Here is a 114,403-nt window from a genome sequence, read left to right on the forward strand (position 1 = left end):
GGACACCCTGCTCACCCCGCTCCTCGAGCAGCGCGCGGCGGGGCGGCTCGGCGTGGGGGCGCGGGCGCCCACCCCCCCCCCCGGGGGGGGGGGCGGGGGGGGCTGGCCCGCGGGCGGCGCCACACCCGCTGGGGCTCACCCCGGGCCCGGGGGGCGCCCGGGGGGGCACCCCGGCGCCATCCGCCGTTTCGGGGGTCAGCGACCGCAGTGCCCAGATGGGAAGTCGTCGCGGTCGTGGTCGACGCGATCTTCGGAGAGCCGGGCACGATGGCGGCTCGTCGGACGGATGTCGCGGAGCGACGTCGCCCCGCGACAGGGAACGGCGACCAGGTCCCCGGGGTGCAGATCGATCGGCAGCTCCGCCGTGGGCATCTCGGCGTCGGTCGTGACTGACGGCCGGAGCTGCACGGGGAGTCGCAGCTCGACGCTCGGGCGCCCGATGATCCGTGCCTCAGAGAGCACGGGGGAGCAGCGGTCGAGATCGGCGTCGACCCAGGCGCCGATCGAACCGTCGGCGAGCGTCTCGACCGCGAGAACCCGCGTGATCACGACCGAGGCGAACTGCGTCGTCGACGGGACGCCCCAGGTGCCGGGCACGACGGCGGCGGCGATGCGCACGCACGGGGTGCCGTGGCTCGCGGCGACGTCGAGGAGCGAGACGGAGTTGACGCGCACGTCACCCGCCTCCATCACGGTTGACTCGGGCCACGCATCGCGTGACCAGGAGCCGGTGTGGCGGTGGCGCAGCCACGTCACGGTGTGCAGGATACTCATCGACGGAACCTCCTCGGGGTGTTCCGTCCGGTCTACGCCCGGCTCGTCAGGCGCAGCAGGGCCGCTCATGGGATCCGAACGGACCCGACCCGTTCACCGACGGGTTCCTCACGCGTGCGGTCGGGGTGCGCGCGGGGCGATACGTTTGTGCTCATGAACGCGGCGGACACCATCTCGGTCATCACCGAGGTGATCGGATGGTTCGCGCTCGCCGCGGGGCTCGGATGCCTGCTCCTCGCGCTCCTCATCCGCGTCGCCGACGGTCGTTGGCTGCGCACCGAGGCGGTGGTCGTCGATGACGGCGACGGCAGCATCGTGCGGTGGTTCACCGACGACGGCTTCCAGTCGCGCCCGCTGAGCGTGGACGAGCGCGCGCATGTCACCAACCCCGACGAGGAGCCCGCCTTCTACAAGGAGCGCGAGCCGTACCGACTGCGACTCCACGAGCCGCCGCCCGGCCGCCGGGTCATCCGCATCCTCGGCCTCGTGTTCATCGGCATCGCCGCGGCCTCCGCCGTCATCGGCGTCGTGCTGATGTTCGTGGGCTGAGCGCTACTCGAGCGCGCGGAGCGACCGGGTGTAGGCGCCGGGCGAGATCCCCGCGACATCCTGGAAGTCATGGTGCAGGTGCGCCTGGTCGACGTAGCCGAGCTCGGCGGCGAGCGCTGCGAGGTCGGGCGGATCCGCGGAGGCCAATGCGCGCGCGACCTCCTGCAGCCTGACGAGGCGGCTCGTGCGCTTCGGCCCGAGCCCGACGGTGCGCTGCAGGGCGCGCTGGATCGCTCGCTCCGAGGCGCCGAGCCGATCCGCGAGATCCTGCCCGGTTCGCGTCCGGAGTCGTGTCGTCAACTCGTCGACGACGGCATTCGCGAGACGGCCGTCCGCGTCGATCGGGTGCTGCCGGAGGTATCCGGTGATTGCGCGATCGGCGGCCTGCGCGCGAAGCTCGGCTCCTCGCTCGCGTTCGACCGCTCGCAGCAGCGAGTGCAGCCGGGCGTCGAGTTCCCTCGTGACCGGCACCGCGGCATCCACGATCCCCGCCGCCGGCACCGCGCCGAGCACGGCGAGACCGGCGGGTCGCAACCTGATCGCGAACACGTCGCCGCTCCCGATGATGCGTCGCGCCCAGACCGCGCTCTGCGCGCCCGTGATGACGAGCGGAGCGGGAACATCGCCCTCCTCGACCGTGAGCGTCACCGCCGGAATGGTCACGATGCGCTGGTCGATCGACTCGCCGGCGGACAGCGCCCAGCGCACGTGCCAGTACTGGTCGACGACGTCGCGGATCGCCGGGTCGGGATCGAGCCACCGTGCCGCGTACCGTGCGAGGTTCGAGGGGTGCAGCACTCCCGTGCGCTCGTCGGCTCCGATCGGCCGGCCGCGCGCGTCGCCGTCGTGATGCGGGCCCACTCGACCAGTCTGCCCCTCGGTCGGATTTCTACAAGAGCATGCGCGAGCGCACGAGCAGACTCGCCTGCATGCTGGATTCATTCCTCCTCGTGAACTGGGCGGCGGTCGCCGTCGCGACAGCGCTCTGCTACGTGCTCGGCGCGCTCTGGTTCACCCCGTTCTTCGGCCGGGCCTGGGACCGCGCGCTCGGCACGACCAGGGTGAGGGGTGAACGCTTCCCGCCCGTCTACTACCTCGTGCCGCTCGCGTCGTGCCTGCTCGGCGCGACCGCGATCGGAGCGCTCGTCGTCGCCGTGGAGGCCGACGGCTGGGTGGATGCCGTGGTGCTCGGCCTCCTCGTCGGGGTCGGACTCTCGGCCGCGGTCTCGTTCACCGACGCGCTTACTCCCGTGATGCCGCATCCGCTCCGCTACGGAGCCGTCACCGGTTCGTACCACGTGCTCTGCTCGGTCGTCGCCGCGCTCGTCGTCACTGCGATGCCGTGAGCCGGCCGCTGGCGCTATTCGAGCGCGGCGAACCGCTCGATGTCGCTCTCGGTGCCCGAGACGATGATGAGGTCGTGGTTGGAGACCACGGTCTGCTCGGTCGCGTAGGTGAACGGCTTGCCGGGGCTCTTCACGCCGACGACGGTGACCCGGTACTTCGACCGCACACCCGACTCGGTGAGGTTCTTGCCGCGGATCGGCTTCGGCGGGTACATCTTCACGAGGGCGAAGTCGTCGTCGAACTCGATGAAGTCGAGCATGCGACCGCTCACGAGGTGCGCGGCGCGTTCGCCCGCCTCGCGCTCGGGGTAGATGACGTGGTTGGCACCGATGCGCTGCAGGATCTTGCCGTGCGAGGCGGAGATCGCCTTCGCCCAGATCTGCGGGATCTTCAGGTCGACGAGGTTCGCCGTGATGAGCACGGATGCCTCGATCGACGACCCGACCGCGCACACCGCGATCGAGAAGTCCTGCGCACCGATCTGCTTCAGCGCGTCGATCGACTTGGCGTCGGCGACGACGGCGTGGGTGACCCGCTCCGACCACTTCTGCACGAGGCCCTCGTTCTCGTCGACGGCGAGCACCTCGCGGCCGAGCCGGTCGAGCTGACCCGCGGTGGCGGCTCCGAAGCGGCCGAGGCCGATCACGAGCACCGGGGCGTCGTGCCTGATTCGATCAACCAACGATGGGCCTCTCTTCCGGACGTTTGAACAACTGCCGGCGCTGGCTCGCCGCCAGGGCCGCGGCGAGTGTCACTGTACCAACCCGCCCCATGAACATCGTGGCCGCCATGACGTAGACGCCCTCGGGCGGCAGTTCGGCGGTGAGCCCGGTCGAGAGCCCGCACGTCGCGAATGCCGAGATCACGTCGAACAGCACGTTCTCGAACGGCGCCTTCGTGATCTGCAGGATGGCGATGGAGGCGCCGGCGACGATCGTCGCGCCCCAGAGCACGACGCTCACCGACAGGCGCAGCATGTCGCGGGGGATGCGCCGCCCGAACGCCTCCATCGAGGGATTGCCGCGCGCCTCGGCGAAGGCGGCGAGGAACAGCACGGCGAGCGTCGTCACCTTGATGCCGCCCGCGGTCGACGCGGAGCCGCCACCGATGAACATGAGCATGCTGCTGACGAGCTGGCTCGAGCCGTACAAGTCGTGCATGTCGATCGTCGCGAAGCCGCCGGAGCGGGTCATGGCCGACATGAAGAAGGACTGGAATATGGTCGGGCCGGCGTCGAGGTGGCCGTACGTCTTCGGGTTCGCGTGCTCGAGCAGCAGGAACATCGCCGCGCCCGCGACGAAGAGGATCACCGTCGTCGTGAGCGTCAGCTTCACGTGCACGCTCCACTTCCGCGGCTGCCGCCAGGCGCGCGAGAGCGCGAAGATCACCGGGAAGCCGAGGCTGCCGAGGAACACGCCGATCATGAGCAGCGACTGCATCCAGTAGTCGTGCTCGAAGGGGAGGAGCCCGCCTGGGTTCGGCGAGAAGCCGGTGTTCGTGAACGCCATCGCCGAGTAGTAGAGGCTGTACCAGATCGAGTGCCCGACGTCGTAGCCCGCCGCGAGCATGCTCGGCATCAGGCCGACCGCGATCGCGGCCTCGATGACCAATGCGCTGATCGCGACGGTGAACAGCAAGCCGCCGACCTCGCCGAGGCGAACCGCTTGCCGCTCGGCGACGGGGCCCACGTGGAGGCGCGAGGGGTTCGTATCGCTCGCCGCCATGAGCTTCGCGCGCAGCCCCAGCCGGCGCGAGATCACGAAGCCCAACGTCGTCGCGAGCGTGAGCACGCCGACACCGCCGATGTTGACGCCGAGGTACACGAGCCCATGGCCGAACGGCGACCAGTACGTCGCCATGTCGACCGTCGCGAGACCAGTGACGCAGATGACGGAGACCGCGGTGAACACCGCGTCGTGCAGCGGGGTGATGCTGCCGTCGGCCGTGGCGATCGGCAGCGAGAAGAGCAGCGTGAACAGCAGGATGAGCGCCGCGAAGACGAGGATCGCGAATCGCGACGGCGAGCTCTTGACGAGCGAGTCGACGGCGTCGCGAAGCCTGCCGAGCCACGACCGGCGGTCGACTCGGCCGAGTCGACCCATCGGCTGTGCGCGCATCGAGCCCCCTCCGCCGTCACCGAACGCGTGAGTCATGGTACTCCCCACGCGGAGTGACTAACCTTGGGGCATGGCGGACATCTTCGACGTGGTGGCGGACTCGACGCGGCGCGACATCCTCGCCGTGCTCCTCGAGCGCGAGGCGGAGGTGCCGTCCTCGGGTGGCGAGATCAGCGTCTCCGAGATCGTGAGCGCACTCGGCGCGAGTCAGCCGACGGTCTCGAAGCACCTGAAGGTGCTCCGCGAGTCGGGCCTCGTCGCCGTGCGCGAAGAGGGCCAGCACCGCTACTACAAGCTCGATCGCACGCCGCTCGAGACCCTCGAAGACTGGCTGATCCCGTTCATGTCGACGGATGCCGCCGCCGACGCCGCCACGCTCGCGAGCGCCGGCGCCCGCGAGGAGATCGCCCTCAACGAGGAGCAGTTCGCATTCGCCTCGGCGATCGGCAAGGCGTTCGCCGAGACCGCGCACCAGGTCACCGCGGTCGTCGCACCCAAGAAGCGCCGCTAGCCCGCCACGTCCGCGGCGGAGCGGACCTGCCGCCCCGCCGCTCCGATTCCTACCGGCCATCCGCCATGAGTGCGTCGACGAGGTCGGCGGCATCGGCGCGATCGCCCGTCGCCTCGCTCGCCGTTTCCTGCTCCTTCGCGCTCCGACGCGCCCGCCGGCGCTCGCCGCGGCGTTCCATCAGCGAGTACAGCACCGGGACGAGCAGCAGCGTGAGCAGGGTCGACGAGACGAGTCCGCCGATCACCACGATCGCAAGGGACTGCGAGATGAAGACGCCGCCTCCGGTGAGGCCGATCGACATCGGGAGCAGTGCGAACACGGTGGCGCACGCGGTCATGATGATCGGTCGCAGGCGGAGCCTCGATCCGTGCACGATGGCGTCGTGCACGCTGTCGCCGCGCGCGCGATACGAGTTGATGAGGTCGATGAGCACGATCGCATTCGTCACCACGATGCCGATGAGCATGAGCAGGCCGATCATCGCTGGGATGCCGAGCGGGGTGCCGGTGATGAGGAGCCCGGCGACCGCGCCGGTCGCTGCGAACGGCACCGAGACCAGCAGGATGAGCGGCTGCAACAGGCTGCGGAACGTCGCGACCATCACGATGTAGACGAGCACGATCGCCACGAGCATCGCGAACCCGAGCTGGGCGAACGACTCCTCCTGCGCCTGCGCGACGCCGCCGATCGTGGCGGTGACCCCGTTCGGCAGTTCGAGTCCGTCGAGCCCGTCGCGCACCGCGAGGGTGATCGCACTCAGGTCGTCGCCCTCCTGCACGGCCGAGACGGTCACGGTGCGAACGCCGTCGACTCGCGTGATCGTGGCAGGGGCGGCCTCGTTCGCCACGCTGGCGACGTCGGAGACCTTGATCGGTGCGGCGGTCGTGTTGGCGAGGTTCTCCTGCGCCAGCGTGAAGGCCTCAGCCTCGGCACGCTGCGCGGCGGCATCCGCGCGAGCCGTCGCCATCGCGTCGAGCTGTTCGTCGATCCCAGAGACGGCGGAACGGGCTCCGGCCATGGCGCCGTCGAGCGCGGCGAGCTGTTCGGCCCGCTCCTGGTACGCGCGAGCGATCGCCTCCTCCTCTGGCGTGGTCGGCACGACCGGCGGTACCTCGACCGGAGCGCTCGCGAGTGCCGCGAGCTGAGCGGTGAGCCCGCCGAGCTGATTCGTCGCGGCGGTGCGTGCGGCGCGGAGCTCCGACTCCTGCTTCGCGACCTCGGCGAGGGACGCGGCTTCGGCGCGCTCTGCCGAGGCCTTCTGGTCGGCCTCGAGTCGGTCGGCCGCCGCCTTCTGCGCCGCGGCCTGCTGCAGCCCGCTCACCGGGAGCTCGAGCGCGGCGATCTCCGCCGGGGTGGCACCAACGCGCTGCGCACGGACGATGACCTCCCGCGAGGATCCCTCGAGCACGATCGAACCGAGCGACGCACCGCGCACCGCATCCGAGATCGCCGAGCCCACCTGGGCCTGGGTGAATCCGTTCCGCGCGGCCGCCGCCCGGTCGACATCCACCTTGAGGATCGCCTGCTCGTCGGCGAGGTCGCTCGTGACCTCTCCGAGTCCGGGCACGCCGGCGAGCATCTCCTGCACCGCTCCCGCACCCGTGGCGATCGCCGCCGCATCCTCTCCGCGCACTGCCACCTGCACTCCGCCGGCCGAGAATCCGGCGTCCGTCGCACCGAGCGAGACGGTGCCGACGTCGCTCAGTCCGTCGACCTCCGCCATGACCGCCGCGCCGACCTCGTCGCTCGAAGCGCGCTCGTCGAGGGTGACGGTGATCGATGCCGTGCTCGTCGACGAACCGTCGCCGATCGTCGTGAGGTACGACTCGACCCCTTCGGTCTCCGCCAGCACCTTCTCGACCCGGGCGGCCGCCGAGCTCGTCACGTCGAGGCTGGTGCCGGTCGGCAGCTCCTGCGTGATGCTCAGGCTGTGCTCCTCGCCGAGACTGCCGAGGTAGTCCATCTTCAGGAACCCGCCGGCGACGATCGTGCCGGCGAAGATGCCGGTGGCCACGAGGAGCGAGACGACCGGATGCCGCAGGGCAGCGGTGAGGACCGGAACGTATCCGCGCTGCAGCCGGGTGTACGCCTCGGCCCGCGACGACTCGACCCCGTCAGCGGTTGCGGCCAGTCCGGCGGCGACGGGACCGGGTGCGGCCGGGCTGAGGTCCGCTTCATCCGCTGCCTCCGCCTCATCGGCGGCCTTCGCCGAACGCCCGCCCATGAACCAGTACGCGAGCACCGGCACGATCGTGAGGGAGACGAGCAGCGACGCGAGCAGTGCGAGCGTCACGGTCACGGCGAACGGCCGGAAGAGCTCGCCGATCGTTCCGCCCACGAAGGCGACGGGCAGGAACACCGCGACCGTCGTGATCGTCGATGCGGTCACGGCGCCGGCGACCTCGCGAACGGCGGCCAGGGCCGACGCGGTCGTCATCGGAACGCCCGTGTGCCGGCGCTTGAGGTTCTCGATCACGACGATCGAGTCGTCGACGACACGACCCACCGCGACCGTCAGCGCCGCGAGGGTGAAGATGTTGAGGGAGTAGTCGCCGATCCAGAGCCCGATCATCGCGATGAGCAGCGACAGCGGGATCGAGACCGCAGTGATGATGGTCGACCGGAGCGAGAGCAGGAAGACGAGGATCACGAGCACGGCGAAGAGCAGCCCGAGTCCGCCCTCGACCGACAGGTCGTGGATCGACTGCTCGACCATCGGCGACTGGTCGAAGACGACCGTGAACGCGGCGCCGTGGCCGAGCTCGCGCTCGAGACCGGGCAGCGCCGCCCTGATCGCGTGGGCGACCTCGACGGCGTTGGAGTCGGGGGTCTTCAGCACCGAGATGCTCAACGAGGGGAGGCCGTCGGCGCGGGCGATTGAGGTCATCGCGGCCGGGACGAGTTCGACGTCGGCGACCGACGACAGGGCGAACGGGCCGTCCTGATGCTGGATCGGCAGCGCCTTCAGGTCGTCGAGCGACGTGACCGCGCTGCCGACCTCGATCGCGAGTGCGACGCCGTCGCTCACGCTCGTGCCGGCGGCGACGACGACACCGCTCGCGGTGATCGCAGCGGTGACCTCTTCGCGGGAGACCTTCTTCGCCGCGAGGTCGGCGGGCCGCATCGTGATGACGAGCTGCGTCTCGTTCTGCCCGCTGAGCTGGACCTCGCGGACGCCGTCGATCTCGCGGAGCGCGGGGAGCACGGTGGATGAGACCTGCCCCGCGAAGTCCGAGGGGTCGCCCTCCGACGCGATCGCCAGCGCCATCACGGGGATGTCGTCGGTGCTGCCCGCGTAGACCTCGGTCGTGGCGTCTGCGGGAAGGGCGCTCCGCGTCCCCTCGATGGCCGAGCGGATGTCGGCGATGATCTTCTCCGAGTCCAGTCCGAACTCCCACTGCACCTGGATGCTCGCGTTGCCGTTCATCGTGCTCGACGTGACCTGATCGACGCCCTTCACGCTGCGCACGGCCCGCTCGACGGGTTCGGTGACCTCGCGCTCGACCGAGGTGGGGGAGGCTCCGGGGAACGTCGCCACGACGACCGCGCCGGGCTGCTGCACGGACGGCAGCAGCTCCTGTTTGAGCGACGTGGTCGCGAAGAGTCCGAAGCCGACGATCACGATCGTCACGAGCCCGACGATCGCTCGATTGGCGAGGCTCAGCTTGGTGAGGAAGGTCATGGCCGGGCAGCCTCTCATCGGGGCGGTCGTTGCGGGGAGCAGGGCGGAATCGCCCGTCATCCACGCTACGAACCGGAGGAGTCTCCCCGCATCGATCCGCCGGGGGAGCTTGCTCCGCACCGCCTCCACCCGGGGGAGGACGTCGAGTGGTACCGCGGTACCACGCCCGCGGCGCAGAGCGGTGCGGTGCCCGGTTCAGCCCCCGATGAGCGCCGCGAGCACGAACGCCAGGCACGCCGCGGTCGAGGCGATCGTGCGCACGTGGTTCCACGCGAGCCAGCCCGGGCGGAACGCCTGCCAGGCGGCAGCGAGCGCCGGGGCATCCGTCTCGGCCGGCGCAGCCAGCCGGTTGTTTCGCGGCACGTTCGCGCCGCCCGTCACGCCGACCACGCCGAGCAGGTAGAGCGCCGCCCCTCCGATCGACCACCACGTCGCTCCCGCGGGTTCGCCGAGGAATGCGAAGACGGCGAGCACCGCGACCACGAGCGCCGTGCCGAAGATGGCGAGCATGAGCGGCGCCCGCACCGCGGTGACGTTGATCTCGCGCATCGCGCGCGCTGCGTCGGTGCCCGGAAGGCGCGCGATGCCCTGCGTGACGAAGCCCGAGAAGGCGAAGAAGACCCCGGCGACGAGGCCGGTGCCGAGGATCGCGACGACGAGCAGCACTTGCACGAATGCGGTCATGCGCCCAGTCTGCCGCGACCCGCCGACTCAGTGCAGGGGTTTGATCATCTCGAGTTCGAGCCCGCCCGGCGCGAGCTCGTACTCGCGGCTGCGGCCGGTGAGCGTGAAGCCGAGCTTCTCGTAGAAGCGGATCGCCCGAGGGTTGTCCTCATGCACCTCGAGGCGCAAGGTGCCTCCGAACTCGCGCGCCCACTGCTCGACCGCTTCGAGCAGCCGCCGCGAGACGCCGGCCTCATCGCCGCGGTGATCGGGGGCGACGTAGACGCCGACGAGCATCGGGCCCGACGTGGCATCCGGAATATAGCCGCCCATGTGCCCGATCCAACGGTCGCCGTCGATCGCGACGATCGAGGTCTGCCGCGGCGTCGTGCCCCGGGCGGCGCGCGCCCGCCAGGTCGCCTCGTCGGCGTCGAGGGCCGTCGAAAGGGTCTCGGCGTAGGCCAGCGGGGTGTCGCGCAGCATCTCGAGGCGCAGTGCGCGCACGGCCTGCCAGTCGGCTTCCTCGGTGGTTCGGATCACGAGATCGGGGCGGGGCATCCCTCGACGCTAACCCATCGGGCGAAGGCTGCCGTTCGGATCCGGTAGACTACCCCGAGGCTTTCTGGCCTCCGGCCGCGGCACGCGCGTCCGACTCGATCTTTTCTGTGAGGTTCTGATGGGTTCCGTCATCAAGAAGCGCCGCAAGCGTATGGCGAAGAAGAAGCACCGCAAGCTGCTTCGCAAGACGCGCCACCAGCGTCGCAACAAGAAGTAGTCCTTCGAGACTCGGCTGAGCGTCAGGCCCTGGGGCCTGGCGCTTTTCGCTGTGCCCGGGCGACGTAGCATCGAAGCATGCCTCGCGACATCCGTCTCACCCTCATCGGCAAGCCCGGCTGCCACCTCTGCGACGACGCACGGGAGGTCGTCACGGCCGTCATGGCCGAGATCGAGGCGACGGATGCCCCGCCGCGCATCGAGCTCGTCGAACGCTCGATCCTCGACGACGACGAATTGCGCGCCCGCTACGCCGAAGAGATCCCGGTCGTGCTCATCGACGACGTCGTGCACAACTACTGGCGCATCGACCCCGTGCGCCTGAAGACGGCGCTGCTCGCCGGCTGAAGTCCCGATTCCCGGCCGTGTCACCGTTGTCACGGCGTCGGCGCTGTGCCACGGTGGAGAGGAAGCCGTCGGGGGTCGACGGCTTCTGAGCGGGAAGGGTGAGGGCAGGGGGCATCCGCCGCTCGCCGTCGTCGCCCTCCCAGACCGGGGAGACCGACTGTGAGCACCAAGCCCGACGTCCAGCGTTCGACACTGCCGATTCCGGACCTGGCCTATACGGGCACCGTCACGTACGACGCGACGGACCCCGACACGCAGTACCCGCCGATCAAGCGGCTGCTGCCCCCGGAGGGAGCGCCCAACGTGCTCGTCGTGCTCATCGACGACACCGGCTTCGGCGCCTCGAGCGCCTTCGGCGGCCCGGTGCATACCCCCAACTTCGAGCGGGTCGCAGCGGCCGGGCTCAAGTACACGCGCTTCCACACGACGGCGCTCTGCTCGCCGACGCGCGCCGCGCTGCTCTCGGGCCGCAACCACCACACCGTCGGCATGGGCGGCATCACCGAGATCGCGACGAGTGCGCCCGGCTACAGTTCGGTGCGGCCGAACAACTGCGCGCCCCTCGCCGAGACGCTAAAGCTCAACGGCTACAGCACGGCGCAGTTCGGCAAGTGCCACGAGGTGCCCGTGTGGGAGGCGAGCGCGGTCGGACCGTTCGACCACTGGCCACACCCCGGTGGCGGCTTCGAGTACTTCTACGGGTTCATCGGCGGCGAGACGAACCAGTGGTACCCCGCGATCTACGAGAACACCTCGCCGGTCGAGCCGTGGGGCACGCCCGAAGAGGGCTACCACTTCATGGGCGACATGACCGACAAGGCGATCGACTGGACTCGCCAGCAGAAGTCGCTCGCTCCCGACAAGCCGGCCTTCACCTACTTCGCGCCGGGGGCGACGCACGCTCCCCACCATGTGCCCACCGAATGGGCCGACAAGTACGCGGGCCGGTTCGACCAGGGCTGGGACGAGGTGCGCAAGGAGACGTTCGCCCGACAGCTCGAGCTCGGCGTCATCCCGGCCGACGCCGTGCTCACCGAACGCAGCGCCGGCATCCCGTCGTGGGACGAGATGAGCGAGGCGCTGAAGCCGGCCCTCGCCCGCCAGATGGAGGTCTACGCCGGCTTCCTCGAGTACGCCGACCATCACGTCGGTCGCCTCCTCGACGCGTACGAGGAGCTGGGCATCCTCGATGACACGCTCGTCTACGTGATCATCGGCGACAACGGGGCATCCGCCGAAGGCTCGATGCACGGCACGACCAACGAGGGCTTCACGATCAACCACATGAACGAGATCGAGACCGAGGAGTACGTCGCCGCGCACATCGACGACCTCGGCACCCCGAGCTCGTACAACCACTACGCCGTGGGCTGGGCCCACGCCATGGACACGCCGTACCAGTGGACGAAGCAGGTGGCGTCGCACTGGGGCGGCACCCGCAACGGCACGATCGTGAGCTGGCCGAACGGCGGTGTCGAGCAGGGCGGCATCCGGAACCAGTTCTCGCACGTCATCGACGTCGCGCCCACGGTGCTGGAAGCCGCGCGCATCCCCGAGCCGGCGACGGTGCACGGCGTGACGCAGCGGCCCTACGAAGGCACCCCGATGAACTACACCTTCGACGATGCGCACGCCGAGGAGCGCCACACCACCCAGTACTTCGAGATGGTGGGCAATCGCGCGATCTTCCACAAGGGCTGGACGGCGGTCGCAAAGCACAAGGACCCGTGGCTCGGCTCCGACCACGGCCTCGACGACGACGTCTGGGAGCTCTACAACGTGGAGGAGGACTGGACCCAGTCCGACGACCTCGCCGCACAGGAGCCCGAGAGGCTCGCCCACCTGCAACGGCTCTTCCTCATCCAGGCCGCCCGCTTCAACGTGCTGCCCCTCGACATCCGCACCGCCGAGCGCTTCAATCCCGATCTCGCGGGGCGCCCGGCGCTCATCACCGCGCAGAGCCAGAAGCTCTACCGCGGCATGCGCCGACTCAGCGAGAACTCGGCGATCAACGTCAAGAACAAGTCGTTCACCGTCACCGCGAAGGTTGACGTGCCCGACGGCGGTGCCGACGGCGTGCTCATCGCCCAGGGCGGTGCCTACGGCGGTTGGTCGTTCTACGGCACCGACGGCAAGCTCGCCTTCGCGTACAACCTCCTGGGCATCCACACCGACATCGTGCGATCGGATGCCCCGGTGCCCGGGGGATCCCAGCAACTCCGTGCGCACTTCGCCTACGACGGTGGGGGACTCGGCAAGGGCGGGACCGTGAGCCTGTTCGCCGGCGACGAGAAGATCGGCGAGGGTCGCGTCGATCGCACCATCCCGTTCCAGTTCACCTTCGACGAGACGGTGGACGTGGGCATGGACCTGGCGTCGCCGGTTTCGACCGACTACGGGGCGAAGGGCAACGAATTCACCGGAACGCTCGACTGGGTGCAGATCGACCTCGGCGACGACGACCACTCGCACCTCATCGACGACGAGCACAAGATGCGCGTCGCGATGCTGAAGCAGTGATGCCGCGCATGAGCAGCGAACTCCTCGAGTCGTGGTCCGACGGTCCGACTCGCGACGCGATCGTCGCGTTCGTCGAGTCGGTCGCGTCGGGCCCCGACGCACTGCCCGAGGCGGAGCGCGTCGCCGTCTTCGACAACGACGGCACGCTCTGGACCGAGAAGCCCATGCCGACGCAGCTGCACTACATCGTCGAGCAGTGGAAGGTGCAGGCCGAGGCCGATCCCTCGCTCGCCGAGCGCCAGCCCTACCGGGCGGCCGTCACCGGCGACTACGCGTGGCTCGGGGGCGCGATCGACAAGCACTACACCGGTGACGACAGCGACCTGAAGATCCTCATCGGCGCACTCGTCGGGATCACCGCGGGAATGAGCGTCGACGACTATGCGGCCTCGGTGTCGCAGTTCTACGAAACGGCGAAGCACCTCACGCTCGGTACCCCCTACGCCGACGCCGTCTACGCGCCGATGGTCGAACTGCTGCGCTACCTCGAGGCGCACGGGTTCACCGTGTACATCGTGTCGGGCGGTGAACGCGACTTCATGCGCCCGATGACCGAGCAGTACTACGGCATCCCGCCCGAACGCGTCGTGGGCTCGGCGCTCGGCCTCGAGTACGACGCGGACTCCGGCGATGTCCGCTACACCGCGGGGCTCGACTTCTTCGACGACGGGCCAGAGAAGCCCGTGCGAATCTGGAGTCGTATCGGTCGGCGCCCGCTCATCGCCGGCGGCAACTCGAACGGCGACCAGCCGATGCTCGACTTCGCGCGCGCCGGCGGCGGACTCGCGCTGCTCGTGCACCACGACGACGACGGTGGCAGCGACCCGCCCTACGACAAGGGCGCCGAGCGGGCGCTGGCCGAGGCATCCGATCGCGGGTACACGGTCGTGAGCGTGAAGCGCGACTGGTCGCGCATCCACCCCGAGGGCTGACCCGGTGGCCTCGACCGCGACACCGGCCGGTCGCCGGCTGCGGCTCTTCCCGACCCTTCGGGGGTACCAGCGCGAATGGCTCGGCGCCGATCTCCTCGCGGGGCTCTCGGCCGGAGCCGTCGTCATTCCGCAGGCGATGGCGTACGCGACGATCGCGAACCTCCCGGTGCAGGTCGGCCTCTACACGTGCATGGTGCCGATGCTCGTGTACGCCATGCTCGGCGGCTCGCGGGCGATGAGCGTGTCGACGACGTCGACGATCGCGACGCTGACCGCGACGACGCTCGTCTCGGTCGGCGTCGCGGCCGACTCCGACGACCCGATCCCCGACCTCATGGCGCTCACGCTCCTCGTCGGGCTCATCCTGCTCGTCGCCCGGTTGCTCAAGCTCGGCTCGCTCGTCGAGAACATCTCGAAGGCGACGATCACCGGCGTGCAGATCGGCGTCGGCGCCACTGTCGCGGCCGGGCAGCTCCCGAAGCTGCTCGGCGAGACCGAGAACTTCTCGGGCCACGGATTCATCAGGTCGATCGTCGCGGTCGTCGAGGCGCTGCCGGGTGCGAATCTCGCGACGGTCCTGCTCTCGGCGGCATCGATCGTCGTGCTCGTCGTCGTGAAGCGCTGGGCACCGCGCGTGCCCGGCCCGCTCATCGTGGTCGCCGCCGGCATCCTGCTCGTGGCCGTCTCGAGCATCGAAGGTGCGGGCGTGGAGCTCATCGCGCCCGTCCCGACGGGATTCCCTCCGCCCGAGCTGCCGTCGCCGGCCCACCTCGGCGGCATGCTGCCCGGCGCCCTCGCGATCGCGGTCATGGCGCTGCTCGAATCCGCGGCGGTGGCGCGCGGCATCCGCAGGCCCGGTGAGACGCAGATCGACAGCAACCAGGAACTCCTGGCGACCGGAGCGGCGAACGCGATCGGCTCCCTGTTCCAGACCCTGCCCTCGGCGGGCGGCTTCTCGCAGAGCGCGGTCAACCAGGGCGCCGGAGCGCGCACGCAGCTCGCCTCGATCGTCACGGCCGTGCTCGCCGTGCTCGTCGCTCTGCTGCTCGCACCCGTGCTGAGCCTGCTTCCGCAGGCGACGCTCGCCGCCCTGGTGCTCGTCGCCGTGATCGGGCTCATCGACATCGGTGCCCTCGTGCGGTTCTGGCGCATCAGTCGCAACGACTTCTGGATCGCGACCATCACCGCGGTCGTCGGTCTCACCGCCGGGCTGCTGCCCGCGGTGGCAGTGGGCGTCGTGGCCACGCTCGTCGTCGTGCTCCGCGAGCTCAACAGGCTGCGTGTCGTCACCGAGGCGGTTGTCGACGGCGTGCTGCCGATCCGCCTCGAAGGGCCGCTCTACACCGCCAACGTGCTCGCGAACGAGAACGCGGTGCTGAGCGCGGCGGCGGAGAACCCGGGCATCAAGGCCGTGGCGCTCGAGCTGTCACGACTCTCGGCGACCTCGGTCACGGTGCTCGACACCCTCGCCGACCTCGACCGCGAGCTCGCGTCGACGGGCGTCGAGCTCCGGCTCGCGGCCGTGCCCGCGGAGGGCGCCGGGATCGCTCGGCGCACGAGCTGGTTCACCGGCCTCGAGGCCCAGGCGCGGGTGTATCCGACGCTCGACGAGGCGGTTCGCGCGCCGGTCTCACCGCCGAGCAGTTGAGGACCGAGCCCGTTCAGGCGTCGCGGGCGCAGCGGAAGCCGATGTGCGTCGTCGCCGAGTCGTCCGCTTGCGGGGATCGGGCCGCCGGTCGGTAGCGCAGGCAGTAGTCGGGGGAGCAGAGGTGCGAGCCGCCCTTCAGCACGCGGCGGGGGATGCGCGAGCCGGGTTCGGCGGATGCCGCGGCGAGCAGGTTCGGGCGCCGCTCGGCGTCGACCGCCTCGATGCCCGGAGGGTTGTGGCGCGCGGTGTAGAAGTCGGTGGTCCATTCCCAGACGTTGCCGGTGACGTCGAACAGCCCGTAGCCGTTCTCGGGGAACGTCATGACGGGCGAGGTGCCCGCCCAGCCCTCCGCGCCGGTGTTGCGGTACGGGAACGAGCCCTGCCACCGGTTGACCATGAGCCGCCCGTCGGGGAACTCCTCGTCGCCCCACGCGAAGCGCGCGCCGTCGAGCCCGCCGCGGGCGGCGAACTCGAACTCGGCCTCGGTGGGCAGGCGCTTGCCGGCCCATGCGGCGTAGGCGGAGGCATCCTCGAAGCTCACCTGCACGACCGGATGCGTCGGGCGGTCGGCCAGCGCGTCGACGACGGCGCCATGAGCGTCGACGACGGCGCCATGAGAGGGAGACGGCTCGGGGCCGAACGGGTGCCGCCAGCTCGCGCGGGCCCCCCAGCGCCACCACTGCCGCCATTCGCGCAGGTCGACGGGACCAGCGGTCGGCGTGAAGACCAGCCCGCCGGGGACGAGGTCGGCGGGGTCGACACCGGGGAAGTCGGCGGGGTCGAGCGGACGCTCGGCGACGGTGACGTAGCCGGTCTCCTCGACGAATGCGGCGAACTGCGCGTTCGTGACGGGGTGCATGTCGAGCTCGAACGAGACCACAGTGCGCTCGTGCACGGGCGTCTCGTCGGCGTAGAACTCCTCGGAGCCCATGCGGAACGGGCCGCCCTCGATGCGGATCATGGGCGTGGGCTCGGTCATGCTCCGAGCCTACGACGGGTTCGGGCCGACGTGCCGCGCGCCGGAGCGCGGGGCGACGAGCGACGCTACGGCTGCAGGCGCGTCGGGCCGCGGAACAGGTACGTCGTCTCGCGGATCGAGTGCTCGTTCAGCATGAGCATCAGCACGCGGGCGAGGCCCATGCCGAAGCCGCCGTGCGGCGGCACGCCGTAGCGGAAGAAGTCGAGGTAGAACTCGAGCTCCTCCGGGTCCATGCCCTTGTCGCGGGCCTGCTCGACGAGCACGTCGATGCGGTGCTCGCGCTGCGCGCCGGTCGAGATCTCGACGCCGTTGTAGATGAGGTCGTAGGAGTTCGTGAGGCTCGGGTCGCCCTCGTGGCGCATGTGGTAGAACGGCCGGATGCTCGCCGCGTAGTCGGTGAGGAACACGAAGTCGTGGCCGAACGTCTCTTTCACGTACGCCGAGATCTGGCGCTCGCCCTCGGGGTCCATGTCGTCGTCGGCGCGGGGGATGACGTAGCCGCGATCGGCGACGATCTGCTTCGCCTCGGCGAGCGGGATGCGAGGGAACGGACGCGTCGGAACGGCGAGCTCGATGCCGAAGAGTTCGGCGATCTCTGCGCCGTGCTTGTCGACGACGGCCTGGAAGCCAGCGACGATCAGCTCTTCATGCAGGGCCATGACGTCTTCGTGCGAGTCGATCCAGCTGATCTCGGTGTCGACCGAGGTGAACTCGGTCGCGTGGCGCGAGGTGAACGAGGGGTCGGCGCGGAATGCGGGGCCTACCTCGAAGACGCCGCCGAAGCCGGCAGCCTGCGCCATCTGCTTGAAGAACTGGGGGCTCTGCGCGAGGTACGCCTTGCCTTCGAAGTACTCGACCTCGAAGAGCTCCGCGCGCGACTCCGACGCCGAGGCCATGAGCTTCGGGGTCTGGATCTCGATGAGGCCCTTCTCGACCCACACGCCGCGGAGCGCGTGGAGGAAGGTGGTCTGGATGCGGAAGATGAGGGCCTGCTTGGGGTGGCGCAGGTCGAGGAAGCGCCAGTCCATGCGCTTGTCGAGGCTCGAGTCGGCTGCGATCGGCGTCTCGGGGTTGGCGGCGGTGACGACCTCGAGCGAGGCGATCTTCACCTCGAGGCCGCCGAGCTTGACGCGCTCGTCGTGCTTCAGCTCACCGGTCACGGTGATGAACGAGCCGTGTGCGAGCGCCGAGATGGCCTCGGTCGTCGCGAGGCGAGCGGATGCCTCGGCATCGGCGCCTTCTTCGAGCTCGCGCGTCGCGGGATTCACGAGCTGCACGGCACCCGATTCGTCGCGAAGGATGACGAACTGCACCTTCTTCTGATCGCGCACGGTCTCGACCCATCCGGACACGGTGACGGGGCCGTCGGGGAGGGCGGCGAGGTTCTTGACGAGGGTGCGGGTACTCACGATCGACCATCCTACCCGTGGGGGTTCCGACGCTCGGCGGATTCAAAGGAAGCCGCTCTCTAGACTGGAAGCCGTGCCGGCCGATCAGATCCATCTCGTGCGCCATGGCGAGGTGTTCAACCCCCAGGGTGTGCTCTACGGACGACTCTCGGGATTCGGCCTCTCCGACCTCGGCCGCGCCATGGCGCAGGCCGCCGCCGACGACCTCGTCGCCCGTGATCGCCAGGTCGGCGCACTCGTCTCCTCGCCGCTGCAGCGCACGCAGCAGTCGGCCGAGCCGATCGCCGCGGCCTTCGGCCTCGAGCCGACGCTCGACGATCGCGTGATCGAGCCCGAGAACCGCTTCGAGGGCAAGCGCATGCGCGGCCCCGACGGCGCGCTCCGCGACCCCCGCAACTGGGCGTTGCTCGTGAACCCGTGGGAGCCGAGCTGGGGCGAGCCCTTCCGCTCGATCGCCGATCGCATGCTCGCCGCCATCGGCGACGCCTGGCAGTCGGTCGACGGCGGCGACGTCGTCATCGTCAGCCACCAGCTGCCGATCTGGATGGTGCACCGGCGTCTCGCCGGCGTCTCCCTCGCGCACGATCCCCGTCGCCGGCGCTGCGCCCTCTCGAGCATCACGACGCTCGAGCGACGCGGCGAGCGGTTCGTCGAGGTGGGCTACACCGATCCCGCGGCGGGCCTCGCCGCGCAGGCGACAGATGTAGGAGCAGTGTGATGCGCGGTCGTTGGTCGCTGACTGCGGTGGCGCTGGCCTCCGCCCTGGTGCTGACCGGGTGCACGAGCGATCCGCTCGCCGACCAGTTCCGCGAGGGCAGCGGCAAGAACTACATCGCGGGCGACGGCACGATCACGGTCTACGACTCCGCCGAGCGCGGCGACGCCATCGAGTTCTCGGGCGAGACCGTCGAGGGCGAGCAGTACGACTCGGCGGATGACGCGGGCAAGGTGCAGGTCGTCAACTTCTGGTACGCGGGTTGCGCGCCCTGCCGTGCCGAGGCGCCCATCCTGCAGGAGGTGCACGAGGCGGTCGACGCCGACGAGGTGAGCTTCGTCGGGGTGAACGTGCGCGACCAGGCCGGCACGGCCGCTCCGTTCGAGAAGGACTACGGCATCGGCTACCCCTCGGTGCTCGACGTCGAGACCGGTGAGGCGCAGCTCGCCTTCGCGGGCAAGGTGCCGCCCGCCGCGGTGCCGACGACGATCGTGCTCGACCAGGACGGCAAGGTGGCGGCCCGGGTGCTCGGCCAGCTGAAGGACGCCTCGATCCTGCAGACGATCATCGACGACCTCCTCGCCGAGCAGGCCTAGCGCATGGGCGAGATCGTGCTGAACGGGCAGCTGCTCGCGGCGATGCCGATCGCGATCGCCGCTGGGCTCGTCTCGTTCCTCTCACCGTGCGTGCTGCCGCTCGTGCCCGGCTATCTCGGCTACCTGGGCGGCTTCACGGATGCCTCGGCCGACGCCGCGACGGAGCGGAAGAACCGCAGGCGGCTGCTGCTCGGCGTGCTGCTGTTCGTCGTCGGGTTCACGGTCGTCTTCGTGAGCTTCAACCTCATCGCGGGCTTCGCCGGGTCGTGGCTCGTGCGCTACGCCGACACGATCGTGCGCATCGCCGGGGTGCTGCTCATCCTCATGGGGCTCGTCTTCATCGGCCAGTTCACGTTCATGCAGCGCACGATCAAGCCCTCGTGGCGGCCGGCGACGGGCCTCGCAGGCGCGCCGCTCCTCGGCATCGTGTTCGGCCTCGGCTGGACGCCCTGCATCGGCCCGACCCTCGCCGTCGTGCTCGCGCTCAGCGCCGACTCCGCCTCGGCCGGCCGCGGCGTGCTGCTCGGCCTCGCCTACTGCGTGGGCCTCGGCATCCCGTTCCTGCTCGTGGCCGCCGGCTTCAGCTGGGTCACGGGCTCACTCGCCTTCCTCCGTCGCCACATCCGCGCGATCAACATCGCGGGAGGTGCGCTGCTCATCGTGATCGGCGTGCTCATGGTGACGGGCATCTGGTCCATCTGGATGTACGAACTGCAGGCGGTGATCACGGGTTTTGTCCCCGCAATCTGATCCCGGCGCGCCGTCGCGGCCCGCCGACCACATCGACTCGATCGAGGCCGACCCCGGCGAGACGCCCATCAACCAGCCGAAGCTCGGCTTCGTCGGCTGGCTGCGCTTCGCCTGGCGACAGCTCACGAGCATGCGCACGGCGCTGCTCCTGCTGCTCCTCCTCGCGATCGCAGCAGTGCCCGGCTCGCTCGTGCCGCAGCGCTCGAGCGACCCCAACGGCGTCACGCAGTACTTCGACGACAACCCGAAGCTCGCACCGATCCTCGACGGCTTCCAGATGTTCGACGTGTACACGTCGGCGTGGTTCTCGGCGATCTACCTGCTGCTCTTCGTCTCGCTCATCGGCTGCATCATCCCGCGCACGAAGCACCACTTCGAGGCGCTCCGCGCGCGGCCGCCGCGCACCCCCGTGCGCCTGTCGCGCCTCGCGGGCTACACCGAGCGCGCCCTGCCCGAAGGGGAGACCGCGGCCGCCGCGATCGACTCCGCTGCGAAGCAGCTGCGGCAGGCGGGCTACCGCGTCGAGCAGTACGAACTGCGCGGCGAGCCATCCGTCTCGGCTGAGCGCGGCTACCTCCGCGAGACCGGCAACCTCGTCTTCCACACCGCGCTCGTCGGCGTGCTCGTGGCGGTCGGCTTCGGCGGCGGATTCGGCTTCTCGGGTCAGCGCGTCATCGTCGAGGGGCAGACCTTCGTCAACACGCTCGCCGCCTACGACTCCTTCAACCCCGGGCGCTTCTTCACCGACACCCGGCTCACGCCCTATCGGCTCTCGCTCGAGAACCTCGACGCGGTGTACGAGACGCGGAATCAAGACGCGATCGGCCAGCCCATCGACTTCACGGCGCACGTGACCGTGCAGGACCAGGACGGCGAGCCCGAGGACCGCACGGTGAAGGTCAACGAGCCGCTCTACACGCACGGCACCGACGTGTACCTGCTCGGCAACGGCTACGCGCCGACCATCACCGTGAAGAACGCCGACGGCGAGGTCGTCTTCACCGACGCCGTGCCGTTCCTGCCGCAGGACGCGAACCTCACCTCGATCGGCGTCGTGAAGGTGCCAGACGGCATGCCGGAGCAGCTCGGCATGGTCGGCTTCTTCTACCCGACGCAGACCGAGCTCACCTCGGGGGCCTACACCTCGAGCTACCCCGACCTGATCCTGCCGGTGCTGACGCTCAACGTCTACGAGGGCGACCTCGGCATCGACGACGGCATGCCCACCTCGGTGTACACGCTCGACACGTCGACGCTCACCCAGCTGAGCGGCGGCAAGACGGGCGTCGACTCGATCGAGCTGAAGCCCGGCGAAACGGCCGAGCTGCCGAACGGCCTCGGCACGGTGACCTTCGAGGACGTCACGCCGGGCGCCGCCCCGGCGGTCGACGTGGACGCCGACACGGATGCCACTGCCGCCGAGGGTCGCAACTATGCGCAGAGCGTGTCGCGCTTCGCGAGCTTCGACATCCACCACGACCCGACGCAGATGTGGGTGCTCGCCTTCGCGGCGCTCATCCTCGGCGGGCTCCTCGTCTCGCTCTTCGTACCGCGCCGCCGCATGTGGGTCAAGGCCGTCTCGAAGCCCGACGGCCGCGTCGTGCTCGAGTACGCGGCACTCGCCCGCGGCGAGGACCCGGGGCTCGAAGACGCCGTGACCGGGTTCGCCGACAAGCACGCCGGCCCCCCAGCATCCGCGGAAACCGCCGATGCCCCCGAGAAGTCTTCGACGTAAGGTAGAACAGTGCAGTTGACGCTCGACGAGATCTCCATCCTCTGCGTGTACTCGGCCATGGTCGTGTACGCGATCGCCTTCATCGCGTTCTCCATCGACCTCGCGAAGCGCTCGGCGGCGGCCACGGCGGCGGCGGATGCCAGGGCCCATGTCGAGGCGAAGGAGACGGTCGCGGTCGGTGCCGGGGCCGGTTCGCGCTCGGCGGTCGCGGCGAAGCCGGCGGCATCCGTCGCCTACGGCCGCTCGCCGGCACTGCGCGTCGGCGTCGCGATGACGGTGCTCGCGTGGATCCTGCACCTCTCGGCGACGGTGCTGCGCGGTCTCGCCGCAGGCCGGGTGCCGTGGGCGAACATGTACGAGTTCGCACTCACGGGCACGCTCATCATCACCACGGTCTTCCTCATCGTGATCGTGATCTCGAAGCACGACCTGCGGTTCCTCGGCACCTTCATCACGGGCCTCGTGCTCGTGCTGCTCGGCGTCGCGGCACTGAACTTCTACGTCAGCCCGATCCCGCTGCCGCCGGCCCTGCAGTCGGTGTGGCTCGTCATCCACGTGTTCGTGGCGAGCGCGTCGGTCGGCCTCTTCGCCCTGGGCTTCGCGCTCTCGGTCGTGCAGCTCATGCAGGCGCGCCGCGAGTCGATCGCGGCGACGGCGAAGGCGGCGAAGCTCACGTTCCTCGCGACGCTGCCCGATTCGGTCACGCTCGAGAACCTCGCGTACCGCATCAACATCATCGGCTTCATCATGTGGACCTTCACCCTCATGGCGGGCTCCGTCTGGGCCGAGAAGGCCTGGGGCCGCTACTGGGGCTGGGACACCAAGGAGGTGTGGACCTTCATCATCTGGGTGGTCTACGCCGGCTACATCCACGCTCGTGCCACGCGCGGCTGGCGGGGCTCGCGCTCGGCATGGCTCGCCATCATCGGCTTCTCGACGGTGCTCTTCAACTTCACCGTCGTGAACCTCTTCTTCAAGGGCCTGCACGCCTACTCGGGTCTCTGATCGGCGCCTGATCCCCGCGGTGCGTTGCGCTCGTCGATCCGAGCGAGCACCATCGCACTATGAGGCTCCTCGAACGCGAGGCTGAACTCGCCGAGCTCGGCGACGCCGCGCGGGCGGCCGCCGGAGGTCGTGGCGGGGTGGTGCTCGTGCACGGCGAGGCGGGCATCGGCAAGTCGAGCCTCGTGAACGCACTGCGCGAGCAGCCGCCGGGCGGCAGTCGGGTGCTCGTCGGCGCGTGCGACGCGCTCTCCACGCCCCGCACGCTCGGGCCGCTGCGCGACCTGATCCCGCAGGTGGGCCCGCGCCTCGGTGGAGCCCTCCGTGCGGGCGAGCGGGAAGAGGTGTTCGCGGCGCTGCACGAGGAGCTGTCGTCGGCACCCGCCACGGTGCTCGTCATCGAGGACGCGCACTGGTCGGACGAGGCCACGCTCGACGCGCTGCGCTTCATCGCGCGCCGCATCGAGCCGCTGCCCGCCGTGCTCGTGCTCACCTATCGCGACGACGAGCTCGACCGGGAGCACCCGCTCGGCAGGCTGCTCGGCGAACTCCCGAGCGGCGTGCGGCACCTCGCGCTCCAGCCGCTGTCGTCGGCCGCGGTGGGTGCGCTCGCGAGCGAACGCGGTGCCGATCCTGTTCGGGTGTACACGCTGAGCCGAGGGAACCCGTACTTCGTGAGCGAGCTCGTGACGTCGGCGGATGCCGCGCAGGTGCCTCGCACCGTCGTCGACGCCGTCACCGCACGCCTCCACCGCCTCGACGCCCTCACGCAGGGCCGGGTCGAGCAGCTCGCGGTCGTGCCGTCGGCCGTCGGCGCCGACGAACTCGCACGGCTCGTGCCCGAGGGGTCGAGCGCGCTCGCCGTCGCCGAAGAGGGCGGACTCCTCACCGTGCGGCCCGACGGCGTGCAGTTCCGGCACGAACTCACACGACGTGCGATCGTCGACGCCCTGCCGGCCTCCCGCCGCATCGAGTTGAACGCGCGCGTGCTCGAGATGCTCCTCGAGGTCGGTGCCGACCCCGGCCGCATCGTGTCGCATGCGATCGAGGCCGGCGACGTGGACGCGGTCGTGGAGTGGGCGCCGACGGCGGCCCGCGATGCCGCGGTGAGCAGTGCGCACCGGCAGGCGGCCGCTCACTTCCGCGCGGCCCTCGCGCACGGCGAGCGCTACGACACCGCCACGCGCGCCGACCTGATCGAGGAGTACGCGATCGAGGCCTACCTGCTCGGCGACGAGCCGCAGGCGGTCGCCGCGGAGCTCGAGGTCATCGCGCTCCGTCGGGAGATCGGCGTCGTCGACGCCCTCGGGGCGAGCCTGCGCTGGTTGTCGAGGTTCGAGTGGATCGCAGGCAACCGCCCGGGTGCCGAGCGGGCGGCGGCCGAGGCATCCGCCGTGCTCGCCGACTCGCGCGACCGCGGTCTGCTCGCCCTCGCCCTCAGCAACGAGGCCCAGCTCGCCATGCTCGCCCATGACCTGCCCCGCACGATCGAGCTGGCGACGCGTGCGGTCGCCCTGGCGCGGGAGTCGGGGGAGCAGCGGGCGCTCTCGCATGCGCTCAACAACCTCGGGACCGCCCACCTGTTCGAGGACGACGACGAGGGCATGCGGGAGCTGCTCGAGGCGGCCGACATCGCCGCAGCCGCGGGATTCATGGACGACGCAGCCCGGGCGCACGTCAACCTGGTCTGGAGCCTGCTCGACCAGTACCGCCTCGACCTCGCCGAACGCCATCTCGAACCGGCGATGGCGTTCTCCGAACGCACCGAGGTGCTCGGGCTCTGGACGTACCAGCAGGTCGAACGCGGCCGGCTGCACCTCGCGCGAGCGGAGTGGGAGGAGGCGCTCTCCGCGGTCGACGGGGTCTCGGAAGTGCTGCCGCAGGCGCAGTGCGTGGCCCTCATCGTGATCGGCACGGTGCAGTCGCGGCGTGGCGATCACGACTCGGGCGCAGCCGTGCTCGCGGAAGCGAGGGCCATCGCCGAACGGCTCGGCGAGCTGCAGCGCACCGGGCCGGTGGCGGCGGCGCGGGCCGAGGCGGCGTTGCTCCGCGGTGATCTCGACCAGGTGCGGGCGATCGCGCGCCCGGCCTTCGACGAGGCCGTGCGCTGGGCGGATCGGAACCTGCAGGCCGAACTCGCGTGGCTCCTCCGGCGTGCCGGCGAGGAGGTCGACGTGCCGGACTCCGAGCACCCGTTCGCGGCGCAGGCACGGGGCGACTGGCGGCGCGCTGCCGACCTCTGGCGGGAGCGCGGGTGCCCGTACCACGAGGCGGCCGCACTGGCGGAGAGCCCCGACATCGGCGACCTGCTCGCAGCGCTCGCGATCCTCGACGGCCTCGGCGCCGATCCGCTCGCCCGACGTGTGCGCGCGGCCCTGCGCGACCGGGGTGCGCGGTCGATTCCGCGCGGCCCGCGGCAGCCGACGCGGAACAACCCGGAGGGCCTCACCGAGCGGCAGCTCGACGTGCTGCGGCTCGTGGCCGACGGGCTCACGAACGCGCAGATCGCCGATCGACTGGTGCTGTCGGTGCGCACGGTCGACACCCACGTCGCGGCCGTGCTCGCCAAGCTCGGAGTGCCGACTCGGCAGGATGCGGCGCGGCTCGCGCCCGAGGTGCTCGACCGCCTCGCGTGACGACGCCGGCCGTCGTCCGCCGGCCGTCGGCGTCCGGCCGTCGGCACCTGGTCGTCGGTAGTCGTCGCGACCGATCTCGGTAGTGCCGCGCGGCGATCTCGGTAGTCGTCGCCGATGAACGCGATCGCGCTTCGCCGTAGAACGGAAGCAGGCCCGGAACAGGGCCCTCGAATACCACTCAGGAGTCATCATGAACAGCGCGGCCTTCACCCCGGCTTCCCCGCTCGTCCGCCCGGCCGGGCGCACGAGCCTCTTCGGCCGGCTCTCGCGCCGCGTCGGCCTCGCCCTCGTCGCGTGGAGCAGCGAGTCCGACCGGCGCCGCAGCCCCGAGTCCCTCGCCGAGCTCCACGAGCTGCGGCAGCAGGCGGAGCGACTCCGCAACGACCGCTTCCGCGAGGTGACCTTCTCCCGCCTGATGTGACAGCGTTTGCATCAAGCACGCGGCGACCGTGACGAGTCACCCGTCAATTCGGCATCGAGGGATTGCAAACGCTTGCATTAACTCCCGTTCCGCTGCTAGCGTCGCCGCCAGTGGTCGGAGGCACGTCGTCGTGCCGGGAGTTCGGGAGTCAAGGATGACGCAACGCGCACATGCTCGCAGCTGGTTCGCCCTCGTGGTCGCAGGAGGGCTCGCGGCATCCGCGCTCGTCGTGGCCCCCGGTCTCGCTGCCGCGGCCGAGGAGCCGCGCACCTTCGCCCTCGTCGGCTCGCTGCAGAGCGAGCTCGGGTGCGCGGCCGACTGGGCGCCCGAGTGCGCCGAGACCGAGTTGACCGCCACCGGCACCCCCGGTGTCTTCGCGGCGGACTTCACGATCCCCGCCGGCACGTGGGAGTACAAGGTCGCCGTGAACGACGGCTGGGACGAGGCCTACGGGTTGAACGGCGGCGGCGACAACATCCCGCTGACCGTCGCCGGCGACACCGCGGTGCGCGTCGTGTTCGACGACAACCTGAAGAAGGTCGGGCTCGAGGCGACCGGGGCGACGCTGCGCGGCGCCTACGACGAGGCATCCGATGCCGACCTCGTCGCCGCGCCCGTGCGGCAGCCCGGCAGCGACGAGGTGTTCTACTTCGTCATGACCGACCGCTTCGCCAACGGCGACCCGTCGAACGATGCGGGCGGCCTCGACGGCGACCGCCTCACGACGGGCTACGACCCGACCGACAAGGGCTTCTACAACGGCGGCGACCTCGAAGGCCTTCGCCAGCAGCTCGACTACATCGACGGGCTCGGCACGACCGCGATCTGGCTGACGCCGAGCTTCAAGAACCGACCCGTGCAGGGCGAGGGCGCGAACGCGAGCGCCGGCTACCACGGCTACTGGATCACCGACTTCACCCAGATCGATCCGCACCTCGGCACGAACGCCGAGCTCGAGGCGCTCATCGCCGAGGCCCACGACAAGGGCATCAAGGTCTACTTCGACATCATCACGAACCACACGGCCGACGTCATCGACTACGAGGAGGGGCAGTACTCGTACATCGACCAGGCCACGTCGCCGTACCTCGCCGCGGACGGCGCGGCCTTCGATCCGGCCGACTTCGCCGACGCCGACACGGGCGCCGACTTCCCGGCACTCGACGCCGCGACGAGCTTCCCGTACACGCCGAGCCTCACGGCCGACGATGCCGACCTCAAGGTCCCGGCGTGGCTCAACGACCCCACGCTGTACCACAACCGCGGCGACTCGACGTGGGAGGGGGAGTCGGTCACCTACGGCGACTTCTCGGGCCTCGACGACCTCATGACCGAGCACCCGACCGTCGTGAACGGCTTCGTCGACGTCTACGAGCAGTGGGTCGACCTCGGCATCGACGGCTTCCGCATCGACACCGCGAAGCACGTCAACTTCGAGTTCTGGGAGCAGTGGTCGACCGAGGTGCTCGACTACGCCCACGCCGCGGGCAAGCCCGACTTCTTCATGTTCGGCGAGGTCTACGACGCCGACCCGGTGAAGCTCAGCCCCTACGTGCGCAAGACCGACATGAACTCGGTGCTCGACTTCACGTTCCAGTCGCAGGCGACGAGCTTCGCGGCCGGCAACTCGGCGAAGAACCTGCAGTCGCTCTTCGCCGGCGACGACTACTACACGACGCCCGACTCGTCGGCGACGGCGCTGCCGACCTTCCTCGGCAACCACGACATGGGCCGCATCGGCTATTTCCTGCAGTCGACGGACGCCCCGCTCGCACGTGACGAGCTCGCGCACGAGCTGCTCTTCCTCACGCGCGGCCAGCCGGTCGTCTACTACGGCGACGAGCAGGGCTTCGCGGGCACGGGCGGCGACAAGGACGCCCGGCAGACGCTCTTCGCGAGCCAGGTGGCCGAGTACCAGAACCAGCCGCTCGTCACGGGCGAGACCGCCGGCAGCGTCGACCGCTTCGGCACGGATGCCCCGCTCTACGCGCACATCTCCGAGCTCGCCGCACTCCGCTCCGCCCACCCCGCGCTCGCGACGGGTGCGCAGATCGAGCGCTACGTCGACAACGGCGCGGGCGTCTACGCCTTCAGCCGCGTCGACCGCGCCGAGCAGGTCGAGTACCTCGTCGCCGCGAACAACGCGAACGAGGCGCGCACCGTCGGAGTGCCGACCCTCACGGAGGACGGCGTGTTCACGGTGCTCTCGGGCGACGGCTCGCCCGTCACCGCGAACGCCGACGGCGTCGCCTCGATCAGCGTGCCGCCGCTCGGCGCGGTCGTCTGGAAGGCCGACCGCACGGTGAGTGCTCCCGACGCGGCATCCGCCATCACCGTCGCGACGCCGGTCGCCGGCGCGGGCGTGACGGGCATCACCCCGGTCGTCGCCGACGTCGATGACGCCACCTGGCAGGAGACGAGCTTCGCGTGGCGGGTCGCCGGTGCCACGGGCGACGACGCCTGGCACGCGCTCGGCACCGCCGAGGACACGAGCCCCCGCGTCTTCCACGACACGGCGGGCCTCGAGAAGGGCACGCTCCTCGAGTACCGCGCGATCTCGACGGATGCCGCCGGCAACCGAGCGGCGGCGAGCACCTACGCGAGCGTCGGCAACGCCGTGAACCTCGTCGAAGAGGAGGAGCCCGAGCAGCCGATCGACCTCGTGACGGTGCCCGGCTCCCACAACTCCGAGATGGGCTGCGCGGGCGACTGGGCTCCCGGTTGCGAGGTCGCGAAGCTCACGAAGCGCGCCGACGGCATCTACTCGGGCACCTTCGACGTGGCCGCCGGCGACTACGAATACAAGGTCGCGATCAACGGCAGCTGGGACGTCAACTACGGTGCGAACGGCGAGCTGAACGGCGGCAACGTCACCTACTCGCACCCGGGCGGGCCGATCACCTTCTTCTGGAACCCGAACACCCACGTGTTCTCGTCGACCGCCGAGGGCCCCGTCGTGACGCTGCCCGGCAGCTTCCAGTCGAAGGTCGGATGCCCCGGCGACTGGCAGCCCGAGTGCCTCGCGACCCTCATGCAGGACGGCGACAAGGACGGCGTCTTCACCTGGTCGACCTCGTCGATCCCCGACGGCGCCTACGAGACGAAGGTCGCGCACGGCCAGGGCTGGGACGAGAACTACGGCGTCGGCGGCGCACCCGGCGGGGCGAACTATTCGTTCACCGCGACCGCCGGCAAGCTCGTCGAGTTCCGCTACACGCTCGCCACGCACGTGCTCGAGATCGTCGTCACCGACCCGCCGCTCGCCGGCACCGGTGAGGCGCGCGCGCACTGGGTGGACGCGGACACGCTCGCGTGGCCGGCCGCACTGCTCGGCGGCGCCGAGGCGACGGATGCCTCGTGGACCCTCGAGCACTCGGCCGACGCCGCGCTCGCGGTGACCGACGGCGCGGTCACGGGCGGCGGCGACCCGGTCGTGCTCGAGCTCGACCCGGACGGGCTCGACGACGACCAGCTCGCCGCGTTCCCGGCGCTCGAGGGCTTCCTCGCGCTGCGTCCGGTCGGACTCGACCGCGGCGAGGTTCAGGCGCTGCTCACCGAGCAGCTCGCGGTCGCCCAGTCGACCGATGGCGAGCTGTCGGCATTCACCGGCGTGCAGCTGCCCGGCGTGCTCGATGCGCTCTACGGCGACGCGGTGGCATCCGAAGCGCTCGGTGTGAGCTGGAAGCGCAACAGACCGACGCTCGCACTGTGGGCGCCGACCGCGCAGGGTGTCGCGCTCGAGGTCTTCCCGACCGGTGAGGCCGGCGAACCCGTCACGACGCCCGCCGTCTTCGACGCGGAGAGCGGCATCTGGTCGGTCACCGGCGCCGACGGTGCCGACGGCAAGCGGCTCGCGGCCGGCGCCGAGTACCGCTGGTCGGTCACGGTGTACGCGCCGTCGACCGGCGCGATCGAGACGAACTCGGTCACCGACCCGTACTCGGTCGCGCTCACCACGAACTCGGTGCGCTCGGTCGTCGTCGACCTCGACGACGAGAAGCTGCGTCCCAAGCAGTGGGAGAAGACCGAGGCCCCGGCCGTCGAGCGACCGGTCGACCGTGCGATCTACGAACTGCACGTGCGCGACTTCTCGATCGGCGACGAGACCGTTCCAGCGGAGGAGCGCGGCACCTACCGTGCCTTCACTCGCGACTCGGCGGGCACGCAGCAGCTGAAGCAACTCGCCGAGGCCGGCATCAACACCGTGCACCTGCTGCCGACGTTCGACATCGCCACGATCGAGGAGCAGCGGGACCAGCAGGCCGTGCCGGCGTGCGATCTCGCGTCGTTCGGTCCGGCGTCGCCCGAGCAGCAGGCGTGCATCGATGCGACCCGCGACCTCGACGGCTTCAACTGGGGCTACGACCCGTTCCACTTCCAGGCGCCCGAGGGCTCGTACGCCGTCGACCCCGACGGCGGGGCCCGCGTCGCCGAGTTCCGCGAGATGGTCGGCGCGCTGCACGCCACGGGCCTGCAGGTCGTGCTCGACGAGGTCTACAACCACACGGCGGAGGCCGGCCAGGGCGGCAAGTCGGTGCTCGACAGGATCGTGCCCGGCTACTACCAGCGCCTGAACGCCGCCGGAAACGTCGAGACCTCGACGTGCTGCCAGAACGTGGCGACCGAGCACGACGTGGCGCAGAAGCTGATGGTCGACTCCGTCGTGCTCTGGGCGAGGGAGTACAAGGTCGACGGCTTCCGCTTCGACCTCATGGGCCATCACTCGAAGGCGAACATGCTCGCGGTGCGCGCAGCACTCGACGAGCTCACCATCGAGGAGGACGGCGTCGACGGGGCATCCGTCTACCTCTACGGCGAGGGCTGGAACTTCGGCGAGGTCGCGAACAACACGCTCTTCGAGCAGGCGACGCAGGGCCAGCTCGGCGGCACCGGCATCGGCACGTTCAACGACCGGCTGCGCGACGCCGTGCACGGCGGCAGCCCGGTCGACGGCGCCTCGACGTTCCAGCAGGGCTTCGGCACCGGGCTCGGCACCGACCCCAACGGTCAGCCGGGCACGCCGTCGCAGGCCGACCAGCTCGCCGACCTCGGTCACCAGGCCGACCTGGTCAAGCTCGGCCTCGCGGGCAACCTCCGCGGCTACGAGCTGACGGATGCCTCGGGGCAGGTCGTGCGCGGCGACGCGCTCGACTACCGGGGTGCGCCCGCCGGCTACGCCGATCAGCCCGACGAGGTGATCAACTACGTCGACGCCCACGACAACGAGACGCTCTACGACCTCTCGGTGTTCAAGCTCCCGACCGACACGTCGATGGCCGACCGGGTGCGCATGAACACCCTCGAGCTCGCGACCGTGACGCTGTCGCAGTCGCCCTCGTTCTGGCACGCCGGCACCGAGCTGCTGCGCTCGAAGTCGCTCGATCGCAACAGCTACAACTCGGGCGACTGGTTCAACCGCATCGACTGGACCGGCCAGGAGTCGACCTTCGGCTCGGGCCTGCCGGGCGAGGCCGACAACGGCGGCAAGTGGGCGGCCATGGCACCGCTCCTCGCGGACCCGGCGCTCAAGCCGGCCGCTGCCGACATCGCCGCGGCCGAGGCATCCGCTCTCGACCTGCTGCGAGTACGTTCGACGGTCGACCTGCTGCAGCTCGGCTCCGCCGCGCTCATCGACGAGAAGGTGTCGTTCCCGAACAGCGGCACCGAGGCGACGCCGGGCGTGATCGCGATGCAGATCGACGACCTCGTGGGCGACGACGTCGACCCCGACCTCGACGGTGCGCTCGTCGTCTTCAACGCCTCGCCGGAGCCGGTGACCGAGACGGTCGCCGGCCTCGCCGGGCGGGACTTCGCGCTCGCCGAGGCGCAGGCGAACGGCTCCGACGCCGTCGTGAAGACGACCACGTGGGACGCCTCGACCGGTTCGGTCACCGTGCCGGCGCGCAGCGTCGCCGTACTCGTCGACGAGCAGGCGCCCCCGGCTGTCACGACGTTCACGGTCGCTGCGCCGAACAAGCTCCTCGCGAAGGCCGGCTCCGCGGTGAAGCTCGTGGGCAAGGTGTTCGCACTCGACGGCAGTGCGCCGGTCGGCGACGTGCGCGTCTACGACGGCGGCACCCTCATCGCCGAGGCCGAGCTCGAGGCCCGCGACACGGGGCGCATCGACGTGAAGCTGCCGAAGCTCTCGCGCGGGTTGCATCTCGTGCGCGCGGTGTTCGACGGCGGCGAGGGCTACGCCGACTCGCAGTCGTTCACGGTGCCGCTGATCCTCTGGTGAGTCGATGATCGGCTGACCGGATTGGTCGCGGAGGCGTATCGAGGCTGGTAGGGAGCCTCGGTACGCCTTCGCGTTCACCGGTGCCTCGGCTGCGACGCGGCGTCCGGAGAACGTGGCGCTCGGCGATACGGGGGTTCGCACGATAGCGGCCACCCGGTGCGGTCGGCAGGGTGAGCGCGTGACCACCACGACGCCGAAGCTCACCCGGGTTCGCACCGAGCTGCTCCTGTTCGCGCTCATCACGACGCTCATCAGCGGGTCGCTGTGGCTCCTGCTCTCCTGGCAGGGCGGGAACGTGCGCGAGGGCGCTGCGCTCTGGATCTTCGGCATCGCGACGTCGGGTCCGTCGCTCGCCGCGCTGATCCTCTTCCTGGCCCGCACGCGCGGCTCTCCGGAGCGAGCCGCACGCCCGCGGCTCGGATCGCCGTGGCTCTGGGCACCGGCGGCCCTGGTGCTCGGCGCCGCTCCGGTCGTGATCGCGAACCTGGTGCTCGTGCCGCAGGAATTCGGTGCACGCCTGCCGGGCACGGGGCAAGCCGCAATGGGCCTGTTCACGGCCGACGGCCTGCTGTTCTGCCTCTCGCTCATTCCGCTCTCGCTGGTCTATCACCTGCCTGCTGGCTGCCGCACTGTTCTTCAGCTGGCATCCCGAAGCCCGGCGCGCACGAGGCTGAGTCAGCGGCCCGATGCCCGCGTGCGTTCCCCGGCGGAGGTGGCGGCGGGGGCGAAGGCCGGGCGCACCGTCGCGGCGATGAAGGCTGCGACCGCGAGCAGGCCGAGCGCGAGCCACGGCAGCACGTCGACGCCCATCGTGTCGAGCGCGATGCCGCCGAAGAACGCGCCCGCCGCGATCGATCCGTTCCACGTCGCGACGACCATCGACTGCGCGACATCCGCTGCGTCGCCGGCGATGCGGGCCGGGGCGGCCTGCAGCAGGGTCGGGGCGCTGCCGTAGGCGATGCCCCAGACGGCGAGGGCGGCGTAGACCATGGCCGGCTGCGCGGCGAAGAGGCCGATGGCGATCATCGCGAGTCCGAGCAGTGCCGTCGCGACGAGCACCATCGAGCGCATGCGGCGATCGACGAGGGCGCCGGCGCCGATCACCCCGATGACGGCCGGCACGCCGAAGACGAGCAGTGCCAGGTCGAGGTGCCGGTCGATGCCCGAGGCGACCGTGATCGGAGCGATGTAGGTGTACGCGATGTTGTGGGCGAGCACGAACAGCGCGGTGGTGGCGAGCACGGCGACGAGTCCCGGCATCCGCAGCACCGACGACAGGCCGGGCCGCTGACCCGAGCGCTCGCCCGGGAACGAGGGGAGCGCTGCGGCGGCCCAGATCGCGAGCCCGACCCCGACGACGGCGATGACGCCGAACGCGGCGCGCCAGCCGATCGCCGCGCCGAGCGTCGTCGCGATCGGCAGTCCGAAGGCGAAGGCGAGCGGCGTGCCGACCATGGCGATCGACAGGGCGCGACCCGAGTGCTCGGGCTCGACGGTCCGCATCGCGTAGCCGGCGGCCATCGCCCAGAGCAAGCCGGCGAGCATGCCGCCAGCCATGCGTGCGATGAGGATCACCGTGTACGAGTCGGCGATCGCCGTGACTCCGTTGACGAGCGCGAAGCCGATGACGAGCGCGACGAGGAGGGGCTTCCGCGGCAGGCTGCGGGTGACGGCAGTGAGCGGGATCGCGGTGATCGCGGTCGTGACGGCGTAGATCGCGACGAGTTGGCCGATCTGCGATTCGGATGCCCCGAGGTCGGCGCTCATCTGCGGGAGCAGGCCGGCCGGGAGGATCTCGGTGACGACGCCCGTGAAGACGACGGCGGCGAGGGCGAGGAGGCCGTTGAGCGGCAGGCGGGTGCGGCCGCGTCGGCCCGTCGTCGCGGGTCTCGTCAGGGTGAGGGAGTCGGTGATCGGTGAAGCCATGTCGACAGTCTCGAACCTTGACACTAATGTGAAGGTCAAGTCGCCCTCTCGTGATCGGTCAGGAGCTCGTATGCGCATCGGTGAACTCTCCGCCCGAACGGGCGTGCCCACTCGCCTGCTGCGGTACTACGAGGAACAGGGACTCGTGAGTTCGACGCGCGAGCACAACGGCTACCGCGACTACGCGGAAGCGGCGGTCGAGCGGGTGAACCAGGTGCGCGGCCTCATCGAGGCCGGCATCCCGACCGCGGTGATCCGGGACATGCTGCCGTGCCTCGCGAGCACCTCGTTCGTCGAGGCGCCGATCATCCAGCGCCAGCTCGCCGAGACGCTCGCCGAGCGCCGCGCCCAACTCGATCAGCGCATCGGATGCCTCGCGAAGAACCGCGACGCCATCACGACGTACCTCGAGCGCGCCACCGTCACGGGCTGATCGAACGCTCAGCCTCATCGCTTATATTGGATTGAATCCAAGATAATCGGAGGTGCAGGGTGACCGAATTCCTGTTCACGCGCAGAAACATGCTCGCAGCTGCCGGATTCGGCCTGGTCGGCCTCGGCGCCGCGGGATGCGCTCCCGGCGGTGCGCCCGGCGGTGCGCCCGGCACTGATCGCTCGAACGGGTTCGATGACGAGGGGGAGGCGAGCATGATGCGACGGCTCGGAGCGGAGTGGGAGAGCCACGAGCTGACGGTGATGTCGTGGCCGACGGCGCTGATCTGGGGTGAGGACCTGCAGTACGTGCGCGACGACATCGCGAAGCTCGCCCGCACGATCGCCGAGTTCGAGCCGGTCGTGCTGCTGGCATCACCCGGTGACGAAGAGGATGCGGCGTACGAGAGCGGGTCGGGCGTGGAGGTCGTGACCGTGCCCGTCGATGACCTCTGGGCGCGCGATACCGTGCCGGTGTTCGTCGAAGGCGCCGGCGGCCTCGAGGGGATCGATTTCAACTTCAACGGCTGGGGCGGCAAGCAGGAGCATCCGAACGACGCCGGCGTCGCCGCGGCGGTGCTCCGCGAGTTCGAGATCCCGAGGGTGCAGGCGGATCTCGTCGCCGAGGGCGGATCGCTCGAGACCGACGGGCTCGGAACCCTGCTCCTCACCGAGAGCTCGATCGTCAACGACAACCGCAATCCGGGGCTCTCGCGCGACGAGATCGAGCAGCGCCTCATGAGGCTGCTCGGCATGAAGAAGGTCATCTGGTTCGACGGCGTCTACGACGAAGACATCACCGACGCCCACATCGATTCCCTCGTGCGCTTCGTCGCGCCGGGCGTCGTGCTGCTCGACGTTCCCGGGCCGGGGGCGCCCGACGATGTGTGGTCGCGTTCGAGCGACCAGGCGAGTTCGGTCCTCGGTCAGGCGACGGATGCCACTGGCCGAACGATCGAGGTCGTCGAGCTCCCGCAACCCGACTTCTCGAAGATCAGGGGGAGCGGCGACGAGTTCCTCGCGTCGTACGTCAACTTCTACATCGCCAACGGGGCCGTGTTCGTGCCCGAGTTCGGCGATCGGAAGGCCGACCGTCGCGCCCAGGACGTCCTGCAGGACCAGTTCCCCGACCGCGAGATCGTGCCGCTGCGGATCGACACGATCGCATCCGGCGGCGGCGGAATCCACTGCGCGACGCATGACCTTCCGGGGGATCCGGAGGACGGCTGACCCCGCGGACCGCAAGGCCGCCGTGTTGACAACCGGACGCATCGTGTTCATGATGTTTGGATATCATCCAATTTCGTTCCGGTGACGATGCGGTCATCGGAGACAGGAGTCATCATGGCCCCCTCCATGACGAAGGCGCCGTCGGCGACGAAGGCGTTGTCGGCGCTGACGGCCGCACTCATGGCCGCCGCACTGGCGGCGTGCAGCCCAGGAGGCGGACCGGCGGACCCGGTCGACGCCGACGGCACGCTCCACGTCGCCCGCTCGGAGTCGTTCGACGGCTGGGACCCCGATCAAGCCGCGGCCTACTCCACCTACCAGACCTTGCAGGGCGTGCTCGAGCCGTTGCTGCGCTCCAACGCCGACGGCAGTGCCGTCGAGGCAGGTCTTGCGAAGGAATGGACCTACGACCCTGCGGCGATGACCTGGACCTTCGTGCTGCAGGACGACACCCTGTTCAGCGACGGCACCCCGCTCACCTCTGCGGACGTGGCGTTCTCGGCCGGTGTCTGGGCGGAGGGGTCCAACTACGGCGGCCTCTACGCGAAGATCACGGGCGTCACGACGCCCGACGACCGCACCGTGGTCTTCGAGCTCTCGCAGCCCGACACGACGCTGCCGGTGCTGATGACGTGGTCGTCGTCGGCGATCTTCCCGACGGATTTCGGGGGGAAGGCGAAAGACGAGTACTTCGCGAATCCGGTGGCCGCCGGGGCGTTCGTCGTCGCCGACTGGTCGCCGGGCGGGCAGATCACGCTCGAGAAGAACCCGAACTACTACCAATCCGGTCGGCCGTACCTCGATCAGGTCGTCATCGACGTCGTCCCCGACGCCACCGAGCGGGGAGCGCAGTTCCAAGCCGGTCAGGTCGACATCTCGGAGTACGTCGGGCCGAGCGATGCCAAGCAGTACGGCGAGTCGCTCATCGCGCTTCCGGTCGGCCAGGTCGAGCACCTGAGCTTCAACACGACACGAGCGCCACTCGACGACCCCCGGTTGCGAAAGGCCATCGCCTCCGCGATCGACTACGACTCGATCACCGAAGGCGCCTTCAAGGGATACGGATCCGAGCCCCGCGGAATCATCCCGCCGAACCTCGCGAACTGGGCGCCGCCGAGCGAGCCTCCGTTCTCCTTCGACCTCGAGCGGGCGAAAGAGCTGCTCGAGGACTCCGAGAACCCCGGGGCCGACTCCCTCGAGTTGATCTTCGACGCCGCCAACACGACGGACCTCCTCGTCGGGCAGGTCATCAAGGCGAACCTGGCCGAACTCGGCATCGACGTCACCCTGTCGGGACTGGAGACGGGAGCGTTCCTGAGTCGTGCCTACGGCCTCGACGCCGACATGGTGCTGTGGTCGTACGGCGCGGTCTCGCCCGACGTCTCGGATCCGCTCGGCTGGATCACCGGCACCTCGTGGCTGTTCACCGGGTTCGAGACCGACACCGTCCAGCAGCAGTTCTTCGAGTACGCGGCGACCGAGTCGCCCGAAGAGAAGCAGCGGATCGTCGAGACCGTGCAGGACGAGGCGCTCGAGAACGCCCAGGCGATCAGCCTGTCCGAGTTCCAGGTGCTGCACGCCGTGAGCGATCGAGTCTCGGGGTTCGCCGCCGCACCTTGGGGCATGTACTACTGGGACACGATCAAGGTCGGCGAGTAGCGAGTGGGTCGCTATCTCTTCATCGCCAAGCGATTGGCGCTCGCGATCCCGCTCCTGCTCGGCATCGTGCTGCTGGTGTTCCTGATCCTCAAGATCACCCCGGGGGATCCGGCGCGCCTGATCGTCGGCCTGCGCGCCTCCGAGGCGGAACTGCAGCTCGTGCGGGATCGGCTCGGGCTCGACGATCCCGCGATCGTGCAGTACTTCCGATACGTCGGCGACGTGCTCACGGGCAACCTCGGATACTCCTTCAAGTCGAAGGAGCCCGTGACGAGCATCATCGCCGAACGCCTCCCCGTGACGATCTGGCTCCTCGGATTCGGTGCGCTGGCCTCCCTCGCGATCTCCGTTCCGCTCGCGATCGCCTCGGCACGTCGACCCGATCGGGCGTTCGATCACGCGACCCGCGGATTCGGACTGCTCGCACTCGCGATGCCGTCGTTCTGGGTCGGCATCATCCTCATCCTCACCGTCGCCCTGCCGACCGGCTGGTTCCCGGTGGGGGGCTTCGGCGAGACGCCGGCGGAGCATCTGCGATCGATCGTGCTGCCGGCGCTCACGCTCGCGCTCTCGATCGCGCCGCTGCAGGTGCGAAGCCTCCGGGCGAGCATCATCTCGGTGCTGGGCGCCGAGCACGTGACCACCGCCAAGTCGTTCGGCGTCGGCCGATCCCGCATCATGTCGAAGTTCGTCCTCCGGAATGCGGCGCCGCCCACCGTCTCGATCCTCGCGCTGAACATCGGCTACCTGCTGTTCGGCGCGGTCGTGATCGAGACGACGTTCGCGCTGCCGGGTATCGGCCAGGGCATCGTGCTGGCCGCCCGGCAGCGCGACGTTCCCACGATCCAGGGATACACCCTGCTGTTCGCCGTCGTCGTCGTGCTCGTCTTCCTGATCGCAGACATCGTGACGTCGATCGCCGACCCTCGCCTGGAGGTCGAATCATGAGCGTCGAATCCGCCACCGCCATCGCGGCCGCCGCGACGCCGAGCCACGCGATCGTCGGCGTCGAGCGCAGGCGGATGCCGCGACGCGTCTGGGTGGGAACCGCGATCGTGGCCGTCTACGTGCTCGCCGCCCTCTTCGCCCCCGTCATCGCTCCGTACGACCCGCTCGAGCAGGACATCGTCGACGCGCTCGCATCGCCGAGCTGGGCGCACGTGCTCGGAACGGACGAGCTCGGCCGCGATGTGCTCTCGCGGCTGATCTTCGCGTCGCGGGTCGATCTCCTCGTGGGCTTCCTCGGCGCAGCGCTCCCGGCGGTCCTCGGCACCGTCCTCGGAGCGATCGCGGGATTCCGCGGCGGTTGGATCGACGGAGTGATCATGCGCGTCTCTGACGTCGTGCAGGCGTTCCCCACCTACATCCTGATCATCGCGCTCGTCTTCGTGCTCGGCCCGGGGGTCACCTCGATCCTCGTCGCGTTCACCCTGATCGCGTGGGTGGCCTACGCGCGCCTCATCCGCACCGAGGTGCTCCGTGTGCGTGGTCTCGACTACGTCGCCGCCGCGCGCACATCGGGCCTGCCCGGACGGCGCATCCTCTGGCGCCACGTCTTCCCGAACTCGGTCGGGCAGACCCTCGTCTACCTCCCGTCCGACATCGTCGGCGCGACGCTCGGCCTCGCCGCCCTGTCGTTCCTCGGACTCGGGATCCAGGCGCCGACACCGGAGTGGGGTGCGATGATCGCGGCCGGCCAACCGTACATCCGCGAGCAGTGGTGGCTCTCGACGGTGCCCGGACTGGTGATCGTCGGCTTCGGACTGGGACTGAGTCTCATCGGAGAGGGAATCGAAGAATGGACGAGGAAATGAGCCGCGCCGTGCTGGGTGTCAGCGATCTCCATGTGCGGCTCACGGTCGGTGGCCGGACGCTCAGTCCGGTCGACGGGGTGTCGTTCCAGGTCGCGGCCGGCGAGTCCCTGGGCATCGTCGGCGAGTCGGGTTCGGGCAAGAGCCTCTCGCTCCGCGCGGTGCTCGGCCTCCTGCCGCAGGGCGGCGAGTCCGACGGCTCGATCCGGTTCGCGTTCGAGCGCGGCGAGATCAGCGGAGATGCCGAACGCGTGCGCGGCCACGGCGTCGCGATGGTCTTCCAGGAGCCGATGACGGCACTGAACCCGACCATGCGGGTCGGCGACCTCATCGCCGAGGCCGTTCGGGTGCGCAGCGGGCTGTCGCGTCGCGCCGCGAAGTCGCGGGTCGTCGAGCTCATGTCGAGCGTCGGCATCCCCGATCCCGCACGGCGGGCCCGGATGTGGCCGCACGAGCTCTCCGGGGGCCTGCGCCAGCGCGTCATGATCGCAGCGGCGCTGGCCACGGAGCCCGAGCTGCTGCTCTGCGACGAGCCGACCACCGCGCTCGACGTGACGATCCAGGACCAGATCCTCGGCCTGCTGCGGCGGATGCGCGAGGAACGCGGGATGGCGATGGTGTTCGTCTCGCACGATCTCGCCGTCGTCGCCGAGGTGTGCGACCGAGTCGCGGTGATGTACGCCGGGCGGATCGTGGAGACCGGGCCGGTCGACGAGGTGCTCCGCTCGCCGAGGCATCCGTACACCGCAGCGCTGCTCGCATCGGCGCCGTCGTTCCGAGGAGGCGGGGGTGAGCTCGCGACGATCCCGGGAACGCCCCCTGACCCCCGGCAATTCCCGAGCGGATGCCGGTTCGCTGCGCGTTGCGCGTTCGTGCGCGACGACTGTCTTCGCGCACCGTACGAGCTGGCGGGCGACGCGCACCGCTCGACCGCGTGCATCCATCCCGAGGTCCTGACGGAGGCCAGCGCATGAACTCATTGATCGACGCCCGCGGACTCACCGTGAGCTATCGCGTCGGCTCGGCACTGCTCGCGCGCCTGCGGCGTCGACCCGCACCCGTCGTGCACGCCATCGACGGGATCGACCTCGTCGTCGAACGCGGTGCGTCGGTCGGCATCGTCGGTGAATCCGGCTGCGGCAAGTCGACGCTCGCGAAGGCGCTCGTGGGGTTGGCGCCGTTGTCGGAGGGGGTGCTCGCGCTCGACGGCGAAGAGCTCGGCGGACGTCGAACGAGGTCGCAGACGCGCCGCATCCAGATGGTCTTCCAGGATCCGAGCGCATCGCTCAACCCCTCGATGACGATCGGCCAGACGCTTCGGGAACTGCTCAGCGTGCACAGGATGGTGCCGCCGGGCTCGGTGCAACGACGCGCGGAGGAGCTGCTCGAGCTGGTCGAGCTGCCGATCTCGTTCATGAACGCGTACCCGCGAAGGCTCTCGGGCGGACAGCGCCAACGCGTCGGCATCGCCCGTGCGCTCGCCCTCGAGCCGGAGATCCTGGTCGCGGACGAGTCCGTCGCCGCCCTCGACGTGTCGGTGCAGGCTGCGATCCTCAACCTGCTGCAGAAGCTCAGGAGCGAACTTGGGTTGACCCTGCTGTTCATCTCGCACGACCTCGCAGTGGTGCGTCATATCAGCGAGCGCGTCGTCGTCATGTACCTCGGGAAGATCGTCGAGGATCGCCCGACCGAGGACCTGTTCCGCGACCCCCGCCACCCCTATACGGCGGCGCTGCTCGCGGCGGCGCCGCGCATGGGCGTCGAGAAGCGGTCGGGCGGCTCGGCACTGCGCGGCGAACCGGGCAGCCTGCACAGCCTCCCGTCGGGATGCCGCTTCAATCCCAGGTGCCCGAGAGTGCAGGACATCTGTCGCGAGACCGAGCCGGCGCTGCTCGGCCCGGATGAGGCGCAGCATGCCGCGTGCCATTACGCCTGGGTCGGGCTGTCGGACGCGTTTCAGCAGAGAAGCGGGGGAGGGGGCGATCCGGGTCGTCTGGTTAGGATGGTGACGCGATGAGTGAGAGGGCGGCCGGGTGAGCGGGCGACGTGCGAAGGGCAAGGCACGCGAAGAGCTCGTCGTCGATGCGGCGGCCAAGGCGATCGCCGATCTGGGACTCGCGAACGTCCGGGTCTCCGACATCGCCGAGCGCGCCGGGATGACCCCGGGTCACGTCACCTACTACTTCCCGTCGAAGACCGAGCTCCTGATGCTGGCCATCCGCCAGAGCGAAGAGGCATTGGTCGAACAGGTCGAGGTCGAACTCGATGACATCGACGACCCGTGGGCGAGGCTGGAACGGCTGATCGCCCTCTCGGCCTCGAACGGGCGCGGCGACGTCGGCTGGATCCTCTGGTTCCAGGTCTGGTCGGATGCCGCGACCGACGACACCGTCGCCGAGGTGCACAACGAACTCGACGAGCGTTGGCGTGGGATCCTCACCGACGTCCTCGCCTACGGCCGCGAGCGCGGCGCATTCGCGTTCGACGACCTCGACACGGCCTCGCAACTCATCTCCGCCACGATCGACGGCCTGTCGATCCAGCTCACCGTGGGGGCGCCGAACCTCGACCGCGCTCGCATGCTGGAGTTGTGCGTTCGGGCGAGCGCCGCATTCCTCGGTGTCCCGGTGGCGCAGCCCACCGACGCCGCCTGATCCGAGCCGCAGCGGTCGCGACGTGGTCGCGCGTTCCGGCGCGCCCGGACGCCGACAGCGCGACCTCCTGAGCGCGCGATCCTGTGCTTGCAATTAAATTGGTTCCCATCCAAAATAGTCGGGAACACCACGTACCAATGGAGGTCCTCGTGACTGAGACGATGCCCACTCCGGCCGAAGCCGGGTTCTCGATGCCGGCCGAATGGTCGCCGCACGCCGCGTGCGTCATGGTCTGGCCGGCGCGACGTGAGCTCTGGAACGACCGATTCGACGAGGCCAAGCGCGACTACGCGGCGGTCGCCCGGGCGATCGCCGCCTTCGAGCCGGTCGTCATGCTGTGCAACCCCGGCCTCGCCGCCGAGGTCGTCGCCTTCTGCGGGACCGGCGTCGAACCCCTCGAGGTGCGGGTCGACGACTCCTGGGCGCGCGACAGCGGGCCGGCATTCGTCACGAATGCCAAGGGCGACGTCGCCGCGGTCAAGTTCGGCTTCAACGCCTGGGGCAACCGCTGGCATCCGCACGACCAGGACGCGCTCATCCCCGACCGGCTCGCAGCGCACTTCGGCGTCCCGCTCTTCCGGGCGCCGTTCGTGCTCGAGGGCGGCGCGTTCTTCGTCGACGGCGAAGGCTCACTCATCACGACCGAGCAGTGCCTGCTCGACCCGAACCGGAATCCGCATCTCACGAAGGGCGAGATCGAGCAGGGGCTGAAGGACTACCTCGGCGTCTCGACCGTCACCTGGCTGCCGTTCGGGCACAGTCTCGACGTCGGCCCTGCCGGCACCGACGGGCACATCGACGGCGTCGCGCAGTACGTCGCGCCGGGGCGCGTGCTGCTCGAGGTGCCGTCGGACCCCGCGTCATCCGAGTACGAGCGCGCCCGCGCGAATCTCGCGCGGTTGCAGGGCTCGCCCGACGCCGCGGGTCGCACGCTCGACATCAGCTTCCTCGACCCCCACCTCGACGCGGAGGTCTCCTACGCGAACCACTACCTGGCCAACGGCGCCGTCATCGTGCCGGTCGGCGGCGACGAGCGGGATGCGGACGTGCTCGACTTCCTCGGCGGGGTCTATCCCGACCGCACGATCGTGGGCGTCCCCGGGGCGACGATCGCCTACGGCGGCGGTGGCCCGCACTGCATCACCCAGCAGGTGCCCGCCGGAGTCGTCTCGGCCGCGTAGCGCCCTCACCCGATAGGAATCGCCATGCCCGCCTCACCGCCTCCCGAGTCGCTGATCTCACCCACCGCGGCCACCGCTCGCGTCACCGGAGGGCGCTTCAAGCGCGTGCTCGGCACGCCCTCGCTCGTGCTGTTCGGGCTCGTGTACATGGTGCCGCTCACCGTGTTCACGACCTACGGCATCGTCACCGAGCTCACGGGCGGCCGGGTGCCGATGGCGTACGCGATCACCCTGGTCGCGATGGTGTTCACGGCACGTTCGTATGCGCGGATGTCGGTGGCGTACCCCTTCGCCGGATCCGCGTACGTCTACACGCAGCGCAGCTTCGGTGGCGCGGTCGGATTCCTCGCGGGCTGGGCGCTACTGCTCGACTACCTCTTCCTGCCGATGATCAACTACCTGCTCATCGGCATCTACCTCGAAGCGGCGTTCCCGGCGGTGCCGGCGTGGGTGTTCATCCTCGTCTCGATCGTGGTCGTCACGGCACTGAACATCGTCGGCATCGTCTCGGTGACCCGGACGAACTTCGTGATCATCGCCCTGCAGGCCGTGTTCATCGCCCTGTTCCTCGTGCTCGGCCTCGCCTCGCTCTCGGGACGTGCCGTAGACCCCATGGCGCCGTTCACCGGGGACGGCAGCGCCCCGGGGTTCGGGGTGCTCTTCGCGGGTGCCGCGGTGCTCTGCCTGTCGTTCCTCGGCTTCGACTCGGTGTCGACGCTGGCGGAGGAGGCGAAGGAACCCGCCCGCACCGTGCCACGGGCGATCATGATCACCACCGTCGTGGCCGGACTCGCCTTCTTCGCCCTGTCGTACCTCTCCCAGCTGGTGTTCCCGTCGAACGAGTTCGCCTCGGTCGACGCTGCGGCGCTCGACGTGGTGCAGGCCGCGGGCGGCCAACTGCTCGCGGTGCTGTTCACCGCCGGGTACATCGCCGGCTCGCTCGGCTCGGCGCTCACCTCGCAGGCGTCGGTCTCACGCATCCTCTTCGCGATGGGCCGCGACGGGGTGCTCCCGAAGCGGGTGTTCGGCCGCCTCTCCGAACGGTTCGGCACGCCGGTGATCGCCATCTCGGTCGTGTCGGCGATCTCGCTGCTCGCGATCGTCTTCGACCTCGCGCTGCTCGCTGCGATGATCAGCTTCGGGGCGCTCATCGCGTTCTCGGCGGTCAACCTCTCGGTCGTCAAGCACTACTTCCTCGACCGCAGGGAGCGCGGAGGCATGGCCGTCGTGAACAACCTCGTGCTGCCGCTGATCGGCTTCGCGCTCACCGTATGGCTCTGGACCAGCCTGGCACCGAGCACCTTCATCGTCGGCCTGTCGTGGCTCGCCGTCGGCGTGGTGATCCTCGCGATCGTCACCCGCGGGTTCCGCCGGCCGACGCCGATGCTCGATCTGAAGGAGTGAGGCTGCGGATGCCGCGGCCGCACGCCGTGGCATCCGCCGCGGTCTTCGGGATCAGTCGGGGCGATTCGCTCGTCGCCCCGGGAAGCGCACTCGCACCTCGAGGCCGCCCTCGGCACGCGGGGTGAGCCGGAGCGCGGCGCCGTGGCGGTCGGCGATCGCCGCGACGATCGACAGCCCGAGGCCACGGCCCGTCGTCGATGCCCGACTCGTGCGACCGGCGCCGCGAACGAACGGATCGGCGAGCCGATCGACGAGGTCGGCGGGCACCGTGTCGCCGTCGTTGGCCACCTCGAGTGTCGTGGAGTCGTCTTCGTCGGAGCGGGTGCTCACGCGCACGTGTCCCCCCGGTGCGTTGTGACGGATCGCGTTCTGCAGGAGGTTCAGGGCGAGCTGGCGGAGGAGGGCGCGGTCGCCCTGGACGGTCGCGGCAACGAGCCGGGTCTCGATCGTGATGTTCGCCGACTCCGCCTCGGCGGTGACCTCGCTCACGGCCTCGGCGACGAGGAGCGAGAGGTCGACCGGGTCGCGCCGGGCGGTGACGGCTTCGATCTCGGACAGGTCGAGGAGCGCCTCGACGGTGTCGACGCTGCGCTCGTTCACGGCGCGCAGGCGAGTGAGCAGTGGCCGTTCCGCCTCGGTCGCCGAAGCGAGTGCGACGTCGAGCATGGCTCGCGTCGTGGCGAGCGGGGTGCGCAGTTCGTGCGAGGCGTTGGCCGCGAAACGCCGGTACGAGTCGAACGAGCGTTCCAGCTCGCCGAGCATCTCGTCGAAGGTGTCGGCGAGGTCGGTGATCTCATCGCGCGGGCCGGCGAGGGCGATGCGGTGGTCGAGCTGGCCGCGTGCGGCCAGGTGGGCCGCGGCGCCGACGTACTGCAGCGGGCGGAGCATCCGCCCGGCGACCAGCCATCCCGCCAGAATCCCGCCGAGGGCGAGGAGCACCAGCACGACGCCCGAGACGACGAGGAGGAGGGTCTGGACCTCGCTCTGGGAGCTCACGACCAGCGCCTCGGTGGTTTCGACGGGGATGCTGGGGTCCGGAACGAACTCGCCATCGCCGGCGGTCGGCATCGCGGTGTCGGGCGGGAGTGCCGGGGTGAGGGGTGCCGCGAACTGATAGGTCGGAAGGAGCCCGAGGAACACGAAGACGATCGTGAGCATGATCAGCCCGGCGACGGTGAGCAGCACCGCGTAGGTCAGTGCGAGGCGCGTCCGAACGGTGAGCCGGTACCGGTGCGGGGCCGGCACGTCGTCGCCGTCGCGCTCACTCGTCGATCGCATAACCGACCCCCGGGACGGTGCGGATCACCCACGGCTCGCCGAGCTTGCGGCGGAGCGTGGAGATGGTGACCTTCACGGTGTTCGTGAACGGGTTCGCATTCTCATCCCATGCCTTCTCGAGGAGGGTCTCGGCGCTCACGACGCCGCCGTCCGCGCGGAGCAGGACCTCGAGCACCGCGAATTCCTTGCGGGTGAGCGCGACGTGTCGTCCATCGCGGAAGACCTCCCGGCGGATCGGGTCGAGCGTGAGCCCTGCTCGCTCGAGTTGCGGAGGGAGCGCCGTGAATCGTCGCCGGCCCAGTGCGCGCAGTCGAGCGGTGAGCTCGGGGAACTCGAACGGCTTCGCGAGGTAGTCGTCGGCGCCGAGTTCGAAGCCGCCCACCTTGTCGTGCAGCCGCCTCGCGGCGGTCAGCATGAGGATCGCAGGTCGCGAGTCACGGCCTGCGAGGATGCGGCACACCTCGTCGCCATGCGTGCCGGGGATGTCCCGGTCGAGCACGATCGCGTCGTATTCGTTCACGTCGACGGCGATGAGTGCGCCGTCGCCGTCACCGACGACGTCGGCGGCGATCGCCTCGAGGGCGAGCCCGGCTCGGATGGCCTCGGCGAGATAGGTCTCGTCTTCGACGATGAGCACTCGCATGCATCCCTCCTCTCTCGGTGATGCGCACTCGGTGATGGCCACAGTCAAGCATCCGCCGGGTAAAGAAATCGTCAAGGCCGCGCTTTACGGCGTCGTAACCGCCGATCGCATGGACTGGTCATCGCCTCGAACCGGGGCGTACCGAAGGGACAGCTCATGACCACCATCCGTACCAAGCGTCGCGGCTTCGCGGCCGCCCTCCTCGCCGCCGTCGCCGTGACCGTGGCTCTCGCCGGTTGTTCGGCCGCGCCCGGTGCCGGCGGCGATGGTGCCGGCGCGGGCGGTGGCGAGCTCAAGAGCGGCGACGCCGAGGCCATCTACGCGGAGTGGAACGACAAGTTCCAGGACTGCATGAAGGACAAGGGGTTCGACCTGTCGGACATGAGCGAATCCATCTCGGCTGACGACGCGGAGGCGCTCAATGCGGCCGCGAACGCGTGCTACGAGAAGGTCGGCGAGCCACCTGCCGATCCCAACCTGCCGTCGAACGAAGAGCTCAACGAGCAGATGCTCGCGTTCGCCAAGTGCATGCGCGAGGCCGGGTACGACTACCCCGACCCGAAGATCGACCCGAATGGTGGCGTCGCGATGAGCCCGGCGATGCCGTCCGACTGGGACTCGGCCGACATCGACCGGTGCAGCAAGGAGGCCGGCATGAGCGGTGGCGGTGAGAACTCATGAAGACGACACGAGAGCGGCACCCCGATGCGCGCGAACCGGGGGCGACCGAGTCGCCCGCACCGGGCCGGTCGCGCCGCAAGCCCATCCTGATCGGCGCGGCGGCCGTCGCCGTGATCGGAGTGGCCGCGGGGATCGGATATCTCACCTGGCCGTCGACGGCCGCTGAGGACAAGCAGGACGTGAGGGTCGAGAGCGCCGAAGTCGTGCGCGGTGACCTCACCGAACTGGTGCGCGCGAGCGGGAAGCTGGGCTTCGGCGCCCTCCGCGACCTGGGCACCGGTCTGCCCGGCACGATCACGGGCCTGTCGGGGCTCGGCACCGTGGTGGGTATCGGCGGCGAGCTGTTCCGGATCGACGACCGGCCCGTCATGCTGTTCCGCGGTGAGCTGCCGATGTGGCGCTCGTTCGAGAGCGGCATGACGGACGGTGCCGATGTGCTCCAACTCGAGCGCAACCTCAAGGACCTGGGCTACTTCGACCGCGAACCCGACCAGGAGTTCGCGGGCAGCACGGCCACGGCGATCGAGAAGTGGCAGAAGGCCAGCCACCTCGACGAGACCGGTTCGATCGAGATGGGCCGCATCGTCTTCTCGCCGACGGACGTGCGTGTCGCCGAGCACAAGATCGGCGCGGGCTCGCCGGCCGGTCCGGGAGTGCTCGGCGTCTCGGGCACGACGAAGGAGATCAGCGTCTCCGTGGACCCGAACCTCAGCGCGATCGCGGCGCTCGGGTCCGAGGTGACCGTGGTGCTGCCCAACGGCACCGAGGCGAAGGGCAAGATCGCCGGCGTCGGATCTCCGGTCGAGCAGGACGACAAGAACAGCGGCGAGAAGAAGCTCAAGCTGCCGTTGACGATCACTCTCGACGACCCCGCGACCGCGGACGGCCTCGACGACGTCAGCGTCAGCGTCATCATCAATCGGGTGAAGGCCGAGGACGCGCTCCAGGTGCCCGTGCTCGCGCTCCTCGCCCGGCCCGGCGGCGGGTTCGCGGTCGAGGTCCTGCACGGCGAGAAGACCGAGATGGTCGACGTCGAGCTCGGCGTCTTCGCCGACGGCATGGTCGAGGTCACCGGAGGCGACCTCGAGGCGGGCGACAAGGTGGTGGTCGGCACATGACCGAGCCGATGATCGAACTGCGCGGGGTGACCCGCCGCTACGGCAGCCCGCCGACCGTCGCGCTCGCCGGAGTCGACCTCCGGGTCGAACGAGGCGAGATGCTCGCGATCGTCGGCCCCAGCGGCTCGGGCAAGTCCACGATGCTGAACCTCATGGGCACGCTCGACCGGGCGAGTTCCGGGCAGATCCGCATCGCCGGCGAGGACACGACGACGCTCACCGATGCCGAACTGTCCGCCCTGCGGGCGTACACGATCGGGTTCGTCTTCCAGCAGTTCCATCTCGCCGACGGCGTCAGCGCACTCGACAACGTCGCGACCGGCCTCCTCTACACCGGTGTGCCGCTTCCGGAACGCCGTCGCCGTGCGGTCGTCGCCCTCGAACGGGTGGGGCTCGGGCACCGACTCCGGCATCGGCCGCGGGAGTTGTCGGGCGGGGAGCGGCAGCGCGTCGCGATCGCCCGCGCGGTCGTGGGGGAGCCGCCGCTCCTCCTCGCCGACGAGCCGACCGGCAGCCTCGACACGCGATCCGGCGCGGCGGTGGTCGAGATCCTGCACGAGCTCAACCGCGCAGGGACGACGGTCGTCGTCATCACCCACGACGTCGAACTCGCCGAGCGGCTGCCGCGTCGCGTCGCGATCCGCGACGGACGCATCGAACACGACGCATCCGACCCGGCACTGGAGGTGGCATGATGGCGACGACCGAACGACGATCACGACTCCGATTCGGCGACCTGCTCGGTCTCGGCACCCACGGGCTGAGGGCCCACCCGATGCGGGCCGCCCTCTCCGCACTCGGCATCGCGATCGGCATCGCCGCGATGGTCGCAGTCATCGGCATCTCGACGTCGAGCGAAGCCCTCGTGCGAGAGAAGCTCGCCTCCCTCGGCACGAACATGCTGACCGCCGCCGCGGGCACCGACTTCCTCGGGGAGGACTCGAAGCTCCCGGCCGACGCGGTCGAACGAGTGCGTCGGATCGACGGTGTCGAGACCGCGAGCTGGATCGCGACCCTCGGGAAGGTCAACGTCTACCGCAACGCCGCCGTCGATCCCGGTGCGACCGGCGGACTCACGGTCGTCGTCGGTGAGAACTCGCTGCTCGACGCCACGAGTTCGGACCTCATCCGCGGATCCTGGCTGAACGCGGCCACCGAACGATACCCCGCCGTCGTCCTCGGCGAACGGGCAGCGCAGAAGCTCGGCATCCGCGAGGTCGGCACCAGCGTGTGGATCGGCGGCAACCAGTTCACCGTCGTGGGGATACTCGACCGGTCGCCGCTCGCTCCCGAACTCGACTCGGCCGCGATCATCGGGCCCGGCATCGCGAAGGACCTCTTCGGCTTCGACGGCTCGCCGACCACGATCTACGAGCGCTCCGACGATGCGCTCGTCGCCGACGTCCGCGACCTGCTTCCGGGCGCGATCAACCCGGAGTCGCCCAACGAGGTGAAGGTGAGTCGTCCGTCCGACGCGCTCGCGGCCAAGAACACCGTGGACCAGGCGTTCACCGGGCTGCTCGTCGGAGTCGGTTCGATCGCGCTGCTGGTCGGTGGGATCGGCGTGGCCAACACGATGGTCATCTCGGTGCTCGAGCGCCGGCGCGAGATCGGCATGCGCCGCTCGCTCGGAGCCACTCGCGGGCACATCCGATCGCAGTTCCTCGTCGAGGCGATGCTGCTCGCGGCCTACGGCGGACTCGTGGGAACGGTGCTCGGCTGGCTCATCACCGCCGTGGTCGCCCGCGGGAACGGCTGGATCGTGGCCATCCCGCCGCAGGTGCTCGTCGCCGGCGTGGTCGTCACGGTCGTCGTCGGAGCCGTGGCCGGAGTCCTCCCCGCCATTCGGGCGGCACGCACGTCACCGACGGCGGCACTGTCGGCATAGGAATCGCGAGCGACCGAGCGGACGCGACGGCGCTGTGCCGTCGCGTCCGCCCACCGCCGAGTCCCTCAGGTGACCTGGAAGGTCGCGCTGGTGGCGAGCAGGGTGAGCCCGTCGTCGGCGAAGAAGCGGAAGTTGTACGCCCCCCGCGTCGAGGGCGCCGTGAACGTGATCGTCGCAGAGGTGCGACCGGTGGCGGGCGGGCTGTCCTGGCCGTTGAGGTATTTCTCGTCGTAGCCGCCCGCACTGTCGGGGTCGCTCGCGCGGTACAGGCCGACCCAGTCGCGCCGGCCGCCGGGTCCGCCCGCCACGTTCGCGCGGATCGTGCCGCCTCTGCCGACCGAGCTCCGGTCGGCCGCGATGGTGGCTCCGGCCGGGGGAGTCGGCGTCGGCGTCGGTGTCGGGGTCGGTCCGCCGGAACCCAGCGGCTCCTCCATGGTGACGCAGTGCGCTCCGCCGCCGCCCTCGCCCATGAGGACATCGAGGTTCAGCTGGACGCACGGACGACCGAATGCCGCGGAGAGCGCGTCCCTGGCCGCGGTATCCGTGGTGGGATCGCCGAACTGGGCGGTGATGACGGACCCCGAGGTCACGATGCAGTTCAGGTAGCCGTCGAAGAACGTCGCCTGTGCGGAAGCCGGGATGCGCGGGAGCGAGGCCGGCCCGTAGATCGTGGTGACCTCCAGCCGCCGGCCCTTGGCATCAGTGGCGGATGCGAGCAGGTTCCTCGTCGCGATCGCCGATTGCGACCAGATGGTCGACGGGCGCGCCGGATTGCTGAGCTGGACCAGCACCCGGCCCGGACTCGTGTACAGGACCGTCGCATCGATGTGGTCGTCGGTGATGTCCTGCCCCGAGATGCCCTGGCACCAGATCATCTTGGAGGCACCGTACATGCGGAGGAGTTCGGCCTCGATCTGGGCCGCCGACTTGCCCGGGTTGCGAGCCGAGTCGACCCAGGAGCTGCGGTTGGCGATGAGCGTGCCGTCACCGTCGGAGATCACGCCGCCGCCCTCGCCGACGACGGTCGCCGCGCTGAACGCGACGCCGTTCTGGGCAGCCATCCGCTGCGCGACCAACGCGTCCTTGGCATGCGTCTGCTCGTTGCCCCAGCCGTTGAAGTTGAGGCCGATCGCGTCGATGCCGCCCGCCCCGTCCGTACGGAACACCGCACCGGAGTCGCGCATCCAGCAGTCGTTCACCGGGATGGAACTGATCACCGTCACGTTCGAGCCGACCCGGCTGCGAGCCGTGGCGGCGGCACTCGTTCCGTCGGCGCACATGATGACCGGCGTCGTCTTGACGATCTCGTTGGCGATCTTCGCGATATCGCCCTGGATGCCAGAGAGCAGGTTGCCCCAGATCGACGTGCTCGACGGCCACGCCATCCAGATCCGCTTGAGGGGGCCGCCCTCGCCGGGCACGACGAACGCGCCGGCGGCCTGTGCGCCATCGAGCGTCGTCATGGCCATCGCACTCGGGGCGGCCACCACCAGGCCGGCGGCCGCCACCCCGGCAAGGGTGAGGAACTGCCTCCGTGGATAGCCTTCGATCGTGCTGTTGCGGTCGCTGCTTCGCTGCTCACTCACGCGCGGTTCCTTCCCTCGTCCACGGAATGTGGAGGTCGACCTCTGTATCCGGACAACACTCTTTGGATGTCATCCAAATTTGTGAGGCCTAGTTTTCCCCGAGGCATCCTCGATGTCAAGGGCGTGGGTGAATCGGGGTCGACGACATCCCCGGAGCGAGGAACGCGCGCCGGGTCGTCAGGAGGCCGGGCTCAGGCGAGCGCCGCGTGGCAGCGCACGATGCGCTCGAACCACCACTCGGTGCGCTCGGGCGATGCGGCGTAGCGGTCGAGCAGCGCGGGGTCGGGCAGCACCCTGCCGACCGGGATCGACCCGTCCTCGGGGATGAGCGGCGCCCGCGTGACATCCGCTGCCAGGAGTGAGGCGGTGCCGAGGCCGCAGTCGAAGTCGAGCACGGGCACGGATGCCGCGAGCTGCGCGCCCATCGCGAGGCCGATGCTCGTGTCGAGGGCGCTCGAGACGACGACAGGCAGGCCCGTGCGGCCGATGAGCTCGAGCGCGCGATGGATGCCGCCGAGCGGCTGCGCCTTGATCACGAGCAGGTCGGCAGCGCCCGCCTCGGCCACTGCGAGCGGGTCGTCGGCGCGGCGCACGCTCTCGTCGGCTGCGATCGGCACGCCCATGTACTTCGTGCGGCGACGGATCTCGGCGAGCTCATCGATGGTCGGGCAGGGCTGCTCGACGTACTCGAGGTCGAACGTCGCGAACGCGTGGATCGCGTGCTCGGCCTCGTCGACGTTCCACCCGGCGTTGGCGTCGACGCGGATGCGACCCTCGGGACCGAGCGCCTCGCGCACGGCACGCACGCGGGCGACATCCTGCGCGAGCGTCTGGTCGGGGCTCGCGACCTTCACTTTCGCCGTACGGCATCCGGGGAATCGTGCGAGCACGGCGGCGACGCTGTCGGGATCGACGGCCGGCACGGTCGCGTTGACCGGGATGCGGTCGCGGAGCGCCGGCGGCGGGGTCGTCCAGCCGTAGTCGATCGCGGCGGCCAGCCAGGCGGATGCCTCGTCGTCGTCGTACTCGACGAAGGGCGAGAACTCGGTCCACCCCTCCGGCCCCTCGAAGAGCACGGCCTCTCGCACGTCGATGCCGCGGAACCGCGTCACGAGGGGGAGGGCCACGACTCTGGCGGTGGCGAGCAGTTCGTTCGGCTCGGGCAGCATGTGCCCAGTCTCGCACCCCGCGCCCCTGAGAGGGTGGACTGTCAGGGGAACGCCCGGAGGGGTAGGGTGAACGCCCACAGGGGGTGCACATGGACGGACTGCAGCAGCTCGGCATCGAGGGCGTCGAAGTCCCCGAGGAGCCGGTCGCGAAGAACGTGCTCATCGGCGTCGGAGGAGTGCTGCTCGTGATCGCTGCGCTGATTCCGATCACCGCGGCGGTCATCACGATCGTGGTCGTCGTCACGAGCTACGGCGGGGCGATGCTCGGCCTCTGACGCATCGGCGATGGGCCCGGCCGAGCAGGGGTCGCCCGATGACGCTAACGTCGGTCGGATGACGTCGCAGGCGAGTGGAATCTATGTCGGGCACCTGATCGGGGCATCCTTCGGTGCCGTCTTCGTGATCCGCAACAGCGGCTTGCTCGGCCAGCCCGGCCAGCTCATCGCGAGTGTGCTCGCGGTGCTCGCAGCGGTCGTCATCCTCGTCGGCTTCATCTCGACGATCCGGCGGGGTCAGCGCCCGCCCGCGCAGGACCTTCCGCGTTCCCGCGCAGCGTTCTGGGTGATCGTCGTGATCGAGGCGGTGCTGCTGTTCGGCGGGCTCGCGCTCCTCAATCGCGTCGAACCGGCGGCGAACGTCGGCTGGATCGCCCTCGTCGTTGGCGTGCACTTCCTCGCGTTCACCCTCTGGTGGATCCCCGGGCAGCGCGAGCTGCTCGTCATCGGCGCCGTGATGGTTCCGCTCGGCATCGTCGGACTCGTCATCGCCGTCACGACGCACGACGCGGTGCTCGTCGAGTTCGTCTCCGGCTTCGGGTCGGGGATCGTGCTGCTCGGCGCGAGCCTCGCGACCGCGGTTCGCGTGATCGTGACCGGTCGAGCTCCGATCCGCGCGGAATAGGCTTGGGGCATGAGCGCCGAGGTGTCTGAACTGTTCGATGTGAGCGAGTGGACCGACGCGGCGGCCGCGGTCGGGTTCACCGACATCACCTACCATCACTCGAATGACGGCCGCATCGCGCGCATCGCCTTCGACCGGCCCGAGGTGCGCAACGCCTTCCGGCCGCACTCGGTCGACGAGCTCTACCGCGCGCTCGAAGACGCGCGCACGAACCCCCGCATCGGCGTCGTGCTGCTCACCGGCAACGGCCCGAGCGCCAAGGACGGCGGCTGGGCGTTCTGCTCGGGCGGCGACCAGCGCATCCGCGGGCGCGACGGCTACAAGTACTCCGACGCCGAGACGGCGATCGTCGACGGCGCAGGTGGCACCGCCGACCCGCACGGGCACGCCGCGGTCGGGCGCCTCCACATCCTCGAGGTGCAGCGGCTCATCCGCTTCATGCCGAAGGTCGTCATCGCGGTCGTTCCCGGCTGGGCGGCCGGCGGCGGCCACTCGCTCCACGTCGTCTGCGACCTCACGATCGCGAGCCGCGAGCACGGCAGGTTCAAGCAGACGGATGCCGACGTCGGCAGCTTCGACGCCGGATACGGCTCGGCGTACTTCGCCAGGCAGATCGGCCAGAAGTTCGCACGCGAGGTGTTCTTCCTCGCCGAGGAGTACTCGGCCGAGCGCGCCTACGAGATGGGCGCCGTGAACCGGGTCGTGCCGCATGCCGAGCTCGAGCGCGAGGCGATCGCCATGGCCCGCACGATCCTCACGAAATCGCCCACCGCGGTGCGCATGCTGAAGTTCGCCTTCAACGCGGTCGACGACGGCATGGTCGGCCAGCAGGTCTTCGCGGGCGAGGCGACGCGTCTGGCCTACGGCACCGACGAGGCCGTCGAGGGGCGAGACGCCTTCCTCGAGAAGCGCGCCCCCGACTGGGGCCCGTACCCGTGGCACTACTGATGGCGGTTACGGCCGACCGGTCGAGCAGGTTGCGGATGCCGCGATGAAACCGCTCATCAGGGTTCCGGCCGGCGACGTGCCCGCGTTCACCGCGCAACTGCGCGACGCCCTGTTCTTCGATGGGGCGGCGCTCGCCGTGCTCCCCGTGGCGGGCACGGCCGAGCCGGCGCCCGAGGAGCACATCGCCGCGTTCGTACCCGACGACGTCGCCGTGGTCGTCGAGACGAGCGGATCGACGGATGCCCCGAAGCGCGTCATGCTCACGGGCTCGGCGCTGCGGGCCGGCGCCGGCGCGACCGAGCGCTGGTTCGGCGGCATGCACGGCCAGTGGCTGCTGGCCCTGCCCGCGACCTACATCGCGGGCATCCAGGTGCTCGTTCGCTCCCTCGTCGGCGGAACGACGCCCGCGGTCATGCCGGAGGGCGGGTTCACCCCCGGGGCGTTCGCCGAGACGGCCCGCACGCTCGACCCCGACCTGCCGTGGTTCACGTCGCTCGTGCCGGTGCAGCTCGCAAGGCTCGTGGAGGCCGCGGCCGACGACCGGAGCGTGCGCGCGGCCCTCGGCTCGTTCGAGCGCATCCTCCTCGGCGGGCAGGCGGCGCCCGCCGGACTCGTCGAGCGCGCCGCGGAGCTCGGTGCGCGGGTGCACCGCACCTACGGTTCGAGCGAGACCGCGGGCGGATGCGTCTACGACGGCAACCCGCTGACAGGCGTCGGCGTGCGCGTGGTCGACGGCGAGGTGCAGCTCAGCGGCCCGATGCTCGCGAGCGGATACCTCGACGACCCCGAGCGCACGGCCGCTGCGTTCACGATCGACGGCGACGGCACACGCTGGTACCGCACGGGAGACCTCGGCGACCTCGCACCCGACGGGCGACTCCGCATCTCGGGGCGCGCCGACGACGTCGTCATCTCGGGCGGCGTCAAGGTCGCACTCGGCGAGGTCGAGCGCGCGATCCGCGCCGTTCCGGGGTTCGCCGAGGCCGTCGTGGTCGCGGTCGACGACGCCGAGTGGGGTCAGCGGCCGGCCGTCGCAGTGACGGGAGCCGCGGCATCCGCGACCCTCGCAGAGCTTGCAGCGGTGACGGATGCCGCGGGGCTCACGCCGGCGGCGCGACCCGTGCGGCTCCTGCGAGTCGAGACGCTGCCGCTGCTCGGCTCGGGCAAGCCCGACCGTCGTCGCATCGCGCAGCTCCTCGCCGAGGCGCCGCAGTAGGGCCGAACCGAGCCGCCACCGAGCCGCCACCGAGGTGCGCGAACTAGCATGATCGTGTGGCCCGCCCGAAACCCCAACGCCTGAACCCCGCCTCCGATCTCGCGGCGAAGTCCCGCACGCCCGGGCGCAGCGGCAATCCCGCGAAGGCCGCCCGCAGCGTCGGCGATGCCGCGAATCCCGGTGCACGCGACCGCGCGACGGCCGCCGACTGGGTGTCGGGGGCGCGGCTGCGCACGCTGCCCCTCGCCATCGCGCCGGTCGCCCTCGGCACGGGCGCGGGCATCGTCGCGATCCCCGACGGACCGTGGCACCCCGCGCGGGCCCTGCTCGCCCTCGTCGTCGCGCTCGCATTGCAGATCGGCGTCAACTACGCCAACGACTACTCCGACGGGGTGCGCGGCACCGACGAGCACCGCGTCGGACCGGCGCGTCTGACCGGCTCCGGCATCGCGCGGCCGAAGCAGGTGCTGGCCGTCGCGCTCAGCTTCTTCGCACTCGCGGCGATCGCCGGTCTCGCGCTCACGATCGTGACCGGGCAGTGGTGGCTGCTCGCCGTCGGTGCGGTCGCGATCGTCGCCGCCTGGTTCTACACGGGCGGCAAGCACCCCTACGGCTACTACGGCCTCGGCGAGCTCTTCGTCTTCGTCTTCTTCGGGCTCATCGCGACGGCCGGTTCCGCGTTCGTGCAGGCGCTCACCGTCAACTTCGAGGCCTGGGTCGGCGGCGTCGGCGTGGGACTCATCGCCTGCGCGGTGCTCATGGCCAACAACCTGCGCGACGTCGCGCAAGACAAGGTGGCGGGCAAGCGCACGCTCGCCGTGCTCGTCGGCCCGCTCGCGGGACGCATCATCTTCGCGGTCTTCATGCTCGTGCCGTTCGCGCTCGTCGGGTTCTTCGCGCTGTTCTACCCGACGGCATGGCTCGTCATGTTCGGGCTGCTCGCGGCCCTGCCGGCCTGCCTGATCGTGCTCACGGCGAAGACTCCGCGCGAGCTGATCATCGCCCTGCAGCTCGCGAGCCTCACGGCCCTCGTCTACGGCATCGGGCTCGGGCTGGCGTTCGCGCTCTGATCGGATCGGGCGTCGCGCCCTGAAGCGAATGCGCCGCGGTCGGCGCAGGTCAGCTCGGTCAGCGCTCGTCGGCGCCGCGTTCGATCGCGGCGTCTTCGGCCTCGTCGTCCTCGTTCACGACCGGCGTCTCACGATGGCGGACCGCGTAGAGGTCGCTCGACATCGCGTCGCGCGCCCGGCGCAGGAAGATGAGCGATGCGCTGAGCCCGAACAACGCGGCGATCGCGGTGGAGACCCAGACGTTGACGCCCGCGATGAGGAGCACCGCGAGCGGAACGGCGAACAGCAGCACCCGCAGCGCGGTGTACCAGATCCAGACGGGCACGGATTTCACCCGATCAGTCTAGGTCGGCGCGGCTGAGCGCACTCACAGCCGGGAACCTCGTGCACACGCCTAGACTGGGGCCATGGTGCGGTTGTACGTGGTGCTGATCGTGGCCGCGGTGGTCTTCTCCATCTATGCCGTCGCCGACTGCGCCTTCTTCGACCGTTCACGGGTCAGAGGGCTGAGTCGCGGCTGGTGGATCGTCGTCATCCTCTTCGTGCCGATCATCGGCGGCCTGCTCTGGTTCATCATCGGACGAGGTCGTGCCGGGCGCTCGTCGAGCGGGCGCTCTCGTACGGTGGCTCCCGACGACGACGCCGACTTCCTGCGTCGACTCGGCACCGAGGCCGAGCAGGACGAGCGGATCCGGCGCATGGAGCAGGAGCTCGCCGAGCTCGACCGCGACGCCCCGACCGGCGACGGCGCGCAGCCCGACGGCACCGCCGGCACCGAGCGCAAACGACCCGACACCCCCGAGACACCGGGTGAGTCCGGCCCGTCCGGCCGCCCGAATGGCTGAGCCCGACCGCCGACCCTCAGTGAGCCCCGCGAGCGATGCCGCACTGGCGCTGCTCGCGGCATTCGTGCGCGAGGGCGTCGTCGACCTCGTCGTCGCACCGGGCTCGCGCTCGCAGGCGCTGGCGCTCGCCGCAGCGGAGCTCGAACGGGCGGGCGCCGTGCGACTGCACGTGCGCATCGACGAGCGCGGCGCCGCCTTCCTCGCCGTGGGCCTTGCGGTCGAGTCGGGTCGGCCCGTGCCGATCATCACGACCTCGGGCACGGCCGTCGCGAACCTGCACCCCGCGGTGCTCGAGGCCCATCACTCGGGCGTGCCGCTGATCGTGCTCTCGGCCGACCGGCCGGCCGAACTCCGTGGCATCCGCTCGAACCAGACGACCATGCAGCCCGGAATCTTCGCCGGCGCGGTGCGGCTCGAACGCGACGTCGCCGCTCCAGACGGGTCGGCCGGTGAGGCGGATGCCGCGGCGCGCCTCGCTCGCGACGCCGTCGCCGCAGCGCTCGGCCGCGATGCCGACGGGCGGCCCGTGCCGCACCCCGGCCCCGGCCCGGTGCACCTCAACCTGCAACTGCGGGAGCCGCTGTCCGCGGCGATCCCCACCGATTCACCGGTGCTGACCTCTGCATCGGTCGCTGCCGCCGCGCTGCACGAAGGCCCGGCGCCCGCACCGACGACGGCCGATGCGGCGACGGCACCCGCGCTCATCGCCGCCGGCCCGCGCACGATCGTCGTGGCGGGCGCCGGAGCCGGCCCCGGCGCCGAGGAATTCGCCCGCGACGGCGGCTGGCCGCTCATCGCCGAGGTCTCGAGCGGCGCCCACTACGGGCCGAACCTCGTGGTCGCCTACCGTGAACTGCTCCGAGAGCCGGGGTTCGGCGACGAGATCGAGCGGGTCGTGGTCTTCGGTCACCCGACGCTCTCGCGCGAGGTGCCGGCGCTCGTGCAGCGCGACGGCGTCGAGACGATCGTCGTGGCACCGTGGGGCATCGAGTGGTTCAACCCGGGGCGCCGTGTCGCCCGATTCGAACGCGCCGTGCACACCGAACCGCACCCGCAGACCGCCGAGGAGCGGGCCTGGACCGGTCGCTGGGTGCGCGCGAGCCGCATGCTCGTCGAGTCCGGGCTGCCGACGGCACCCCTGCAGCGCGACGGCATCGACGAGACCGGCCACGTCTCCGACTTCGAGGCGCAGCGCGAGTACATGAAGGCCCAGCTCGCCGCGATGCGGGCGCGCGTGACCCGGCGCATGCTCGTCGACGCCGTCTGGTCGGCGACCTGGCCGCACGACCGGCTCCTCTTCGGGGCGTCGCGACTCATCCGCGATGCCGACCGCGCGGTGCCCGGTCGCCGCATCCCGGTGCACGCCAATCGCGGGCTCGCGGGCATCGACGGCACGGTCGCGACCGCGGTCGGCATCGCGATCGCGAGCCAGGTCGAGCTTCCGGGGCGGTCGTCGGGCACGTCGGGCCAACCGTCCGGTGAGCCGGATGCCGAGGCGCAGGCGCAGGCGCAGCAGGCCCCGACCAACGCGGCCCGCGGCGGCGTGACACGCGCCGTCATCGGCGACCTCACCCTGCTGCACGACGTCGGGTCCATGCTCCTCGGCGAGGGTGAGCATCGCCCGCGGGTGCAGCTCATCGTCGGCAACGACGGCGGCGGCACCATCTTCGATTCGCTCGAGGTCGCGGCATCCGCCCCCGCCGATGCCTTCGACCGGGTGCAGTTCACGCCGCAGCACGTCGATCTCGCGGCGCTCGCGGCCGCCTACGGCTGGGCGTACACGCGTGCGACCACTCGCGCCGAACTGCATGATGCGCTCGGCACACGGGTCGACGGACCCTCGATCCTCGAGGTCCCGCTTCCGCGCTGACCCTTGCCGCGGCATCCGCTCGCTCGGCAGGATGGACGCATGAGCCGCGAGACGTACTGGACCGCAGACCCCGCCGACCTGCTGCGGGTGGGCGACGGCTTCGAACTGTCGAAGACCGGAACGCGCGCGAACCCCGGCTTCGACGGCGACAAGGCCGCGGGCCAGGAGGCGCTCGCCGAGGGCGCAGAGATCCTCGCCCAGTTGCAGGAGCAGCTCTTCGCGATGAGCCGCATGGGCGGCGACGAGCGTCGCATCCTGCTCGTGCTCCAGGCGATGGACACGGCGGGCAAGGGCGGCATCGTCAAGCACGTCATGGGGGCCGTCGACCCGCAGGGCGTGCAGCTCGCGGCATTCAAGAAGCCGACCGCGGAGGAGCTCGAGCACGACTTCCTCTGGCGCATCCACAAGCAGGTGCCGGGTGCCGGCATCATCGGCGTCTTCGACCGCTCGCACTATGAGGACGTGCTCATCGGCCGGGTGCGCTCGCTCGCCTCGCCCGACGAGATCGAGCGGCGCTACGAGGCGATCAACGAGTTCGAGGCCGAGCTCGCGGCCACCGGCACGACGATCATCAAGGTCATGCTGCACATCTCGCGCGACGAGCAGAAGGCGCGGCTCACCGAGCGGCTCGCTCGCCCCGACAAGCACTGGAAGTTCAACCCCGGCGACGTCGACGAGCGACTGCGCTGGGACGACTACGCGGCGGCCTACCAGCTCGTCTTCGAACGAACGGCGACGGCGGATGCCCCGTGGTTCGTCGTGCCCGCCGACCGCAAGTGGTACGCGCGGCTGGCGGTGCAGCACCTGCTGATCGACGCGCTCGAGGCCATGCAGCTCGAGTGGCCGAAAGCCGACTACGACGTCGCCGAGCAGCAGAGGCGGCTCGCGGCGAGCTGACGCGGCTCGCGGCGAGCTGACGCGGCTCGCGGGTCAGCCGCCGAAGGCCTCGACGATCGGGCGGAACTTCATCACGGTCTCCGCGAGCTCGTCGGCGGGCACCGAGTCGTGCACGATGCCGCAACCGGCATATGCGGTGACGGTGCCATCGGCGTCGACCTGTGCGCAGCGCAGCGCGATCGCCCACTCGCCGTCGCCGCCGCCGTCGATCCAGCCGACGGGGCCTGCATAGCGGCCGCGGTCGAAGCCCTCGAGCTCGGCGATCGCGGGCAGCGCGATGCGTCGCGGCGTGCCGGCGACAGCGGCCGTCGGGTGCACCGCCCGCACGAGGTCGAGCGAGCTCGAGCCGTCGCCGAGCGTGCCCTTGAGGTCGGTGGCGAGGTGCCAGAGGTTCGGCAGCTGCAGGGTGAAGGGCTCGGGGCTCGTGTCGAGCCGGGCGGTGTGCGGGGCGAGCCGCTTCACCGCGCTCTCCACGGCGAGGGCGTGCTCGGCGCGATCCTTCTCGGACGCGGCGAGGGCGAGCGCCCGCTCCCGGTCGGAGGCCTCGCCGGCGCCGCGCGAGGCGGTGCCCGCGAGCACGCGCGCAGAGACGGTGCCGTGGTCGACGCGCACGAGCGTCTCGGGGCTCGCGCCGATGAGGCCGTCGACGGCGAAGACCCACGTGTCGGGATAGTCCTCGGCGAGCCGGTTGATCGTGGCCCGAAGTCCGGCGTCTTCATGCAGCTCGCCCACGAGCTGGCGCGCGAGCACCACCTTCTCGAGTTCGCCGGCGTCGATGCGGCGCACGGCCTCGGCGACGGCCGTCTCGTATGCCTCGGGCGGCAGCGAGCCCGGCGTGAATGCCACGCGCGGAACCTGTCGCTTCGGCGCCGGCACGGGGAGCACGGCCTCGAGCTCGGCGGTGTCGGCGGAGCCGGTGGCATCCGTCGCCTCGTCGACCGGGTCGAGCGAGACGCGCGTGACCCAGGCGCGGCCGTCGCGGCGCCCCATCACGAGCTCGGGCACGATGAGCACGCTCGTCGCCTCGGACTCGTCGGCGAACGCGAACGCGCCGAACGCCACGAGCCCGGTGCCGGGCAGGCCCACGCGATCGTCGACCTCGGCGAGAGCGGCGAGCGAGGTCCACGCGGCTCCGGCGTCTTCGACCCGGGTCGGGCCGGTCGTCTCGATGCGGACGACCTCGCCGAGCCCCACGATGCCCTCGCCGCGGCGCATCCACACGAGCGGATGCCGCGGATCGGCGCGCGGGATCAGCGGCTCCGTCTCATCGACGGCCACGGTGCGAACGACGAGCCGAGCATTCGCGGCCCGCGCCGCGCCATCCGTCTGACTCACCGCCCCAGCCTACGCCCGGCTGCGCGCCGTAGGATCGAGGGATGACCCGCGCAGATCTCGGCAAGCAGCCCGACCAGGTGTCGGCGATGTTCGATCGCGTCGCCGCAAGCTACGACCGCACCAACACCGTGCTCTCGGTGGGCAACGCCCCGCTCTGGCGCGTGGCCACGACGCGTGCCGTCGATCCGAAGCCGGGTCAGCGCATCCTCGACGTCGCCGCCGGCACCGGCACCTCGAGCGCGAGCCTCGCGAAGTCGGGGGCCTCCGTCGTCGCGGCCGACTTCTCACCCGGCATGATCGAGGTCGGCCGCAAGCGCCAGGCCGGCGTGCAGAACCTCGTGTTCGTCGAGGCCGACGCCACGAAGCTGCCCTTCGGCGACGACGAGTTCGACGCCGTCACGATCTCGTTCGGCCTGCGCAACGTCAACGAGCCCAAGAAGGCGCTCGCCGAGTTCTTCCGCGTCACCAAGCCCGGCGGCCGTCTCGTGATCTGCGAGTTCTCGACGCCTCCCGCTCCGCTCGTGCGCACCGGCTACGGCATCTACCAGCGCTACGTCATGCCGCCGCTCGTGAAGCTCTCGAGCTCGAACGACACGGCCTACGACTACCTCAACGAGTCGATCAACGCGTGGCCCGACCAGCGCACCCTCGCCGCGTGGATCCGCGAGGCGGGCTACGCGGATGTCGCGTGGCGCAACCTCACCCTCGGCGTCGTCGCGCTGCACCGCGCGACCAAGCCGCTCGCCTGAGTGCACTCGCCCGAGCGCACTCGCCTGAATGGCGATCGGCACCGGTGCGGTTCGCCGCGGCCGTCGCGCGTGACGGCAGATCGACCCCGATAGGCTAGTGAGCGTGAAACCGAGTCACCCGGTCGCCCGTCGAGGCTCATCGCTCGCCGCCAATCTCGGGCTCAGCGAGCGCGTCTTCGCGACCTCGGCCGACAAGGCCATGGCGAAGGCGATCGACGCGGGGCTCGATCGCGTCGAGGCGGGCCTCCTCGACGAGGTGCGGTTCGCCGACACCATCGCGGATGTCTCGACGCGCTACCTGCTCCAGGCGGGCGGCAAGCGCGTGCGCCCCATGCTGACGCTGCTCACGGCGCAACTCGGCGCCGGCGTGACCGACGACGTGGTCACCGCGGCAGAGGCCATCGAGATCACGCACCTCGCGAGCCTGTACCACGACGACGTCATGGACGACGCAGATCGGCGCCGGGGCGTGCCGAGCGCGCAGTCGGTGTGGGGCAACTCCGTCGCCATCCTCACCGGCGACCTGCTCTTCGCCCGCGCCAGCCAGCTCATGGCCGGACTCGGCGAGGGCGCGATCCGCATGCAGGCGCGAACCTTCGAGCGGCTCGTGCTCGGCCAGCTGCACGAGACCGTCGGCCCGCAGCCCGGTGACGACCCCATCGCCCACTACATCCAGGTGCTCGCCGACAAGACCGGCTCGCTCATCGCGGCCGCCGCGCAGTCGGGCATCATCTTCTCGGGCGCCGACCCCGGCTTCGAAGCACCCATCATCGAGTTCGGCGAGAAGATCGGCGTGGCCTTCCAGCTCGTCGACGACGTCATCGACCTCTCGCCGCAGCCGGCCGAGACCGGCAAGGTGCCCGGCACCGACCTGCGTGCCGGGGTCGTGACGCTGCCGATGCTGCGGCTCGTCGAGCAGGCGCGCAGCGACGCGGCATCCGCTGCCCTGCTCGAGCGCATCGAACGCGACGTGGTCATCGCCACCGCACCGGCCGCTGCCGCCGACCCGATCGACACGAACACCATGGCCTCGCGCATCGTGCCGTCGAAGGAGACGGTCGACGCGATCATCGCCGAACTTCGGGAACACGAAGCCACGCGCGCTACGCTCGCTGAGGCCCACCGTTGGGCGCGCGAGGCGGTCGCCGCCCTCGCGCCGCTGCCCGAGGGCAGTGTGAAGAAGGCGCTCACACGATTCGCAGAGACGGTCGTCGAGCGCGAGAGCTGATGGAGAGACCACGCACGTGACGAGGAACAAGCTGAGACTGGCGATCGTCGGGGCAGGCCCCGCCGGCATCTACGCCGCAGACATCCTGTTGAAGGCAGAACGCAACTTCGACGTCTCGATCGACCTCTTCGATCACCTGCCCGCGCCATACGGGCTCGTGCGCTACGGCGTCGCGCCCGACCACCCGCGCATCAAGGGCATCATCACGGCGCTTCGCGAGGTGCTCGATCGCGGCGACATCCGCATCTTCGGCAACGTGAAGTTCGGTGAGGACATCACGCTCGACGACCTGAAGAAGCACTACAACGCCGTCATCTTCGCGACCGGCGCCGTCAAGGACGCCTCGCTGAACATTCCCGGTGCCGAGCTCGAGGGCTCCTACGGCGCCGCCGAATTCGTCAGCTGGTTCGACGGGCACCCCGACTTCCCGCGCACGTGGCCGCTCGACGCGGAGCAGGTCGCGGTCATCGGCAACGGCAACGTCGCGCTCGACGTGGCGCGCATCCTCGCCAAGCACGTCGAAGACCTCATGTCGACCGAGATCCCCTCGAACGTCGCCGCCGGCCTCGCCGCCTCGCCCGTCACCGACGTGCACGTGTTCGGCCGTCGCGGCCCGACCTCCGTGAAGTTCACGCCGCTCGAACTGCGCGAACTCGGCGAGCTGCGCGACATCGACATGATCCTGTACGACGAGGACTTCGACTACGACGACGCCGCACGTGCGGCGGTCTCGGGCAACAAGCAGGTCTTCGTCATCGACAAGGTGCTGAACCAGTGGCGCCAGCGCGAGACCGGCGAGGCCTCGCGTCGCCTGCACCTGCACTTCTTCGCGAAGCCGCTCGAGCTCGTCGACGACGGCGAGGGCCGGGTCGGCGCGATCCGCTGGGAGCGCACAGCCCCCGACGGCGAGGGCGGCGTGGTCGGCACCGGCGAGATCCGGGAGCTGCCCGTGCAGGCCGTCTACCGCGCCGTGGGCTACTTCGGCTCCCAGCTGCCCGGCATCCCCTTCGACAAGAAGTTCGGCGTGATCCCGAACCACGAGGGCCAGGTGCTGATCCGCGACAAGGAGACGGGCGAGGCGCGCCAGATGTACGGCGTCTACGCGACCGGCTGGATCAAGCGCGGGCCGGTGGGGCTCATCGGGCACACCAAGTCCGACGCCATGGAGACCATCAAGCACCTCATCAACGACCTCGGCAACTGGTGGGACCCCGAGTCCCCGTCGGAGGAGTCGGTCGTCGAGATGCTCGAGTCGCGCGGCATCCGCTGGACCGACCTCGACGGCTGGCACCGACTCGACGAGCACGAGCAGGCGCTCGGCTCCGCCGAGGGGCGCGTGCGCGTGAAGGTCGTGCCCCGCGACGAGATGGTCGACATCTCGCGCGCCGAGGCGTAGCCGCTCCTCGACGCGCCGTTTCGCGGCGGTCGTGCCACTACGCTGCTCACCATGCCCTTCGCATGGTCGAGCCTCGTCGTGACGATCGTCGCCGTGCTGCTCGGCTTCGCGCTCGGCTGGTGGCCGCTCGCGACCTGGGCCGAGCGGTCGATGAAGGGCGAGCGGATGCCGCGGCGCACGCTGCGGACTGTTCGCCTCGCCGCCGCGATCACCACCGCCGCCGTCTTCGGCGTGCTCGCCCTGCGGTTCGGGCTCTCCTGGACGCTGCCAGCGCTGCTCGCCTTCGCCGCGTGCGCGACCGTGCTGTCGATCGTCGACCTCGCCGAGAAGCGCCTGCCGAACGCCGTGATCTTCCCGGCGCTCGGCGCCGTCGCGGTACTGCTCGTGCCGGCGACGTGGGCGACCGGCGCGTGGATGCCGATCGTGTGGGCCCTGACGGGCTCTGCGGCGATGTTCGCCGTGTACTTCGTGCTGGCGCTCATCTCGCCCGCCTCGATGGGCATGGGTGATGTGAAGCTCGCGCTCGTGATCGGTCTGCTGCTCGGCTGGTTCGGTCTGTCGGCGTGGCTCGTGGGGCTGCTCGCGGCCTTCGTCGTCGGGGGAGCGATCGCCCTGGTGGCGCTGGCGCTGAAACGGGTGACGCTGCGCGGGTCGATCCCGTTCGGACCGTCGATGCTCGCGGGAGCGCTGATCGCGGTGGTGCTCGTCGGGGGCTGAGCGCGCTCTCACGACGGGGCGGCGTGTACCCCGAAACGGAGACTCGTGTACCCCATTCCGGAGGGGCGCCGACACCCCCAGAGCGGGGGGACATTCGTGCGCCTCGTCGATGGAATACGGCCGATGGGAGCGGTTTTCCATGTCGTGCGCGGCCAGAACCCCCGAAAGGGGGCGTAGGTACGCCGATTGCCCGCAGTTACGTTCAGTCATCCGCTGGTACCCGCCAGTCGGAATTCCGTCCTCGAACCCGAAGGATACTGAAATGCTCAAGGCATACACGCGCACCGTTGCGCGACTCAACTCCCTCCGCACCGACGAGGCCGGCAACGCGGCCGAATACGGCCTCATCGTCGCCGGTGTCGCCGTGGTGATCATCTCCGGACTCGCCCTGCTCGCCGCAGCCCTCAACGGCCTGTTCGGCGAAGTCGCCGGAAAGCTCTGACACCATCGGCCCGTGCGTACGACCCCTGAGGTCCTCGGGGGTCGTACGCGGTCTCTCATCATGACCCGTCATCTCGCACGAACCGAACGCGGCGCAGCGGCAGTCGAGTTCGCGCTGATCGTGCCAGTCCTCCTCCTCCTCGTCTTCGGCGTCATCGAGTTCAGCCGGCTCTACAACGAGCAGATCTCGCTGACGAACGCAGCGCGCTCCGCCGCCCGCGTCATGGCGATCGGCAACAATCAGGCCGCCGCCGTCGCCGAGGCGATCGTGGCGGCACCGGCACTCGACCCGCCACTCACGGGAGGCGATGTCGCCGTCTCGCCGAGCGCCTGCACCGTCGGAGCGACGACCACCGTGACGATCACCTACAGCGCATCGCTCCTCACCGGCTGGTTCGGCACGACGATCCCGCTGACCGGGAAGGCGGCAATGCCATGCGGAGGCTGATCGCCCGTCTCCGGGCCGAACGCGGCGCGAGCGCCGTGCTCTTCGGCCTGATGCTCATCCCCCTGGTGGGGGCCGCGGGAATCGCGGTCGATGTCGGCGCCCTCTACGCGGAGCGCGCGCAACTGCAGAACGGCGCCGACGCCGTGGCCCTTCGGATCGCCATCGCGTGCTCGCGGAACGAATCGACGTGTTCGGCGTCGAACGCCGGAAGCCTCGCAGGCGACAACGCACTCGATGGTGTCGCGGCCATCGGCGGCGTCACGATCGACCGCGTCGGGAACCTGGTCACGGTCAGCACGAACAGCGAGGACATCGGCGTTCGCCACCCCCTCGCCTCGATGCTGCCGGGCATCGGGGACGCGACGGTCGTGCACGCGACCGGCGCCGCCGAATGGGGCGTGCCGATCCGAGGCACGACGATCCCGCTCGCCATCGCCGAATGCGAGCTCACCGGCCGACTCGCGACTCTCGATGCCGCCAACCCGTCCCGCATCCTCCTGCGGAGCGACACGAACGCACCATGCCCGTCGGGACCGCCGGGCGGGTTCGGATGGCTGTCGGACGGCGATTGCGAGGTCACGCTCGGCGACAACGCCGTCGTCGTGGGAACCACCGGCAACAACCCCGGCGGCACGGGATGCACGAACGCGCAGCTCGATCTCCTCGGCAAGACGGTGCTCGTTCCGCTCTACGACCTCTATCAGAGCCAAGGCAGCCACGGCAGCTACACGATCTCTCGTTTCGCCGCGTTCTACATCACCGGCACGAAGTTCGGCGGCAACTCGACCGAGCGCTATCTCAACGGCGTCGCGGCGGCCCCGACGTTCAGCGGGAGCGCCCGTGGACTCCAGGGCTACTTCGTCCGCTACGTGTCGCTCAGTGACGCGTTCGAACTCGGGGACGGACCAGACCTCGGGTCGTATGTCGTCCGGCTGACGCTCCGAACGTCGTAGCCCACTCAGACACGAATCTCCATGAAAGATCTGCCAGATCTCCCTACAGAAAGGCGCCCGAGATGATCCGGGTCATCGGTGCAATCGTCGCAGTCCTCCTCGCCACGGCAGGCGCAGTCGCGCTCGTGTTCTACGTGCAGGGCGCCGACCAGCGCGCAGCAGCAGGTGCGCGATTCGAGGACGTCTACCTCGTCACGGAACAGGTGCCGAAGGGCACCCCGGGCGAGGACGTCAAGAACTTCATCGAAGTCGGTCAGTTGCCGGAACTCGCCGTGCAGCCCGGTGTCGTCACCGATCTCGACGAGCTGGCCGGGCTCGTCTCCACCGCGGATCTGCTGCCCGGCGAACAACTCATCGCGGCACGCTTCTCCGACCCGCAGGAGCTCGCCGCCGGCGGAGAGGTGGTACTGCCCGAGGGGACGCAGGAGGTCACCGTGGCCCTGGAGGTCGAACGCGTCGCCGGAGGCGTCGTCGTGCCCGGCAGCACGGTCGGAGTCGTCATCACCTCCAACACCGACTCCCACCTCCAGACCAGTCAGCCGCCGACGACCGACACGCAGTTCGCCTTCCACAAGATGCTCGTCACCCGGGTCACTCCCGGGCAGGGATTCACCACCGGCGAGGCGGACGCGTCGACCAGCGAGACCGTCGGCACGATCATGGTGACGTTCGCGGCCACGACACCCCAGGTGGAGAGGCTCGTGTTCGCGGCCGAACAGCAGAAGGACGGCGCCGGAGGCATCTGGTTGACGCTCGAACCCGAGACCGCAGACGAGACCGGGTCGGCTCGTCGTACCGGAGAGAACATCTTCCAGTGACCAGGTATCTCCTCGTCAGCAGAAGTGCGGAGTACGAGTCGCGGCTCCGTCGCCTCCTTCGTGCGCACTTGCAGTCGGTGCCGGGCGAGTACTTGTCATTCGGCGTCGACGAGGCCGCCGATCAGGTCACCGGTGACCCGCGGATCGCGTTGCTCGGCCCATTGCTGAGCTTCGAGGAGACGAAGGGACTCAGCACCGCGCTCGTGGAGCGGTACCCGGGGATCGGCGTTGTCGTCGTCCGCGAGCAGCGCTCGGACCTCGAGGACTGGGTCGACGGGATCGAGATACATGCCGTGCTGAGCCCCGAGGCCGCCGACACCACGATGGAGGCGCTGCTGTCCAGGCTCGACGGATGGCTCGTCGACTCCGGCCGGCTGGACCCCTTCGTCGAGAGCGGACTGACTGATGGCGAACGAGACCTCATCGCGGAGGCCGAATCGCTGACCTTCGTCGACCTCGACGGCAGTGCAGCCGATGACGTCGACGTCGACGTCGTGCCCCGCGAGGCGCCGATGGACGAGCGATCGGTCCTGCCAGAGCTCGGCCCCGGGGTGCGGAGCGAGGTCATCGTGGTCGCCGCGCCGAAAGGCGGGCAGGGCAAGACGACACTCGCCGTCAACCTGGCGGCAGGGCTCGCCGAGGTCGAACCGAACTCCGTGGTCCTCGTGGACGCCGACGTGCAGTTCGGTGACATCGCCAACGCGCTCGATCTCACCGTCCACCACGCGCTGCCCGATGTGATCGGCGCCCAGGACGACGAAGTGGCGCTGAAATCGCTCTTGACGCACCATCCCGACGGCTTCTTCGTGATCCCTGCTCCGCTTGCACCCGAGCTCGCCGACGAGGTGTCGACGGATGGGCTCGGCGGCCTGCTCACCACGTTGTCCTCGATGTTCGCGTATGTCGTCGTCGACACCACCCCGGGCCTCGGAGAGCACACCCTGGTGGCACTCGAACACGCCACCGATGGCGTCTTCGTCTCGAACATGACGGTGCCGAGCCTGAGAGCGCTGCGGAAGGAGTTCGAAGTGCTCGTCGCACTGCAGATGATCCCCGCGAACCGGCACATCGTGCTCAACTTCGTGGAGAAGAACAACGGACTCCTCCTGAAGGACGCCGAGGCGATCATCGGTGCCCCCGTCGACGTCTCGGTGCCGCGGTCGGTCGAGGTCGTGCTCGCGTCCAACACCGGTGTGCCGTTGATCCATCGCGACTCCCGCGACCAGGCCGCACGAGCGCTCCGCGCCGTGGTCCGGCGAATCGAACCGGCTGCAGTGTCCACGCGCAAGCGAACCCAGAGAAAGGTGCGACGCGATGAATCTGAGTGATCGACTGCAACACGCACGTGGAGCGCACCGCGCTGACGATGACGAGACATCGGGCACGCAGCGCCCGGCGGACGAGCTCGAGCTCGAAGCGATCGTGCCCCCCGCCCCGGATGTCCGCCGGTCGGAATCATCCGCAGGCGGTGCAGACCACACCCGCGTGTGGTCGGCCCTTGCGGCACCCGAGGCGATGCACGATGCTGCGACGTCGGCGATGCTCGAACTCAAGGAGCGAGCCGCCCAGGAGCTCTTCCGTCGGATCGGCGCTCGGCTGAACGACACGAGCCTCTCCGAGGAGCAACTGCATGCGCTCGCGCGCGAGGAGCTCACTCGGATCGTCGAGGACGAGCAGATCGCCCTCACGGTTTCGGAACGGAATCGGCTGATCACCGAGATCGGCGCCGACGTGCTGGGGTTCGGGCCGCTCGAACCACTGCTCGACGATCCCGAGGTGTCCGAGATCATGGTGAACCGCTTCGACCAGATCTTCGTCGAGCGCAGCGGCCGGCTCTACGAGTCACGCAGCAGGTTCAACAGCGAGGCGCAGCTCCGCCGCGTGATCGAACGGATCGTATCCCGGGTCGGTCGGCGCATCGACGAGTCGTCGCCGCTCGTCGACGCCCGTCTCGAAGACGGTTCGCGCGTCAACGCGATCATTCCGCCGCTCGCCGTCGACGGTTCGTCCTTGACGATCCGGAAGTTCTCGCAGACTCCGTTCACGGTCGACGATCTCGTGCGGTTCGACACCATCACGAGGGAGATGGCGACCCTGCTCGACGCCGCTGTCCGGGCGAAGCTCAACATCCTCGTGTCCGGTGGCACCGGCACCGGCAAGACCACGCTGCTCAACGTGCTCTCCGCGTTCATTCCGGGAGACGAGCGCATCATCACGATCGAGGACGCCGTCGAGCTGCAACTGCAGCAGGAGCACGTGGTGCGGCTCGAATCGAGACCCGCGAACATCGAGGGTCGCGGTGAGATCACGATCCGCGATCTCGTTCGCAACTCGCTCCGCATGCGCCCCGACCGCATCGTGATCGGCGAGGTGCGGGGCGGCGAGAGCCTCGACATGCTGCAGGCGATGAACACGGGACACGAGGGCTCGATCTCGACGATCCACGCCAACTCGCCCCGCGATGCACTCGCCCGCCTCGAGACGCTGGTGCTCATGGCCGGGATGGACCTTCCGCTCCGAGCCATCCGTGAACAGGTCTCATCCGCGATCGATGTCATCGTGCAGATCTCCCGGCTCAGGGATGGGTCGCGTCGCGTCGTCAGCATCACCGAGGTGCAGGGGATGGAGGGCGACGTCGTGACCCTCCAGGATGCGTTCTCGTTCGACTATGCGGCCGGAGTCGACTCCGACGGGCGGTTCATCGGGCACGCCGTCCCGACCGGCGTGCGCCCGAGATTCGTGGAGCGCTTCGCCGATCTCAACATCGAGGTTCCGACCTCGATCTTCCAATACCGGCCTCGTGCCGGTGCCCTGGTGGGAGAGATCCTGTGAACGGCCTGCTGGCGATGGGCGTCGTGCTCGCGCTCCTCGCCCTGCTCGCAATCGTCTTCCTCGTCGTGGCGCCGCCGCCGAAGCGCGTGCCGCTCGAACGTCGACTGGCTCCCGGCACGGTGCACGTCTCGGCGCTGACGAAGGCAACCGACCGCACCGTGGCGACGATCGCCGGGGCGATGGGCAAGCGCCAGAACCGCATGTTCGGAGAGGAGGCGCTCGAGCTCGCGGGCCTCAAGATGCAGCCGTCCGCCTTCGTCCTGCTGGTCTTCTCCCTCGCGGCCGTCCTCGCCATGATCGGCGTCGTCCTCGGGTTCGGGTCGTTCTGGGCGGTCGTGTTCGCGGTGCTCTTCGCGGCGAGTGCGCCGCCCCTCGCGAAGCTCTACCTCGTTCGCCGAGCTGCGAAGCGCCGCTCCGCCTTCGCCGACCAGCTCGACGACACCCTCCAATTGGTGTCGGGAAACCTCCGGGCCGGTCATGGACTGACACAGGCGATCGATTCCGTCGCCCGATACGCCGATGCACCGACCTCCGAGGAGTTCGCACGGATCGTCAACGAATCCCGGATCGGGCGGGACCTGGGCGTCGCGCTGACGGGCACCGCGGAGCGGATGCGCTCCGACGACTTCATGTGGGCGGCGCAGGCGATCGCCATCAACCGCGAGACCGGTGGCAACCTCTCCGAGGTCCTGCAGCGAACCGCGGCGACGATCCGCGAGCGGAACCAGATCCGCCGTCAGGTGAAGGCACTCAGCGCGGAGGGCCGTCTCTCGGCGATCATCCTCATCGCGCTCCCCATCGCGGTGTTCGCGATCGTCTCGTTCATGCAGCCCGGCTATCTCGCGCCGTTCTTCGAATCGCTTCTCGGCTGGGCCGCCCTCTCCATCGCCGTCATCCTCATGATCATCGGAACCATCTGGATGCTGTTCGCCGTCCGAGTCAAGTTCTAGGAGGTCACCATGTCGAACCTCTTCGTCTACCTCGCCATCGCGGCAGTGGCCGCAGGCATCGGGCTGCTCATCTACCTCGTGTTCGCGGCGCTCCCCGCCAGGGCCGATGTCGTCGCGGTGCTCGCGCCCCCGACCGAGGCGGAACGCGAGCGCGTCGAGCGCCCGACGTTCTCGGCATCCCTTGCCGCGGTCATGCCGCGCGGCTACGTCGGCTGGGTGCAGCGGAAGATCGTCTTCGCCGGTCGGGCAGGGTCGTGGACGGTCGGCGGATTCCTCGTCGTGAAGTCCGTGCTCACCGTGTTCGCGGTGCTCTTCGCCCTCGGCGCGATCCTGCTGGCACCCGGAGCGCTTCAGACGGCCCTCGGCATCGTCTTCGGTCTGCTGCTCTTCGTCACGCCCGAGGTGATCCTCGGCAGCCGTGCCGATGACCGCCAGAAGGCGATCCAGCTGGCATTGCCCGACACTCTCGATCAGATGACGATCGCCGTCGAAGCCGGCCTCGGTTTCGAGGCGGCGATGGCCAGGGCCGCCCACGGCGGCACCGGGCCGCTCTCCGACGAGCTGATCAGGACCCTGCAGGACATGTCGATCGGCCGATCGCGGTCCGACGCCTACTCGGCTCTGCTCGCCCGCACCGATTGCGACGACCTCAAACGATTCATCCGCGCCGTGCAACAAGCCGACAGGTACGGCATCGCCGTTGCGGACGTGCTTCGCGTCCAGGCGGGGGAGATGCGGGTCCGGCGGAGGCAGCGAGCCGAGGAGCAGGCGATGAAGGTGCCGATCAAGGTCGTCTTCCCGCTCGTCTTCGCGATTCTCCCGGTGCTGTTCATCGTGCTCCTGTTCCCCGCCGCGCTCGGGATCATGGACGCATTCGCGTAGGACGCCGAGCCGCCCGGTCCAGATGGTCGGCGCGCACCCGATCCTCCCCGACCGATGACGAGGCCCCCCTAGGCTGGTGTCGACGCGAGGGGGGCCGGTGAGCGACGACGAGCAGTGGCGACCCGACGTGCTCGGCGCCGGATTCGAACAGCTCACCCTCCCGCTCGGCACCGACAACGAGGGAGAGGTCGTGGCCACCCTCGTACGGCACCGGCCGCCGTGGCGCCTGCGATTGGGGCGAGGCGCGGCATCCGGAGCCGACGTGCTCTACGTGCACGGATGGAGCGACTACTTCTTCAACCCCGGTCTCGCCGAGTACTGGTCGAACGCCGGCGCGCGGTTCTTCGCGCTCGACCTGCGCAAGTACGGACGCAGCCTCCGCCCGGGCCAGACGCCCGGGTTCATCACCGACCTCGCCGACTACGACGCCGACATCGCCGCCGCGCTCGCCGCGATGGGGCACGGCACGCCCGACGGCTCGGACGGCGGGGAAGCCGCATCGAGGGGCAGCAACGGGAGGCCGCTGATCCTGCTCGGGCACTCGACAGGCGGGCTCACGCTCAGCCTGTGGGCCGCGCGACACCGTGGTCGCGCCGCCGCGCTCGTGCTCAACAGCCCGTGGCTCGAGTTCCAGGCGAGCAAGGTGGGCCGTGAGGCGCTCGCGCCGGTCATCGGGTGGGGGGCGAAGGTGAACCCGCTCGCGCCGCTGCCGAACGTCGATCTTGGCTTCTACACGCGCACGGTCTCGAGGGAGTTCGACGGCGAGTGGGAGTACGACCGCGACTGGCGGCCGGATCGCGGGTTCACGGTGCATCCGGCGTGGCTGAACGCGGTGCTCGCCGGGCACGCCACCGTCGCGGCCCGCATCGACGTGGGCGCCCCGGTGCTCACGCTGCTGTCGAAGCGGTCGACCCTGCAGGCCCGCTGGGACCCGGCGATGGCATCGAGCGACATCGTGCTCGTGGTCGACGAGGTCGCCGAGCGAACGCTCCGTCTCAGCCAGATCGGCGCCGTGGCGCGCATCGACGGCGCGCTGCACGACGTGTTCCTCTCGCGCGCCCCCGTGCGTGCGGCCGCCTACGACGCGATCACCCAGTGGCTGCGCGGCTACGCGCCGCACCGCCGCTGAGCAGCAGGCGACTCAGCAGCTCGCGGCGCAGCGCCAGCGCGGGCGCGCTAGCGGAAGTTGACGAACTGCAGCGCGACCTCGAGGTCCTTGCCCTTGAGCAGCGCCATCGTCGCCTGCAGGTCGTCGCGGCTCTTCGACGAGACGCGCACCTCGTCGCCCTGCGTCTGGCTCTTGACGCTCTTCGGCGCCTCGTCGCGGATGATCTTGTTGATCTTCTTCGCGTTCTCGGAGTCGATGCCGGCCTTCATCGTGGTCTCGATGCGGAACTCCTTGCCCGACGGGAACGGCTCTCCGGCGTCGAGCGACCGCAGCGAGATGCCGCGCTTGATGAGCTTGGCCTCGTAGACCTCGAGGATCGCCTTCGCGCGCTCCTCGCTGTTGGCCTTGATCAGCACCTTCTCGCCGGACTGCTCGATCGACGCACCGACGTTCTTGAAGTCGTAGCGCTGCGCGACCTCTTTCTGCGCCTGGTGGAGGGCGTTGTCGGCCTCCATCTGGTCGACCTTGGAAACGATGTCGAACGTTGCATCTGCCATGCCGCCAGTGTATCGACGAGCGGATGCCGCGTGGCTCTTCACACCGCACCGGCGGGCGGATGCCGCGGGCATGGCGCCTCGCGCCCGCCCCGGGCGCCCCGTGGCGGATCAGGCCGGCGGGCGGGCCGTCGACGAGCGCACCCGCAACTCGTACGGCAGGGGAGTGGCCGCGGGCGTCGCGGCATCCGCGCTGCTCGGCTCGAGCTCGTCCATCAGGATCTCGACCGCCATCTCGCCCTGCACGCGCGGGAACTGCGCGACGGTCGTGAGCCCGAAGAAGTCGGAGAGGTCGTGGTCGTCGATACCCGCGATCGAGACGTCGCGCGGCACGACGAGGCCGAGGTCGCGGGCCGCGAGGATCGACCCGATGGCCATCTCGTCGGATGCGGCGAAGATCGCCGTCGGTCGGCCGTGCGGTGCGCCGAGCAGCTGCTTCGCGGCGTGGTACCCGCCGCGGATCGTGAAGTCGGCCGGTGCGAAGAGGCGCGGGTCGACGTCGATGCCGGCGTCGCGGAGTGCGCCCTCGTAGCCGATGCGGCGGTTCGTCGGCAGGTGGAAGTCCATGTCGAACTCGAGGTCGCCGCCGATGTGCGCGATGCGGGTGTGGCCGAGGCCGATGAGGTGCTCGGTCGCGAGCCGGGCGACGGCGACGTCGTCGATCGTGAGGGTGCGCACCCCCGGGATGGGGCCGCCGACGCCGACGAGCGGCTTGCCGAGTTCGTGCAGGCGTGCGACCTCGGGTTCGGTGAGTTCGAGGGAGACGGCGATGACCGCGTCGACGCGCTGGCGCAGCAGGAAGTGCTCGAAGACGCTCGCACGCTCGTGCCCGTCGCCGGAGAGGTTGTAGAGGGTCAGGTCGTAGCCGCTGCGGAGGAGGGACTGCTGGGCGCCCTCGAGTACCGAGGAGAAGAACCATCGGTTCAGGAACGGCACGACGACGCCGATGTTGCGGGTACGGCCCGAAGCGAGACTCGAGGCGTTGGAGGAGACGACGTAGCCGAGCCGCGCCGCGGCCTCCTCGACCTTCGCCTTCGAGCCGGGGGAGACGTGGCCGCGGCCGCTGAGCGCGCGCGACACCGTCGCGGTGGAGACTCCCGCGAGTCTCGCGACCTCTTCGATGCCGGCCATGGTTCCTCATTCCCGGCCATGCCGAGTCGATCCCCGGCCCCGCCGAGTCAGGGAAATCCTACTCGTCCGTACCGACCGCGCCCCGCGTGGCGCGTTGTCTCCGCGCGGCGGGTGGGATAGAAATACGTGTCGGGGCCGGCTCACGGGGGTGGCGGCCGCCCCAGTCGCCGTCTCGAAGGGAAAGCACCCGTGAAGTGGCTCAAGGGCATCGCCGTTGCGTTGGTCGTGATCTTCGCCTTGTTCTACATGATCAGCCGTCCAGAAGACGCTGCGAACGTGGTGCAGGGTGCGTTCGGCGCCGTCGTCTCGGCCACCGAGGCCGTCGGCAGGTTCTTCAGCTCCCTCGCCTCATGACGCCATGAGCGTGTTCGGATTCGATCCGCGCGTCGAGCGCCACCTCATCTCCGATGAGGGCGAGGTGATCGTCGACGAGGTGCGCAAGCACTGGGCGGCGGTCGTCGGCGCCGCGCTCGAGATGTCCGCGGCCGTTCCCGCGCTGATCCTCCTCGCGTGGGTGCCGCAGCAGCTGTACTGGTTTCCGCTCTTCCTCGCGCTCTTCCTCTTCCTGCACGGCCTCTGGCGAATCCTGCAGGCGCGCATGGATCGCTTCGTGATCACGAACATGCGCGTGTTCCGCGTGCACGGAATCCTGTCGCAGCGCATCGCGACCATGCCGATCTCCCGCATCCTCGACATCTCGGTGCATACGCCGCTCATCGGTCGGGTGTTCGGCTACGGCCACTTCGTCTTCGAGTCGGCCGCGCAGGACCAGGGGCTCCGCGAGATCAGGTTCGTCGGGTCGCCCGACGAGCGCGGCGCCACGATCCAGCGTGTCATCCAACGCTCCGGCCTGCGCGGACCCGCCCGGCAGATGGGTCGCAGCGAGCAGTTCGAACCGGCGGCGCACCCACCGCGCTACGACCCGGCGCCGCAGCCCGATCGCTACGACACGAGCCCGCCGCGCGACCCGAACGACACCGCCGAGATGCCCTGGTGGCGGTCGTAGGCCGTCGATTTCTCGCACCGGCCCTCGACGGGTACCATTGACAGGCCCCCGGTTGTGTGCAGAACGTGGTCGGGTGCGATGGCGAGTTACCCAAGCGGCCAAAGGGATCTGACTGTAAATCAGACTGCTCAGCATTCGGGGGTTCGAATCCCTCACTCGCCACCAGAAAAGCCCCGGTGATCCGGGGCTTTCGTGGTTCAAGGGGGCGGATGCCGCGGCGCGGCGTCCATCCCGTCCCGCTAGCGTGTCTCCATGACTGATGAGGCATCCGCTGCACTGCTCGACCTCGCACGGCGCATCGCGCTGCACGCGGCGGAGTCCGCACTCGAGGCCCGTCGCGGCGGAGTGAGCGTCGCCGCGACGAAGTCGTCGCCCGTCGACATCGTCACCGCGGTCGACCGCGACACCGAGGCCCTCATCCGCCGGCTCGTGCTCGAGGCACGACCCGACGACGGCATCGTCGGCGAGGAGGACGAGGCGCGCATCGGCTCGAGCGGAATCAACTGGGTCGTCGATCCGATCGACGGCACCGTGAACTTCCTCTACGGCGTTCCGGCCTGGGCGATCAGCATCGCGGTCGTCGAGGGGTCGAGTGACCCGACACGATGGACGGCGCTCGCGGCCGTCGTCGTCAATCCGAGCACGGGCGAGGTCTTCGAGGCGCGCGCCGGCGGTGGCGCGAGGCTCGACGGGCGGCCCCTGCGTGCGAACACGGAGGTGCCGCTGAGCCACGCGCTCGTCGGCACCGGATTCTCCTACTCGTCCGAAGCGCGACGCGCGCAGGCCGAGGTGCTGCTCGAACTGCTTCCGCTCGTGCGGGACATCCGGCGCAGCGGCTCCGGGGCGCTCGACCTGTGCTCCGTCGCTGCCGGGCGGCTCGACGCGTACTACGAGCGCGGGTTGAGCCCGTGGGACCATGCCGCCGGTGCGTTGATCGCCCAGGAGGCGGGCGCGAGGGTCGGCGGGCCGGGCGGCGGAGCCGGCACTTCCGAACTCGTGCTCGCGGCGGCACCGGCGTTGTACGAGGAGATCGCAGCGGTGCTGCGACGCGCCGGAGTCGATGCCTGACGAATCAGGCCGCGATCTCCGCGGATGTCGTGGACTTGCAGCGTTCTGACAGGCGGAAATCACTGTTCGACATGGCGTGCGCGACTGAGAACGGTTAGTCTTTACCAACCTGTTATCTCGACCTTCGTCGTGATGCCCACCTCCCAGCCTTGTCCGATTCCACGAAGCCGAGAGTTTTCCCCCACGTGCTCGAGTCCCCCCTCGTGCCCGACGATTCCACGCCAGGCACCCAGGCCCTTTCGCGGCCCGAGCGACCCCTGACCCGTCGTGAACTCCGTGAGCGGGAGTCGGCCGAGACCGCTGCAGCGCAGCGTGCCGCGGCGTTCGCACAGCCGCAGCCGGCCCAGGCGGCGGTGCCTGCGGCACCGGTCGAACGGCCGGCGGATGCCTCGTGGCAGGCCGTGTTCACCCCGGCTGCCGCGCCGGCCCCGGCATCTCCCGCGGCTCCGATGTTCACCTCGGCTCCCGTCCCCCCGGCCTCCGCTTCGGCTCCGGTCTTCGCCCAAGCTCCCGGCGCCCCGGCCTCGGGCGCATTGCGACCGAGACGATCGGCCACCGCGAATCCGCTCTCGCCGACACCGCCGTCGGAACCCCTCGTTCCTGCGATTCCCGCAGCACCCGCAGCACCTGTAGTCCCCGCATCACCCGCACTTCTCGCAGCACCCGCTCCGACCCCCCAGGCCGAGCCGGTCGACCACCCGGTCGACAGGACCTCGGCCTTCTCCGTGTCACCGGCCGACGCGGGCTCCGAGTCGGGCGCCGGTTTCGACGCGCTCTTCGCCGGGCTCGGAGACGAGCCCGAGGCACAGGATCGCGGCGGCCGCCGTGCTGAGGCATCCGCTCGTTCGCCTCGACCCTCTCGCGCCGAGCGCAAGGCCGAGAAGGCGGCGAAGAAGGGCGGTACCGCGCGATCCGCCGCTCCCGACCAGCCGCGGGCGGTACCGGTCGCACCGCCCGAGGCGAGTGCAGCTGCCACCGACGACTTCGCCGCCGTGATCGCCGCCTCCGCGATGACCCGCGTCCCCGACCTCGCCCCGATGCCCGCTTCCGACCCGCAGGGGGCTGAGCAGTTCGCGCCGACGGCGGTCTGGCAGCCGTCGAACGGCATCGCAGCGGCATCGCAGCGGCCTCGCCGTTCCGCAAGTGCGGACTCGGTCGGCGCGCGGCGCTCCACGGGGCGCGAAGCAGCCCCCGCCGGCGCGACCCAGGCTTCGCCCAAGGCGCCCGCCAAGGGCCGCGTGAAGCGCGTCGGGCGAGTCGCCCGCATGTCGAGCGGCTTCGCGGCGATGAGCTTCGCGGCACTGCTCGCGGTCACGACATCGGTGCCCTCGCTCTCGCTCCTGTCGCCCGCCGACGTGCAGGCCATGGCGCTCGAACGGGCCACGATCGGCTCCGAGCCCGGCCAGCAGGTCGAGATCACCGGCGGAACGCTCGCGCAGACCGTGCAGCAAGAGGGCTACGAGACGCAGACCATCGAGGAGTACGCCCGCGCTGCCGGCATCCGCCCCGAGGCGTCGTTCACGAACAACCCGTCGGGCACGATCCAGTGGCCGTTCGCCGTCGGCGTGCACGTCGGCGACCGGTTCGGGTACCGCGACTGCGCCGGCTGCTCGAGCGACCACGGCGGTCAGGACTTCAACCCCGGCCTCGGCGCCGAGATCCAGGCGATCGCCGACGGCGTCGTCGCGAACTCGACCGATTCCGGCGGTTCCCTCGGTGTGGTCATGATGATCGACCACGTGATCGACGGCGAGGTCGTCACGAGCGTCTACGCGCACATGGTCAGCGGTTCGCGTCGCTTCGAGACCGGCGACACGGTCAAGGTCGGCGACGTGATCGGCAAGACCGGCAACACCGGCATGTCGACCGGCCCGCACCTGCACTTCGAGATCCGTCTCGGCGGCATGAACGGCACCAAGGTCGATCCGCTCGACTGGCTGTACGCCAACACCAACTGACGTGCGACCGCACGTCTACGGGCGCACCGTCGACGACGAGACTCGTTGCGTGCACTACGCGACGGCCGTCGACATCATCGCCATCCGATTCGCGTGCTGTGACCGCTACTACCCCTGCCATGCCTGCCATGCAGAGGCCGAATCGCACCCGGTGGTCGTTCGGCCACGCGCCGAATGGAACGCGCCCGGCATCCTGTGCGGCGCCTGCGGCACCGAGCTCTCGGTGACCGAGTACCGCGCCGGCGAGGCGTGTCCGGTCTGCGGTGCGGACTTCAACCCGCGCTGCCGCCTGCACTGGGAGCTCTACTTCGAGCCGTAGACCGCTCGTGCGCGGCCGGGGCAGTCCCGGCCGCGCCAGCGAAGCGGTGACGTGAAGCGTCAGGCAGCGAGCCAGACCGTCGTGTCGGCGGGAAGAACACGCCCGTCGATCGGCTCGCTCGAGAGCAGCACGTCGCCCTCGGGCAGCTCGATGGGGGCGTCCCCGGCATTGGCGACCACGACGACGTCGCCGTTCCGGAACGCGATGACCGACTCGGGGTAGCCCGGAAGCCATTCGAGCGTGCCGGCGCCGAGGTCGTGCGCGCGCCGCTGCGCGAGTGCATCCCGGTAGAGCGAGAGCGTCGAGGAGGGGTCGCCCTGCTGCACGTCGCGTGCGAGCTCCGCCCACTGCGCGGGCTGCGGGAGCCACGAGGCATCCGACGGGCCGAAGCCGTACGAGGGCGCCGTCGATTCCCAGGGGAGGGGCACGCGGCATCCGTCGCGCCCGTACCGTTCGCCGTTCGTGCGGAACCACGTCGGGTCCTGGCGGGCGTCGTCGGGCACGTCGATGACCTCGGGCAGGCCGAGCTCCTCACCCTGGTAGAGGTAGACCGAGCCGGGCAGTGCGAGCATGAGCGCGGTCGCGGCGCGGGCGCGGCGAAGGCCGGGCGCGTACTCGGGCAGCCCCTTCGAGCGCGGCCCGAGGCCGTGGCCCTGCGGGTTCGCCTCGGTGACCGAGAGCCGGGTCGCGTGGCGCACGACGTCGTGGTTCGAGAGCACCCAGGTCGAGGGCGCGCCGACCGCGGCGAACGCCGCGAGGGAGTCGTCGATGACGTGGCGCAGCGCCTCGGCGTTCCACGGCGTCTCGAGGTACGCGAAGTTGAACGCCTGATGCATCTCGTCGGGGCGCACCCAGTTGGCGAGGCGGGGCAGCGGGTCGACCCACGCCTCGGCCGCGAGCACGCGGTCGTCGGGGTACTCGTCGAGGAGCTTCCGCCAGTCGCGGTAGATCTCGTGCACGCCGTCCTGGCCCCAGTAGGGCGCACTGTCGCCGGGTTCGTCGGAGATCTCGGGTTCGAGGGGCACACCGGATGCCGCGGGGGTGACACCGGCGGCGCCGCCCATGCTGCCGCCCTCGGCAGGGGGCGTGAAGTCGGGCAGGCCGTCGGCCTTGATCATGCCGTGGGCGACGTCGACGCGGAATCCGTCGACACCGCGGTCGAGCCAGAAGCGCAGGATGCCGCGGAACTCCTCGCGCACCTCTTCATTGGTCCAGTCGAAGTCGGGCTGCGAGCTGTCGAAGAGGTGCAGGTACCACTGGCCGGGCGTGCCGTCGGCCTCGACGACACGGGTCCAGGCCGGCCCGCCGAAGACCGACTCCCAGTTGTTCGGCGCCTCGGAGCCGCCCTCGCCGCGGCCGTCGCGGAAGAGGTAGCGAGCGCGCTCGGCGCTGCCGGGCGCCGCGGCGAGCGCCGCCTGGAACCACTCGTGCTCGTCGGATGAGTGGTTCGGCACGAGGTCGACGATGACGCGGATGCCGCGGGCGTGCGCCTCGGCGACCATCGCGTCGAAGTCGGCGAGGGTGCCGAAGAGCGGGTCGACGTCGCAGTAGTCGGCGACGTCGTAGCCGGCGTCCCGTTGCGGCGAGGTGTAGAAGGGGGAGAGCCAGATCGCGTCGATGCCGAGCTCCTGCAGCGAGCCGAGGCGCGACGTGATGCCGGCGAGGTCGCCCATGCCGTCGCCGTTCGCGTCGGCGAACGACCGGGGGTAGATCTGGTAGATCGCGGCGGTGCGCCACCATTCGGAAGTCATGCGGAAACTGTACGTCATCCGGATACACGATGGAAACGCTTGCAGTTTGCACTCGTCACGCGATGGTTACAAACCGGTATCAATGCGTGCTGCCCGGTTTGGTAAAGGGCGCGAGGCAAGGTATACCTGTAATCGCTTGCACCAAGCGAGCACTCCACATACGGAAGAACGGCCTTTCGGGCGCGGTGCCCCGTTTCACAGCGGAACGGGGAGACTCATCCTGGCGAAGGCGCCGATCTCACGCACACTGAGAAGGGCACACCAATGAGGGTGAACAAGAAGAGCCTCCTCGCTGCCGGAGCCGTCGCAGTCATCGCGACCCTCGGCCTCGCGAGCTGCGCCGCCGGGAACAGCGGCTCCGAAGGCGAGGCCTCGTCGAGCGGCACGCTGACCGTCTGGGTCGATGCCGAGCGCGTCGACGCGCTGCAGGCTGCGGCCGATGCCTACTCCGAGGAGAAGGGCGTCAAGGTCGAGCTCGTCGGCAAGGACAACGCCGACATCAAGGACGACTTCATCCAGCAGGTTCCGACCGGCAAGGGCCCCGACATCACGATGGGCGCCCACGACTGGCTCGGCGAGCTCTCGACCAACGGCGTCGTCGCTCCCATCGAGCTCGGCGACTCCGCCGCCGACTACCTCCCCGTCGCGATCGACGCGTCGACCTACGAGGGCACGACCTACATGCTCCCCTACGCGGTGGAGAACATCGCGGTGCTCCGCAACGCCGACCTCGTTCCCGAGGCCGCCACGAGCTTCGACGACATGATCGCCAAGGGCCAGGCCGCCGGCCTCACGCAGCCGTTCGTCGTGGAGCAGGGCGCCGAGGGCAACCCCTACCACCTGTACCCCTTCCAGACCGCGTTCGGCGCTCCCGTCTTCGGCAGCAACGACGAGGGCTACGACCCCACCGACCTGCAGATCGGCAACGCCGGCGGCGAGCAGTTCGCCACGTGGCTCGGCAGCCAGGGCAAGAACGGCACCGGAGTCTTCAACACCGACATCGACGGCGACATCGCCAAGCAGGCGTTCATCGACGGCACCGCGGCCTTCTGGCTGACCGGCCCGTGGAACGTCGGCGCTGCGACCGACGCCGGCATCAACGTCGCGATCGACACCGTGCCGAGCCCGACCGCAGAGGTCGCTTCGCCGTTCGCCGGCGTCAAGGGCTTCTTCGTCTCCTCCGAGTCGAAGAACAAGGTCGCCGCGAACGACTTCCTCGTCAACTACATCGGCACCGAAGACGTCCAGCTCGAGCTCTTCAAGGCCGGCAACGTGCTCCCCGCCCTCTCGGCCGCCGCTGAGACCGCGTCGAGCGACCCGATCGTCGCCGGCTTCGCCGCCGTCGGCGCCGAGGCCGTGCCGATGCCCGCGATCCCCGCGATGGGTGCCGTGTGGCAGTACTGGGGCATCGCCGAGGCCGACATCATCAACGGTGCCGACCCGGTCACGACGTGGCAGAAGCTTGCCGCCGACGTGCAGGCTGCGATCAGCAAGTAACGATTGAGAAGCTCCGGGTCGGATGCCGTCACGGCATCCGGCCCGGAGCACTCACGTTCGACGAGAAGAGCGAGCAGGATGACCACCACGATCGACGACGAGGTCTCGGCGGCGACGCCGCAGAAGCCGACGAAGAAGCAGCGGCGTGCCGCGAACATCGCCGACGCGGCATCCGGCGGGCTGAAGATGCTCCTCGTGAAGCTCCTGATGCTCGGCCTCGTCGACGCGATCGCGATCTACGGGGTCATCATCCTCGCGGGCGCCGGGCAGTGGCTCGTCGCGGCGATCGTCGCCGTCGTCGCCGTGATCGTCAACTGGATCTACTTCTCGCGCCGCAAGCTCCCCGCGAAGTACCTCGCGCCGGGCGTCATCTTCCTCGTCGTGTTCCAGGTGTTCGTGCTCGTCTACACGGGCTACATCGCCTTCACGAACTACGGCACGGGCCACAACGGCTCGAAGGAGCAGGCCGTCTCCTCGCTCATGGCCTCGTCGCTGCAGCGCGTCGAGGACTCGCCCACGTACCCCGTCACCGTGGTCGACCAGGGTGGCACGCTCGGCCTGCTCGTGACGGACCCCGACGGCGAAGCGCTGCTCGGCACCAACGACGAGCCGCTCGCCCCCGTCGACGCCGAGATGGACGGCGACCGCGCCGTGGCCGTCGACGGCTGGACGACCCTGCAGTTCGGCGACGTGATCGCCCGCACCGACGAGATCACCGCACTCGCCGTGCCGTTCTCCGACGACCCGAACGACGGGGCGCTGCGCACGCCCGACGGTTCGAGCGCGTATCTCTATCTCTCGAACCTCGAGTACGACGCGGCCGCCGGCACGATGACGAACCTCGACACCGGCACCGTCTACTCCGACATCGGCACGGGCGCGTTCACCTCCGACGGCGGTGATGAGCTGCTGCCCGGCTGGCAGATCGTCGTCGGCTTCGACAACTTCGTGCGCGCCGTCACCGACGAGCGACTCGCCGGCCCGCTCGTCTACGTCACGCTCTGGACCTTCGCGTTCGCGCTCATCTCGGTCGCGTCGACGTTCTTCCTCGGCCTCTTCCTCGCGATCGTCTTCAACGACATGCGGATGAAGGGGCGCAAGTACTACCGCGTGCTGATGATCCTCCCGTACGCGATCCCGTCGTTCCTGTCGGCGCTCATCTGGGCCGGCATGATGAACGAGAGCTTCGGCTTCATCAACCAGGTGCTGTTCGGCGGGGCGTCCATTCCCTGGTTGACCGACCCCGTGCTCGCCAAGTTCTCCGTGCTGCTCGTGAACCTCTGGCTCGGCTTCCCGTACATGTTCCTCGTGTGCACGGGCGCCCTGCAGTCGATCCCCGAAGAGCTGCAGGAGGCCGCGACGGTCGACGGCGCGAAGCCATGGGCCGTGTTCCGGCTCATCAAGCTGCCGCTGCTGCTCGTGTCGGTGGCGCCGCTGCTCATCGCATCGTTCGCGTTCAACTTCAACAACTTCAACGTCATCTACATGCTCACCGACGGCGGGCCGAGGGACTCGAACGCGCCGATCCCCGTCGGGTTCACCGACATCCTGATCTCGATGGTCTACAAGGTGGCGTTCACCGGGCAGACGCGCGACTACGGTCTCGCGAGCGCCTACTCGATCATCATCTTCATCATCGTGGCCGTGATCTCGGTCATCGCCTTCCGCCGCACCAAGTCCCTCGAGGAGCTGAACTGATGGCCGCCCAGCAGCCCGTTCCCGGAACCCAGACCGGCCTCGTCATCGGCGAGGCGGAGGAGTTCGCGGATGCCTCGACGCGCGCGAGCGTGTCGATCGCCCGCGACGGCGGTGACGGGGGCGCCGGCCGCGAGATCGCCCGCCGACCGTTCAACCTGCGTCGCTGGTTCGCCGCGACGGGGTGGCGCCACGTCGTCGGCGTCGTCATGGTGGTCTTCTCGCTCTTCCCCATCGTGTTCGTGATCTCGTCGTCGCTGAACCCGCACGGCACCCTGACCGGGTCGAACGCCCTCTTCTCGAAGATCGGCCTCGACAGCTACGTGCGCATCCTCACGGACCCGCAGGTGCCCTTCCTCACCTGGTTCGGCAACACGCTCATGATCGCCGGAATCACGGCGGTGCTGACCGTGTTCCTCGGTGCGCTCGCGGCCTACTCGTTCTCGCGCATGCGCTTCACGGGTCGCCGCTTCGGCCTGATCTCGATCGTCGTCGTGCAGATGTTCCCGCAGCTGCTCGCGGTCGTCGCGATCTTCCTGCTCATGAGTGCGATCGGCGACTGGTTCCCCGCGATCGGCCTGAACACCCACATCGGCCTGATCATGGTCTACCTCGGCGGCGCGCTCGGCGTGAACACCTACCTCATGTACGGCTTCTTCAACACCGTTCCGGCGTCGATCGACGAGGCCGCGAAGATCGACGGCGCGGGCCACGCCCGCATCTTCTTCACGATCATCCTGCGGCTCGTTGCACCGATCCTCGCCGTCGTGGCGCTGCTGTCGTTCATCGCCTCGGTGAACGAGTTCGTCGTGGCATCGGTGCTCCTCATCGACACCGAACAGCAGACGCTCGCCGTGGGCCTCACGAAGCTCGTGTCGAACCCGCGCTACGCCGACTGGAGCGCCTTCTCGGCGGGTGCCGTCATCGCGGCGCTGCCGGTCGTGGCGCTGTTCCTCTTCCTGCAGAAGTACATCGTCGGCGGGCTGACCGCCGGCGCCGTGAAGTAGGCGACCGCGTCCGGCGCGGCCCACGTCGTCTCCCGCGTGTCGTACGCGGGTGGAAAGGTGATGCAATGACCCCGCCGACCCCGCACCACGACGGATCCCCGCTGCACGTCTCGACGCAGGCGCCGACGCTCGGGGAGACCGTGCGGGTGCGCCTGCGCGTGCCCGAGTCGTTCGGGCCGCTCTCGTGGGTCGGCACCCGATCGAACCCGAACCGGGAGCCGCGGTTCGACGAGGCATCCCTCGTCGCGACGGCCCACGGCTGGCAGTGGTGGGAGACGGGCGTCGAGGTCGAGAACCCCGTGCACGGCTACCGCTGGCTGCTCGTCGGCGCCGACGGCAGGCAGTACTGGCTGAACCAGGTCGGCCTGTCGTCGGTCGAGACCCGCGACCACGACGACTTCAGGCTCGTCGCGCACGAGCCCGCGCCCGAATGGGCGGCGTCGAGCGTGATGTACCAGGTGTTCCCCGATCGCTTCGCGAAGTCGGGGGCTGCGCCGTTCGACGAGCTCCGGGCGGCGGGCGAGCTTCCCGAGTGGGCGATCGCGGCCGACTGGAGCGACCCCGTCGACCCCGTGTACCCGGGGCGCTCGAAGCAGTTGTTCGGCGGCGACCTCGACGGCGTGCGCGAGAAGCTCGACCACCTCGCGTCGCTCGGCATCGACCTGCTCTACCTGACGCCCGTCTTCCCCGCGCGCTCGAACCACCGCTACGACGCGACGACGTTCGATCTCGTCGACCCGCTCCTCGGCGGCGACGAGGCGCTCGTGCGGCTCGTCGAGGCGGCGCACGCCCGCGGCATCCGCGTCATCGGCGACCTGACCTCGAACCACTCGGGCGATGCGCACGAATGGTTCCGCGCCGCACAGGCCGATGACTCCGCGCCCGAGCGCGAGTTCTACTTCTTCCGCGACGAGGCCGACGGGGGGGGCTACGAGTCGTGGCTCGGGGTGCCGAGCCTGCCGAAGTTCGACTGGAGCTCGGTCGAGCTCCGCCGCCGCTTCATCGAGGGCCCCGACTCGGTCGTCGCGCGGTTCCTCGGCGCGCCGTTCAACCTCGACGGCTGGCGCATCGACGTCGCGAACATGACGGGCCGACTCGGCTCCGCCGACCTGAACGCCGAGGTGCGTCAGACGATCCGCCGTACGATGCTCGAGGTGAAGCCCGACACGTTGCTGCTCGGGGAGTCGACGAACGATGCAGCGAGCGACTTCCAGGGCGACGCGTGGCACGGGGCGATGACGTACACGCCGTTCACCCGGCCCCTGTGGAGCTGGCTGCTCGAACCGGGCAGCCCGGCCGGCGGCGGTCTCGGCTTCGCGCTACAGCAGGTTCCGTCGTTCACCGGCGGCGACTTCCTCGCCGCCCACCTGCGGTTCGCCGCGGGCTTCCCGTGGCGCACGCGCGTGGCGACCATGAACGCGCTCGACACGCACGACACCCCGCGCTTCGCGACGCACGCACGTCCGGGCGCCCTGCCCGCGGCACTCGGGCTCGCCGTCTCGCTGCCCGGCATCCCGGTCGTCTGGGCCGGAGACGAGTTCGGGCTGACGGGCGTCGACGGCGAGGCGTCGCGCACCCCGATGCCGTGGGGGAGCGAGGCCTCGCCAGAGGTCGCGCCCGTGCTCGAGACGTACCGCTCGCTGCTCCGGCTGCGCCGTGCACACCCGGTGCTCGCGACCGGCGGCATCCGCTGGCTCGCGGTCGGCGACGACGCGGTGGCCTTCGTGCGAGAGTCGGCCGAGGAGTCGGTGCTCGTGTTCGCCGCACGGTCGGCCGCGACGCTGTCGTTCGACTCGAACGAGCTCACCGCGGCGGAGGTCGCGGCTCCCCTCTTCGGCGAGACGCGGGTCGCGGCATCCGCTGGGCTCGTGACGCTGGAGACCGACGAGGCCGGCTTCGCCGCGTGGGGTCTGCCCGGCGTCTCGGCGCCGTCGTGGCGGGCCGAATCCGCATGATCGGCTGGCGCACGGCGGCAGCCGCCGATCGGTTGCGGCGCTGGTTCGGAGGTGCCGCCGAGAGGTGATATCCTCGTACGGTTGCCAAGTGCGGCAACGCGCCCCGATAGCTCAGTGGTAGAGCACTTCCATGGTAAGGAAGGGGTCGTCAGTTCAATCCTGACTCGGGGCTCTGGTTCTCTTCGGTTCGACCGTTCGGTCGGGCGGGGAAGCCTACCCGGCGGGGTAGCTCAGGTGGTTAGAGCACACGGCTCATAATCGTGGTGTCGCGGGTTCGAGTCCCGCCCTCGCTACAACATCAGGACTCTGCGTATCGCAGGTCCGACGCTCTCAGTCGCTCGACGCTCAGCGCTTCAGCCGCGATCCGACCGTGCTCGCGACGTCGATCACTCGCCGTTCCTCTTCCGGTGCTGAATCTGCAATCCGCCGCCGGGTCGGGGCTCGACGACGAAGAGCTCCGTTGCACGCACCAGGTCGGAGAGTTTCGCGTAGCCCCAGTTTCGCGAGTCGAAATCGGGGTGCTGCTTCCGCATGAGTGAACCAACTGCGGAGAGATTCGCCCATCCGTCCTCTCCCGATGCTGTGGCGACGCTCTTCCGCAGGCCGGACACGAGTCTCCCATCGGCGCGCAACTGCGGCGGCGGAACCCGCTTGGACACAGCAGAGGCCGCGAAACTCCAAGAAGATCGATGCCGCGGATCCCGGGAACTGCGGCCTCGCCCGCGTGCAGCGATCACGATCGTGCCGCGGTTCGCCGATGCACCGCGGCTGTCGGATCGCGGGCCCACCCGGTAGCCTCTGCCTTGCCGCCGACGACGGCGTGATTGCGAGGTGGATGGTGCACGCCGAAGCGCGTGAGCTCGATGCCCTCGGCGCGTTGCGGGCGAAGATCGTGTCAGGCGAACTGCCCGCAGGGGCTCGACTGCCGAGCGAACTCGAACTCGCCGCGATGCAGGGCTCGTCGCGTGGGGTCGTGCGCAGTGCGCTTGCGGCGCTCGCGCGCCAGGGCCTGATCGAATCCCGCCGCGGTGCCGGATGGTTCGTGCAGTCGGCGCAGACCCAGGGGTTCGACCGCATGCGGTCGTTCACCCAATGGGCACAGGGCCGCGGCAGGGCATCGGGCGGGCGGATCGTCGCTCGCGATGTCCGGCGCGCGACCCCGCGGGAGGCTCGGCTGCTCGGCATCGGCACGGGCTCCGACGTGCTGTGCACGGTGCGCGTGCGCACACTCGAGGAGCGCGACGTCATGGTCGAGCGCTCGACGTGGGCGCCATGGGTGATCGCTCATGTCGAGCGCATGCCCGACGACGTGCTCTCGACCACGAGCTCGCTCGCCCGCGCCGGCATCGTGATCACGCACGGCAATCACCGCATCGAAGCGGTGTCGGCGTCGAGCGACGACGCACGCCTGCTCGGCGTGCGCAGGTCGAGCCCGATGCTGCAGGTGCGGCGCGAGACGTACGCGGCCAACGGTCGCCCGGTCGAATGCGGCGAAGACCGCTACGTGCCCCACACCATCTCGTTCGAGGCGCAGGCGGCCGGCGCGGCGGAGCTGCCTGAAGCCGGTTGAGACCGCTCCGCCACCCACTGTGCGCAGCGGGTCGACGAATTCGACCGATCTCGAGGATCCGCCGCCGGCGCGTCTCGCCGTGTTCACCGAACAGACACCCTGACCCGCTGTCGTGGCTGTGTTCCGGTCCAGGTCGTTCGAAGGACATACCGTGTCGCAGCCCGCCGTTCCCCCGTCCCGCTTCGCCGAGCCCCGCCGAGCCCGGCCCCGCCCGGCGCTGATCATCGCCTCCGTCGCGGCCGCAGCGATGCTCTTCTCGGGCATCGCAGCGCCCGCCCAAGCCTCGACCCGCGGCTCGGCCCCGGTCACCGAAACCTCGAGTGCCGAGTCGTCGAGCGGTCAGTCGTCGACCGCCGACTCGACTCCGGTACCCGCCTCTGCCGTCGTGGGCGAGACGGTCGAGTTCTCGGCCGCCACGGGCCTCGTCGGCGAGCTCGTCGTCTCGGTGACGAGCCCCGACAGCGTGGTTGCCGCAGTGTTCCCCGAGAGCGACGGCATGTACCGGTTCAGGCCGGCCGTCTCGGGCGACTACACCGTCACGTTCACGGTCACGGACTCCGAGGGCGGCATCGCCGAGGAGTCGCGCGTCGTCACCGTGACCGGGGGAGCCACTCCGGCCCCGGCCGAGGAGACGGCAGCCGAGGCATCCGTCACCGCGCCCATCGAGGCGGCGCCCGCCGCCGATGAGCCCGACGTCCGCCTCGCCGCGATCGGCGACATCCACAACAACTGGAGCGAGCTCGCCGAGGCCTACGACTTCTGGAAGGCCGAGGACGTGGGCACCGCGTTGTTCGTGGGCGACCTGACGAACAGTGCGACCGCGAGCGAGTACGCCGGGCTGAAGAGCACGATCGATTCGAAGGCCGACCTCGGCATCGACCTCGTTGCCTCGCTCGGCAACCACGACGTGAGCGGCATCGCCTCGTACGACCTCTTCACGCAGGCCACCGGCGGGCAGAAGCCCAACGCCGACTACACGATCAACGGCTACCACGTCATCACGGTCTCGCCCGGCGCGGGCACCCTCGACCCGGCGACCGGCAAGCCGTCGTCGGCGAACTCCGGCAACTACGCCTACGCGGCGTCGTGGCTGCAGCAGCGACTCGCGGCGGACACGGCCGAAGACCCGACGAAGCCCGTCATGGTGCTCGTGCACCATCCGCTGCAGTGCACGCACTACGTCTCGAACGAGTGGTACGGCACGGGGCTCTCGAGCGGATGCGGCAATACCTTGCAGTCGGTGTTCGACGACTTCCCCCAGGCGGTCGTCTGGGGCGGGCACATCCACACGCCGCAGAACATCCCGACCTCGGTCTGGCAGGGCCAGGAGAACCGCAGCGGCACGAAGGCGGACAAGGGCTTCACGACCGTCAACGCGCCGCCGCTGGCCTATTACGAGTTCGAATCGGGCGTCGTCAACACGAGCCCGACGAGCCGCTCCAACGACACCACGCCCGACGATGCCGGAAACAACCGGCAGACCGCCATCGTCGAGATCAGCGGTTCCACCGTCACGATCAAGAACTACGACCTGCTCGCCGACCAGTGGGTCGACCAGACCTGGACCTGGGATGTCGCCGACTCAGTCGACACCACCAAGAGCTACGACGAGCGCTTCCCGCTCAACAACACGCACCGTGCGAGCCTCAGCGGCGCGCCCGTCTGGCCCGCCGGATCGGCGGTGACCGTGAACGGCATCGGCGAGGACAAGGCGATGGTCGCCTTCCCGCAGGCCGCGCCGGCACCGAACACCGTGCAGGACATCGTGCACAAGTACCGCTACACGACCGTGGACGTCGCGACCGGTCAGACCGTCAACACGTTCCTGCAGTGGTCGGGCTTCTACAACCTGCCGATGCCGACGAGCCGCAACCACGAGGTGTGGAGCCTTCGCCCGTCGCGCCAGTACGAGGTGCGGGTCACCCCGATCAACGCGTGGGGCAAGGAGGGGTCGCCGCTCACGACGCGGTTCACGACGACCGGCTCGACCGGGCCTGTCGAGCCGCCGTTCGACCCCGACGCGCTCACCTTCGACGACCTGCGCGAGCAGGTGCCGACGGCCGACCTGCTCGATGTCGGCTTCGCCGACGGCAAGGCCCAGGATGCCTCGCCGAAGGCGTGGACCCTCATCGCGGGCAGCGCGGCACGCGTGGCCGATGATGCCGACCTCGGCGCCCAGGTCGCGATCGGCGAGCAGGGCACGGCATCCGCGTTCAAGACCTCGCTGTGGAGCGACGCCGACTACGCGAAGCTGCAGGACGGCTTCACGATCGACGCGACCTTCAAGCTCGACGCGATCGACAAGCCCGTCGGCGGCTACGTCGATGTCGTCGGTGGCATGCAGAGCGGCGGTATCGGCCTCGAGGCGGTGCGCACGGCCTCGGCCGAGAGCTACGAGCTCGGCTTCTGGTATGCGAGCCCCCGCCCTTCGGTCGAGCTGAAGTACGGCACCTGGTACCACGTCACCGGATGGTACGACGGCACTGACGCCCGCCTCTACGTGAACGGGATCAAGGCAGTGACGACCGAGGACGTCTCATTCCCGGTGAAGCCCGGCACCGCCGCCGCCCGGTACCTGGCGATCGGCGGCGACGCGAACCCGAGCGGCACGCTCGACGATGCGACGTTCGACGGACGCATCGCGGGGGTCGAGATCCACAGCACCCCGCTCTCCGACAAGAACGTCTACCGAGTCGCGAACCGCGAGCTGAAGCTCATCGATGCCACACCGCCGCTGGTGAAGGTGGAGCGACCCGTGCCGGGCGCCTCCGCCGTCGTCGATCGGCCCTACATCGCCCCGGCACCGCAGGCGGTCGACAACTCCGGCCGGGTGAAGGTCGCCGTCGAGGTCACCGACCCCGCAGGCGAGGTCGTCGAGGTCGAGCGCAGCGATGACGGTCGGTTCACGTTCACGCCCACCGTGGTCGGGGCGCACACCCTGACCTACGTCGTCACCGACGCGGCCGCGCGCCAGACGCAGGCGTCATTCACCGTGACCGCGGCGAAGGGCTCGGCTGCCATGGCCGAGCTCCTCGAGCCGCTCCCCGTCGCTGATCTGCTCGACCTCGACTACGTCGGGGGCAAGCCCGCCGACCGGTCGCCGCGGGCCCACGCGATCACCGCAGGCACGGCCGCCATCTCCGTCGACGCCGCGCTCGGCAGCGAGGCCGCGACGTTCACGGCCTCGGCTGCGCAGGGCTCGCGCATCCCGTGGTCCGACGCCGACTACGCGAAGACGGAGGACGGCTTCGCGATCGAATCCGTCTTCAAGGTTCCGTCGATCACCACCGAACGCGACATGATCTCGAACACGCAGACCGCCGGGCAGGGCCTCGAGATGCTGCCGGGTACTCAGGCGGGCAAGGTCACTCCCGAGCTGTGGGTTCGCGTCGGCGGCACGTACGTCGTCGCCCGCGCCGAGAATGCGGTGACCGCCGGGCAGTGGACGCACGTCGTGGCGACGTACAACGCCTCGACCGGTGCGCTGCGCGTCTTCGTCGACGGTCGAGAGGCAGGTTCGGCCGTGGCGGCCGGCGGTGGCAAGGTGCAGAACCCGTCCGGTGCGGCGCGGGCCTTCGTGGTCGGCGGCGACATCTCGTCGTCGGGCGCGGTCGAGTACCCCTTCGAGGGCGTCATCTCGACGGCGAAGATCTTCAGCGAGCCGCTCGCAGCGAAGGCGGTCGCCCGTCTCGCGGCGCACGCGCTGCAGGGCAACGACACGACGCCGCCGCTGCTCGAGGTCGACCCCGAACCGGCGGCGACGGCGGCCCTGGGCGCCGAGTACACGGTGCCGGCGGGCATCGCCGGCGACGATTCGGGCGCCGCTGACGTCACGATCACCGTCTCTGGCCCGATCGGCGAGGATGTCGCGCTCGAACCCGGCACGATCGTGCCGCCGGTGGCCGGCGCCTACACGCTCCGCTACCTCGCGGTCGATGCCGCCGGCAACGACACCGCGACCGAGTTCGACGTGACTGTCGAACAGCCTGCTCCCGTCGCAACCGCCCTGCCGAGCATCTCGGGAACCGCGGAGGTCGGAGGCATCCTCGTCGCGAAACCGGGCGAGTGGGATGCCGAGGGACTGACCTTCGCCTTCCGCTGGACCGCCGACGGCGAGGAACTCGCGGGGGAGACCGGCGAGCAGCTGCAGGTCGGCGGTTCGCTCAACGGCGCCGAGATCGCGGTGATCGTGACCGCGAGTCGGCCGAACAGCGCCACGGGCACGGCGACCTCGCCCATGGTCGGGGTCGCGGACGTGCCGACCTGGCGCGCCGACCGCGTCTACCTCGAGGGCGAGCGAGTACTCCACGACGGCCGCGTGTTCGTCGCGCAATGGTGGACCAAGGGAGCCACCCCCGGGGCGACCGCGAAGAACGGCAAGGTGAACACCGCCTGGGCGGAGCAGGGCGTCGAGGTGAGCACCGCGAGCGGCGTCGTGCGGGCTTGGACCCCCTCGTGGATCCACACCGGTGGCGAGATCGTCGAGCACGAGGGCCGCCTGTACCGCGCCAAGTGGTGGACCCGCGGCGAGGAGCCCGGCACCGCGAAGCACCCGGCCTGGGCGGACCTCGGTGCGGCCTGAGCCACGCCGCGAGCGGAGCGCGCGCCTCGTGCGCGCGCTCCTGCTCGCGGTCGCCGCCCTCGCCCTCCTCGTGCCGGCCGCACCGGCCGCCGCGCACAGCTACGCCGCGACCGTCTTCGCGACGGTCACCGAGCCCGAGCCGGGCCTCGTGCGCACCGTGCTCGAGGTCGAGTACGTGCTGCTCGCGACCGACGGCGCACGCGAGATGAACGACTCCGAGTTCGAAGCCGACGCCTACGCCGATGTGCAGTCCTCGGGCCGGGATCCGTCCAAGCTCACGACCGCCGTGCTCGAGCGGCACTCCGACACCGTGCTCGGCTACGTCCTGCCGCGGTACTCGATCGCCGTCGAGGCGGGTGAGTCGGAGGAGACGGGCGAGACGGATGCCTCGGCCGAAGCCGGATCATGCCCGAACGCGCTCGCCGAGCCGTACGCCATCACCATGCGGGACGGCGTCCCGCACGCACGGCTCGTCATCGACGCCGACTGCCGGGCCGAGGCGGCCGCTGCGCCCGCCGTGTACCGGATCAACACGGAGCTGTTCCCCGGCACCGCGCCCGGCGGCATGACGACGACGATCGTGAGCTACGACCTCCGTTCCGGCTCGGGAGTCGCGAACCTCGACACCGACGAGAGCCCGACGATGACGACGTCCCAGGACTGGGGCTCCCGGATGGGCGAGTTCCTGGTGCTCGGGGCGGAGCACCTGCTCTTCGGCCCCGATCACCTCCTGTTCCTGCTGGCCCTCATCGCCGGGGCACGGCGCCTGCGCGACATCGTCATCGTCGCGACGGCGTTCACCGTCGCCCACTCGATGACGTTCGTGGCCGCCGCGCTCGGCCTGGTCAGCGTTCCCGCGGCGATCGTCGAACCGATCATCGCCTTCTCCATCGCCGCGGTGGCGCTCTGGAACGTCTGGGTGTCGCGGCGTGAGCAGGGCCGGCCGATGCCGTGGTTCCGGCCGACGGGGTCGACGGGCTCGACGGGGCGGATTCCGAGCAGTGGTGCTGCCGAGGCATCCGCTGCCGTGCCCGCTTCGACGCGGGGCGGAACGGCGCTGCTGCAGCGCACGCCGGCAGCCGTGCAGCCGGCCCTGCTCGTGCCGACCCGCGGGTTCAGTCGGGAGGACCTGGTTCGGGTCGCGGTCGTCTTCATGTTCGGCCTCGTGCACGGCGTCGGGTTCGCGGGCGCGCTCGGCATCGAGGAACCGTTCTCGTGGGGACTGCTCGGCGCGCTGCTCGTGTTCAACGTCGGCATCGAGTTGACGCAGCTCCTGATCATCGCGGTGGCGTTCCCGCTCCTCGTGCTGCTCCGCCGTCGACTGCCGGCAGGACCCGTGTGGATCCAGCTCGCCGTCGCCGTCGTCGGACTCTTCTGGTTCGTCGAACGGCTGCTCGGCGCGGGGTGACCCGAGCGCGGCTCGTCAGCGCTCAGTTGTAGCCGAGCACGATGTTGCCCTCGGGCGTCACCGAGAACTCGTCGGCCCATTCGGTCAGGATGGCGGGGAGATCGTCGGTGATCGCGTGGGACATGGGAGGACCTGTTCTGCTACGGACTGTCGAGCGTACGGGCGGGCGACGACGTCTGGGAATGGACACGACGGCCAGTCAGCTTCGATCTGCTCGCCGGCTCGGCCAGTGATCGGTCGGCGGTCGCGCCGCGTCAGAGCCGCCCGAGGCCGCTGCCGATGATGAACACGCCGACCATCAGCAGGATGAGCGACGTGACCACGCGGCTGTTGCGGATGAGCCACTCCTTCATCTTCAGGAGCCTCGGCTGCATGCCCTTCGCGTCGATGAGCGTCGCGATGACGGGCACGGCCACGGTCGATGCGCCGATCAGCGTGTAGACGAGGATCACGATCGCCGCCTCGGAGCCCGAGAGCCCGGCGCCGCGAATGGCCAGACCCGCGGCGAGCGCGAGCAGGATCTCCTTGGGGCGGATGTTCAGCGCCACTCCGAGCCCGAACGCGCTCCAGGGGCCGATCGACTCCATCTTGCCGAGCCACGAGGGCATGCCCTCGACCGGGTTCCTCCGCGCTCGTCGCCAGGAGATGATGCCGATGACGATGAGTCCGGCGCCGACGAGCATCTCGCCGACGCCGACCGCCACATCGGGCTGTCGCGCGGAACGAGGGGTCGGCACGGCCTGCGTCGAGAGGGTGCAGATGACGACCAGCACTGCCATGCCGAGGACCCAGCCGATCAGGAAGGGCGCTGCGGATTCGCGCTTCGGCGACAGCAGGATCACGATCGTCGCCATGAGCGGCACCGAGCTGAGCGCGACCGCCAACGCGATCGGAAGGATGTGCCCTATCGCCTGCAGCATCCGCTGCACCCCCTGACTGGTGGCGTGCTCCTGGCCGCACCTGCGCACGGCGCGCCGCTGTGCACACGATAGCGGAGGCGGGCGGCTGCAGCCCGGAGGCCGGAGGCCCGAGCTCAGGCGGCGAACGCGTACGCGTCGACGGCGGTTCCGGAGGCCGCCAGCGCCGCCGAGGTCGGCCGGTCGTGGTCGAGATCGCGCGGGCAGCCGCACCGCACCGGCGTCCGGCCGCCGTCGACCGAGGTCACGAACTCGACGTGCTCGACCGGACCCTGCTGCTTGCGCCTACCCCACATGTTTCGGCCCCCTTCACCTGAGAGATGCAGGGCGGCCCGATTCATGACGCGGGATCGACCCGAACCGGTTGGGAATCATCCCCGGAGGCCGCGCTCGACCGCTTCGCCACGACGCGGAGCCGCAGTGCGAACGCCCCGCCGAGCACGAGGAACCCGGCGGCCGCGAGCAGCGCCCAGCGCGAGGCATCCGCCATGCCGTCGGCGAGTGCATCGGCGACGGCGGGTCCGGCCGAGCCGAGCTGGCCCTCGGTGCCTGCAGCGCGTACCTGCGGGATCGTGCCGCCCGCCGATTCCTCCGTCGCGGAGACGATCTGCTCGGATGCCGCGGCGGGCACGCCCTCGACGGTGTCGACCTGAGCCGGCAGCGCGACCGCGAGTCCCGCCGCGAGCACGGCCCCGATGATCGCCGTTCCGAGGGCGGAGCCGACCTGCCGACCGGTGCTCTGGGTCGCCGAGCCCTGGCCCGACTCCTCGGGCGGGATGTCGGCGAGCACGGTTCCCGTGAGCTGCGCCGAGGCGAGGCCGAGGCCGAGGCCGTACAGGGCGAGCACCGTAGCGAGCAGCCAGGCGTTCATCTCGGACGACAGCAGCACGGCGGCGAAGACGGCGCCGGCGACCTCGAGCACGAGACCGATCACGACGACCGTCGGCGCCCCGAACCGCTCTGCGACGTGGCGGGCCATGGCGCCGGAGACGAACGCGCCGAGTCCCATGGCCGCGAGCACGAAGCCGGCCGCGAGCGTCGACAGGCCGAGCGCGTTGACGATGAACAGGGGGAGCACGAAGAGGGTGCCGAACTCGCCGATCGCGACGCACATCGCGACGAGGTTGCCCCACGTGAAGGTGGGCACCGAGAAGAGATGGACGTCGAGGATCGCCGATCGACCGTTCCTGGCGCGATGCCGCTCCCAGAAGAAGAAGAGCACCAGGGCGACGAGGCCGATCGCGATCGCCACCGGCACGGGCGAGATGGGCCACGAGGTCGGCCAGGTCCAGCCGAAGAGCTCGAACTGCTGCTTCGGCGCCCACCAGCCGAGCGATCCGCCCTCGATGAGGCCGAACACGAGTGCGCCGAAGCCGATCGCCGAGAGGAGCAGCCCGTCGACGTCGAGGCCCTTCGAGGTGATGACGGCGCGCGTCTCGGGCACGGTGAGGAAAGTCGCGACGAGGATGATCGCGCCGAACGGGAGGTTGACGAGGAAGATCCACTCCCACCCGAACGACTGCGTGAGCCAACCCCCGAGGAGCGGCCCGAGCGCGGCGACGCCCGAGATCACGGCGCCCCAGACGCCGAACGCGACCGCGCGATCGCGACCGCGGAACGTGGCGTTGACCGTCGACAGCGTCGTCGGGAGGATGAACGCGCCGCCGATGCCCTGCACGAAGCGCGCGAGGATGAGCGAGGTGCCGCCCGTGGCGAGCGCCGCGAGCAGGCTGCCGGCCAGGAATACCAGGATGCCGGCCACCATCGCGCGGCGTCGGCCGAGGCGGTCGCCGAGCCGCCCGGCGGTGAGCAGCAGCGCGGCGAAGATCACCGAGTAGATGCCGTTCACCCACTGCGCCTCGCTGAAGTCGAGCTTCAGGTCGGTGATGATCGTCGGCAGCGCGATGCCCACGATCGTGCCGTCGAGCACGATCATCGAGAGTGCTGCGGCGAGCACGCCGAGTCCGACCCATCGCCGTGCGCCGGTGCTTTCCGGCGCGGTGGCAGTGCTGTTCATCGCGAATCCCCCTGTCGGGTCACCCCGTCGGTTCCCACCGTATGCCCGCCCGAACCGGGTGCCAATGCGTCATTCGATTGATGCCCGAAGCTCCTGAGCTGCGTTCTCCCAGCTCCACGGACTACCCTGAAGCGTGACTGCTGACCAAGCTCCGGTCGAGGTGGAGGCTCCAGAAGAGCCCGCCGCGACGACATTCTCCGACCTCGGACTCGATGGCGCGGTCCTGAAGGCCCTCGCCGATGTCGGCTACGAGACCCCTTCCGCGATCCAGGCCGCGACGATTCCGTCGCTCCTCGCCGGGCGCGACGTCGTGGGCCTCGCCCAGACCGGCACCGGCAAGACGGCGGCGTTCGCGCTGCCCATCCTCTCGCGCCTCGACCTCTCCCAGAAGACCCCGCAGGCCCTCGTGCTCGCCCCCACCCGCGAGCTCGCGCTGCAGGTCTGCGAGGCCTTCGAGAAGTACGCCTCGCACCTCAAGGGCGTGCACATCCTGCCCGTCTACGGCGGCCAGGGCTACGGCGTACAGCTCTCGGCGCTGCGCCGCGGCGTGCACATCGTCGTCGGCACCCCGGGTCGCATCATGGACCACCTCGACAAGGGCACCCTCGACCTCTCGGAGCTCAAGTACCTCGTGCTCGACGAGGCCGACGAGATGCTCAAGATGGGCTTCGCCGAAGACGTCGAGACGATCCTCGCCGACACCCCCGACACCAAGCAGGTCGCCCTCTTCTCGGCGACCATGCCCGCGGCGATCCGCCGCATGTCGAAGCAGTACCTGCACGACCCCGAAGAGATCACCGTCAAGACGAAGACGCAGACCTCGGCGAACATCAGCCAGCGTTACCTCATCGTCTCGTACCAGCAGAAGGTCGACGCCCTCACCCGCATCCTCGAGGTCGAGAACTTCGAGGGCATGATCGTCTTCGTTCGCACGAAGAGCGTCACCGAAGAGCTCGCCGAGAAGCTCCGCGCCCGCGGGTACTCGGCCGCCGCGATCAACGGCGACATCGCCCAGGTGCAGCGCGAGCGCACCGTCAACCAGTTGAAGTCGGGCAAGCTCGACATCCTGGTGGCCACGGATGTCGCGGCGCGAGGCCTCGACGTCGAGCGCATCAGCCACGTGGTGAACTTCGACATCCCGACCGACAGCGAGCCCTACGTGCACCGCATCGGCCGCACGGGTCGCGCCGGCCGCACGGGCGACGCGATCAGCTTCGTCACGCCGCGCGAGCGCAGCCTCCTCGCCCGCATCGAGAAGGCGACGCGCCAGCCGATCGTGCAGATGCAGCTGCCGAGCGTCGACGACGTCAACGTCACGCGCCTCGCGCGCTTCGACGACCGCATCACCGCGGCACTCGACCAGAGCGAGCGCATCGACGGGTTCCGCGACATCATCGCCCACTACGTGCGCAACCACGACGTGCCCGAAGCGGATGTCGCGGCCGCGCTCGCCGTCGTGGCGCAGGGCGAGTCGCCGCTGCTCCTCGAGCCCGAGGCGGCCCGCCGCGCCGAACGCGAGTGGTCGGATCGCCCGGCTCGCGGCGATCGGCCCGAGCGCGGCGACCGTCGAGACCGCGACCGGGGCGACCGCTTCGATCGCGGCGGCGACCGGGGTGACCGCCCCGAACGGCGCCAGCGTCCGGCCAGCGGTCCCATGGCGACGTACCGCATCGCGGTCGGCAAGCGCCACAAGGTCGAGCCGCGCCAGATCGTCGGTGCGCTCGCGAACGAGGGCGGCCTGAGCCGCGAGGACTTCGGCTCCATCCAGATCCGTCCCGAGTTCTCCCTCGTGGAGCTCCCGGCGAACCTGCCCCAGGAGACGCTGGAACGACTCGACGCCACCCGCATCTCGGGCCGGCTCATCGAGCTGCGTCCCGACCGCGGCGCCCCGACGCGACGGTCGAACGACCGCGGCGGCGATGGCGACGGCGGCAAGCCGTTCCGGAAGCCCCGTCACAAGGGCTGATCGGCGGATGGCGCTGCCGACCGACTCGCGCGGCATCCGGGTGCGGAGCGGGTCGGCCGCGGCTGTCGGCCTCGCACTCGGTCTCGGCCTGCAGCTCCTCGAGCGCACGCCAGTCATCGACGTGCTCGGCAGCGTCGTCTACATCGTGTTCATCGCCTGCCTGCTGCGCGCGATCCTGCCGCGGCTCGGCGCGGCGGTCAGCTCGGCGACGGCGTTCGGGTTCGCGACGGTGATCGAGCTGCTGCAGCTGACCGAGCTGCCGCAACTCGTGGTCGACGCCTTCCCGCCGTCTCGCCTGCTGCTCGGCAGCGCATTCGATCCGATCGACCTGCTCGCCTATGCGGGCGGCGCCGTGCTCGCGTTCGCCGTGCAGATCGTGCTGGTCGGCACCGAGCGCATCGTCGTCTCGCCCGTCGCCGACGACTGAACCGTCTCGATTCGAGAGCTGCGCGTTGGGTACTGTCGTTGACGGACGCGTCCTCGACGCGACGGAGAGGAGGGCGACGGTGTCCGAACGCGATCGATCGGATGAGGCTCCGCGACGTGCTCGCGGACGCCGCGCGGCCCCCGCCTCCCGCACCGGCACGATGCTCGAACCCATGCTGCCGTTCCTGGCGGCATCCAGCGCCTGGCTCGGCCGTCACCGGATCGGCGCGATGGTCGCGCTCACCGGTCTCGTCGTCGTCGGCACGGGAGCAGCGGGCATCGCCATGATGCAGGCTCCCGCCGGCGGTGCATCCGGGAACGAGGCATCGACGTCGATCGACGAGCCGCGACCGACGTCGACGACGCCGGCAGCACCCAGCCCGTACGGCCCGGTGCTGCCGACTTCCGCACCTCCGACGCCGGTCGCGCCGACGCCCCCGGTGCCCGAGGAGATCATCGAGCCGCCGGTCGTGGTCGACGACGAGCCGGCCGAGCCGACGGCCGCGCCCGAAGAGCCCGACGACCACCCCGGTCAGGGCAGAGGGCCGAAGAAGCCCAAGTGACGAGTCGGTGCCGCGGCGGCGTCACAACCACTTCTTGAACTTGAACACCGCGTAGAGCCCGACGCCGAACAGCACCATCGCTGCGAGTGCGGCCGGATACCCGAGCTCCCAGTGCGTCTCGGGCATGACGTCGAAGTTCATTCCGTAGACGGTGCCGATGAGGGTCGGCGCGAAGATGATCGCCGCCCACGACGAGATCTTCTTGATCTCGTCGTTCTGGCGCAGGCTCGTGTCGGTCTGACGACGTGCCACGAGGGCAGAGTGCACCGTGAGGGCGTTGTCGAGGATGGCGCGGAACGAGCCGACCCGCTCGTTGATGCGGATGGCGTGGTCGAGCACGTCGCGGAGGGAGCGCTGCAGCTCGACGTCGACCCGGTACTTCTCGGAGCCCCGGCGCAGCCACTCGAGCATCGACGCGAGCGGCTGCACGGCGCGCTGGAAGTTGATGACCTCGCGCGAGAGCTCGTAGATGCGCCGCGAGAGTGCGTCGTCGTCGCTGTCGCCGAAGAGCTGGTCCTCGATCTCGTCGATGTCGTTCTCGAGACCCGCGACGACCGGCTCGTACTCGTCGACGACCTCGTCGAGGATCGCGTAGAGCACGGCCTCCGGACCCATCGCGAGCAGCTCGGGGCTCGACTCCATGCGCCGGCGCACTGCGGCGAGGTCGGGCGATTCCGCGTGGCGGATGGTGACGACGAAGTCGGGGCCGACGAAGAGGTGGAGTTCGCCGAACTCGACCGTCTCGAGCTCGTCGCGGTACCGCGCGGGTCGCAGCACGGCGAAGAGGGTGTCGCCGTAGCGTTCGAGCTTCGACCGCTGGTGGCCCGTCAGCGCGTCTTCGACGGCGAGCGGATGCAGGTCGAACTCGCGGGCGACGGAGGCGACTTCGCGCGGACTCGGCCGGTAGAGACCGATCCAGGCGAGGCCGTCATGGTCGTCCATGAGGCGGTAGGTGTCGTCGAGGTTCGTGGGCGTCTCGACGCGACGTCCGTCGACGTAGACGCCGTTGTCGACCAGTGGTGACATGAGCGATCCGTTCTCGCAGGGCGCGCGGCAGCGCGCCGGGTTCGGCAGGTGAGCGGTTGACGCCGCCAGCCGGGTGCGGATCGGAACGCGGTTCGTGCGTGGGCGAGCAGGGGCTCAGCGCAGGCGGGAACGGAGCGACGACGCAGCAGCGGTGGCAGCGTCGGTACTATGATCGGCCATCGCCCTCACCGCCTCTCGCATCAGGGGCCGCTCGCTCGCAGGCCCGACGGCAGAGTCTAGCCCACGCGCCCGAGGCGTCGCGCGGTGCGGTCGATCGCCGAGACGACGGTCACCCCGGCCGTTCGCACCGGCCGGGGGAGGGGCAGCCGCGATGCGGCGGCGCGTGCCCGGCCGAACCGCCCCGTGCGCCGCACCGCCTTGCGCACCTCCGCATGGCGCAGTTCTCGGGCCCAGATGCGCGTCACCCGCTCCTCGTCGAACCGGCTCGCGGTGCGCACGGCGGCGGCCCGCATGCGAGCGACGCGTCGCGGCGACATCCGCTGCAGCCGCTCGATCGCACCGGCGAGCGCGTCGATGTCGCCGGGCGGCACGAGGAAGCCGTTGCGTCCGTCGCGGATGAGGTCGGCGGGACCGTAGGGGATGTCGTAGGCGATCGGCAGGCAGCCGGCGGCCATCGCCTCGACGAGCACGAGCGGGAACCCCTCGGAGTGCGAGGTGAGCAGGAGGAACGACGCGTCGGGGAGGTGCCGACGCGCGTCGGGGTCGAATCCGTGGAGCTCGATCGCCGCGGGGGCGGTGATGCGGCGTTCGAGTGCCGGGCGACTCTCGCCGTCGCCGTAGATATCGAGGTGCACGTCGACGCCGGCGCGCGCGTTGGCCGCCTGCACGGCGGCGATCGCGTGCGAGACGCGCTTGCGCCGGGTGAGCGCGGCGAGCACGACGCCGCGGGCGGGGTCCCGTGGCGACCCAGCGTGCGCACGGACGTCGTCGGGTGCGAGCGGTCGCGGGTTCGGGATCACGGCGAGGTGGTCGTGCCGGCCGACGATCCGCTCGAGGTCGTCTCGCTGCCGCCGGGAGAGCACGGCCACGACATCGAAGTCGTCGAGCCGCTCGAGCACCTCGCGACGCGATCGACGGATCGGATTCGCATCGGTCGCCATCGCCGATGCCGTCGAGCGATGGGAGGCGTGCACGACATGCGCGGTCACCACGTGCGCCCGCCGATACTCGAGCATGAACGGCGCCATCGTCTTGCTGTCGACGATCATGAAGCTCGCCTCGCCCGCGGTCAGCGCGTCGAGCCACGCCCGGTACATGGTCCAGAGGCGACGCCACGAACGAACGGGTCGGCCCTCGCCGTCGCACAGCACCACCGATCGCCCGCCGAGCACGCCCCGCTCGCGGGTGTCGTGCCGGTCGGAGAGGAGCAGGGTGCCGTCATCGCGGTAGTGGTCGGTCTGCAGGGCGTTGCCGTCGGCATCGAGCCGTGATCGGCTCATGACGCGGTCGCCCCGCCGCCGCACCTCGTCCGCGTCGTCGGGTGCGAGCGGAGTGAACGCGTCGCGATCGAGGCGCAACGAGCCGACGGGCAGCGGATGCCGCCGGAGCCAGTCGTAGAGGTTCGTGATGCGCACGCCGGGCGCGAGCGCCCCTCGTTCGCGCAGCGCCAGTTCGACGTCGGGGGTGTCGGGGCGGGCATCGAACGTCAGGACGTCGACCTCGACGCCGTCGACGCGGTGGAACGCCGCCGATCGTCGCAGCAGTGCGTCGGTCATGCCGCCGAAGGCATCGGGGATCGACCAGGTGACGGCGAAGTGCCGGCCGTCGGGCAGCGCGATTCGTGTCATCCGCAACCCCCTGTCCTGCGCGGGTCTGACATGCCTTCGAGCGTAGGCGCGTGCGGCTGTGGATCTCGTGGGCGAGGGCGCGCGCCCGGGAATGCGCCGGGTCGCCGTCGTCGCCGCATCGTCGACGGAGGACGAGCTCAGATCTGTCCGATCTCCTCGCGCTTCTCCGCCTGGAAGGTGTCCTCCGCGCGGCCGTACGCCCAGTAGGCCGAGAGCGAGAGCTGCGAGCGGTCCAGCGCGCGCTCGTCGGTGAAGTAGGGACGGAGCGCCTTCATGGCTCCGCGCTCGCCGTGAGCGAAGACCTGCACGCGACCGTCCGGCCATTCGAGCGCGCGCACCGCATCCGCCAGCAGCGTGGTGGTGCCGGCTTCTCGACCGTTGCGATGCAGCCACTCGATGCGCACGCCCGCCGGGGCCGACAGCTCGACCCGGTCGTCGTCGCCGTCGACCTCGAGCAGTGCGACACCGACGGTGTCGGGCGGCATGGCATCGAGCGAGGCGGCGATCGCCGGCAACGCGGAGTCGTCGCCCGCGAGCAGGTGCCAGTCCGCCGCGGGGTCGGGCGCGTAGCCGCCCCCGATCCCGCCGAGCACGAGCGGGTCACCCGGCTTCGCGGCATCCGCCCATGGGCCCGCGATGCCCGATGTGCCGTGCACGACGAAGTCGATCCAGATGCGTTCGTTCGCGAGGTCGAAGCGTCGGATCGAATAGGTGCGTCTCGACGGCATGCGCTCGATGGACAGTTCGGCTCGGAGCGCCTCGAGGTCGTAGGGCGGCGTGAGGTCGGTGTCGGGATGCGCGAACAGCATCTTCGTGTACGCATCGGTGAAGCCGTTGTCGTCGACGGCGGCGATGCCGGGGCCGCCGGCGACGATGCGGACCATGTGCGGGGTCAGCTGGATGCGCTCGAGCGACTCCAGCACGATCTGGGGTCGCTGGGGTCGTTGGGGTCGCTGGGCGCGAGAGGTGTCGGTCAATTTCGCCTTCCGGTTCGCGGGTCGCGTGCTGAGTGCTGCGCCGCGGGTGGTAAGGCAACCCTAACTTGCTCGGGCGAGCAGGTGGCTGGGCGTCGAAGGCGCTGCCGGCTCAGCTCGTGACGCCCTCCAGGAACTCGAGGGTCTCGACGAGTGCCGCCTGCGCCTCTTCGCGGTCGAGGTGGAACTGGTATTCGTGCGGCAATGCGGGCTCGTGGTCGGCGGGCCAGAACAGCGAGGTGACGTCGACGCCCAGCTCTGCGAGGCGCGCCTCCATGGGCAGCGACTGGATCCAGGTGAGGGCGTCGCCGTTGCCGCCGGAGATGTACGTCGCCGGGAAGTCGGCGGTCGCGAAATCGATCGTCGACATCGTCGTGCCCGACGAACGCTGCGACCAGTCCTGGGCGCCGGTGTAGCCCCAGAGGGCGATCTTCAGCCCCCATGCCCCGATGCCGGTGAGTTCCGACATCGCGTCGAGGTCGTAGACCCCGCAGTTCAGCACCACTCCCGCGACCTGGTCGGCGTCGAGCGCCGGGTCGATACTCAGGAGCGCGGCGTAATCGGGGTTCGTCGTGAGCGCCGCGAGCTGGCTCGCGAGCTGCGCTCCGGCCGAGTCGCCCGCGAGCACGATCCGGTCTGGGTCGATGCGGAACTCCTCGGCACGCGCGTCGAGCGTCGCGAGCGCGTCGTTCAGCTGGTGCACGGCGAGCGGATAGGCGCCCTCGGGGCCGAGCGTGTAGTTCAGGCCGACGGTCGTGTACCCCTCCGCCGCGAGGATGCGCAGGTAGGGATCGACGTTCGACGAGTCGCCCGAGATCCACGCCCCGCCGTGCACCCAGACGACCGTGGGCAGCGGCTCGTCGCCGCCGGCGGGCGAGAACACGTCGAACGTGATGCCGTCGTCGGCCGCGTCGCCCTCGACCGGCACGCCGAGCTGCTCGGTGAGCGGGGCATCGGTGACGTACTTCGCCATCTCGGCTGCGGTGTCGGTGCCGCCCTTCTCGAACACCGCCCGGATCGCGAGCGCCGACGGCCACGGCGTCAGGGTGAGCACCCACGTGAGCACGAACCCGATGACGGCGATGGCCGACACCGTGCCGATGAATCGCCGCTGCCCGCGCGTCAGCCAGACCTCGTCGCCCCATGACGGCAGCTCGTTCTTCGTGTTCTTCGACGACACCGTTCCCCCTCGCGCCTGCTCCGGACATCCTGTCGGAGAATCGGCCGCCGGCTCGCGTGACGCACCGTGGCGGGATCGCCGGGCTTGCGCACAGGCCGTGTTCATGCGCCGTTCAGGCGGGCATGGTCGGCTAGTGTCCATGCCAGGACGCCCGAGGTCGCGCGTCTTCACCGATCGATGGGATGAATCGTGACGAGCCGTACGGCCGAGTACCCCCGGCCGGACCACTTCCTCCTCCACATCAGCGACACCCACGTGCTCGCCGGTGGCGGCAGGCTCTACGACCGGGTCGCGAGCGAGCGGCACCTGCAGACGCTCTTCGAGGAGTTCGAGGCATCCGGTGGCAGGCCCGAGGCGATCGTCTTCACCGGCGACCTCGCCGACAAGGGGGAGCCCGACGCGTACGACCGCATCCGTCGCATCGTCGACCCCGTCGCCGACCGGCTCGGCGCCCAGGTGATCTGGGTCATGGGCAACCACGACGAGCGGGCGGCGTTCCGTCGCGGGCTGCTCGGCGAGCGCAGTGCCGGCGCCGAGGGCGGCGCACGCCCGGTCGACCGGGTCGACGACGTCAACGGGCTGCGCGTCATCACCCTCGACTCCACCGTGCCCGGGCATCACCACGGCGAGGTCGCGCCCGAGCAGCTCGACTGGCTCGCCGAGGAGCTCTCGATTCCCGCGCCGCACGGCACGATCCTCGCCATGCACCACCCGCCCGTGCCGAGTGTGCTCGACCTCGCAGCGGCCGTCGAACTGCGCGATCAGGGCGGGCTCGCCGAGGTGGTCGAGGGCAGCGACATCCGCTCGATCATCGCCGGTCACCTGCACTACTCCTCGACGGCGACGTTCGCGGGCGTGCCCGTCTCGGTGGCCTCGGCCAGTTGCTACACGCAAGACCTCAACGTGCCCGTCGGCGGCACCCGCGGTCGCGACGGCGCACGCGCCTTCAACCTCGTGCACGTGTACCCGACCACGGTGCTGCACTCGGTCGTGCCGCTCGGGTCGTACGCCGCGCTCGACTGGATCGACGCAGAGGAGAGCGCGCGGCGTCTCGCGGCCTCGGGCATCGGCATCGCGGATGCCGCGACCGCGCCGGTGCCGAAGGCCCCGCCGTTCACCATGCCGATTCCAGTGCTCGCGGGCTGACGGCCGCGAACGGGAGCGAGCCGACGAGCGGGCCTCCCGGTTCGTCCGCGCGTCCTTCCGTGCGATCGGAGCGGAATGCCATACTCAGACGACTTCTCCCGAACGCAGCGGCCCTGCACGTGCGCGAGGCGAGCAGACGACCTGGGGAGGTGGCGTATGAGCACGGAGCTCGCCGCGATCATCGGAGGCCTGCTGATCCTGGCAGACCTCGCCATCCGCATCGCCGCGCTGATCATCGTGCCGCGGGGACGCAAGCCGACCGCCGCCATGGCGTGGCTGCTCGCGATCTTCCTGATCCCCTTCGTCGGCATCCTCTTCTTCCTCCTGATCGGCAGTGTGAAGCTGCCGAAGAAGCGGCGCGAGAAGCAGCGTGAGATCAACGAGATGATCGCCGCGAAGACCGAGGGCGTCGACCTCACCCCCGATCGCGCGACGTGGCCCGAGTGGTTCGCCACGCTCACCGAGCAGAACCGTACGCTCGGTGCGCTGCCCGCCGTCGGCGGCAACACCGCCGAGCTCATCGGCGACTACCAGGCCTCGATCGACGCGATGGCCGCCGAGATCGACGCCGCAGCCCGGTTCGTGCACGTGGAGTTCTACATCGTCTCGTTCGACGACACGACGCGCGGGTTCTTCGCGGCGATGGAGCGTGCGGTGCAGCGCGGGGTCACCGTGCGGGTGCTGCTCGACGCGGTGGCGACGAACCGCACGGCCGACCACGACGCGACGTACGCCGAACTCGACCGGATCGGCGCGAAGTGGAGCTCGATGCTGCCGGTGCGCCTGCGCAAGGGGCAGTACCAGCGACCCGACCTGCGCAATCACCGCAAGCTCGTCGTCGTCGACGGGCTCGTCGGGTTCATGGGCTCGCAGAACCTCATCGCCCGCAGCTACAACTCGCCGAAGAACATCAAGCGCGGACTCATGTGGCAGGAGCTCGTGACCCGGGTCACGGGCCCCGTCGTGACCGCGATCAACACCGTGTTCATGTCGGACTGGTACCTCGAGACCGACGAGATCCTCGGCGACGAGGAGAACGTGCCGGCCGCGGCCGTGCCCGCCGACGATGCATCCGACGCGCTCGTCTGCCAGGTCGTGCCGAGCGGCCCCGGCTACGACGCCGAGAACGGCCTGCGGCTCTTCCTCACCCTCATCAACTCTGCGCAGCGACAGGCCATCATCACGAGCCCGTACTTCGTGCCCGACGAGGCGATGCTCTACGCGATCACCTCGGCCTGCTACCGCGGGCTCGACGTGCAGCTCTTCGTCTCGGAGATCGGCGACCAGGGCTCGGTCTGGCACGCGCAGCGTTCGTACTACCGCGACCTGCTGCAGGCGGGCGTGCAGATCTGGCTCTACCCGGGGCCCTACATCCTGCACTCGAAGCACCTCTCGATCGACGACGACGTCGCGGTGATCGGGTCGAGCAACATGGACATCCGCTCGTTCAGCCTGAACTCCGAGGTCTCCCTGCTCGTGCGCGGTCGTTCGTTCGTCGAGCAGATGCGCGCCGTCGAGCAGGGCTATCGCGACGCGGGTCGCCAACTCACCCTCGAGGAGTGGGATCGCGAGCCCGCGTCGGCGACGTTCCTCGACGGAGTGGCGCGCCTCACCTCCGCACTGCAGTAGCCGAGGCGCCTGCGTCAGGCGATACGGTCAGGGGCAGCGGATGCCGCGGCGCCCAACAGCTCCGAGGCATCCGCCGCCTCCTTCTCCCACGGGGCGGGGAACGGGAAGTAGCGCTCGAGGAAGTCGATGACCGCCGCCGTGCGCTCCTCGACCGAGATCTCGGGGAAGCTGCCGTCGTTCAGGCAGAACATGTCGTGATCGCGGTGCTTCAGGAGCTCCTTCATCGCGGGCAGGGCCTGGCGCAGCGTCGTCTCGACGTACTTGACGCGCGCATCGGTCTGCGCGACGGCGTGCCCGGCGAGCAGCGCGTAGTAGTGGTACAGCGAGTTCGTCACCGAGATGTCGGTCGCCGAGCGGAAGCGGCTCGCCGCCGTGCGCCGGAACTCCTCGGGGAACGCCGCCTCGAGCTCGGCCATGACGCTCTTGCGCAGCGGAGCGGCGCAGTGCTCGAGGTGCCGGGTCGTGACCTTGCCGAACCGTTCGCGCAGCAGCGCGCGGTTGACCCGGGCGGCGTTCTCGAAGCCGCTGCGGCCGGGGTGGGTCGCACCGAGGCCGATGCGGGTCGCGGCCTCGACGAACTTCGTGATGCCGCCGGGCGAGAAGAACAGCGACGGGCTCAGGGGGCGGCCGAAGAACATGTCGTCGTTGGAGTAGAGGAAGTGCTCGGCGAGGCCGTCGATGTGGTGCAGCTGGCTCTCGACGGCGTGCGAGTTGTGCGTCGGCAGCACGGAGGTGTCGGCGAACATCGCCTCGCTCGGCACGATCGTGACCTTGGGGTGCTTCGCGAGCCAGGCGGGCGCACCCGAGTCGGTCGCGATGAAGATACGGCGCACCCACGGTGCGAAGAGGTGCACCGAGCGCAGCGCGTACTTCAGCTCGTCGATCTGCCGGTACCGGGCCTCGGAGTCGTCGCCCTCGCCGACGACGTAGCTCTGCATGCGCTTGGCCCGCTCGCGGATGAACTCGTCGCTCGAGCCGTCGACCCAGGAGAAGACCATGTCGATCTCGAAGTCGACGTCGCTCGCGAGCGGCTCCCACATGTGCTCGAGGGTCGGCCAGTCACGCCCGTGCAGGTGCACGACGTCGTCGGTGGTCTCGGAGCGCTGGAGGGTGCGGCGCATCAGCACGTTCTCGGCGGGCGCCTCGATCGTCTCGTCGCCGAAGCGCCAGAACTCGAGCTGCACGGCGGTCTCGCTGCCATAGCGCAAGCGCCCGATCGGCTCGACTCGGGGGCGGTAGACCCGCAGCAGCGTCGGCTTCCGCCCGGCGGAGAGCCGGCCGTCGGCCAGGAGCACGGGGTGCGTCTCCGCGGCGCGCTTCGGTGCGAGCGTCGTGGCGTAGAACGGCTCGTCGGCGAACGCCTCGGCGAAGACGCGGGCCACGGCCTTGCGCTCGGCGCGGTCGACGGCGATGATCGGGCGGTCGTCGTTGCCGCGAACGAGGAGGAACGGGATCTCGGCCTCGTCGAGCGCGGCGCCGAGCGCGAGCAGGTCCTCGACCATCGACTCCTGCGGCGTCATGTGGCCGTTCCGCAGGGCGTACTGGCCCTTGCGCAGCACGAGATCGTCGCGATCGAAGCGGAGCGCCCGACCGGCGGATGCCACGAGCACGAGTTCGGACGCGTCGGAGAGCCGCATCGGCGGGGCGGGCGTCGCTTCCCTCCTCGCGAACGCGTGTCCGTCGTGCTGCAGCCGGTCAGGGGTTCGATCGCGGTCGGGTCTCGTCACGAAGCAGTGGCCTCCAGGGGGTGTTGGCGGGGCGCGTGATGCGCAGTGCTCTGATTGTACGCAGCGCACAGCCACCGACGTCCCCTCCCTCCTTGATTGACAGCATGCTGTCAATCTGACATGATGACAGCATGCTGACAAACACCGAATCGAACGAGAAGCTCGTCGTGCTCTACGCAACGGACACCATGGCCGACTGGGAGTACGGCTATCTCACCGCCGGGCTGGGCATGGCCGGAGGTGCGATCCGGCTCGTGACCGCGGGCGAGACCGCGGCCGAGGTCGACACGATGGGCGGGCTCCACGTGCGCCCCGATGCCGCGCTCGCCGACCTCGATCCCGACGACATCGCCATGCTCGTCCTCCCGGGCGCCGACAGCTGGGGCGAGGGGCACGAGCAGGTGCTCGCGCTCGCCGCCCGTCTCGCCGCGTCGGGTACTCCGATCGCGGCGATCTGCGGCGGCACCCTCGGCCTCGCCCGGGCCGGTCTGCTCGACGGCCGACGGCACACCAGCAACGCCCCCGACTTCCTGGCCATGGCCGACGCGTACGGGGGAGCGGGCCTCTACGCCGATGAGCGCGCCGTCGTCGACGGCGGGGTGATCACGGCGGGCGCGACGTCTCCTCTCGAGTTCGCCAAGGCGATCTTCGAGGTGCTCGGCGCCATGCCGCAATCGGTCATCGACGCTTGGTACGGCCTTTACACCACCGGCGAGCGTCGATACTTCGATGCGCTCGTGGGTGCCGAATGACCACCCGTCGCAGCGTCGCGGGCGACGCCCTCACCGAACTCGTGCTGCCGGTGTTCGAGCTGAACGGCGAGTTCCTCGAGGCCGCTCGCGACATCGCGGGCCCCGAGGGGCTCACCCCCGCTCAGTGGCAGGTGCTCGGTGCGACCCTCGACGCGGGGCTCCCGGTGGCCGAGATCGCCAGACGGGTCGGTCTCGGGCTCGCACGGCAGAGCGTGCAGCGCACCGCGGATCTCCTCGTGGAGCGGGGGTGGGCGGAGTACGACGACAATCCGCGGCACCGTCGCGCGAAACTGCTGCAGCCAACGGCGGGCGGGCGGGCGGCCGTCGAACGCCTCGGCGCGGCCCAGCACGCCTGGGCCGACGCCGTCGGTGCGGTCGTGGGCACCGCAGAGCTGCAGGCCGCACTCGCCACGCTGCTGCGCGTCGTCGACGCCTCGCGGCGGGTGCGCGGCGTCGCCGATTGACGTCGCGGAGCCTGTGAGTATCGCGAGGGTTTCCAGTCACGGGGGCGATGCGGCGTAGCGTGGGATCGTGCGGACGGCAGCGTCGTCGCCGCACCGTTCCCCGAACACCCGGGAACGGCAGGAAGAAGGTCATCATGACCAGTCAGGCGATCTCGCCCCAGCCCGAACCCCTCGTCGCGTCAGGGGGTTCGCCCGGCAACAGCGACTTCACCGAACTCGCACGGCTCGTGAAGTCCGCCGGTCTCATGCGTCGCCGATACGGCTACTACTGGACGAAGCTCATCGCGGTTCCCGTCGCAATCGGCGGCGCGATCGTGCTCTTCGTGTGGATCGGCGACACGTGGTGGCAGATGTTCACCGCGGTCGGCTTCGCCTTCCTCTTCACGCAGACCGCGTTCCTCGGCCACGACGCCGCACATCGCCAGATCTTCCGTTCCGGCAAGTGGAACGACTGGGCGAGCCTCATCCTCGGCGGATTCGTCGGCATGAGCTACGGATGGTGGCAGCACAAGCACACCCGCCACCACGCGACTCCCAACCAGATCGGCTCGGACCCCGACATCGACCTCCCGGTCGTCGCGTTCACGCCCGAGCAGGCGGCGCAGGACCGGGCGGCGTTCTTCCGCTGGCTCATCGCGCATCAGGGGCTGTTCTTCTTCCCGATCCTGCTGCTCGAGGGGCTCTCGTTGCACGCATCGAGCGTGCACCGGGTGCTCGCCCGCGATCACCTCGCACGGCGCCCGGTCGAGATCACCTTCCTCGCCGTGCGCATCCTCGGGTACCTCGCGCTGGTCTTCCTCGTGCTCTCGCCCGAGAAGGCCGTCGTGTTCCTCGCGATCCAGCTCGGGGTGTTCGGGTTCTACATGGGCATGTCGTTCGCCCCGAACCACAAGGGAATGCCGCTCGTGCCGGCAGGCATGAAGCTCGACTTCCTGCGCCGTCAGGCCCTCATGAGCCGCAACATCCGCGGCAACCGCGTGCTCGACTTCGTGATGGGCGGGCTGAACTACCAGATCGAGCACCACCTGTTCCCTTCGATGCCCCGGCCGCACCTCCGGCGCGCCGCACCGCTCATCGCCGACTACCTGCACCAGCACGACGTGCCCTACACGCAGACCACGCTGTGGCGTTCGTACGCGATCGTGTTCCGATACATCAACCGCGTCGGCCTCGGCGAGCACGATCCGTTCGAGTGCCCCCTCCTGGCGGTGCGGGCGAGCATCTGAGCGCTCACGCGCGATCATCCGGGGTGTCGGGTCAGTCGCGCCAGACCGCCCGAAGCGCGTTCACGACGTCGTCGAGTCCGCTACCGGATGCCTCCGCCTCGGCCGCGAGGTCGCGGAGCCGGCGCACGACGGAGCCGGGAAGCACCGCCGCCGACTCGGCGACCCGCGTGCCCGCCGCGGTTCGGGTGACGACGAACCCGTCGTGCTCGAGCAGTTTGTAAGCCTTCGCCGCGGTACCGGCGGCGATGCCGAGGTCGGCGGCGGTCTGCCGTACCGTCGGCAGCCGCTCGCCCGCACCGAGCTGCCCCGAGACGATGAGCCCGCGGAACTGGTGGTAGATGTCCATCGCCGGTCCGCCGTCACCGGCGGGAGGCCGGATCGTCGTACCGGTCATCGGGTGGGCGCCGTCTCACGCGCCCGAGATGCCGACGGCGGGGCGGTCGGGGCCGACTGGCGACGGCGCATCCGGCTC

General features: G+C 70.1%; 101 protein-coding genes and 3 tRNA genes (1 of these 104 cut by a window edge). 74 read left to right on the forward strand and 30 right to left on the reverse strand.

The features are described 5' to 3' along the window. Positions 1–195 precede the first annotated feature (195 nt). Positions 196–774, reverse strand: a complete 579-nt coding sequence (locus tag ACFCVM_RS16085; protein ID WP_375837649.1) for a hypothetical protein — start codon at positions 772–774, stop codon at positions 196–198. A 153-nt stretch (positions 775–927) separates the two neighbouring features. On the opposite strand from ACFCVM_RS16085, the gene ACFCVM_RS16090 reads away from it, so the two are divergent. Continuing rightward, positions 928–1,323 (forward strand): hypothetical protein, encoded by a 396-nt coding sequence (locus tag ACFCVM_RS16090; RefSeq protein ID WP_375837650.1) that lies wholly within the window; start codon positions 928–930, stop codon positions 1,321–1,323. Between the two features lie 3 nt (positions 1,324–1,326). Here the strand turns inward: ACFCVM_RS16090 and ACFCVM_RS16095 are convergent, their stop codons facing one another. Then, a complete protein-coding gene (locus ACFCVM_RS16095; protein ID WP_375837652.1) occupies positions 1,327–2,184 on the reverse strand; it encodes a helix-turn-helix domain-containing protein in 858 nt (285 codons plus the stop codon). Between the two features lie 68 nt (positions 2,185–2,252). On the opposite strand from ACFCVM_RS16095, the gene ACFCVM_RS16100 reads away from it, so the two are divergent. Next, positions 2,253–2,669, forward strand: coding sequence for a DUF1761 domain-containing protein (locus ACFCVM_RS16100; protein WP_375837653.1), 417 nt, complete (start codon positions 2,253–2,255; stop codon positions 2,667–2,669). Positions 2,670–2,683: 14 nt separating this feature from the next. Here the strand turns inward: ACFCVM_RS16100 and ACFCVM_RS16105 are convergent, their stop codons facing one another. Continuing rightward, positions 2,684–3,352: a potassium channel family protein gene (locus ACFCVM_RS16105; protein WP_375837654.1), complete on the reverse strand. Its 669-nt coding sequence runs from the start codon at positions 3,350–3,352 to the stop codon at positions 2,684–2,686. After that, positions 3,345–4,787, reverse strand: coding sequence for a TrkH family potassium uptake protein (locus tag ACFCVM_RS16110; RefSeq protein ID WP_375837655.1), 1,443 nt, complete (start codon positions 4,785–4,787; stop codon positions 3,345–3,347). The genes ACFCVM_RS16105 and ACFCVM_RS16110 overlap by 8 nt, the downstream gene beginning before the upstream one ends. A gap of 70 nt (positions 4,788–4,857) precedes the next feature. Between ACFCVM_RS16110 and ACFCVM_RS16115 the strand changes: the two genes are divergently transcribed. Further along, entirely contained in the window at positions 4,858–5,298 is a 441-nt protein-coding gene (locus tag ACFCVM_RS16115) for an ArsR/SmtB family transcription factor (protein WP_375837656.1), read from the forward strand. A gap of 49 nt (positions 5,299–5,347) precedes the next feature. Here the strand turns inward: ACFCVM_RS16115 and ACFCVM_RS16120 are convergent, their stop codons facing one another. The 3 genes from ACFCVM_RS16120 to ACFCVM_RS16130 all read right to left on the reverse strand — a co-directional run bounded on the left by ACFCVM_RS16120 (position 5,348) and on the right by ACFCVM_RS16130 (position 10,201). Beyond that, positions 5,348–8,980: an efflux RND transporter permease subunit gene (locus tag ACFCVM_RS16120; protein ID WP_375837658.1), complete on the reverse strand. Its 3,633-nt coding sequence runs from the start codon at positions 8,978–8,980 to the stop codon at positions 5,348–5,350. A gap of 195 nt (positions 8,981–9,175) precedes the next feature. Beyond that, a complete protein-coding gene (locus ACFCVM_RS16125; RefSeq protein ID WP_375837659.1) occupies positions 9,176–9,664 on the reverse strand; it encodes a DUF1772 domain-containing protein in 489 nt (162 codons plus the stop codon). A 27-nt stretch (positions 9,665–9,691) separates the two neighbouring features. Next, positions 9,692–10,201 carry a GNAT family N-acetyltransferase gene (locus tag ACFCVM_RS16130; protein WP_375837660.1) on the reverse strand — a complete coding sequence of 170 codons (510 nt, stop codon included), beginning with the start codon at positions 10,199–10,201 and terminating at the stop codon, positions 9,692–9,694. Between the two features lie 118 nt (positions 10,202–10,319). On the opposite strand from ACFCVM_RS16130, the gene ACFCVM_RS16135 reads away from it, so the two are divergent. From ACFCVM_RS16135 to ACFCVM_RS16155, 5 genes are all read left to right on the forward strand, one after another. Then, the gene (locus tag ACFCVM_RS16135; protein ID WP_003792170.1) at positions 10,320–10,418 is read left to right on the forward strand and encodes a 30S ribosomal protein bS22; all 99 of its coding nucleotides are present in this window, start codon (positions 10,320–10,322) and stop codon (positions 10,416–10,418) included. 77 nt (positions 10,419–10,495) lie between these two features. Continuing rightward, positions 10,496–10,765, forward strand: coding sequence for a glutaredoxin family protein (locus tag ACFCVM_RS16140; RefSeq protein ID WP_375837662.1), 270 nt, complete (start codon positions 10,496–10,498; stop codon positions 10,763–10,765). A 159-nt stretch (positions 10,766–10,924) separates the two neighbouring features. Beyond that, the gene (locus ACFCVM_RS16145; protein WP_375837663.1) at positions 10,925–13,285 is read left to right on the forward strand and encodes an arylsulfatase; all 2,361 of its coding nucleotides are present in this window, start codon (positions 10,925–10,927) and stop codon (positions 13,283–13,285) included. 8 nt (positions 13,286–13,293) lie between these two features. After that, entirely contained in the window at positions 13,294–14,217 is a 924-nt protein-coding gene (locus ACFCVM_RS16150) for an HAD family hydrolase (protein ID WP_375837665.1), read from the forward strand. Positions 14,218–14,221: 4 nt separating this feature from the next. Beyond that, entirely contained in the window at positions 14,222–15,865 is a 1,644-nt protein-coding gene (locus ACFCVM_RS16155) for a SulP family inorganic anion transporter (protein WP_375837666.1), read from the forward strand. A 13-nt stretch (positions 15,866–15,878) separates the two neighbouring features. Here the strand turns inward: ACFCVM_RS16155 and ACFCVM_RS16160 are convergent, their stop codons facing one another. Beyond that, the gene (locus ACFCVM_RS16160; RefSeq protein WP_375837667.1) at positions 15,879–16,844 is read right to left on the reverse strand and encodes a formylglycine-generating enzyme family protein; all 966 of its coding nucleotides are present in this window, start codon (positions 16,842–16,844) and stop codon (positions 15,879–15,881) included. A 65-nt stretch (positions 16,845–16,909) separates the two neighbouring features. Beyond that, positions 16,910–18,253 carry an aspartate--tRNA(Asn) ligase gene (aspS, locus tag ACFCVM_RS16165; RefSeq protein WP_375837669.1) on the reverse strand — a complete coding sequence of 448 codons (1,344 nt, stop codon included), beginning with the start codon at positions 18,251–18,253 and terminating at the stop codon, positions 16,910–16,912. 73 nt (positions 18,254–18,326) lie between these two features. Here aspS and ACFCVM_RS16170 point away from each other — a divergent pair, with 73 nt between their 5' ends. The 8 genes from ACFCVM_RS16170 (at position 18,327) to pulA (ending at position 32,346) form a co-directional block, all read left to right on the forward strand. Continuing rightward, on the forward strand, positions 18,327–18,971 hold the full coding sequence (locus tag ACFCVM_RS16170; protein WP_375837670.1) for a histidine phosphatase family protein: 645 nt from the start codon (positions 18,327–18,329) through the stop codon (positions 18,969–18,971). Then, positions 18,971–19,564 (forward strand): TlpA family protein disulfide reductase, encoded by a 594-nt coding sequence (locus ACFCVM_RS16175; protein WP_375837671.1) that lies wholly within the window; start codon positions 18,971–18,973, stop codon positions 19,562–19,564. The genes ACFCVM_RS16170 and ACFCVM_RS16175 overlap by 1 nt, the downstream gene beginning before the upstream one ends. Positions 19,565–19,567: 3 nt before the next feature. Continuing rightward, on the forward strand, positions 19,568–20,314 hold the full coding sequence (locus tag ACFCVM_RS16180; protein ID WP_375837673.1) for a cytochrome c biogenesis CcdA family protein: 747 nt from the start codon (positions 19,568–19,570) through the stop codon (positions 20,312–20,314). Then, complete coding sequence (locus ACFCVM_RS16185; RefSeq protein WP_375837674.1) at positions 20,298–22,049, forward strand: cytochrome c biogenesis protein ResB; 1,752 nt, start codon at positions 20,298–20,300, stop codon at positions 22,047–22,049. Before ACFCVM_RS16180 ends, ACFCVM_RS16185 begins: the two co-directional genes overlap by 17 nt. Positions 22,050–22,106: 57 nt before the next feature. Continuing rightward, complete coding sequence (gene ccsB / locus ACFCVM_RS16190; RefSeq protein WP_375838319.1) at positions 22,107–23,054, forward strand: c-type cytochrome biogenesis protein CcsB; 948 nt, start codon at positions 22,107–22,109, stop codon at positions 23,052–23,054. 59 nt (positions 23,055–23,113) lie between these two features. After that, positions 23,114–25,687 carry an AAA family ATPase gene (locus ACFCVM_RS16195; RefSeq protein ID WP_375837675.1) on the forward strand — a complete coding sequence of 858 codons (2,574 nt, stop codon included), beginning with the start codon at positions 23,114–23,116 and terminating at the stop codon, positions 25,685–25,687. A gap of 190 nt (positions 25,688–25,877) precedes the next feature. Continuing rightward, entirely contained in the window at positions 25,878–26,108 is a 231-nt protein-coding gene (locus ACFCVM_RS16200; protein ID WP_375837676.1) for a hypothetical protein, read from the forward strand. Between the two features lie 154 nt (positions 26,109–26,262). After that, a complete protein-coding gene (gene pulA / locus ACFCVM_RS16205; RefSeq protein WP_375837677.1) occupies positions 26,263–32,346 on the forward strand; it encodes a pullulanase-type alpha-1,6-glucosidase in 6,084 nt (2,027 codons plus the stop codon). Positions 32,347–33,021: 675 nt separating this feature from the next. Here pulA and ACFCVM_RS16210 read toward each other — a convergent pair. Then, entirely contained in the window at positions 33,022–34,272 is a 1,251-nt protein-coding gene (locus ACFCVM_RS16210; protein WP_375837679.1) for an MFS transporter, read from the reverse strand. A 70-nt stretch (positions 34,273–34,342) separates the two neighbouring features. Between ACFCVM_RS16210 and ACFCVM_RS16215 the strand changes: the two genes are divergently transcribed. The 10 genes from ACFCVM_RS16215 to ACFCVM_RS16260 all read left to right on the forward strand — a co-directional run bounded on the left by ACFCVM_RS16215 (position 34,343) and on the right by ACFCVM_RS16260 (position 44,643). Further along, positions 34,343–34,705 carry a MerR family transcriptional regulator gene (locus ACFCVM_RS16215; RefSeq protein ID WP_375837680.1) on the forward strand — a complete coding sequence of 121 codons (363 nt, stop codon included), beginning with the start codon at positions 34,343–34,345 and terminating at the stop codon, positions 34,703–34,705. Positions 34,706–34,764: 59 nt separating this feature from the next. After that, positions 34,765–35,934 (forward strand): agmatine deiminase family protein, encoded by a 1,170-nt coding sequence (locus tag ACFCVM_RS16220; RefSeq protein WP_375837681.1) that lies wholly within the window; start codon positions 34,765–34,767, stop codon positions 35,932–35,934. Between the two features lie 114 nt (positions 35,935–36,048). Beyond that, positions 36,049–37,593, forward strand: a complete 1,545-nt coding sequence (locus tag ACFCVM_RS16225; protein ID WP_375837683.1) for an ABC transporter substrate-binding protein — start codon at positions 36,049–36,051, stop codon at positions 37,591–37,593. A gap of 3 nt (positions 37,594–37,596) precedes the next feature. Then, on the forward strand, positions 37,597–38,541 hold the full coding sequence (locus tag ACFCVM_RS16230; RefSeq protein ID WP_375837685.1) for an ABC transporter permease: 945 nt from the start codon (positions 37,597–37,599) through the stop codon (positions 38,539–38,541). Further along, positions 38,538–39,407 (forward strand): ABC transporter permease, encoded by an 870-nt coding sequence (locus ACFCVM_RS16235; protein WP_375837686.1) that lies wholly within the window; start codon positions 38,538–38,540, stop codon positions 39,405–39,407. Before ACFCVM_RS16230 ends, ACFCVM_RS16235 begins: the two co-directional genes overlap by 4 nt. Further along, positions 39,404–40,378: an ABC transporter ATP-binding protein gene (locus tag ACFCVM_RS16240; protein WP_375837687.1), complete on the forward strand. Its 975-nt coding sequence runs from the start codon at positions 39,404–39,406 to the stop codon at positions 40,376–40,378. Before ACFCVM_RS16235 ends, ACFCVM_RS16240 begins: the two co-directional genes overlap by 4 nt. After that, a complete protein-coding gene (locus tag ACFCVM_RS16245) occupies positions 40,375–41,421 on the forward strand; it encodes an oligopeptide/dipeptide ABC transporter ATP-binding protein (protein ID WP_375837688.1) in 1,047 nt (348 codons plus the stop codon). The genes ACFCVM_RS16240 and ACFCVM_RS16245 overlap by 4 nt, the downstream gene beginning before the upstream one ends. A gap of 16 nt (positions 41,422–41,437) precedes the next feature. Then, complete coding sequence (locus tag ACFCVM_RS16250) at positions 41,438–42,058, forward strand: TetR/AcrR family transcriptional regulator (protein WP_375837689.1); 621 nt, start codon at positions 41,438–41,440, stop codon at positions 42,056–42,058. A 149-nt stretch (positions 42,059–42,207) separates the two neighbouring features. After that, entirely contained in the window at positions 42,208–43,239 is a 1,032-nt protein-coding gene (locus ACFCVM_RS16255) for an agmatine/peptidylarginine deiminase (protein WP_375837690.1), read from the forward strand. A 24-nt stretch (positions 43,240–43,263) separates the two neighbouring features. Continuing rightward, positions 43,264–44,643, forward strand: a complete 1,380-nt coding sequence (locus tag ACFCVM_RS16260; RefSeq protein ID WP_375837691.1) for an APC family permease — start codon at positions 43,264–43,266, stop codon at positions 44,641–44,643. 51 nt (positions 44,644–44,694) lie between these two features. Here ACFCVM_RS16260 and ACFCVM_RS16265 read toward each other — a convergent pair whose 3' ends face one another. Together ACFCVM_RS16265 and ACFCVM_RS16270 are read right to left on the reverse strand one after the other, a co-directional pair. Then, positions 44,695–45,921: a sensor histidine kinase gene (locus ACFCVM_RS16265; protein WP_375837693.1), complete on the reverse strand. Its 1,227-nt coding sequence runs from the start codon at positions 45,919–45,921 to the stop codon at positions 44,695–44,697. Next, positions 45,905–46,564: a response regulator transcription factor gene (locus tag ACFCVM_RS16270; RefSeq protein WP_375837694.1), complete on the reverse strand. Its 660-nt coding sequence runs from the start codon at positions 46,562–46,564 to the stop codon at positions 45,905–45,907. Before ACFCVM_RS16270 ends, ACFCVM_RS16265 begins: the two co-directional genes overlap by 17 nt. Positions 46,565–46,720: 156 nt before the next feature. Between ACFCVM_RS16270 and ACFCVM_RS16275 the strand changes: the two genes are divergently transcribed. From ACFCVM_RS16275 to ACFCVM_RS16290, 4 genes are read left to right on the forward strand one after another with little or no spacing between them, the layout of a single operon-like run. After that, positions 46,721–47,245 (forward strand): hypothetical protein, encoded by a 525-nt coding sequence (locus tag ACFCVM_RS16275; RefSeq protein WP_375837695.1) that lies wholly within the window; start codon positions 46,721–46,723, stop codon positions 47,243–47,245. Then, positions 47,242–48,363, forward strand: a complete 1,122-nt coding sequence (locus ACFCVM_RS16280; RefSeq protein ID WP_375837696.1) for a peptidoglycan-binding protein — start codon at positions 47,242–47,244, stop codon at positions 48,361–48,363. The genes ACFCVM_RS16275 and ACFCVM_RS16280 overlap by 4 nt, the downstream gene beginning before the upstream one ends. After that, positions 48,360–49,058, forward strand: coding sequence for an ABC transporter ATP-binding protein (locus ACFCVM_RS16285; protein WP_375837697.1), 699 nt, complete (start codon positions 48,360–48,362; stop codon positions 49,056–49,058). The genes ACFCVM_RS16280 and ACFCVM_RS16285 overlap by 4 nt, the downstream gene beginning before the upstream one ends. Then, positions 49,055–50,251 carry an ABC transporter permease gene (locus tag ACFCVM_RS16290; protein ID WP_375837698.1) on the forward strand — a complete coding sequence of 399 codons (1,197 nt, stop codon included), beginning with the start codon at positions 49,055–49,057 and terminating at the stop codon, positions 50,249–50,251. The genes ACFCVM_RS16285 and ACFCVM_RS16290 overlap by 4 nt, the downstream gene beginning before the upstream one ends. Before the next feature lie 65 nt (positions 50,252–50,316). On the opposite strand, the gene ACFCVM_RS16295 is transcribed toward ACFCVM_RS16290, so the two are convergent. Further along, positions 50,317–51,837 (reverse strand): agmatine/peptidylarginine deiminase, encoded by a 1,521-nt coding sequence (locus tag ACFCVM_RS16295; protein WP_375837700.1) that lies wholly within the window; start codon positions 51,835–51,837, stop codon positions 50,317–50,319. A 191-nt stretch (positions 51,838–52,028) separates the two neighbouring features. Beyond that, positions 52,029–53,006, reverse strand: coding sequence for an o-succinylbenzoate synthase (locus ACFCVM_RS16300; RefSeq protein ID WP_375837701.1), 978 nt, complete (start codon positions 53,004–53,006; stop codon positions 52,029–52,031). Positions 53,007–53,095: 89 nt separating this feature from the next. On the opposite strand from ACFCVM_RS16300, the gene ACFCVM_RS16305 reads away from it, so the two are divergent. From ACFCVM_RS16305 to ACFCVM_RS16325, 5 genes are read left to right on the forward strand one after another with little or no spacing between them, the layout of a single operon-like run. Continuing rightward, positions 53,096–53,281, forward strand: a complete 186-nt coding sequence (locus tag ACFCVM_RS16305; protein ID WP_375837703.1) for a hypothetical protein — start codon at positions 53,096–53,098, stop codon at positions 53,279–53,281. Between the two features lie 58 nt (positions 53,282–53,339). Next, positions 53,340–53,906, forward strand: a complete 567-nt coding sequence (locus ACFCVM_RS16310) for a hypothetical protein (protein WP_375837705.1) — start codon at positions 53,340–53,342, stop codon at positions 53,904–53,906. 9 nt (positions 53,907–53,915) lie between these two features. Beyond that, complete coding sequence (locus tag ACFCVM_RS16315) at positions 53,916–54,854, forward strand: 1,4-dihydroxy-2-naphthoyl-CoA synthase (RefSeq protein WP_375837707.1); 939 nt, start codon at positions 53,916–53,918, stop codon at positions 54,852–54,854. Between the two features lie 43 nt (positions 54,855–54,897). After that, positions 54,898–56,070, forward strand: a complete 1,173-nt coding sequence (locus ACFCVM_RS16320; protein ID WP_375837708.1) for an AMP-binding protein — start codon at positions 54,898–54,900, stop codon at positions 56,068–56,070. 56 nt (positions 56,071–56,126) lie between these two features. Next, positions 56,127–57,140, forward strand: coding sequence for a 1,4-dihydroxy-2-naphthoate polyprenyltransferase (locus ACFCVM_RS16325; RefSeq protein ID WP_375837710.1), 1,014 nt, complete (start codon positions 56,127–56,129; stop codon positions 57,138–57,140). 58 nt (positions 57,141–57,198) lie between these two features. Here the strand turns inward: ACFCVM_RS16325 and ACFCVM_RS16330 are convergent, their stop codons facing one another. Then, positions 57,199–57,474 (reverse strand): DUF4229 domain-containing protein, encoded by a 276-nt coding sequence (locus ACFCVM_RS16330; protein WP_375837711.1) that lies wholly within the window; start codon positions 57,472–57,474, stop codon positions 57,199–57,201. Between the two features lie 73 nt (positions 57,475–57,547). Between ACFCVM_RS16330 and ACFCVM_RS16335 the strand changes: the two genes are divergently transcribed. From ACFCVM_RS16335 to ACFCVM_RS16345, 3 genes are read left to right on the forward strand one after another with little or no spacing between them, the layout of a single operon-like run. Beyond that, positions 57,548–57,985 carry a PLD nuclease N-terminal domain-containing protein gene (locus tag ACFCVM_RS16335; RefSeq protein ID WP_375837712.1) on the forward strand — a complete coding sequence of 146 codons (438 nt, stop codon included), beginning with the start codon at positions 57,548–57,550 and terminating at the stop codon, positions 57,983–57,985. After that, on the forward strand, positions 57,978–59,855 hold the full coding sequence (gene menD / locus ACFCVM_RS16340; RefSeq protein ID WP_375837714.1) for a 2-succinyl-5-enolpyruvyl-6-hydroxy-3-cyclohexene-1-carboxylic-acid synthase: 1,878 nt from the start codon (positions 57,978–57,980) through the stop codon (positions 59,853–59,855). Before ACFCVM_RS16335 ends, menD begins: the two co-directional genes overlap by 8 nt. A 39-nt stretch (positions 59,856–59,894) precedes the next feature. Beyond that, positions 59,895–60,752, forward strand: coding sequence for a PPK2 family polyphosphate kinase (locus tag ACFCVM_RS16345; protein ID WP_375837716.1), 858 nt, complete (start codon positions 59,895–59,897; stop codon positions 60,750–60,752). 33 nt (positions 60,753–60,785) lie between these two features. On the opposite strand, the gene ACFCVM_RS16350 is transcribed toward ACFCVM_RS16345, so the two are convergent. Continuing rightward, positions 60,786–62,087: an isochorismate synthase MenF gene (locus ACFCVM_RS16350; protein WP_375837718.1), complete on the reverse strand. Its 1,302-nt coding sequence runs from the start codon at positions 62,085–62,087 to the stop codon at positions 60,786–60,788. A 41-nt stretch (positions 62,088–62,128) separates the two neighbouring features. Between ACFCVM_RS16350 and ACFCVM_RS16355 the strand changes: the two genes are divergently transcribed. The 13 genes from ACFCVM_RS16355 to ACFCVM_RS16415 all read left to right on the forward strand — a co-directional run bounded on the left by ACFCVM_RS16355 (position 62,129) and on the right by ACFCVM_RS16415 (position 74,630). Next, entirely contained in the window at positions 62,129–62,836 is a 708-nt protein-coding gene (locus ACFCVM_RS16355; RefSeq protein ID WP_375837720.1) for a class I SAM-dependent methyltransferase, read from the forward strand. A 103-nt stretch (positions 62,837–62,939) separates the two neighbouring features. Then, on the forward strand, positions 62,940–64,064 hold the full coding sequence (locus ACFCVM_RS16360; RefSeq protein ID WP_375837722.1) for a polyprenyl synthetase family protein: 1,125 nt from the start codon (positions 62,940–62,942) through the stop codon (positions 64,062–64,064). A 16-nt stretch (positions 64,065–64,080) separates the two neighbouring features. Continuing rightward, a complete protein-coding gene (locus ACFCVM_RS16365; protein WP_375837724.1) occupies positions 64,081–65,460 on the forward strand; it encodes an FAD-dependent oxidoreductase in 1,380 nt (459 codons plus the stop codon). Between the two features lie 51 nt (positions 65,461–65,511). After that, complete coding sequence (locus tag ACFCVM_RS16370) at positions 65,512–66,177, forward strand: prepilin peptidase (protein ID WP_375837726.1); 666 nt, start codon at positions 65,512–65,514, stop codon at positions 66,175–66,177. A gap of 262 nt (positions 66,178–66,439) precedes the next feature. Next, positions 66,440–66,619 (forward strand): Flp family type IVb pilin, encoded by a 180-nt coding sequence (locus ACFCVM_RS16375; protein WP_375837728.1) that lies wholly within the window; start codon positions 66,440–66,442, stop codon positions 66,617–66,619. A 60-nt stretch (positions 66,620–66,679) separates the two neighbouring features. Beyond that, positions 66,680–67,066, forward strand: a complete 387-nt coding sequence (locus tag ACFCVM_RS16380) for a TadE/TadG family type IV pilus assembly protein (protein WP_375837730.1) — start codon at positions 66,680–66,682, stop codon at positions 67,064–67,066. Further along, positions 67,054–68,019, forward strand: a complete 966-nt coding sequence (locus ACFCVM_RS16385) for a TadE/TadG family type IV pilus assembly protein (protein ID WP_375837732.1) — start codon at positions 67,054–67,056, stop codon at positions 68,017–68,019. Before ACFCVM_RS16380 ends, ACFCVM_RS16385 begins: the two co-directional genes overlap by 13 nt. Positions 68,020–68,081: 62 nt before the next feature. Further along, on the forward strand, positions 68,082–68,837 hold the full coding sequence (locus ACFCVM_RS16390) for a Flp pilus assembly protein CpaB (protein ID WP_375837733.1): 756 nt from the start codon (positions 68,082–68,084) through the stop codon (positions 68,835–68,837). After that, a complete protein-coding gene (locus ACFCVM_RS16395) occupies positions 68,834–70,165 on the forward strand; it encodes a CpaE family protein (RefSeq protein WP_375837735.1) in 1,332 nt (443 codons plus the stop codon). Before ACFCVM_RS16390 ends, ACFCVM_RS16395 begins: the two co-directional genes overlap by 4 nt. After that, positions 70,152–71,669 (forward strand): CpaF family protein, encoded by a 1,518-nt coding sequence (locus ACFCVM_RS16400; protein WP_375837736.1) that lies wholly within the window; start codon positions 70,152–70,154, stop codon positions 71,667–71,669. The genes ACFCVM_RS16395 and ACFCVM_RS16400 overlap by 14 nt, the downstream gene beginning before the upstream one ends. Next, a complete protein-coding gene (locus ACFCVM_RS16405) occupies positions 71,666–72,619 on the forward strand; it encodes a type II secretion system F family protein (protein WP_375837737.1) in 954 nt (317 codons plus the stop codon). The genes ACFCVM_RS16400 and ACFCVM_RS16405 overlap by 4 nt, the downstream gene beginning before the upstream one ends. A gap of 9 nt (positions 72,620–72,628) precedes the next feature. Beyond that, on the forward strand, positions 72,629–73,501 hold the full coding sequence (locus tag ACFCVM_RS16410) for a type II secretion system F family protein (protein ID WP_375837738.1): 873 nt from the start codon (positions 72,629–72,631) through the stop codon (positions 73,499–73,501). A 97-nt stretch (positions 73,502–73,598) separates the two neighbouring features. Beyond that, a complete protein-coding gene (locus tag ACFCVM_RS16415) occupies positions 73,599–74,630 on the forward strand; it encodes an alpha/beta hydrolase (protein ID WP_375837739.1) in 1,032 nt (343 codons plus the stop codon). A 47-nt stretch (positions 74,631–74,677) separates the two neighbouring features. On the opposite strand, the gene ACFCVM_RS16420 is transcribed toward ACFCVM_RS16415, so the two are convergent. Then, on the reverse strand, positions 74,678–75,166 hold the full coding sequence (locus ACFCVM_RS16420; RefSeq protein ID WP_022891219.1) for a YajQ family cyclic di-GMP-binding protein: 489 nt from the start codon (positions 75,164–75,166) through the stop codon (positions 74,678–74,680). A 108-nt stretch (positions 75,167–75,274) separates the two neighbouring features. Next, positions 75,275–76,294: a LacI family DNA-binding transcriptional regulator gene (locus tag ACFCVM_RS16425; protein WP_375837740.1), complete on the reverse strand. Its 1,020-nt coding sequence runs from the start codon at positions 76,292–76,294 to the stop codon at positions 75,275–75,277. A 189-nt stretch (positions 76,295–76,483) separates the two neighbouring features. On the opposite strand from ACFCVM_RS16425, the gene ACFCVM_RS16430 reads away from it, so the two are divergent. The 6 genes from ACFCVM_RS16430 (at position 76,484) to ACFCVM_RS16455 (ending at position 80,645) form a co-directional block, all read left to right on the forward strand. Beyond that, positions 76,484–76,648: a hypothetical protein gene (locus ACFCVM_RS16430; protein ID WP_165877421.1), complete on the forward strand. Its 165-nt coding sequence runs from the start codon at positions 76,484–76,486 to the stop codon at positions 76,646–76,648. Between the two features lie 4 nt (positions 76,649–76,652). Next, positions 76,653–77,300, forward strand: a complete 648-nt coding sequence (locus ACFCVM_RS16435) for a PH domain-containing protein (protein WP_375837742.1) — start codon at positions 76,653–76,655, stop codon at positions 77,298–77,300. Between the two features lie 80 nt (positions 77,301–77,380). After that, positions 77,381–77,465, forward strand: a tRNA-Tyr gene (locus ACFCVM_RS16440). 87 nt (positions 77,466–77,552) lie between these two features. Beyond that, positions 77,553–78,368, forward strand: coding sequence for an inositol monophosphatase family protein (locus ACFCVM_RS16445; protein WP_375837743.1), 816 nt, complete (start codon positions 77,553–77,555; stop codon positions 78,366–78,368). Positions 78,369–78,553: 185 nt separating this feature from the next. Next, complete coding sequence (locus tag ACFCVM_RS16450; protein ID WP_375837745.1) at positions 78,554–80,326, forward strand: peptidoglycan DD-metalloendopeptidase family protein; 1,773 nt, start codon at positions 78,554–78,556, stop codon at positions 80,324–80,326. A gap of 49 nt (positions 80,327–80,375) precedes the next feature. Next, positions 80,376–80,645: a CHY zinc finger protein gene (locus ACFCVM_RS16455; RefSeq protein WP_375837746.1), complete on the forward strand. Its 270-nt coding sequence runs from the start codon at positions 80,376–80,378 to the stop codon at positions 80,643–80,645. Positions 80,646–80,704: 59 nt separating this feature from the next. On the opposite strand, the gene ACFCVM_RS16460 is transcribed toward ACFCVM_RS16455, so the two are convergent. Further along, entirely contained in the window at positions 80,705–82,396 is a 1,692-nt protein-coding gene (locus ACFCVM_RS16460; protein WP_375837747.1) for a glycoside hydrolase family 13 protein, read from the reverse strand. A 264-nt stretch (positions 82,397–82,660) separates the two neighbouring features. On the opposite strand from ACFCVM_RS16460, the gene ACFCVM_RS16465 reads away from it, so the two are divergent. The 6 genes from ACFCVM_RS16465 to ACFCVM_RS16490 all read left to right on the forward strand — a co-directional run bounded on the left by ACFCVM_RS16465 (position 82,661) and on the right by ACFCVM_RS16490 (position 88,843). Further along, positions 82,661–83,893, forward strand: coding sequence for an extracellular solute-binding protein (locus ACFCVM_RS16465; protein ID WP_375837748.1), 1,233 nt, complete (start codon positions 82,661–82,663; stop codon positions 83,891–83,893). Between the two features lie 78 nt (positions 83,894–83,971). Beyond that, a complete protein-coding gene (locus ACFCVM_RS16470; RefSeq protein WP_375837749.1) occupies positions 83,972–85,591 on the forward strand; it encodes an ABC transporter permease subunit in 1,620 nt (539 codons plus the stop codon). Further along, positions 85,591–86,595 (forward strand): sugar ABC transporter permease, encoded by a 1,005-nt coding sequence (locus tag ACFCVM_RS16475; protein ID WP_375837750.1) that lies wholly within the window; start codon positions 85,591–85,593, stop codon positions 86,593–86,595. The genes ACFCVM_RS16470 and ACFCVM_RS16475 overlap by 1 nt, the downstream gene beginning before the upstream one ends. A 65-nt stretch (positions 86,596–86,660) precedes the next feature. After that, positions 86,661–88,550, forward strand: coding sequence for a glycoside hydrolase family 13 protein (locus ACFCVM_RS16480; protein WP_375837752.1), 1,890 nt, complete (start codon positions 86,661–86,663; stop codon positions 88,548–88,550). Positions 88,551–88,650: 100 nt separating this feature from the next. Next, positions 88,651–88,722, forward strand: a tRNA-Thr gene (locus ACFCVM_RS16485). Between the two features lie 47 nt (positions 88,723–88,769). After that, positions 88,770–88,843, forward strand: a tRNA-Met gene (locus ACFCVM_RS16490). A gap of 93 nt (positions 88,844–88,936) precedes the next feature. On the opposite strand, the gene ACFCVM_RS16495 is transcribed toward ACFCVM_RS16490, so the two are convergent. Continuing rightward, complete coding sequence (locus ACFCVM_RS16495; protein WP_375837753.1) at positions 88,937–89,338, reverse strand: OST-HTH/LOTUS domain-containing protein; 402 nt, start codon at positions 89,336–89,338, stop codon at positions 88,937–88,939. A 47-nt stretch (positions 89,339–89,385) separates the two neighbouring features. On the opposite strand from ACFCVM_RS16495, the gene ACFCVM_RS16500 reads away from it, so the two are divergent. The 3 genes from ACFCVM_RS16500 (at position 89,386) to ACFCVM_RS16510 (ending at position 96,110) form a co-directional block, all read left to right on the forward strand. Next, positions 89,386–90,120, forward strand: coding sequence for a GntR family transcriptional regulator (locus ACFCVM_RS16500; protein WP_375837755.1), 735 nt, complete (start codon positions 89,386–89,388; stop codon positions 90,118–90,120). A gap of 151 nt (positions 90,121–90,271) precedes the next feature. Beyond that, a complete protein-coding gene (locus ACFCVM_RS16505) occupies positions 90,272–94,702 on the forward strand; it encodes a LamG-like jellyroll fold domain-containing protein (protein WP_375837757.1) in 4,431 nt (1,476 codons plus the stop codon). Next, on the forward strand, positions 94,692–96,110 hold the full coding sequence (locus ACFCVM_RS16510; protein WP_375837758.1) for a HupE/UreJ family protein: 1,419 nt from the start codon (positions 94,692–94,694) through the stop codon (positions 96,108–96,110). Before ACFCVM_RS16505 ends, ACFCVM_RS16510 begins: the two co-directional genes overlap by 11 nt. 254 nt (positions 96,111–96,364) lie before the next feature. Here the strand turns inward: ACFCVM_RS16510 and ACFCVM_RS16515 are convergent, their stop codons facing one another. From ACFCVM_RS16515 to ACFCVM_RS16525, 3 genes are all read right to left on the reverse strand, one after another. Then, complete coding sequence (locus ACFCVM_RS16515; protein WP_375837760.1) at positions 96,365–97,030, reverse strand: GAP family protein; 666 nt, start codon at positions 97,028–97,030, stop codon at positions 96,365–96,367. A gap of 113 nt (positions 97,031–97,143) precedes the next feature. Next, positions 97,144–97,323 carry a hypothetical protein gene (locus ACFCVM_RS16520; protein ID WP_375837761.1) on the reverse strand — a complete coding sequence of 60 codons (180 nt, stop codon included), beginning with the start codon at positions 97,321–97,323 and terminating at the stop codon, positions 97,144–97,146. A 41-nt stretch (positions 97,324–97,364) separates the two neighbouring features. After that, positions 97,365–99,044, reverse strand: coding sequence for a DHA2 family efflux MFS transporter permease subunit (locus ACFCVM_RS16525; protein ID WP_375837762.1), 1,680 nt, complete (start codon positions 99,042–99,044; stop codon positions 97,365–97,367). A 133-nt stretch (positions 99,045–99,177) separates the two neighbouring features. On the opposite strand from ACFCVM_RS16525, the gene ACFCVM_RS16530 reads away from it, so the two are divergent. From ACFCVM_RS16530 to ACFCVM_RS16540, 3 genes are all read left to right on the forward strand, one after another. Continuing rightward, a complete protein-coding gene (locus ACFCVM_RS16530) occupies positions 99,178–101,010 on the forward strand; it encodes a DEAD/DEAH box helicase (RefSeq protein WP_375837763.1) in 1,833 nt (610 codons plus the stop codon). A 7-nt stretch (positions 101,011–101,017) separates the two neighbouring features. After that, a complete protein-coding gene (locus tag ACFCVM_RS16535; RefSeq protein WP_375837764.1) occupies positions 101,018–101,437 on the forward strand; it encodes a DUF2809 domain-containing protein in 420 nt (139 codons plus the stop codon). Between the two features lie 79 nt (positions 101,438–101,516). Further along, positions 101,517–101,999 (forward strand): hypothetical protein, encoded by a 483-nt coding sequence (locus ACFCVM_RS16540; RefSeq protein WP_375837765.1) that lies wholly within the window; start codon positions 101,517–101,519, stop codon positions 101,997–101,999. Positions 102,000–102,020: 21 nt separating this feature from the next. On the opposite strand, the gene ACFCVM_RS16545 is transcribed toward ACFCVM_RS16540, so the two are convergent. The 4 genes from ACFCVM_RS16545 to ACFCVM_RS16560 form a co-directional block, all read right to left on the reverse strand. Beyond that, positions 102,021–103,025 carry a magnesium and cobalt transport protein CorA gene (locus tag ACFCVM_RS16545; protein ID WP_375837766.1) on the reverse strand — a complete coding sequence of 335 codons (1,005 nt, stop codon included), beginning with the start codon at positions 103,023–103,025 and terminating at the stop codon, positions 102,021–102,023. A gap of 236 nt (positions 103,026–103,261) precedes the next feature. Then, positions 103,262–104,833: a glycosyltransferase gene (locus tag ACFCVM_RS16550; protein WP_375837768.1), complete on the reverse strand. Its 1,572-nt coding sequence runs from the start codon at positions 104,831–104,833 to the stop codon at positions 103,262–103,264. A 137-nt stretch (positions 104,834–104,970) separates the two neighbouring features. Further along, a complete protein-coding gene (locus tag ACFCVM_RS16555) occupies positions 104,971–105,810 on the reverse strand; it encodes a siderophore-interacting protein (RefSeq protein ID WP_375837769.1) in 840 nt (279 codons plus the stop codon). 109 nt (positions 105,811–105,919) lie between these two features. After that, on the reverse strand, positions 105,920–106,987 hold the full coding sequence (locus ACFCVM_RS16560; protein ID WP_375837771.1) for an alpha/beta hydrolase: 1,068 nt from the start codon (positions 106,985–106,987) through the stop codon (positions 105,920–105,922). Positions 106,988–107,176: 189 nt separating this feature from the next. Here ACFCVM_RS16560 and ACFCVM_RS16565 point away from each other — a divergent pair, with 189 nt between their 5' ends. Continuing rightward, positions 107,177–108,133 carry a phosphodiesterase gene (locus tag ACFCVM_RS16565; protein WP_375837772.1) on the forward strand — a complete coding sequence of 319 codons (957 nt, stop codon included), beginning with the start codon at positions 107,177–107,179 and terminating at the stop codon, positions 108,131–108,133. A 156-nt stretch (positions 108,134–108,289) separates the two neighbouring features. Then, positions 108,290–109,762, forward strand: coding sequence for a cardiolipin synthase (gene cls / locus ACFCVM_RS16570; RefSeq protein ID WP_375837773.1), 1,473 nt, complete (start codon positions 108,290–108,292; stop codon positions 109,760–109,762). A gap of 14 nt (positions 109,763–109,776) precedes the next feature. Here cls and ACFCVM_RS16575 read toward each other — a convergent pair whose 3' ends face one another. Then, a complete protein-coding gene (locus tag ACFCVM_RS16575) occupies positions 109,777–111,399 on the reverse strand; it encodes a stealth family protein (RefSeq protein ID WP_375838320.1) in 1,623 nt (540 codons plus the stop codon). Positions 111,400–111,620: 221 nt separating this feature from the next. Between ACFCVM_RS16575 and ACFCVM_RS16580 the strand changes: the two genes are divergently transcribed. The 3 genes from ACFCVM_RS16580 (at position 111,621) to ACFCVM_RS16590 (ending at position 113,931) form a co-directional block, all read left to right on the forward strand. Continuing rightward, positions 111,621–112,241 carry a DJ-1/PfpI family protein gene (locus ACFCVM_RS16580; protein WP_375837774.1) on the forward strand — a complete coding sequence of 207 codons (621 nt, stop codon included), beginning with the start codon at positions 111,621–111,623 and terminating at the stop codon, positions 112,239–112,241. Then, positions 112,238–112,705 (forward strand): MarR family winged helix-turn-helix transcriptional regulator, encoded by a 468-nt coding sequence (locus ACFCVM_RS16585; protein ID WP_375837775.1) that lies wholly within the window; start codon positions 112,238–112,240, stop codon positions 112,703–112,705. Before ACFCVM_RS16580 ends, ACFCVM_RS16585 begins: the two co-directional genes overlap by 4 nt. A gap of 134 nt (positions 112,706–112,839) precedes the next feature. Continuing rightward, complete coding sequence (locus tag ACFCVM_RS16590) at positions 112,840–113,931, forward strand: fatty acid desaturase family protein (RefSeq protein WP_375837777.1); 1,092 nt, start codon at positions 112,840–112,842, stop codon at positions 113,929–113,931. A gap of 31 nt (positions 113,932–113,962) precedes the next feature. Here the strand turns inward: ACFCVM_RS16590 and ACFCVM_RS16595 are convergent, their stop codons facing one another. Further along, entirely contained in the window at positions 113,963–114,325 is a 363-nt protein-coding gene (locus ACFCVM_RS16595) for a GntR family transcriptional regulator (protein ID WP_375837778.1), read from the reverse strand. After that, on the reverse strand, positions 114,322–114,403 hold the 3' end of the coding sequence (locus ACFCVM_RS16600; RefSeq protein ID WP_375837780.1) for a hypothetical protein. It continues 956 nt past the right edge of the window; 82 of the gene's 1,038 nt are visible here — the last part of the coding sequence; its start codon lies beyond the right edge, outside the window — the gene reads right to left on this strand; its stop codon occupies positions 114,322–114,324. Before ACFCVM_RS16600 ends, ACFCVM_RS16595 begins: the two co-directional genes overlap by 4 nt.

It is taken from the genome of Agromyces sp. NPDC056389 (assembly GCF_042262385.1).
Taxonomy (GTDB): domain Bacteria; phylum Actinomycetota; class Actinomycetes; order Actinomycetales; family Microbacteriaceae; genus Agromyces.

Coding starts and splice junctions, on each gene's coding strand:
- ACFCVM_RS16120 (WP_375837658.1), bottom strand. CDS start 8,980: ATGACCTTCCTCACCAAGCTGAGCCTCGCCAATCGAGCGATCGTCGGG.
- ACFCVM_RS16135 (WP_003792170.1), top strand. CDS start 10,320: ATGGGTTCCGTCATCAAGAAGCGCCGCAAGCGTATGGCGAAGAAGAAG.
- ACFCVM_RS16535 (WP_375837764.1), top strand. CDS start 101,018: ATGGCGCTGCCGACCGACTCGCGCGGCATCCGGGTGCGGAGCGGGTCG.
- menD (WP_375837714.1), top strand. CDS start 57,978: ATGGCTGAGCCCGACCGCCGACCCTCAGTGAGCCCCGCGAGCGATGCC.
- ACFCVM_RS16370 (WP_375837726.1), top strand. CDS start 65,512: ATGCCCTTCGCATGGTCGAGCCTCGTCGTGACGATCGTCGCCGTGCTG.
- ACFCVM_RS16590 (WP_375837777.1), top strand. CDS start 112,840: ATGACCAGTCAGGCGATCTCGCCCCAGCCCGAACCCCTCGTCGCGTCA.
- ACFCVM_RS16160 (WP_375837667.1), bottom strand. CDS start 16,844: ATGACCGAGCCCACGCCCATGATCCGCATCGAGGGCGGCCCGTTCCGC.
- ACFCVM_RS16515 (WP_375837760.1), bottom strand. CDS start 97,030: ATGCTGCAGGCGATAGGGCACATCCTTCCGATCGCGTTGGCGGTCGCG.
- ACFCVM_RS16550 (WP_375837768.1), bottom strand. CDS start 104,833: ATGACACGAATCGCGCTGCCCGACGGCCGGCACTTCGCCGTCACCTGG.
- pulA (WP_375837677.1), top strand. CDS start 26,263: ATGACGCAACGCGCACATGCTCGCAGCTGGTTCGCCCTCGTGGTCGCA.
- ACFCVM_RS16545 (WP_375837766.1), bottom strand. CDS start 103,025: ATGTCACCACTGGTCGACAACGGCGTCTACGTCGACGGACGTCGCGTC.
- ACFCVM_RS16580 (WP_375837774.1), top strand. CDS start 111,621: ATGCTGACAAACACCGAATCGAACGAGAAGCTCGTCGTGCTCTACGCA.
- ACFCVM_RS16465 (WP_375837748.1), top strand. CDS start 82,661: ATGAGGGTGAACAAGAAGAGCCTCCTCGCTGCCGGAGCCGTCGCAGTC.
- ACFCVM_RS16500 (WP_375837755.1), top strand. CDS start 89,386: ATGGTGCACGCCGAAGCGCGTGAGCTCGATGCCCTCGGCGCGTTGCGG.
- ccsB (WP_375838319.1), top strand. CDS start 22,107: ATGGTCGTGTACGCGATCGCCTTCATCGCGTTCTCCATCGACCTCGCG.
- ACFCVM_RS16175 (WP_375837671.1), top strand. CDS start 18,971: ATGCGCGGTCGTTGGTCGCTGACTGCGGTGGCGCTGGCCTCCGCCCTG.
- ACFCVM_RS16215 (WP_375837680.1), top strand. CDS start 34,343: ATGCGCATCGGTGAACTCTCCGCCCGAACGGGCGTGCCCACTCGCCTG.
- ACFCVM_RS16380 (WP_375837730.1), top strand. CDS start 66,680: ATGACCCGTCATCTCGCACGAACCGAACGCGGCGCAGCGGCAGTCGAG.
- ACFCVM_RS16150 (WP_375837665.1), top strand. CDS start 13,294: ATGAGCAGCGAACTCCTCGAGTCGTGGTCCGACGGTCCGACTCGCGAC.
- ACFCVM_RS16235 (WP_375837686.1), top strand. CDS start 38,538: ATGAGCGTCGAATCCGCCACCGCCATCGCGGCCGCCGCGACGCCGAGC.
- ACFCVM_RS16245 (WP_375837688.1), top strand. CDS start 40,375: ATGAACTCATTGATCGACGCCCGCGGACTCACCGTGAGCTATCGCGTC.
- ACFCVM_RS16180 (WP_375837673.1), top strand. CDS start 19,568: ATGGGCGAGATCGTGCTGAACGGGCAGCTGCTCGCGGCGATGCCGATC.
- ACFCVM_RS16410 (WP_375837738.1), top strand. CDS start 72,629: ATGTCGAACCTCTTCGTCTACCTCGCCATCGCGGCAGTGGCCGCAGGC.
- ACFCVM_RS16460 (WP_375837747.1), bottom strand. CDS start 82,396: ATGACTTCCGAATGGTGGCGCACCGCCGCGATCTACCAGATCTACCCC.
- ACFCVM_RS16470 (WP_375837749.1), top strand. CDS start 83,972: ATGACCACCACGATCGACGACGAGGTCTCGGCGGCGACGCCGCAGAAG.
- ACFCVM_RS16085 (WP_375837649.1), bottom strand. CDS start 774: ATGAGTATCCTGCACACCGTGACGTGGCTGCGCCACCGCCACACCGGC.
- ACFCVM_RS16270 (WP_375837694.1), bottom strand. CDS start 46,564: ATGCGAGTGCTCATCGTCGAAGACGAGACCTATCTCGCCGAGGCCATC.
- ACFCVM_RS16300 (WP_375837701.1), bottom strand. CDS start 53,006: ATGCTGCCCGAGCCGAACGAACTGCTCGCCACCGCCAGAGTCGTGGCC.
- ACFCVM_RS16310 (WP_375837705.1), top strand. CDS start 53,340: ATGACGTCGCAGGCGAGTGGAATCTATGTCGGGCACCTGATCGGGGCA.
- ACFCVM_RS16100 (WP_375837653.1), top strand. CDS start 2,253: ATGCTGGATTCATTCCTCCTCGTGAACTGGGCGGCGGTCGCCGTCGCG.
- ACFCVM_RS16260 (WP_375837691.1), top strand. CDS start 43,264: ATGCCCGCCTCACCGCCTCCCGAGTCGCTGATCTCACCCACCGCGGCC.
- ACFCVM_RS16345 (WP_375837716.1), top strand. CDS start 59,895: ATGAGCCGCGAGACGTACTGGACCGCAGACCCCGCCGACCTGCTGCGG.
- ACFCVM_RS16400 (WP_375837736.1), top strand. CDS start 70,152: ATGAATCTGAGTGATCGACTGCAACACGCACGTGGAGCGCACCGCGCT.
- ACFCVM_RS16210 (WP_375837679.1), bottom strand. CDS start 34,272: ATGGCTTCACCGATCACCGACTCCCTCACCCTGACGAGACCCGCGACG.
- ACFCVM_RS16265 (WP_375837693.1), bottom strand. CDS start 45,921: ATGCGATCGACGAGTGAGCGCGACGGCGACGACGTGCCGGCCCCGCAC.
- ACFCVM_RS16240 (WP_375837687.1), top strand. CDS start 39,404: ATGAGCCGCGCCGTGCTGGGTGTCAGCGATCTCCATGTGCGGCTCACG.
- ACFCVM_RS16090 (WP_375837650.1), top strand. CDS start 928: ATGAACGCGGCGGACACCATCTCGGTCATCACCGAGGTGATCGGATGG.
- ACFCVM_RS16290 (WP_375837698.1), top strand. CDS start 49,055: ATGATGGCGACGACCGAACGACGATCACGACTCCGATTCGGCGACCTG.
- ACFCVM_RS16200 (WP_375837676.1), top strand. CDS start 25,878: ATGAACAGCGCGGCCTTCACCCCGGCTTCCCCGCTCGTCCGCCCGGCC.
- ACFCVM_RS16525 (WP_375837762.1), bottom strand. CDS start 99,044: ATGAACAGCACTGCCACCGCGCCGGAAAGCACCGGCGCACGGCGATGG.
- ACFCVM_RS16305 (WP_375837703.1), top strand. CDS start 53,096: ATGGACGGACTGCAGCAGCTCGGCATCGAGGGCGTCGAAGTCCCCGAG.
- ACFCVM_RS16575 (WP_375838320.1), bottom strand. CDS start 111,399: ATGCGGCTCTCCGACGCGTCCGAACTCGTGCTCGTGGCATCCGCCGGT.
- ACFCVM_RS16520 (WP_375837761.1), bottom strand. CDS start 97,323: ATGTGGGGTAGGCGCAAGCAGCAGGGTCCGGTCGAGCACGTCGAGTTC.
- ACFCVM_RS16475 (WP_375837750.1), top strand. CDS start 85,591: ATGGCCGCCCAGCAGCCCGTTCCCGGAACCCAGACCGGCCTCGTCATC.
- ACFCVM_RS16595 (WP_375837778.1), bottom strand. CDS start 114,325: ATGACCGGTACGACGATCCGGCCTCCCGCCGGTGACGGCGGACCGGCG.
- ACFCVM_RS16320 (WP_375837708.1), top strand. CDS start 54,898: ATGAAACCGCTCATCAGGGTTCCGGCCGGCGACGTGCCCGCGTTCACC.
- ACFCVM_RS16125 (WP_375837659.1), bottom strand. CDS start 9,664: ATGACCGCATTCGTGCAAGTGCTGCTCGTCGTCGCGATCCTCGGCACC.
- cls (WP_375837773.1), top strand. CDS start 108,290: ATGAGCACGGAGCTCGCCGCGATCATCGGAGGCCTGCTGATCCTGGCA.
- ACFCVM_RS16425 (WP_375837740.1), bottom strand. CDS start 76,294: ATGGCCGGCATCGAAGAGGTCGCGAGACTCGCGGGAGTCTCCACCGCG.
- ACFCVM_RS16375 (WP_375837728.1), top strand. CDS start 66,440: ATGCTCAAGGCATACACGCGCACCGTTGCGCGACTCAACTCCCTCCGC.
- ACFCVM_RS16385 (WP_375837732.1), top strand. CDS start 67,054: ATGCGGAGGCTGATCGCCCGTCTCCGGGCCGAACGCGGCGCGAGCGCC.
- ACFCVM_RS16355 (WP_375837720.1), top strand. CDS start 62,129: ATGACCCGCGCAGATCTCGGCAAGCAGCCCGACCAGGTGTCGGCGATG.
- ACFCVM_RS16420 (WP_022891219.1), bottom strand. CDS start 75,166: ATGGCAGATGCAACGTTCGACATCGTTTCCAAGGTCGACCAGATGGAG.
- ACFCVM_RS16115 (WP_375837656.1), top strand. CDS start 4,858: ATGGCGGACATCTTCGACGTGGTGGCGGACTCGACGCGGCGCGACATC.
- ACFCVM_RS16480 (WP_375837752.1), top strand. CDS start 86,661: ATGACCCCGCCGACCCCGCACCACGACGGATCCCCGCTGCACGTCTCG.
- ACFCVM_RS16195 (WP_375837675.1), top strand. CDS start 23,114: ATGAGGCTCCTCGAACGCGAGGCTGAACTCGCCGAGCTCGGCGACGCC.
- ACFCVM_RS16275 (WP_375837695.1), top strand. CDS start 46,721: ATGACCACCATCCGTACCAAGCGTCGCGGCTTCGCGGCCGCCCTCCTC.
- ACFCVM_RS16390 (WP_375837733.1), top strand. CDS start 68,082: ATGATCCGGGTCATCGGTGCAATCGTCGCAGTCCTCCTCGCCACGGCA.
- ACFCVM_RS16445 (WP_375837743.1), top strand. CDS start 77,553: ATGACTGATGAGGCATCCGCTGCACTGCTCGACCTCGCACGGCGCATC.
- ACFCVM_RS16285 (WP_375837697.1), top strand. CDS start 48,360: ATGACCGAGCCGATGATCGAACTGCGCGGGGTGACCCGCCGCTACGGC.
- ACFCVM_RS16315 (WP_375837707.1), top strand. CDS start 53,916: ATGAGCGCCGAGGTGTCTGAACTGTTCGATGTGAGCGAGTGGACCGAC.
- ACFCVM_RS16110 (WP_375837655.1), bottom strand. CDS start 4,787: ATGCGCGCACAGCCGATGGGTCGACTCGGCCGAGTCGACCGCCGGTCG.
- ACFCVM_RS16225 (WP_375837683.1), top strand. CDS start 36,049: ATGGCCCCCTCCATGACGAAGGCGCCGTCGGCGACGAAGGCGTTGTCG.
- ACFCVM_RS16335 (WP_375837712.1), top strand. CDS start 57,548: ATGGTGCGGTTGTACGTGGTGCTGATCGTGGCCGCGGTGGTCTTCTCC.
- ACFCVM_RS16280 (WP_375837696.1), top strand. CDS start 47,242: ATGAAGACGACACGAGAGCGGCACCCCGATGCGCGCGAACCGGGGGCG.
- ACFCVM_RS16585 (WP_375837775.1), top strand. CDS start 112,238: ATGACCACCCGTCGCAGCGTCGCGGGCGACGCCCTCACCGAACTCGTG.
- ACFCVM_RS16435 (WP_375837742.1), top strand. CDS start 76,653: ATGAGCGTGTTCGGATTCGATCCGCGCGTCGAGCGCCACCTCATCTCC.
- ACFCVM_RS16130 (WP_375837660.1), bottom strand. CDS start 10,201: ATGCCCCGCCCCGATCTCGTGATCCGAACCACCGAGGAAGCCGACTGG.
- ACFCVM_RS16140 (WP_375837662.1), top strand. CDS start 10,496: ATGCCTCGCGACATCCGTCTCACCCTCATCGGCAAGCCCGGCTGCCAC.